The organism is Arsenicibacter sp. R0_47, from assembly GCF_057652235.1.
Map to the genome: position 1 here is coordinate 1 of NZ_JBYFCJ010000030.1, position 94,271 is coordinate 94,271.

The following is a 94,271-nucleotide window of genomic DNA, read 5'->3' on the forward strand; positions in this document are numbered from 1 at the left end:
CGGCCTTTGAGAAAGCCAAAACTAAATACATAGTTTACTAACGCCGTTTTCCGGCTATTTGTAAGAAGAACCTCTAAGCCGCTTACGGATGAACTGGTCATCTTCGAGCGGCTCCTGACTAATCCGGCCGAATTCATTCAATTATACTTCCACGTCGGCAATCCAAAGGGCTACGATCCGAGCGAACCGAATCTGAACCGACAACAAATCATTCAGGAAGTGTTCAGAATGGCCAATCCGGGGCCTTTGTTCGTGCCTGACCTTGTGTATGGGTTACGGTATGATAAGCACAATCCGGCTGGGATTAACGGCATCAGTAATCAGGCCCTGCACATCGTTACCAACCATCCTGCCTACCGTACCGAAGAAGCCGAACTGAATTTCGTGTTCTCCAACTATCACGACTATCGGCGGTACTGGCGTCATTACTATTACTTTGTGCCTTACCTACTGATTTACGCGGCCCACGTGGTCGACGAGTTGGTCTTCAGTTGGATGCCCGGTTACGAGCACCTGAAGGCAGTTCGGGCTTTTCAACGTTTCGTGGGTACGTTGTTCTGGTCCAAATGGATGCAGGGCGGTGGCCGACGAACAAAAGCATCACAACAACTATTGATGCAGGCTATTTCGGAGAGCTTAAGTGGTATCTGCGATCAATGCGGCAAAGACCACACTATCGACGAGGCCGATCTGACTTTGTTCTTCAACGAGCAGCTATTGCTATGCCCGCATTGCCTTTGCAACCACATGGCTTCAGAGGCAACCATTGAGCGGATTATGGACCTCGTGACTATTCTTCATGGCGGGGCGGAAGCCTGAACCGCTACGTTGTAGATTGGGCAGGGCTTGACTGTAGTTCCTGTTTTTGCCGACGTAGCTGCCGGAAGTGTGAGGGGGTCAGGCCGGTCTGCTGCCGAAACTGGTTGGAGAGGTGCTGTACACTGCTATATCCGGTGCGGTAGGCAATCTCTGTCAGTGTCTCACCGGAGTAAACCAACCACTCTTTCACTTTATTTAGTCGGCACCGAATGATATACTTCTCCAACGTAATGCCTTCTTCTTTAGCAAATTGGCTGCTGATCGTCGCGTAATCTGCTTTCAAAGCTTCCTGAAGTTGCACCGACAACCGTCCGCCGGTATTGCCGCTTTTGATTTCACTCAAATCGCTCTGAGCAAAATAGGCAGCTACCAGATCTTTGACCTGCTGCGGCAAAGGTACCGACGTTTCGAGCACACCAAAACCCAGCGAAGCCAGCAGCTTGCTGATCTGCTTTTCTTTATCGGCCGTTAACGGCCCTTGTACCGATACGTACCCTAATCGGACGTCGAGCACCGAAAAACCTGCTTTTGTCAATTCGCTCCGAACCTCTTCCACGCAGCGTTGGCATACCATGCCTTTCACGCGAAAAGGAACCGCTGAATACGCTTTGGCAGGTGGCAAAACAGTTTCTGTGTCAAACACGGATGTGTGCGTTTATAGCGTATTTGGATGCTGTTGCAGGCGCTGGGCGATAAATACCTGACCCTGGCCGCCACTTATTGAATAACAAACAAAATTACACTTGCAGACCGGCAGGCGGCTTGCAAAATTCGGCCGTACTGTTGCAGAATTTTTGTAGAACGCTCCATTTCACCGAGTTGGCTGTTAAGCTCAAAAAGCCTTTCTACTTTAAGCGTTTAACTAAACAGCCAACGGGTATGGAACACCATCACCACCACCCCGACCACCATAAGCCGGAACCACCCGCCGAGAAGCAGCGAAGCGTCGCCCGGGCACTACAGCATATCGGCCATGATGGGCATAGCGGCCCAGTGAATCATCGGGCGTATCAGGGAAGCACAGGCATGAAACAGAAACATGGTCACGCCGGGCATGATCACGGGGCTATGATTGCCGACTTCCTGCGCCGGTTCTGGATTTGTCTGGTGCTATCGGTGCCGGTCGTGGCGCTGTCGATGATGTTTCAGGACGTAGCGGGTTATCAACTGGACTTTCCCTACCGGGAGCCGCTCGTGGTCGTGCTGGCGACCATCATCTACGTGTACGGAGGATGGCCATTCCTGACGGGCATGGTAGGCGAGTTACGAACCCGTCAGCCCGGTCCATCCAGACCGGGCATGATGACGCTCGTCGCCGTGGCCATCACGGCGGCTTATGTCTATAGTGTGGCCGTGTCGGTAGGCTGGCTGCACGGAATGGACTTCTTTTGGGAACTGGCTACATTAATCGACATCATGCTGCTGGGCCACTACCTGGAGATGAAGTCGGTGGCGGGTGCATCGCGGTCGCTCGAACTGATCGTGCAGATGCTGCCGGCCGAAGCGCACAAGGTAGAGGGTGGCACCGTGAAGGACGTGAAGGTGGATGTCCTCTCGGTCGGCGATGTGGTACTAATTCGTCCCGGTGAGCGCATTCCGACGGACGGTGAGGTGATCGAAGGCGGCAGCGCGGTAAACGAAAGTATGCTAACGGGCGAGAGTGTGCCGGTCGAGAAAAAACAGCGGGACAGTGTGATCGCAGGGGCCGTTAACGGTGAAGGGTCGCTGACGGTTCGGGTAACGCATAAGGGTGAGGATAGCTACCTCAATAAAGTCGTTCGCATGGTGGAAGAGGCTCAGAATGCCAAATCACAAACGCAGACGCTGGCCGACCGGGCTGCTGGCTGGTTAACCCTAATCTCACTCACAGTGGGTGTACTAACGCTCATCGTCTGGTTAGCAGTCGGTAAAGAACCGTCGTTTGCCATCGAACGGATGGTAACGGTGATGGTTACGGCCTGCCCCCACGCACTGGGTGTGGCTATTCCGCTGGTGGTGGCTATCTCAACGGCCATTTCCGCGCAGAAGGGGCTGCTCATCCGAAACCGCACTGCTTTTGAGGAATCTCGAAAAATCACCGCAATGGTGTTTGATAAAACCGGTACGCTAACCGAGGGTGAGTTTGGCGTTACGCGCATGAGCGTGCTCCAGCCCGGTCTGGATAAAACGGCTCTGCTCAGCACGGCAGCAGCCCTCGAACAGCAGTCTCAGCACCCCATTGCCCAGGGCATTGTCCGGGAAGCCAATAAACGCGGGCTTCACCTGCCGGAGGTCAGCGATTTCCAGTCAATTACGGGCAAAGGCGTATCGGCCACCGTCGATGGGGCAACGGTACGTATCGTCAGCCCGCGCTACTTACAGGAAAAAGGTATCCAACTACCCCAGGATGCTTACGGCAGTGAAGCCGAGACCGTAGTTTTTGTGCTGATCAACGAGCAGTTGGCGGGCTACGTTGCGCTGGCCGACAGGATTCGGGAAGATTCCAGAGAAGCGGCTCGGCGATTGCAGCAGGCGGGTATCAAGGTCTACATGGCCACCGGCGATAACCAGAAGGTAGCAGATGCGGTAGCGAAAAAGTTAGGGTTAGACGGCGTCTATGCCGAAGTTTTGCCCGACCAGAAAGTGAACATAGTGAAGGACTTGCAACGGCAAGGCCAGTTTGTGGCTATGACCGGCGACGGGGTAAATGATGCCCCCGCGCTGGCTCAGGCCAACGTGGGTATTGCCGTCGGGTCTAGTACCGATGTCGCTGCCGAGACCGCCGACATCATCCTCGTCAACAGCAAGCCCACCGACATCACCAATTTAGTTGAATTTGGCCGGGCTACTTACCGTAAAATGATTCAAAACCTGTTTTGGGCAACAGGGTATAATGTAATCGCTATTCCTCTGGCAGCCGGGGTGCTATATCCCAATTTTGTTCTCAGCCCGGCCATCGGCGCGGTACTGATGAGTGCCAGCACGGTGATCGTGGCGTTGAACGCGCAGTTGCTGAAGCGGAGTATGAAGTAATTGTGTAGCTCACAGCTTCAACCAATCGAAAATTAAATGGGAGCCATAGAGCAAGTTCAACAGAATAGTAATAATTGAGATGCGTACCGCAGTTTTAAACCAACGATGTTTGTTTAAAGCAATTCCTGAGTTTACAAGTATCTGATTGATAACGTTCAGGTCCATTGGGGAGGGCTGGTAAGGAACGGGTTGCTGGGTCAGTTCACCATACAGTTCGATAAACTGAGAGGTGGAAAGCTTAGTTACATCCCCAAAAAACAGTATGTTGATGCTCGTCTTCGCACGGGGCCAGTCTTGAACACTTATTTTTGAGGATTTCAGGATGGTGGAAAGCTGAGGAGTAAATGATATGATGGCGAGTAGGCTTGATGTCGCCAGCAGCAGAACGTTGACAGTAACAATTTCGTGAGGCAGGATATGCCAGGCTTGTAGTAGCCCGAAGATAGCGGCTCCGTTGAATGCAGTTAATGTAGCATTCTTTGTTTCAGCGTATTTCAACCAATCATTCACGTTGGCGAAAATAATTTTCAAGTCGTCACTCATGTAATTCATAATTGCAATACTGATTATACCCAAACAAGACTTGCACCGTACACTTTACCGCTAAAATTCGGAATCTTGACTTGCTGAGGTGTCCACCAGCCTTTAATAATGTCGTTTGCTCCGGTATTATGAGCTTTATACCCATTATAAACAGATTCTGTGATAAGAATAGACTTTGTCGTGGTTTTTATTTCCAATATTCCGAAACTTTCCAATTCGCCAGGAAGATGATTTAGTTTACTGTATGCATCTGACCACCATAGATTTCTAACAAACTCATCCGTTGTAAATTCCTTCTCAACCTTTTCCGGAATCGGCTTTGGGGATTGGAGTAACTTGCCAAGTGTTGGGGAGGTATAGCCGTAGCCCAACAAACCTCTTCCCAAAAAAGACTGAATGGCTTTATAGGCAACTTTGACCTTGGATTCCTTGATGTCCTTGTTTGCCAAATCCGTTAATTTCGAGGCAATGTTTGCCGGTTGCCCCAGCCAGACCAAGTTACGTGTTGAGTTACGTTCTTCCCCTCTGCGATACAGTCCTGTTTTTAGAACAAGCATCTGCCCGTAATCAATACCGATGCCGCATTTGAACGTGATCGTAGGGAATTGCCGGTTAATATCCTGAGCGACCATATTCATGGTAATTGCACAGTGAACCGCCGAAGTGAAACAGGCTTCTTTAGGAAAAACAACCATGATTCGGTCGCCAATAATATTCCTCACTCTTCCGCCATGATACTCGGCAGCCTTCATCATTCCTTTCGTGAAGGCAACATAGAGCCGCCCTAAGAATTCCGGATGGTGTTTGTGCGTGAGGCTAATCTGTGTCGAATTACGTATGTCGATGTATAGAACGCAAGTTTCGATCTGCTTGGCGCGCTTGGTCTCTCCATATTCGAACGTTAAATCATCGTCATCAAAACTGGGGACACTTTTCGTGTTTGAGACAGTAAACTGAAACCCTGTATTGATTATGTCTGCAACATCGCTGGATATTTCAATGACAGCATCTTTTGCGCTCATAAATGTTGAATGTGCTTAATGTGATTGAAGTCAACTCCTTTTAAACTTGAAATAATTGGTTGGCTGCCCGTACATATCCAATTACGATGGTTGTAAACCGGCAGCTTTCCTATCTCTATAAGATGCTCTATGCTCTGGTCAACTAATGATCCACTGTAATACGTAATTGAGTTGTCACACGAAATCGATTCAAGTCTGTAGAGTTCGGTGACCGGCTTACCAATGATTGTGTACTCAGGATATTGTGTACTCTTATTGCGGTAGTATCGAATCTTACCAGCGTGTAAAGCGATTTTGGAAAAAAACTTCGTATTGGTTGTCAGAACAATAGTTTTTAATGAACACGCTAACGCTTTGATAATAGCATTACTTGTAGTGGGCTTAAGGAATGGAGGCCCGAAAATTGCAATAATACCATCGCCCATGATTCGGTCAATTTCACCTCCATGTTCGTAGATGATTGGAATTAATCGTTCATAGTAAGCATCTAAAAAAGTAGATAAATCCTCCGAAGAAAGTTGTGCGTACCGGGTTGAGAACGAGCAGATATCAATGAACAGCAAAGCAACATCTGCGTCGGAACCCATATCAAAATAGGTCTCAAACTCTGGCCCTAATCGGTTCGAAATAGTAAGAAACGCTTTTTCTAAACGGTCTGGATTAAGCGATTCCTTGAGTAGAAAGGATGACACATCACCTAACTTAGCAATCTCGCTTTGTGGCTTGTACCGCTTATGAAGTGCCTGAACATGAGCAAGGTTTGGCATAGGCTACGTGGATTAACTGACAATCTTTGTAACAAACTTTTGCGATAAAAAAGTTACAGCCATTATACATATTTACTCCGACATGCTGAACACTACCTTTTTCAAAGCACCCCCGGACTGAAAGTGGGCGTTTTATGTTAAGTATTTCTACCGAATTGCACAGACGCATGTAGCTCTAAAATGAGCACGGCGGAAACCATTTTCAAGGGTTGCCGCCGTGCTCATACCAAGTGAACCCAACTATAATTTAGCGAATCTCCTCCTTGGTTTCTCCACAGGTCAGCATCTGATCGCCAAAATAGGGGTTGCGAATCGGTTTTTTGTCGCTGAGCCAGTAACTGCCCTTGTTGTTCAGGGCCATCGGGCAGTACTGCCGGTAGATGGGTTTGTCCGTTACGCCGAATGCCTTGACGCTACGGTATAGCGCGTCTTCAAACCCGGCGTAGGCAGTACGTTGTTTGTCGAGATCGTTTGCGCTACGCAGGGTTTTCAAAGCTCCATTCATGGCGTTCAGGTACGTCATCCAGTCCGTGTGGGCTTTTCCTTTCAGTAATAGCATATCCACGCCGGTGAGAGCTTTTTCAACGCCAGTGGCTGCGGCTTTGGCCCCAGACGGGTTAGACGCTACCAACGCTTCGGTCAGTTTCAGCGACGCTTCATACACACCCGTTAGCTGCTTCTTAAACGCATCCGGTGCACCATGCGATTGGGGCGTAGCCGATGCTTCCGCTCTCGGGGCCGGTGTCGGATTGGCTTCCGTGTTTGCGGTAGATTTAACCCCTTCGCTTAAATCAGCCGTGATGGGGTTAATGCCTTTCTTTAAAATCAGCTCGCTGTAGAGCAGGTACGCCCCGGACATGGCCACCGACTCGTCGCCCGTCAGCCCGCTCGTGATGGCAACCTGCTGGTCGGTTTCAGTGCCGGTTTGTACCCGGCGCGGCTGAAATGTACCGGGGCCCTTCTGCACGAACACCACGGCTCCCCCGCCCGCCCGCACGACGGCATCGACGGGTAGCATCAGCCCCCGCTGTACGCCGTGCCGGAGCAGTACCCGCGCCTGCTGACCGGGCTGGAACCGCCCACCGGGATTCGGAAGTACAGCCCGCATCACCAGCACCTGGCTTCCGGCCCGGTACTCGGGGTTGATAAACGCTACCCGCGCGGATAGCCGCTGCCCCTCGCTGCCCACCACGTCCACCGGCACCTGATCGCCAACCTTCACGTACCGGGCTTCACCGGCGTATAGTTCAGCTTCAACCCAAAGCTGGCTTAGGTTCACCAGCCGGTACAGCAAGGTTCCTTCGCCCACGTACTGGCCCTCACTGGCGGCAATTTCGGTAACGGTACCGCCTGCCGGGGCTACAAACGGGATGCGCGGCTGCACCGTTTTGGTGCGGGCCAACTGCACGATTTGTTCGGGAGTCATGCCGTAGAGCCGTAGCTTCTGTTCGGCAGCCCTTCGGAAGTCGTCGTAACGGGGTTCCTTCAACTCCTCCGCCTGCCGAAGGGCCAGTAGGTACTCCTGCTGTTGCGTCAGCAAAGGCTCGCTGTAGATTTCGTACAGAACCTGCCCTTTGCGGACTGCCTGACCGGTCTCCTTAACGTATAAGCGTTCGATGCGCCCGGCTACCCGGCTGCTGATGACGTCGGTGAGCTGCTCGTTGGCGGCTAAGCGGGCGTTCAGCACGGTGCTGTTGCCGATGCTACCCGACGCTACTGGCTGCACCACCACGTTGGCAAGCTGCATCTGGCTTTCGCTCAACATGATTTCGCTGGCTGCCTCACCGGTTTTTACCACCGGCACCAGGTCCATGCCACAGATAGGACACGTACCCGGTTTATCCTGCACAATTTGTGGGTGCATCGGGCAGGTATAGGTCGTTTGCCCACCCTCGCCTGTTTCGTGATTATGGCCGCTATGATCGTGGTCGCTCCTGGCTACGGCAGTTGAATCGGCCTGTTGGGTGGTCTCGCTCCCCCTTTGCCGACAAGCTGCCCCAAGCAGCATCAGCCCGGTTAACGCTCCGTATAGCCATCGGTTAAGTATGACGTTATTTCTCATTAGACACGTTGACAAAGCTTTCGCTATCAATTAAAAACTGTGCGTTGCGGGCCACCGTCTGCCCGGCATCAAGGCCGCTGGCAATGGCTACGTAGCCATCCGTCCGGGGGCCGGTTTCAACCCGCACGGGCCGGAACGTATTGGGCGTATCGCCCTGTATAAACACCACCTGCTGATTGCCGAGGTCGAGCACCGCCGTGGCCGGGAGCCACAACGCATCGATCCGTCGGCCCCGGATGGTAGCGCGGGCCAGTTGCCCCACGCGCAGGTTACTGCTACCGGGCAGGTACGCCCGAATGGTGACGAACGGGCTACCGCCTTCAATGAACGGTACCACGAAATTCACCCGTGCCTGTCGGGGCGGTTGCCCGGTCTGGTCAAACGAGACGGTCAGCGCATCGCCGGGTTTGATGCCGGCTGCATCGCGGGCGTAGAGCCGGAACTCGGCCCACAACCGACCAGGATTTACGACCCGAAACAGAGTTTGGCCGGTCTGTACGTATTGCCCCTCCCGAATGAGTAGTGAACCACCGATGGCCCCGCCCCCGGTTGGGGGAGCGGGCTGGCTGAACGTGATTTCGTCGGTGGCGGACGGGGTCATCCCGCCCCCTCCACCCCCCATGCCGCTACTGCCCATACCAGCCCCTCCGCCACCGCCCATACCTCCGGCAGCAGGCGTTGGTGCGGCAGGCGTAATCGTGTTTTCCTCCACGACGTACCCGTCGTAAGGGCTGTACACGGCCAGCGAATAGCTGGGCTTTCGGCTACGTTGCAGGTCGGCAAGCTGCGCGTCGGTTACGCCCAGCAGCCGGAGTTTTTGCTTCGCCGAGGCAATCAGGGCGGTATTACCCGCATCGGCGTCGAGCAGGTAAAGTAGTTCGCGCTGGGCCGTCACGATGTCGGGGCTGTAAAGTTCCAGCAGCTTCTGTCCCTTGCGGATTGGCTGATATTGGTAGCGCACGTACAGCTTCTCGATCCGTCCGCCGAAGCGGGCCGGAATGGAGTAGAGCCGACGCGTATCGTAGGTAACGAGGCCGTTGGCTTCGGCCTGCGTGGGCAGACTGCGCGCTTCGGGCTGCACGGTGGCCATGTTGGCGACCACAACCGAATTAGTCGGTTGCAGCAGGGCTTTGAGTTCTTCGCTCACCGTAAGGCTGTCCCCCCCCGTGCTGGCCTTTTTCACCAGATCCATGCCGCAGATGGGGCACGTACCCGGCTCCTTCTGTACGATTTGCGGGTGCATCGGGCAGGTGTACGTTTCCTCGGTAGAAGTGTGGCCGTGCCCTTCGTGGCCCGCAACGTTTGGATTGGCAGGGGCCTGGGATTCTTTATTTTCTGTCCCCCGGTTGCAGCCTATCAGCAGCGTAATGGCCAGCAACCCGCCGAGAGCTTTATTTCTCCAGTTCGCGTTCATATTGGACGATCATGCGGTAATACTCCTGTAAGCGCGTCAGGTAATCCATCTGGGTCATGTTGAGCGTCTCCCAGGCGTCGATCACCACGGGCAGGTCGGCCTTGTTCTGCTCGTAGGCAATGAGCTGGGTGTCGTAATTCTTCCGAAGCGTCGGAATGACCCGCCGTTCGTAGTTTTCTAACTGAGTACGCATGTTTTGAAGGTCGGTGAGCATCTGAGCTACCATGCCCTGCGTTTCGATGAGCATCCCCTCCCGTTCGTAGCGCATAGCCGCGATGTCCTGCTGCATCCCTTTGATTTCCGCCTTGTACATCCGCGAGGCCCACGGCACAATCGGAATCGAGATCATGCCCATCAGCGTAAACTGCGTGGGCATCATGCTCTTCACACCGGCGAAAGGCTGCATGTGGTCGAAGCGGACGCGGAAGTCAGGCCGGGCCTGCGCCCGCTGCGCTTCAATGCCCGCCTGCATACTCAGGATTTGCCGGTCCATGCGCAGAATGTCGCTGCGCCGACTGCCGATTTCTTCTGTCGTGGGCAGGCCGGTCGTGGGTGGGGCCGGGCGGTACGTGGTATCGATCTGCAACGGGTCGCCTGTGGGCCGGTTCATCAGCGTGTTCAGCCCAATGCGCCGACGGGCAATCTCGGCCTCGGTCATCGTAACCATATTGTCCAGCTCATACAGGCGGCCTTCGGCCTTGTAGATGTTGCCTAAGCTGCCCTGTTGATATGGATAGCGGATGTCGGCCAGCTTCTTCATTGTTTGCAGAATGCGCCGGTTCTCGGCCAGCACGCCCCGCCGTTTTTCCAGCACCAGCCAGTCGAAATAGAGTCCTTTGGCATCCTGCCGGAGTCGGTTGAGCGTGACGCCCCGCCCGGCTTCCTCCACGGCCGCTTTTGATTCCTGATACACCCGCGTAGCCCGCTGTTTGACCGGGTTGGGAATGTCTTGTTCGACCGATACCATGCCGTAACCCCGGTCGCGGTCGTCCATGACCATCTGCGCCGGGTAGGGAGCCATGAACGTACCTATGCCCACCATCGGAGCCATCCAGCTCCGCGCGCCCTCAGCGTAGGCGCGGGCCGCAGCCGCCCGGCTCCCGAACGGCTTCAGCAGGGGGTTGTTCTGATCAATCCGAATCAGTACCGTATCCAGCGACAGCACCGGAACCGGCCCGGTCGGCGCGGGCGATTGCCCCCAGGCCGCGCCCAGCAGGCCGACCGCCAGGAGCCCCCCGTTAATGAGACGCTTCCAGTACGTCGAGCTTACCGAATTTCTTGAGTTCATATTCTTTCGTCATCAGAAAAATCAGGGGCGTCACCAGCAGAATGTGTGTCGATGAAGTCAGTACACCCCCGATCATGGGTAAGACAATGGGCAGCATCACGTCGGAGCCAACGCCCGATGCCCACAGCACGGGTACCAGCCCGAAGAGAGCCACCGAGACGGTCATGATCTTAGGCCGGAGCCGTTTGGCCGCCCCGTGAATGACCGACTCGCGCAGTTCGTCGAGGGAGATGGTCTCGCGGGAATTGCCCCGCCGGGCCACCAGTTGCTTCATAGCATCGTTGAGGTAGATGACCATCACCACGCCCGTTTCCACGGCGATGCCGAAGAGCGCAATGAAGCCCACGGCCACCGCTACCGACAGATTCACGCCGTAGAAATAGACCATGTAGGCCCCGCCGATGAGCGCGAACGGAATGGTAATCAGGCTCAGAAAGGCTTCCCGCGCCGAACCGAAGGCCAGATAGAGCGAAAGGAAAATGACGACCAGCACGATGGGCGCAATCAGCAGCAGAGTCCGCTGCCCCCGGATGAGATTTTCGTACTGCCCGCTCCATTCCAGATAGTAGCCATTGGGCAGCTTGAGGTCGCGTCCTACCTTGTCGATGGCTTCCTGCACGGTACTGCCCAGATCGCGGTCCCGCACGTTGAACATCACCGCGCCCCGGAGCAGGGCGTTGTCGGAAGTAATCATGGGCGGGCCGTCTTCAAAGCGTACCGTCGCCACCGCCGAGAGGGGAATCGTACCGAACCCCGCCGTGGCAATGGGAATACGCCGGATGCGCTCGACCGAGTTGCGATAATCCTGTGCCAGCCGCACGTTGATCGAAAACCGCCTGCGCCCTTCGATGGTCTGGCCGATAGGTGAGCCGCCGATGGCTGATTCAACCACGCCGTTGACGTCGTCTACGGTCAGCCCATAACGACCCAGCGCGTCGCGGTTCACGTCCACGGTCAGGTACTTGCCGCCCGTAACCGGCTCCACATAAAGGTCTTTCACGCCCGGTACGCCTTCCAGTGCGGCCTTCACCTGCTCCGATACGGCGTAGATGCTGTCCAAGCTCTGCCCGTGTACCTTGATGCCCACGTCGGTACGAATGCCCGTGGCCAGCATGTTGATGCGGTTGATGATGGGCTGCGTCCAGCCGTTGACCACGCCCGGAATCTGCAACTTGGCGTCGAGTTCGTTGATGAGGTCTTTTTTGGTCAGCCCCGCCCGCCATTCCGACTTGGGTTTGAGCATGATGATGGTCTCGATCATGCTGATTGGTGAGTTGTCGGTGGCCGTCGAAGCCCGGCCCGCCTTGCCCAGCACCTTGTCCACTTCCGGCACCGACTTGATGAGCTTGTCCTGCACCTGCAAAATGCGCTTGGCTTCGGCGTTCGACACGTCGGGCAACGTAACGGGCATGAACAAAATACTTTGTTCGTCGAGGGGCGGCATGAACTCGGAGCCCAGACTCAACAGCATGGGTACGCTGACGGCCAGGGCCAGAATATTGATGCCGATGGTTGTCTTGCGCCAGCGCATTACCCAATGAATGAGTGGCTCGTAGATGCGTTCCAGAACGCGGGTTATGGGGTTGGCGTGGTCGTCTTTGAAGCGGCCCTTCATGAAAAAGGAGATCAGCACCGGGGCCAGCGTGACCACCAGCAAGGCATCCACCAGCAGGATGAACGTCTTGGTCCAGGCCAGGGGGTGAAACAGTTTGCCTTCCTGCCCCGTCAGCAGGAACACGGGCAGAAACGACGTAATGATGATGACCGTCGAGTAAAACACGCCCCGCGAGACCTGAAGACTCGACCGCTCGATGATCGCCAGCCGCTCTTCGTCGGGGATGTCGACGTAGTTTTTATGGCCAAAGCCAAAGAAGCGTTTTAGATTCTTCCACATGAGTTCGCTTTCAGTTTTGCCCTTCTCGCTGAAACGAGCAGAAGAGGAAGTTCTGGCTCGTCTGGAAAGGGGTGATATGGTTTTCAGTTAGGCACCGGAGTTTGCGGAAGCCCCGCGTTAGTTCATCGGTCAGCGCCTGTTCGCTGTAGCGACGCACAGGCAGACCGCTGCACTTTTCGGGGCCATTTTCCGAAAAGGTGCCGATGGTAACGTACCCACCCGGTACTACGCTCGCCCGGGCCGTCGCTACGTAGCGGTTAATTTGCCCACGAGTCGTCAGAAAATGAAAAGCCGCCCGGTCGTGCCAGAAATCGAAGGGTTGAACCGGTGTGTAGGCGGTAATGTCGCTTACAATCCATTCCACCCGGTCGGCCCGGTTGCCCAGCCGCTCTTTGGCCCGTATCAGAGCCGCTTCACTCATATCCAGGACGCTGATGTGCTCGTAGCCCTCATCCAGCAGGAAATCCACCAGGGTGCTGTCCCCGCCACCGATATCAATGATACGCGCCGATTTGGGCAGTTGAGCCTGTTGAATAAAAGCCAGCGACGTAGCGGGAATAGCCTGCGTCCAGCTTAGCTGGTCAGCCTGCTTTGTACGGTAAATGGCTTCCCAATGGTTCTTAGGTACGTTCGCTTCCATACTCTTCAACGGGTTTAGAGGTGACCGAGGAAACTTTCGATTCATGCTGTCCGGCGGTCAGTTCCGCCTGCCGCACGGCCAGGTTCTTATAGGCATTCTCGGCCATGATGATGCCGTTGTCGACGATGACACCAATAGCCAGCGCAATGCCCGTCAGGGACATGATATTGGACGAGATATCGAAGGCGTTGAGCAGAATGAAACTGGTGGCAATGGTGATCGGAATCTGAATGATGATGCTGATGGCCGACCGCCAGTGCAGCAGAAACAGGATTACGACCAACGACACGACAATCATTTCCTCGATGAGTGTATGAGTGATGGACGCGACCGACTCCTGAATCAACCCGCTGCGGTCATAAACGATGTTGAACTTTACCCCGTCGGGCAGTCCACGGGCGACCTCTTCCATCTTCTTTTTGACGTTGCCGATGACCTCGTCGGCGTTTTCACCGTAGCGCATCACCACGATGCCGCCCACAGCCTCGCCCTCGCCGTTGAGGTCGAAGATGCCCAGCCGGGTCTCGCCCGTCATCTGCACCGTCGCTACGTCGGCCACGCGCACGGGTACGCTGCTGACGGTCCTAAGCGGTATGTTCTGAATCTGCTCCACGGATTGCAGATACCCCGTCGTTTTGATAATGTAGCCGATGCCGCTCAACTCGAACTTGCGCCCCCCGGCTTCGTTGTTGTTGGCCCGGATCGCGCCAATGACCTGCGGCACCGACAAACCGTAGTAGGTTAGTTTATTGGGGTCGAGCGTGACCTGGTACTGTTTTTGAAAGCCGCCAAAGGACGCGATTTCGGCCACGCCGGGTACGTTCTGAAGGCCGAACTTGACGTACCAGTCCTGCACGGCCCGCTGCTCGCCGAGGTCCATGCCCGGTGCGTCAAGCGTGTACCAGAGAATATGTCCTACGCCCGTTCCGTCGGGGCCGAGCGTCGGCGAAACACCATCGGGCAGCAGCCGGGCCGCGTAGTTCAGGCGTTCCAATACCCGCTCTCTGGCCCAGTAAACCTCCGTGTCGTCGTTGAAGATGACGTAGACGAAGCTCATGCCAAACATCGACGTACCGCGCACGTACTTGACCTGCGGCAGGCCCTGTAGGTTCGTTACCAGCGGGTACGTAATCTGGTCTTCGATAAGCTGCGGGGAGCGGCCCATCCACTCGGTGAAGACGATCACCTGATTCTCCGAGAGGTCGGGAATCGCGTCGATTTTACTGGTTCTGACCGAGTAGGCTCCCCAGCCAAACAGACCGGCGGCAATGAGCAGCACCAGAAACCGGTTCCGAAGCGAAAATTTGATTAAGCCTTCTATCATCTGCCAGGTTGTTTTGGTGAAGGCGGCAACAAAAAAGCCGCCCGGTGTGGCGGCTTTCGGCAGAACGTAGTGTCCACTCAGGACAGTGGTTCGGCCTTGAAACCCGCCTGCTGAACGGCCTGTTGCACGGTTTCGGGCGTGGCCTCCTCCGTCGTTACCGTCAGCACTTTATCGGGGTTTTGCGTGTCCACCTGCCAGTTGCCGTCCCCAACCGTCTGGTTTAAAAAAGGCGTCACCGTTGCCACACAGCCCCCACACTTGATGTTGGTTTTGAGTTTAATTGTTTCCATGACTGTTTACAGGTTTGTCTGAATTACCCTGCAAAAGTCGCTACCGGGCCGGGTCGGTGCATTACACAATTCCGGCCCTCTGTTGCAATTTTTACTTCGTATAGCCCCGAAGCCGATTGTACTGGTTTACCTGTTCTACCGCCAATATTTGTTTGGCTTTCAGGTGTGCGTCGAGGTGGGTCAGCCGAAGCTGCCCCTGAAGCTGTGCCAGCTTCTCGACCGTCGTTTGTACCGCTTCCGGCGTAGCCTCATTGGCCGAAAACAGCCGGTTCAGGGCGGTTTCCTGCTCGACAATCTGTTTGCCGAGGACCACGGCCCGCTCGTGCATGACGTTGTAGGCCATTTGCATTTGGGCTTTTTGGGTGGCGGTTAGTGCCAATTCCTTTTCCAGTTCCAGTACGTGCATCGGTCCCGGATACCCGTTTAGTTCAGCCGCTTTGGCCAGGCCCATGCCCCGTCCGTTGAGGTAGCCGCTAATGTCTGCTTCCGACAGGGTTTTAATGGTCCGGCCCGCTTCGGCCTGATAGGGTGATGTGTGGGCATTGTGCTGGGCCACTACGTTGAAACCGGTTACGCTCAGCCAGATGGGAAGCGAAAGCCGAATGAATAAGGATACCATTTTATAATCGTTTAACGTGGTTGTCAATCATATAACAGTCAAATCCAGTCGATGGAATTGCGATCATTGGTATTCCGGCTGCGGTAGGCAGCCGGTGTCAATCCTGTGATTTGTTTGAACTGATTGGTCAGGTAAGCCACGCTACTATACCCTAACTGACGGGCAATGTCGCTAATTGATATTTCGTCGTAGCTGAGCAGTTCTTTGGCCCGCTCGACCCGCTGCATAATCCAAAACTTTTCAATGGTCAGATTCTCAGTTGTAGAAAACAAATGGCTCAAATGGGCGTAATCCATTCCTACGTTTTCAGACAGGTAATCTGAGAGCGTTGTCCGAAGCTCGGCTACCCGTCCGCCGTGAATCAGGTCGATGATCAGCGTCTTAACCTGATTTACCACCCGGGTTGTTTTATCAGTTAGCAACGCAAAGCCATGCTCCTGAAGCATAGGGCCGATAGTGGTCAGATCTATGGGCAGGCGAGCGTCGCCCCGGTCGTCAATCACGGCCCGGCCCAGTTCAATCTGGGATACGGTATAACCAAGTCTTTCCAACTCCCGGCGCACTACCCAGATGCAGCGGTCGCAGACCATATTTTTAATATAAATTTCCTGTTGAGCCATCGCTGATAGAAGTTCCCCGGAAGCAGTTCTGTCGGCTGCTTCCGGGGTGATTTAGGGTTAGATCTCTTCTTTCACCGACCCGCACTTCAGCATCTTATCGCCGTAATAGGGGTTACGTACCTCACGCTTGTCGCTGAGCCATGACGCGCCCTTGCCCTCAGCGGCCATCGGGCAGAACTGCACGAACGTTTTGGCGGGTTTAGTCGCTTTGGCCAGCGCAATCATGCTGGTCGATAAGCCTTCAAACGCTGCACGCTGCGTATCAACGTCGTCGGTCTTGCTGATGGCAGCGGCTTTGCTTTTGGCGGTAGCCAGTGCCTTTTTCTCGCTGGCAGCGAGTTTGGCGGCATCGACTTTACCCAGTGCGGCTACTAAGGTACTGGCCCCGGTTTTGGCTTTGGCCCCGTTAGTTGCCACCAGCGCATCTTTGACGCCGTAGTAGGCCGTCAGGGCCGGGGTAGTGTTCTGGGCCGCAGCGGTCAGCGAAACGGTCAGCGCAGTCATGGCTGCAAGCAGGAAACGAGCGGTTTTCATGGAAATATGACTTGTTGGTTTTAGTGAAAAATTGACAAATTCAGAAGCGCAGATTAGCTCACGCTGTAGTTGAGCATCATGCCGTCGTCTTCGTGTTCGAGGTTATGGCAGTGGAAAACAAACAGGCCGGGCGTGTTGAACTGCGTCAGAATCCGCACCCGCTCGCCGGGCATGACCAGGACCGTATCTTTCAGGCCCTTCTCGGTGGCGGTGAGGGCATTACGGCCTCCAGTGCGGCTCAGCACCTGAAAGAATGTACCGTGCAGGTGCATGGGGTGCGGCTCGTCGCCCGCGCTATTGTCGAACTCCCAGATTTCGGTGGCACCCAACTTTACCTGCTCATCCACCCGGTTCATGCTGTACACCTTTCCGTTGATGGTGTGCATCCCCTTCATGGCCCCCATGTTCATGCCGCTCATGGCTACCCCAATATTGAACGTGCGTGTTTGTGTAGCGGCACCGGCTGATAGCGTGGGAGCAGTACCCAGCGAAGCAGGCAGTCGAAACGGCTCGGCTTCTGTGCGGTTAACGACAAACCGAAGGATGTTGAAGCCCTGACGGCCCTGCGCGGAGGCACCACCGAATGGATTGCTCCGCAGAAAGACCTCCGTGCCGACCGTTGCTTTGGAGAAATCGACCAGCAGGTCGGCCCGCTCACCGGGAGCCAACAGCAGGGAGGTCACCGATTCGGGAGCCGCCAGCAGCCCCCCGTCGGTCCCGATAAGCCAGAATGGGCTATCGTTGCTCAGAGCCAGGTTGTACAGACGACCATTGGAGCCGTTGACGATTCGTAATCGGTAAAACCGGGTAGCGACGTTATGGAGGGCACCGGCCACGCCATTGACCGTCACGGTTTCCCCCATATACCCCATCATCACGTCGTTCATGGTGGGGGCGTAGGTGGGCGTACCGGTCGCATCTAAGCGTTTGTCCTGAATGACCAGCGGCAGTTCGTAGGCCCCTGAGGGTAGGCCAAGGGCTTTCTCGGCGGGTGTTTCGACGATAAACAAGCCCGCCAGCCCCTGATGCACCTGTTTGGCGGTTTTCTCGTGGGGGTGTGGGTGATACCACGCCATCGTAGCGGCCTGATTGAGCCGAAACGAATAGGTGAACGATTGTCCGGCGGCTACCATCTGCGTAGGATGACCATCCATTGCGGCCGGCACCAGCAGGCCATGCCAGTGGATGTTGGTTTTCTCGGTCAGATTATTCTGAAAGCGCAGACTGACGTCGGTACCGCTGCTTACCCGAATGGTAGGTCCCAGCACCCCTTCGCGGTAGCCCAGTACCCGACCAGCTTTTCCCTTAAGCATTGATTCGGTGGCGGCACGGGCCGACAGCGTGGTGGTGCCGTTTACGGTTTCGGGAAAGCGCAGGGGCGTGTCGAACGGTAGCTCGTTGATTGTTGGAGCCGTTTCGGCGGCATCCATGCCACTCATGTCGTGCGTGTTGCAGCCCGTCAGCAGGGCCTGACCACTCAACGTAGCGACCGTACCCAGCCCGAGGGTTCGGAGAAAGTGTTGCCGATTCATCAGAATAAAAAAGTTAGTGCTTGTGGGTGTGGCCGCTCTGAAAGCAGTGCAGTGCACAGGCCGTTCCCTTCAAGTTGTCGTGAACATTGCCAATCTTCTCCCCTTTAGCGTTGATAATGTCGCAGGTAGGCCCGTCCACATCGTTGACGGTAAACAAGAGTTGCCCCGTGGCATCGTAGTAGGTCTTACCATCTTTCCCCATACGCCCCATTTTTTTGCCAATCCTGGCATCGACCAGATTGCCCTGACCGTCCACAAAGGCGAGCTTCTGCCCGTTGGCGTCTTTGATAATCTGATCTTTAGTGACCATACCGATGGTTTTACCACCGGCATCCCGGACTAACCCCTTGGCATCGATGGTCATGGGTTGCTTGTAGTTCGACTGCGCCACCAGCAGCATAGGCGTCAGCACCAGCAGGAAGAGTAGTGTCGTTCGCACGATGTTATTCTTGTGCATGAGATGGGTTGTTTTAAAGGGTTTAAAGTTTCTTTTCCCATTCGGCAATGAGCCGGTTGTTGAGCGTGACGTAGTCGTTGAACTTCTCTTTTCGGGCCGCTTCTGCCGACAGGCGAGCCGCATTGATAGCTTGTTTGTAGTCGCCAGCACGGGCCAGCAGCTTGGCCTGAAGGTGGAGGTAATTGAACGCGGGGTTCAAGGCCACAGCACGAGAAGCCCAGGCCAATGCCTGCTTCGTATCCTTTTCCTGATCGAAGTAATAAAGAGCCGCCTGGTAATACAGACCGGGCTTATCCTCCTTTTTGACATTGATACGGTTTAAAATTTCAGCCGTAATCCGGTCGTCTGCATTGCTGACTAAGGGGAAGCGTACCGACGTATTGGCCCAGAGTAGATACAGGTTGGCCTGGTTGCGGACGATGTCGCCTACCTCAATGGTGAACGACTCATAGAAGCGCTGCGAGGAGTCGGCTTTAACCACAAACCGCATGACATCATTTTTGGGGTCGTAGCCATCCAGCCCGTGCCCGCCTACATGGCTGTTAAGCACAACCGTCCACTCCATTCGGCCGGGAATGGTAAACAGGGAGTAGCTCCCGGCTGGCAGGGGTTTGCCCGCCAGCGTGACCGGGTCGGTCAGCGTCAGGATAGTCGCGTCGGATGCTCCCGTGCGCCACAGTTCACCATAAGGTACCAGTCCGCCGAAGATCACGCGCCCCCTCGCAGCGGGGCGGGAATAAGCAATGGTCAGGTCGGTAAAGCCGATTCGCTGCTTCACCGTAGCTGGAGGGCTGGGTTCCGGAAGATTCAGTTGCGCCTGAACAAACCGTGGGGAGATTAGCAGGGCCAGCAGGCAAAAGCCTACAAGAAGGGGTGTACGCATAAGAGTACAGTGCGCCTGAATGACCGCAGGCACTCGGTGTTAACAGGAGTTGATCGGGGAAGCAGGAGAACAGGGCTGGGACAAACTTGCCCACTATTGGCCCGAAAGCTGAAAGGATGTGCTGAACCAGAAATGGGCATACAGCAACACCAACGGCTCATCCTCGACCGTTACAAAGAGGGGTCAAGGATAAGTCGATTAGGAAAAAGGAGGCCTAAATCAGCCAGGTACAAAGGGAAATCTGCCGGAAACGCCCCGTTCGATGAAGCGGGGTTTCGGCCGCCGGCAGCGGAGGTTCAGCGTTGGGAACCACCAGGAGTGCTGCCAGCAGGAAATGAAAAGCAGAATTAGGTATAAATTCTGCTGTTACCGGAGCCGGGAGAGGGTGGTAATCGGCCACGAAGCTGCTTACATCGAGGTGTTCATAACTCAATGTCGTCTTGCAGCAGGCCTGCTTCTTCACGACCGGGCCACTGGGTGTCGTAGTCGACCCGTCTTCTGACTGACAGGGTTTAGGACACACCTTGGCAACTGTCAGCAGCGACTTCGAATGACCGCGCATCTGGCACCAGTGCTCCACCATACCAAAGCCCGTGCTGGTAAGCAGGACCAACAGGGCCAGCCAGCAACAGACGATACGGGTATAGAGGGGTGCTCTCATCAGGATACACGATTACGGGAACAAAGGTAGTGGCTTTCGTGAATAGATACTTTACAGGATTATTCGGGTGTATTACAAAATTTATGGAATAAGGTCAAATCCTGATTCTATGGCCTCGTCCTTTTAACCTATTGCAGACTACTCAGTTAAATCGAAAACCAACTTTTCTCAACGAATGGCAACGACCTTAGCACCTCAACAGTATCAGGCTTGTATTGAAGCCTGTCAGGACTGCGCGGTTTCCTGTGATGCCTGCGCCAACGCCTGCCTCCACGAGCAGGACGTACAGATGATGGCCCGCTGCATCGAACTGGACCGCGACTGTGCCAAACTATGTTACACAGCAGTTTCGTTTATGGCTTCGGGCAGTGGGTTTGCCCAGCAGGTCTGTGAACTGTGCGCCCAAATCTGCGAAGCCTGCGCCGAGGAATGTGAAAAACACGCCGACCACATGGACCACTGCCGGCAGTGCGCCGAAGCGTGTCGGCGGTGCGCCGAGGCCTGCCGAGCTATGATGGGAATGTCGGCTTGACACGCAGGTATGAGTAAGGACTATAGAAGCCGTACCCCTGAAAAGTGTGCGGCTTCTATAATTCAGCTTTCTTTTTGACTCCCTGTTGCACAAGTTGTTTACGTACCTTTGCCGCCGTGAAGTGGCTCACTACCCTACTGGCCCTTTATCTGCTGGCCCTTTCGCTGTGGCCCTGTGCAGATGAACCCCTGCTTACCAGCGAGCAGGCCGGGTCGGCTGTGGTGTCGGCATTGGCTCACGACTCGGAGCGGTCTCAGCACCACGAACACGATACGTGCACGCCGTTCTGTACCTGCGCCTGCTGCGCCACGACGATTACCGTAGTCCCCCGCTTCCAGTACACCCCTTCCACCCCGGTCGAGACGCTATTGACCTTTGTCGCTGCATTTAGCGACGCGCCGGAACATCCCCTCGACCCAATTACGGCCATCTGGCAACCCCCCAAACACCGGGTCTGAACACCCTTCGCCGTTTGCGATGGACTGCTTTACTATGCCCTAACCAGCGTAGTTAGGCGGTCTGTGCGCGTTCGGCAGCTTCCTATTGTCCATTTGTTCAGACACGATCATGCTGGATCGACTCATCTATTTTTCCATTCAAAATAAGCTTATCATCGGGCTGTTCACCCTCGCGCTCGTCGTGTGGGGTGGCTATTCGCTGACCCGACTGCCCATCGATGCCCTGCCCGACATCACCAACAATCAGGTGCAGGTCATCACCCAAAGCCCGGCCCTGTCGGCCCCCGACGTAGAGCGGCTCATTAGCTTTCCCATCGAGCAGACAATGGCCACCCTGCCCGATCTGGTCGAGGTACGTTCCATTTCCCGCTTCGGTTTATCTGTCGTCACCATCGTTTTTACCGATGCGGTTGACGTACTAACAGCCCGCCAGCAGGTCTTTGAACGACTGCAACAGGCCCGCGCCCAGATACCAGCCGGTGCGGGCAACCCCGAACTGGCTCCCGTCACGACGGGGCTTGGCGAAATCTACCAGTACGTGATTCGGGCGAAACCCGGCTACGAAAAACGCTATAACGGTATGGAACTGCGCTCGATTCAGGACTGGATCGTTCGGCGGCAACTGTTGGGCACCAAGGGCGTGGCTGACGTAAGTAGTTTCGGGGGCCTGTTGAAACAGTACGAGGTGGCCGTCGATCCGCAGCGGCTCCGGGCGACCGGCGTAACGATGGACGAATTGTTCACCGCCCTCGAACGCAACAACCAGAACGCGGGCGGGGCTTACATCGACCGTCGGCCCAACGCCTACTTTATCCGCTCCGAAGGGCTAATCGGCACGTTAGGAGACATCGGCAAGATCGTCGTGCGCCGAACCGATGAGGGCGTACCCGTGCTGGTACGCGACGTGGCGCAAGTGCAGTTCGGCTCGGCGATTCGCTACGGAGCCATGACCCGAAACGACGAAGGCGAGGTCGTGGGGGCCATCGTGATGATGCTCAAGGGGGCCAATTCGTCCGAAGTGATCGGCAACGTCAAGGCCCGCATCGAGCAGATCAAAAAATCGCTGCCCGAAGGGGTTGAGATTCACGCCTTTTTAGACCGCACCAAACTCGTCAACCGCGCCATCGGTACCGTCGAGCGCAACCTCATCGAAGGTGCCCTGATCGTGGTGTTCGTGCTGGTGCTGATGCTGGGTAACTGGCGGGCGGGTTTGGTCGTCGCGTCGGTCATCCCTTTGTCGATGCTTTTTGCCGTCTCGATGATGAACCTCTTCGGCGTGTCGGGCAACCTGATGAGCTTAGGTGCCATCGACTTTGGGCTGATCGTGGACGGGGCCGTCATTATCGTCGAGGCCACCCTGCACCACATCGCCCTGAAGAACTATAGGCATAACCTGACCCAGGCCGAAATGGACGAAGAAGTGTATGAATCGGCCAGCCGCATCCGCTCGTCGGCAGCGTTCGGTGAAATCATCATCCTGATCGTCTATCTGCCCATTCTGGCCCTGGTCGGCATCGAGGGCAAGATGTTTCGCCCGATGGCCCAGACCGTCGCCTTTGCCATTGCCGGGGCCTTCATCCTTTCCCTGACCTACGTACCGATGGTGTCGGCCCTGTTGCTCAGCAAGAAACCTGTGCGTGAAGGAACCCGCACTATCTCCGACCGGATCATGGCCTTCTTCCACCGGCTCTACGACCCGGCTATCCGCTGGACATTAAACCACAAGGGTATCGTCGTCGGGCTGTCGGTCGCCCTGTTCGCCGTTTCGCTATTCGTCTTTAGCCGGTTAGGGGGCGAGTTCATTCCGCAATTGGACGAGGGCGATTTTGCGGTGGAAACCCGCGTGATGACCGGCTCCTCGCTGGCCCAATCGTCGGATGCCGCGTTACAGGCCGGACGGGTGCTCAAACAAAACTTCCCGGAAGTCATTGAGGTGGTCGGCAAAACCGGCGCGGGTGAGATTCCCACCGACCCCATGCCCATCGAAGCCACTGATCTGATGGTGATTCTGAAAGACCGCAGGGAATGGACTTCGGCCAACAGCCGGGAGGAATTGGCCGAAAAGATGCAGGCCAAATTAGAGCAGATACCGGGGGTGAGTTTCGGCTTTCTCCAACCCATTCAGATGCGCTTCAGCGAGTTGATGACGGGCGTCAAGCAGGACGTAGCCGTGAAGCTCTACGGCGAGGATTTGGGGATTCTGGCCGACTATGCCGCCCGCATTGGCCGGGTGGTCAGCACGGTGCCAGGGGCCAAAGACCTCTACGTCGAGCAGGTATCGGGGTTGTCGCAGATTGTGGTCAGGTTCGACCGGGATGCCCTGGCTCGCTTCGGGATGAGCATTGAGGAGGCCAATCGAAGTTTGCAGGCCGCCTTCGCGGGGGCCTCGGCGGGGCTGGTGTACGAAGGCGAACGACGCTATGACCTGGTGGTGCGGTTGCAGCAACAAAGCCGCCAACGACTTGAAGATGTGCAGAACCTATTGGTGACGACGGTTAATAATCAGGCAGTGCCGTTAGGTCAGATCGCCGACGTATCGTTTCAGAACAGCGTCAACCAGATTCAGCGCGAGAATGCCCAACGGCGCATTACGGTAGCCTTCAACGTGCGCGAACGTGACGTAGAAAGTGTCGTGCGCGAGTTGCAGCAGAAGTTGGACAGCCAGGTAAAGCTGCCCCCCGGCTACTACGTGACCTACGGCGGCCAGTTTCAGAACCTTCAGGAAGCCAAAGACCGCCTGAGCATCGCCGTACCCGTCGCCCTGGGACTGATTTTCCTCCTGCTGTTCTTCACCTTCGGCTCGGTACGGCAAAGCCTGCTGATCTTCTCGGCCATTCCGCTGTCGGCCATCGGGGGCGTAGTTGCCCTCTGGCTCCGGGATATGCCCTTTAGTATTTCGGCGGGCGTGGGCTTCATTGCTCTGTTTGGCGTAGCGGTGCTCAACGGCATCGTGCTGATCGGGGAGTTCAATCACCTCAAAGCAGGGGGCCTGGCTGATTTACGGACGATTATTCTGCAAGGCACGGCTACCCGGCTGCGGCCCGTGATGATGACCGCGCTGGTGGCTTCGCTCGGGTTTCTGCCGATGGCCTTGGCCCAGACCGCCGGGGCCGAAGTGCAACGCCCGCTGGCTACGGTCGTCATCGGTGGGCTGGTATCGGCTACGTTGCTGACCCTGCTGGTCCTGCCCTGCCTCTACTGGTGGGAGCAAACCCGCTGGGGCGCGAAGAAATCGGGCAACGTACCCCGCCCTGCGCCCGCGACGAGCTGGCTGCTGGTAGGTACGTTGCTGGGTGGACTTGGCCTGTCGGCCCAGGCGCAAACGCCCCCGACGGGCAACACGGGCAACCCAACGACCGGCCCGCTGACGCTCGAAGCGGCTTTGAACCAGGCAATTGCCAATAATGGGTCAAGCCGGGTGAGCAGCCTGAACATCGCTATCCAGCAAACCGCCCGGCGCACGGCCCGCGACATTGGCCGGACCGACGTATCGCTGGTGAGCGGGCAGTACAATTCGCTTAATTGGGATAACAACCTTACCATCTCCCAAAGTATTCCCAACGGCAAGCTGATCCGGGGGCTGGAACGACTGGCCGATGCAACCATCCGGGGGGGTGAATTACAACGCCAGTTGACCCAAACCGAGCTAAGGGCGCGGGTAAAAGGCACGTACCTGGAACTAACGTACCTCATTGAACGGCTCAACCTATTGGCCCGGCAGGATAGTCTGCTCGTCGCCTTTCGCCGGGCCACTGAAGTGCGGCAGCGCACCGGCGAGGGGACGGCACTCGAAGTAGCCACCGCCGACAACCTCATCGGCGAACTACGCAACCAACTGGCCCTGACCGAAGCCGACCGGCAAATTGCCCTGACAAGTCTGCAAACGCTGCTTAATACGACGAGTCCGTTAACGCTCCCGACCAGCCCGCTGGCACGTCGCCCACTACCGTTGCTGACCGATTCGGCCCTGGCCCAGAACCCGACCCTGGCTTTGCTGCGGCAGCAGGTGTTCATTGCCGGGGGGCAAATCGCCGTCGAGCAGGCCCGTTTACGGCCCGATTATTCGGTGGGCTACTTCAATCAGTCACTGATCGGTATGCAGAACATCGACGGGCAGGACCGGTATTTTGGCGCGGGAAGGCGGTTTCATGGGGTGCAGGTGGGCGTGGCGATTCCGCTGTTTCAGAAAGCTCAGCGCGCCCGCATCGAATCGGCCCGGCTGGGGCAGCAACTCGCCGAAGCCGCACTCGACTTTAACCAGCGGAATCTGCAAGGCAATTTGGCCGCCGTTGTGCAGGAGGTACGCAAGCAGCAGGCGAGCCTGACCTATTATGAGCAGACCGGCCTGCCCGTTGCCCGCCGACTGGCCGAGGGAGCCGAAAAGGCGTTCCGGGCCGGTGAAGCCGGTTATTTAGACTACAGCCAGGCCCTGACCCGCGCCTACCAGACGCAGTCGGGCTATTTAGATACGATCAATCAATACAATCAGGCGGTCGTCCAACTGGAGCAACTTCTGGGCCTGCCATAACCCCACTGAATCCATGATTTTCAGACGAAGTGTATCATTTATCGCCCTATTGTTCAGCTTACTGGCTGTACCGATGGCCTGCCAGCAGCGCACCGGCGACGCGGCAAAACCAACCGGGGAAGCCGAGCATCCCCACGAAGAAGGCCCGACGGATGTGGTCGAACTGACCGACGATCAGCGACGTATTGCCGCCATAGCAGTAGGCAGCGTCGAATACCGCAACCTCGGCCAGACGCTACAGGTCAATGGCCGATTGGCCGTGCCGGCTCAGAGCCAGGTGAACATCACGGCCCTGCAAGGCGGGTTTGTACGGGCCATCCCCCTGCTACCCGGCCAGCCCGTGCGGAAGGGGCAGGTCCTGGCCCGCATTGAAAACCCCGACCTGATCGGGGTGCAGCAGGAATACGCCGAAACCCACAGCCGCCTGACGTACCTCGAAGCCGAGTTTGCCCGCCAGCAGGAACTGAGCCGCGAGAACGTCAGTGCCCTGAAGGTGTTGCAGCAAACCACCGCCGATCTGAGGGCGACCCGCGCCCGCGTGACGGGGCTGGCCCAGCGCATCCGGCTGGTGGGCCTGTCGCCCCAGTCGGCATTAGCGGGAAAATTCAGTGCCGGCTACGTCGTTACCGCTCCCGTGGCGGGCGTCGTGACCGACGTACCCGCCGTGGCCGGGCAGTACGTGCAGCCCGCCGACGTGATTGCCCGCCTTACCAGCAGCCAGGGTTTGTATGCCGAACTGACGGTATTCGAAAAGGATTTGCCCCAGTTGCGCGAAGGCCAGCGGGTGAGCATCGTACTCAACAACGAAGGGGGCCGGGAGCGTTTGGGACGCATCAGCTTTATCAACCGGGCCATCGACGCAGACCGTTCCGTTCGGGTGGTTGTGCGGCTTGACCAATCCGATGCCCGGTTGGTGCCGAACACGTTTCTGAAAGCGAGTTTAGACCTCGGTAACAGCCGGGTTACGGCCCTGCCCGAAGGGGCCATCGTGTCGGCGGAGGGAAAAGATTACATCTTTATCGAGACCGACGATCAGGCAGCACATCACCACGAGGAAGGAGAAGCTGAACAGTCAGAGAAGGAAGAGCATGAAGCATCCGATCCACCGTCGCGGTTTAAACAAATACCCGTGCGCCGGGGCGTAACCGAAGGCGGCTATTCGCAGGTGACGTTGCCGGGCAATCTGGATATAGCGAAGTCACGGGTAGTGGTGAAGGGGGCCTACGCGCTGCTGTCGCAGCTCAAAGCGGCCAGTGGGGAAGAAGAAGGACACGCGCACTAAACAGACAGGACGATGGACAGTATTCTGATTGGTAGCCTGACCCTGAGCCTGCTTCACGCGCTGATTCCCAGCCATTGGCTCCCCTTCGTCACCATTGGGCAAACCGAACGGTGGAGCCTTCGGCAGACGTTGACGGTAACGACCATTGCGGGGCTGGCTCACACGATTAGCACGACGCTGCTGGGTGTACTGGTGAGCCTGGCGGGCTGGCAACTGGCCGAAAACTACCACGACCTCTCGGAGCGAGCCATACCGCTGTTGCTCCTGGCGTTAGGATTGTGGTATTTGATGCAACACCTGCGCCACCGCCACGTGCATGACCACATCGATACGGACACAGCGCGGAAAGCGCGTTCGTTTTCGGCCCTGCTACTCTCGCTGGGGCTGGCCATGTTTCTCTCGCCCTGTCTGGAAATCGAAGCGTACTTCCTCAGCGCGGGCGCGAAGGGCTGGTCGGCGGTACTGCTGGTAGCCCTGATCTATAACGTCGTCACGCTGTCGGGAATGCTGGTGATGGTCGCGATTGGTCGGCGGGGACTGCAACGGGTGAACCCCCACTGGTTCGAGCACTACGAAAACCTGATTACCGGCCTGACCCTCGTTGGGCTGGCGATTCTCAACTTTTTCATTGAATTCTAAGCGAAATGGCACACGACCATAGTCACGACCACGAGGGACACAATCACGACGACGTAGACCTCATTGAAGCAGGGACTACCCCCGCAGCCGACGCGGCCCCGGCTAAAGAAGGGCCGTTCCAAACGGTACGTACCTACGCTCCGGCTATCAGTAGTCTGGTGCTGCTGCTGGGCGGCATCGGGCTGGATCAATACGCGCCGGGCTGGTTTGGCGACCCCTGGCGACTCATCTGGTACGTCGTGGCGTACCTGCCCGTTGGCTGGCCGGTGCTGCGCCGGGCGTGGAGCAGCATTCGCCGGGGGGATGTCTTCACGGAATTTTTCCTGATGAGCGTCGCGACGCTCGGCGCGTTCGCTATTCGCGAATACCCCGAAGGCGTGGCCGTGATGCTGTTCTACACTATCGGCGAACTGTTTCAGGAAGCCGCCGTGCTGCGGGCGCGTCGCAGCATCAAAGCCCTGCTGGACGTGCGGCCCGACGAGGTAACGGTGCTTAGAAACGGCAACGCCCAGGTAGTGAAGGCCGCGACGGTGGCCGTCGGCGAGGTGATCCAGATCAGGCCGGGCGAGAAAGTCGGGCTGGATGGGACGATGCGCTCCGACTCGGGTACGTTCGATACGGCGGCTCTGACGGGCGAGAGCGTTCCGCGCACCATCGGGCGGGGCGAAGCGGTGCTGGCAGGCATGATCAACCGGCAATCGCTGGTGGAGATGGACGTAACGACTCCGTATCAGGATTCCAAGTTGTCGCGCATCCTGAAGCTGGTGCAGCAGGCGACAGGCCGCAAGGCGCAGACTCAGGAGTTTATCGCCCGCTTCGCCAAGATATACACGCCCATCATCTGTTTGCTGGCCGTGCTGATTACGGTACTACCGTATTTCTTCGTCGCCGACTACCGCTTGGCCGACTGGCTGTACCGGGGGCTGGTGTTTCTGGTGATCGGCTGTCCGTGTGCGCTGGTGATCTCCATTCCGCTGGGCTACTTCGGCGGTATCGGGGCGGGGTCGCGGCAGGGTATCCTGTTCAAAGGCTCGGTATTTTTGGACCTGATGACGCAGGTCAAAACCGTTGTCATGGACAAGACCGGTACGTTGACGAAGGGCGTGTTCCGGGTGCAGGAAGTCAACCCCGTTGGTATCGACGCGGGTACGCTGGCCCGGCTCACGGCGGCATTAGAAAGTAAATCAACCCACCCGGTCGCGACAGCGGTCATCGAGTACGCCCGTGTAAACGGGGATGATAACGCCTTCGGGAACGTACCCGTCGAAGCCGTCGAGGAGATTGCCGGGCATGGGCTAAAAGGACGCGTCGATGGGAAAGAAATGTTGGTGGGCAATGCCAAACTGCTCCGCAAGTTCGGGGTAGCGTTCGACGAGGCACTGACCCGGATTCCCTACACGGTGGTGATGACCGCCCTCGACGGGACATTTGCGGGCTACTTTACCATCGCCGACGAAGCCAAACCCGACGCTACCGACGCGGTCAAACGGCTGCAAGCCGAAGGCATTCGCACCGTGATGCTGTCGGGCGATAAGTCGGCTGTTGTCGAGATAGTGGCCAAACAGGTAGGCATTGACGAATGGCACGGCGATCTGTTACCCGAAGATAAGGTAGCCCAGGTAGAACGGCTCAAAGCAGAGCAAGCCGCTAACCCAAAGGCGAAGCGTCGCCCGGCGAAGCTGGCTTTCGTGGGTGATGGCGTAAACGACGCGCCGGTCGTGGCCCTGGCCGACGTGGGCATGGCGATGGGGGGCCTTGGCTCGGATGCCACTATCGAAACCGCCGATGTAATCATTCAGAACGACGAACCCTCTAAAATTGCTACGGCGGTGGAGATTGGCCGGGCCACGCGTCGAATTGTCTGGCAGAACATTACGCTCTCACTGGTAGTCAAAGCCATCGTGCTGGTGTTGGGAGCCGGGGGCGTAGCCACCATGTGGGAGGCTGTCTTCGCCGACGTAGGTGTGGCGATGCTGGCCATCCTGAACGCCGTGCGGGTGCAGAATCTGAAATTTGATGGAAAGTAGTTAACACACACCAGCCCTGTCCCTACAGGGCTGGCCTACCTACACACTCAATGGAGACGTACATCAAACCGAATTTATGGCTTATTTTTCTGTTATATGGCGGTATTGTACTGGTACTGCCCACCTACCGGGTGTGAAAGCAGACCGGCATCAACCCACTAACGTTTGGCAACACTGACTCGGCGCATGATTACGCAGGGCGGGTTTTCAAGGTACTGATGGGCCTGTTGCTGGGTACGATTCTGGTGTATTGCTTTACCGACGGGTATGGCTGGTTAACTCCGATTCGCTGGCTGGAGGGACCTAAGATCGGGGCAACCGGTGTTGGACTGGTCGCTTTGTCGCTGTTGTGGATTATGCTTGCCCAGCACCAGATGAATCAGTCGTGGCGCATCGGTATCGATGAGGCTCATCCAACCACGCTGGTTACCACCGGCATCTTTGCCTATTCCCGCAACCCAATCTTCCTGGGTATGCTGGTCGGCATTGGCGGGCTGTTTCTGGTGCTGCCCAATGCCGTTACGCTGTGCCTGTTGGGCGTGGGCTATGTGGTCATGCAATTACAGGTACGTCTGGAGGAGGAGTTTCTGGAACGACAGCACGGGGAAGCGTATCGGGCGTACCGAACCCAGACCCGGCGTTGGCTCTAATCAGCACGACTCAACGCAGCTTGTTTGGGGTGTTTTGCCGGTATCAGTACCGTTAAAGATGTCCAATGTATTCTGATTTTCAGATAATTAACAATAGAAAAAATGAAAACTACACTTTCTGTCCTGCTGCTTTCCCTGCTTCCCCTGTTGACCCAGGCCCACAGCTATTGGCTCGAACTGAAAGGTGCCGGTAAGGTGGGTGAACCCATGACGGTGCAATGCTACTTCGGTGAACTCGAAAATGGTCTGCGCGAAAAAGGTTCTGTTTTGAACGGTATCAAAGCTTTCACGGCCTCAGTGTTGCTGCCCGATGGCACCACCGAGCCGCTGACATTAATCCCCGCCGAGAACTGCTATCAGGTCCAGTTTACGCCTAAGCAGGCCGAATTGCAGCGTTGCTACAAATTCACCGAACAGGAATGCCACTTCGCCGATTGGTCGAAAATGCAAAAGGGTTAATCGAATACAGGTTGGGGCGCACCGCTTCAGCCTGTTTTTTTGAAACATGGACGCTCCACCTGACTGATGGGTGAAGACAAAAGCGCAGTCCTTACTAACCCAAGATGTGCAACAATTTATTTACACGTACCCAGGATGTCTGGTTGTTTGGCAATTCGGCCAATAGCATATGGCCTTCATTATCAACACCAGATCAGGGTGACAGCGCATGGCGACCTCGTCAGGTGATGGATTGGGAAACCTTTTGGCGGAGAGCCAGCAAGGTCAATTGTATTCTGCCTAAGCGGCTGGTGCTCCTGGCGGATGCAAGTGCCCTGTCGCATGAAATCATCTTTCAGATTCAGCAGTACAGAGCGCAAAATGCCCTGTTTTCGCCGGTCATCCATTTTGATAAACCGGACTTGTGCAAGTTCATTCACACCTTCAATAGTGATCTGGCTGGGTACTGTGCGGCCACCGATACCAACGAAGAAATGGGGCGGCTTCTGAGGGCGGTATGCGCCGGAAAGCATTACTACAGTCCGGGCTTTTGCCAGATGGTGGAGGATTTGGGCTTTCCTATCGCGAGAGGAGACGATGATGAATACATAAAAAATTAAACAAAAAACTAATGAATCTATTAGTAACAACCGTGAAAAATAATCTTATTTGCACCGCAGGGGCTTGCTTACCAGGCCCTCTGCTATGCGAATATGGAACAGAAACCCAAACTTCTTTACGAAGACATCTACGGCCTCTTTGAATTTCGGGGCATCAAACAAGGCAAAATCGCCGAGGTGATGAAGATGTCTTACAACAATTGGTACAAAACCAAACAGAATCACCTACGCAATTTGAGTCTCAATGAAATAGGAGAATTGGCCATGTTCCTCGATTTACCACCCGAACAGGTGTTTAGTCTGTGTTTCGCTGTCTATAAACGAGCCTATCTTGAGGAACAAAATATGCCTTTACCCGAACCGTCTAAGGCGTAAACGTTCTGACCCGCTGGAAGCGGGTTTTTTTACGCCCATCTGGGTATAATCAAAGGGGATTGGGCGAAGATAAATAGGTAAATCAAAGAGGATTTATAAAGAGCAATTTATTGAAAATCAGAGTTTTATGTATATAAAGTAGGCTGTAAATTTAGGTAGTGAATCAGCGAACGACTTAACTAACCCCGCTGAGATTACGGCCCTTATGACTTGTTTTTGCAGCCCTGCCCGCGTTCGGTTAGCCATCGACAGCCGCATCAACCGCGACCTTATCGCTACGGCCCGAGAGCAGGGATTTGTGTTCAGCAACCCGCCCGAAGACTTCCTCATCAGGGAGCGCGTGGCCGTCGCCGACTTAGAAAATCCGGCCTTCATGTGTACGCCCGACGTAATGCACTGGTTGATGGGAAAGGCCATCGAAGCCACACTGTTTCAATTATATCTGTCCCGCCGAATGCGTCAATAAGCCCCCTACCCTACTTTAAACACCCTATTCATTCTGATATGACAAAGACTATGAACCCCTACGTACAAACCCTGTACGACCAAATTGGCCCTATGGCTTTCTCGATGATGGGAGCCAAACGTTTCCACGTCGATAACCGGGCAAACTCGTTAAGGTGGCAGATAGCCAACTCGAAAATCAAAAGTGTTACTGTTCGCTACGACATCACCAGCGATTTGTACGAAGTTTCGTTTCTAACTGAGACTGCTAAAACCATTTCCGAAATTGTCATCGAGCAGGTAGAAATAGGTCAGTTACACGCCACTATTGAGCGGATGACTGGATTACGGCTTTCTCTTTCCCGTGTGTATGCGTAACAGAATACTTATCTTTGAGTATGAGAGCACCCTACAGCGAACGCGCCAAAGCTATCCTGAATAATCCAGACACAGCCAAACAACTCACAGAATGGCTAAAAAGCGGTCAGACGACCGGCAAAATCCTGTACATAGATGAGCAACAGCAACCCAGAACTGTTATCGCGAGCCGTACTAATCGCCCCGAAGCTACGCACGGCGACGAGCCAAGACTGTTGACGTTATGGGAGCGAATCAAAGGATTTATGGCTGTCCTGCTTGGTGCTCTTGTCAATCCGTTTGGGTCGTGAGCGGTGCCTTTACGGCACCGTTTTTTTAATCAAGGGGTGCTGAAAATTTGCATTAACATAGTGGAGTTGAAAGTGTTATGTCTTTGATGGTGAATTAGTTATACTGTAATTGATTGGCTATTTTTATATCAGCAAACGGCCTGACGGTAGGGCCGTACAAAACAACAAAACTTGCTGATCGCCATGCGCAAAGCCAACATAAACAACCAACTTTTAACCACTGATTCTTGGGACACGATTTGCTTTCCCGTCAAGTCCGTTCCCGCCCGTGACATCCTGCCCGACCCCTACCGGGTCGTACCTACCGACCAGCAGCATTTTATCGTCGGCACCATGCCCAGCGAAGAACGCCAGATTTTTGCCGCCCAGTCGCCCCGCTATTCGCTCATTCCAAACGCAGTTATTCGCGATGCTGTTACAGAAGTGACGGGTATTGAGCAGCCCGTACATATCCGCTACAGCCGTAACGGTGAGTACTCGATTAATATCATTCTGCCCGACGAAACGACCGTAGGTCCTAACGACGTGATTCAGCGGCAACTGACGTTTACTAATTCGTACACGGGTAAGTCTCAGTTTACCATTCAGGGTACGGAGATGAAGCGGGTACGGGAGCAAAAGGTACGGGTAGCATTTTACCGTCAAATCTGTTCAAACGGTATGATGGGATGGGCCGACGAGTTCGTAAGCCTTGACCAGTACCTTGATTGGCTCGTGACGGGTCAAACGCCGGAGAAAGCCAAAGTAAAGGGCTTGGAATGGGTCTATGAAAGTGCCGAGACCTTACGAGCCTATCAGCACATCTTTACCCACCGGGGTATCAACCTGAATCAGTTCCGTGCCTTTCTGGTCAACTTTTTGCGCGACTTCCTACGCTACGCGCAGGACTGCCCCAGCCCTACGCAGGACGTGTTTAGCGTGATGCAGGACACCGCCGTAACCGACCGGCAGGAAGCCGCCCGACTGGTCCGTAAAGTGGGTGTTTCGCAAAAATTGGTTGATGCCGCTATGGAACGTATGGCCACCGAGGAATGCGTTTTAGGCTCCGGCCCCAACGCTTGGCTCCTGTACAACGGCGTAAACCACGCGCTATTCAATGGTAATTCGGGTCTGACGCTACCCGCCCGTTACGCCCTTGATGAAAAAGCCTTTCACGCCATAGCTGCCCACTACATTTTGTAGAAAGCAAGCTGACTGCCTTTAAGGGCAGTCAGTGAGGAACAAAGGGGTAGATTGTTTATAATTTTCAATGATTTCCAGACAATTATAACTTCAGAATTTTATCATCTAATACAGCTTAGTCAAGGATGGTTCTCGCCCAACTATCTTTCGACCAGATGGTCGCCGGGCAGGTCGCTCCTCGAAGAGGTTATTTGGTTACGAAATTTATAGAACTGTTCTTGTGCGAACTGGTACGTTTGCTTCGTGTCTATGATAGGGGCCGGGTACTCCTGACCGATCCGGCACCCAGCGGTCTGTTGTTCTAACGCTGGCATCGTCCATGGCTGGTGAATGTACCGCGTCGGGCAGGCAACCAGTTCAGGTACCCACTGCCGGATGAATTGCCCCTCAGGATCGTGTTCCTGTGATTGCTTGACGGGGTTATAAATTCGGACGGGCTGGCGATCACTGGCCAGAATTCCGGCCTGTAGCTGAAGCTGAGCATAGTGGATCCCCGGTTCAAAATCCGTGTACTGACGGGCTAAATGCCAGCCCCCTTCCTGCCAGTGCTGAAACAGATGGTGCGTCAGAAACGAAATCAGCAGGGCCCGCATTCTAAAGTTGACATAGCCCGTAGCAATCAGACACCGCATACAGGCATCAATTAGTGGATAACCTGTCTGACCCGTTTGCCAGGCCAAAAAATGCGCTGGGTTCACCTGCTTTTCAAGGGCATCGAAAGCGGAGTGCTTGTTCTCGAACTCGATGCGCTCATCGCGCTCAAAGAGTTGAATGAAATAACTTTGAGCACGCAGTCGGGAAATGAACAGGGCCGAAGGGCGAATGCCATTGCTGCCATTAGGGGGACGAACCGCCTGCTGGTAAGCCTGATATACCTGTCTTGCGCTTAGACAGCCCCAGGCCAGATAAGGCGACAGGCGGCTCCCACCCCGCCGACTCTCCAGCGGTTTGGAAATGGAGTTTTCGTACTGAGCAATCCGTTGGGCAAAGAAACTGGTCATATAACGGTGGGCGTTACGTTCTCCGCCAGGCTGAAACTGGGGGTCGGTCTGCTGCCAGTCATCAGGCAGGGCAGGCCCCCGCTCGACTTCGTACCAATTGGCGAGTAGCCGAACCGGTTGCCAGCGAGTAAGGTCAGGCTGTTGCTGGCACTGCTGCATGGTTCGGTCCCAATTTGCCTGAACGCCTACACCGGTTTTTAGCCCCCGCCGGACCGCATTGCTCTCATACTCCCGCCAGTCTAACCTATGCTGCTGGCAGAAACGAGCTACTATCTTATCGCGGTCATAGGTGATCCGCAGGCCGGTTTCCTGGTGAGAATACAGGGTATGAATGGTAAACTGACGATGTAAGGCGGTCAGCACGTCGATCACCTCTCGCTGAAACAGATAAACGGGAGCAGTATAGGTTATGGGCAGGTCCATCAATTGCCCGTTTAGATCTGTCAGCGATTCATAGACAAACCGCCAGTGCCGCATGGCGTAATTTGGGTCTGCCATGACCGACGGCTCGAAACAGTATAACAGCAATAGCGGTCGGCCCGATTGCTGACCGGCTTCGATGGCAGCTTTCAGCGGCTCGTGGTCACGTAAACGTAGGTCACGCTTGAACCAGAGGACATTGATACCGGAGGGCTTATTCATGACTGATACGGGCTGCTGAGAACAGAAAGCAGGTTGAGCGGAAGAACGGCAATGCACCTCAGGCCGCCTGTGTCAGTCCTTTCAAAACATGTTCTTGGTAGTATTCGCACAGATGGGTTAGTGGGCATTCCTCGCAGTGGGGCTTGCGGGCTACGCATACTTTCATGCCGTGTTGAATCAGCCATTCGTGGGCGTGGCGTTTGAACTCAGCGGGCGTAATCTGGTTGAGTTGATCGGCTGTGGCGTTGGCAGTGGTGGCCTTTACCATGCCCAGCCGATTGACAACCCGAAATACGTGCGTATCGACGGCGATGGCTGGCTGCTCAAACACAAAATTCAGCATGATGTCAGCGCACTTACGACCAATGCCGCTCAAGGTCAGCAACTCCTCCTTCGTTTGAGGAATCTGTCCGTGGTACTGGTCGATGATTTGAGCAGCCATCGTTTTCAGATTTTTCGCTTTCCGGTTGTAGTGAGCCACCGACTGGATGCGGTGAACCAGTTCCTGCTCATCCATATCGCGTAGCTGCTCGAACGTATGTACCGTCTCATAAAGTGCTAAAGCCGCTTTAATAGTCCGTTTCGAGGTCGTCATAGTCGATAATGCCACCGATACTAAACTCCGGAAAGGTGTGTCTGAGAGTCCATTAGTCATCCACTCATCGTCGGTTTGATCGAAGGTTGTGTAAGTATGGCTCAGAATTTGGTAAGCTTCTGTAAGTTGATCGGATTTCATATAACTATTGATTTTTATCTAAATATATAACACACTGACACTTTTATTTGTTTTGTCAGTGTGTTATATATTTTGTTTTGTCTATCATGAACCGTCGAACCGGCAGTATCTTCGACTAATCATTGCATATAATGGCTAAACCTGATGTGAAAGAACCCAACCTGCGCACGGTCATTTTGGAGCAGGCGACCAAACTGTTCAAGCTGTTTGGATATAACAAACTGGTGATGGACGATATCGCCCGGGCGGTGGGCAAGAGTCGCAGCACACTATACTTGTATTTCAAGGACAAAGAGGAAATCTTTTCCACCATCGCCGAGGGAGAAATCAAGCTATACCTGCACGAACTGATCAGCGATTTGCCCAATCACCCGACAGCCGCCGACCAGCTACGGGCATATTTTCGTATAAAGTTTGATTTCCGTCACGCTAAGGCTACCGAATTTTTGACCATGACGCGGGAGGGCTATCCTGAACTGCTGGCCAAGATGCGCCTGCACACTGACCCACCAGAAATTGCCCACTTAACTGGCATTATCCGCTTCGGCGTAGCCAACGGCGAATTCGAGCCTTTGACTGATATGCAGATTGAGCTGATGGCCAATATGATGGTCAGTGCGCTGCATGGAATTGCAAACGACCTAACAGCACAGCCCGAAACCTCCGATGTAGTTTCAGTGCATTCGTTACTACAACTACTATTTGTCAGCGGTCTGGAAAAAAGGACTTAGCGTAACTACATTCAACATTAAATTATCGATCAACAATTGATTGTAACCTCCTATCCTTTTCGCTCTTTGAAGACAATCCCGAACTCTGCTACCTCGCAATCGACCAATAGCTGAATGTCTTCTTTCACCCGGCGGTAGTTGTCCTGAAGCAACTGGGTCTTGAACACCTGACGCATGGCCGGCGTCGTGTCGGCTGGTTCAACGCCGTACACGTCCCGTATGATGCTGTCAAGGTCCAGCATGGGCGGTAGCTGATGAGCTTTTTTCATTTGCTGCTCTTCCACACCTATGAATGCTTTAAACGTTTTCAGGTCGAACTCTTCGCCGAAGTTGTCGACGAACTGCCCCACAAACTCGCCCTGCTTTAGGCGCGAAATCTTGGCCGCCGGGATCATCTCTGTGAGTTGCTGCGATACGTTGATGGTCGTATCGTTTTTCGAGTACGTAATCGACTCTTTGGTTTGATTGGTTTTGCCAAACCGGCGCGAAAGTTTCTCGGCCGTTTCGTACACGACCGTACCAGCAAACACATTTGCCCCCAGGTTCATGATGACTTTGGCTTCTTTCTCTCCATAATCGCGGGTCAACTGCTCAAAATCCTGGATGCCCAGCCAGGTGGCCACCTTGTTGGAGCGGGCCGTGGCGATGAGCAAGTCCAACCCTTTCAGAAACATCGTGGGTAGTTCGTCCCAAAACAGGGCCGATTTCAGTCGCCCTTTCCGGTTGACCAGCTTCATGAGCCGGGCGGTGTAAAGCGAAAACGCTGTGCCGTATATGGCAGTACGTTCGGGGTTATTGCCCGTACACAAAATCTTGGGGTCGTTGGGGTTGTTAATGTCGAGCGTGAAGTCGGAGCCGGTCATTACCCAATACAGCGTCGGCGATGAAAGGCGGGCCATCGGAATCCGCACTGACGAAATCTGTCCTTCCAACTGCTCCATCGCGCCCCCGTCGCGGGCATCGATGAACGGTCTGACGTAAATCTCGACTTCGGGGTAACGCTCCATGAGCGCGAACGTCTCGTCGTACCGCCGGTTAATGAACTCCAGCGTGTGGGGGAAGGTGCAGCATTTAGATAGCCGGGCGTAGGTGGCCAGCCTTTGCGGGTTTTGCTGGTTGGCGGGTTTGGCTTCCTCCACGGCACAAAGACCCCGATACTTCAGGCTGACAGTCCGCAGATACCAGAGCACCGACGTCAGGAAGTTGATGGCCGATTCTGGGAAAAATTCACCCTGCTTCTGCGCCCACGTCCGGTTCAGGTTGAGCATGACCGTCTGAGCCGCTTCGTAGGCATCCATCACGTCGGTCATGCCGTCGGCGTCGATGGGGTTACAGCGGTGCGAATACTCGATGTCATCGAAGTTCAGTACGTAGAACTTTGGAATGAGCGGATCGTTCCGGTGTTTGCGGTCAGCTAATTGGTCGGCAGGTGTCCAGGCGTAGGTGTTTTCAGCAATAGTCTTGCGGTAGGCGTTGTAAGCTTCCAGCGTCAGGTCTGGAAACTTGAAGTCATACACGTAGGTCACGTACCCCTTGTACATACTCTGCCAAAGTGCCTGAATCAAGATTGCAAATGTCTTCCCCGACCCCTGAAGGCCCAGCACAATCACCGAGCGGAACGGATTGACGATGTTGACCAATCCCCGTCGCCATGCTCCTTTGTAGGCATATAGGGTCTGGAAGTGAATGGAAAATTCATTCTGCACCAGCGTTTCATTCTGCGGAAACTCCTCGTTGGTGTCGTTGAAGATGTCGTTCGGACTGCGGGTAAACAGAATCCGCGAGAGATACTGCCCGCCTTTTATCAACTGCATGGTGCCGGCCAGCGTCAGGCCGATGTACAGCACGTCCACAGCCAGTGGAGCGACAAGGGCTTTGGCGTAAAGCAACGGCACAGAACCCAGGAACAGCAACAACCCGACCGAAGCATAGCGCAATACCTGGTGCCGACCAATCGAGGGGTCGATTTTCCCTTTCGAGCCGATGGCGTACAGAAACAGTAGTAGCAGCACCAGTGCTTTAGTAATCAGCGGATTTTTGAACAATTCCAACCGTTCGTTTAATATAGATAGACCGCTATAAAAATATTCCTGTAGCCAGCTATTTGAATAGACAACTTCATAGCAATACCATAAGCAGTGCAAAATCAGTAGTCCGATAGCTGCAATGATGAAGAGTTCGACGGTTTGGGTGTGTCCCTCCCGTTCCTTGTTGGTCATTTCGGGCATGATAAATTAGCGTGTTTGGGTACGTTGTTGCTGTTGGTAATGGGCCACAAAGCGGATGGCCAGCGTGAGGTAATCGGCAGGATTTACCGCCCGATGATGCTTCAGGACGCAGTAATGAAGATGCACCCCGGTGGCCCGGCCCGTACTACCCGTTATGCCGAGCGTTTCGCCGATCACTACCCACTGACCAGCCCGCACCGAGGTCAAAGCCAGGTGACCATACACGGTTTGGTAGGAGTTGCCGTGGTCAATTTTTACGTAACGCCCCAGCGTGCTACTATAGCCGACCGTAGCCACCAAGCCCGAAGCCGCCGAGCGAACGTATTGATGTGGCCCGGCAATGTCGATACCATCGTGGTGGCGCAGGGTATGCAGAGTAGGATGCTCCCGTAGCCCAAAACCCGACGAAACCCGATTGCCCGACCAATCACCCAGTGGAGGCAGGCATGGAATCCGCTGCGCTCTTTCCGGTGAAGCAAAGAACAGTTTAGAAAAGGCAGTCACCACCTGCTCCGACGTGGCCTCCCCCACCCACTGATCCAGCCAATGCGGGTGAGTCGATTCCGATATTGTATGGGCCGCAAACAGGTCTATTTCTCTACTCTGATTTATTGCCGTTGGGTAATTCGACCCACTCAGCGTCAAGCTAATAACAGCCCCAATTAGGCCGTTTCTATGCAGTCCATAACGTATTCTTCTCTTTGCCATCGGGCAAAATTAAACCGCAAAACGCCAAAATATTTAATTAATTAAAGTAAATTCGATAAAAAATTAAACTAAAGCAATGAAAAAAAGTAATGAAGCTGTTTGCCCGCTATCACACGAGCAGGCCAGTCGGCTGGTTCAGCTTTTCGCCCCGTCGTTCGATGCCTGCTTAGCCCAGGCAGCAGACAAGGCGGGAAGACCGGTGGTATGGCAACCGGTGCTGACGGACATCCACGAACAGGTTGTCCACGCGCTTAGTCCGGTACTAATCGAGAATCGGCAACAGCCCGGTGAGGTCTCCCCTACCCTATCGTTGACGCTGCTCCCCCCACCCACCAGAGATACCCGGTTGCAGCCGGTGCCGGGACAACCCCTTGCCCCCGACTCGCTCACGCCCACCGTTAAAACCAGCCTTTGATGCCCATGCAGTATCTGGAACAACTGGAAGTACGATGGGGGCGCGAGCGCATTCATCAGGCGATTCAACCGCTGTTTATCGGTGATGGCGAAGAGCCGGGCGACCTGCCAATCACCGTTCTGAATGCGTCGGTCAACGACCCGGAGCTTTGGCAGCATCTCACCGACGAGGAGCGCGAACGGCTGTATCTGGCCTTTATGGAGCTTCAATATGACCTCTCCGAACTGGCTACCGATCTGCACCGGGCCAACGAACCTGACCTGGGTGGTTTTGAACTGACAACCCCGTAACCCCTTTCCGTTATGAAGCAAAAAGCACAGAACCGTGCCACCCGCGAGCAGTTGGCTATTCTACGCCAGTTAAATAAAGCCGGGGTACGTTACGTAGCATTTGGCGATTACGCCATGAACGCCATCGACCCGGCCCGTGCCATTGGCAACGTGCAGCTCTGGGTCGAGCCGACAAAAGCCAACTTCGAGCGACTCGACAAAGCCATTCAGGAGGTCTATGGTCCGCGCGTACTTACCCGTACCAAGCCCGAGTTGACAGAAAACCCTCAACCGCGAAAGATGCTCACGCTCGGCGACGGTCCGCAGAAGGTAGGGCTTTACCCTGCCATCAACGGCTTTACGCCGGATCAGTTTGGCGAACTGTTTTCGCGGGCGCAGACGAACCGGGCCGCGCTGATCACCAACCGGGGCAAGCTGGACGGTTCGGTGGCGTATCGCCAATTGGCCGTCCCCGACCTATACCAGAACGTGCGCGAATCCACGGCCTACCACAAAGCGTGGAACATTCAGACGCTGGAGAAGTATGCCGACGATTACCGTATCGACCTGACCCCGGTCCGGCCCTCGTCGGCGACACAAACGGCCCAGGAATCGGCCAAAGCTTCCCCCACGAATCGGGAAGCGACGATTACGCCAGCCCAAAATGCCCAGAAGGAGCCGCAGCCGACACCAAAGCCCCGTGGTGAAAAGTTGGTGCGGGATTTCGATGCCATCAAGCGCGAGCTGGATCTGGAAGTGGTGCTGCAAGATTACGGCTTCGTGCTCGATGCCAAGAAGTCGAAACCGAGCGACGAGTGGCTCATTTATGAGCGGGGCGAGAAAGGGTCGAAGGAACGGCTGGCCGTTTATACCGGCGACAAGTACGGGCAAAAGATGTTTGTCGACATGAACGATCAGCGGGGCTGGCGGGGCGACGTGATCAAGTTTCTGGAACGAGTCGAAAACGGCATTTACCGGAACGTTTTTAAGGCTGTCGACCGTATCATGTCCTCCGCCGACTACGTACTCGAAAAGAGCGTTACGTCTCCCCTGAAGCAGGTAAAGGAAAGCCTGATCGACACGAAGCTTCGGGAAAAAGACCTGCACAATCGGTACGCCATCGCGCCCCTGACCGACACCCGCTATCTGGAAGGACGCTCGCTTCATAAAGACGTACTCTTTTCGCCGGAGTTCAACGGCCGCATTCACAACATTGCTTACACGACGGAGAAGGGCACCACGCATCGTAATACTTCCTTCCCGATGTACGCCCAGGATGGTCACCTGGTGTCGATGGACATTCGTAACGAACGCTTCAAGTCGTTCCCTTCCGGGGAGCGCGGGGAAGCCATGTGGCACTCTAACCGGTTCTACGAATTGAAAGCCCCATTGGCCATGCATGATAAACCTGACCTTCCTGCCGGTACTGTCGGTACGGTCGTTCGGCTCAGCCCCGAAACGGTTTCGTTCAATTTTGTGCAGGAGGGAAAGCCGCAGCAGGTGCAGTTACCGCTCGAAACCGCCCGCCCGGCCTTCAAGGAGGTGCCCGCCCAGCGCATCCTTGTCGCTGAGTCTGCCATTGATGCGATGTCGTTCAAGCAACTCAACCCTGAAGCCGAGGGCGAACGTCGGTTCTACATGGCGACGGGCGGGCAACCTGGTAGCCGACAGATGGGCTTTATCCAGAAAGTGCTCGACCGCAACCCGCAGGCGCAGTTTGTGATCGCGCAGGATGGCGACAACGCCGGTCTTCGGTTCGCCATCAACTACCTCGCTCTGCAACACCCCGCTGCCGACCCGGCCCTGCGCGTCAAACCGGACATTGCCTATTCGGGGCCGAACCTCCCTCCTAACCCACTGGCTAACGTGCTCGGGCCAAAGTTTGCCTTCGACCCTGAGATAAAAACATTCAGCGACGTGCTGAAGCGGTTCGACGTACCCGACGGCAACCTGTCAGAAGGGCATAAACTGGCCATCAACCACCAGGCCCGCTTTAAAGAGATCATGCCTGACGACTACGTCAAGGTTTCGGTCGAGATGGTGCAGTCGGTAATTCCGGCGTTCACGTATGCCAGGGCTTACGGCATTCCGATGCCGGAAGAGGCCGGAAAACTGGCTCAGTCGGAATATATGCAGATGAAGGTGGGTAACGAGTTTCGGGTGGCGCGGGAACGAGCCATGATTTCGCCCGACGAAATGGAGCAGCGCATTCAACACCATAAGGATGCCAAGTTGGAAAAGGATTTGTATTCGGGCGTGAACAAGTTGGAACTGGAGCTACGGCAACCCCTGTCGCCCGGTGGGGCTGGTGCCGACATCGCGGGCGGCAGAAACGAAGCGTTCCTCCATCGTTTCATGGACGAGATGAATCGCTTTACCAAGCAGTTCAACTACAACAATGACCCGAACGACAAGGAAAAGCGAGTGCAGGAGTTTCAGCGCGAAACCTTGGTCGATCCTGATCAGGGTCAGGCTGTAACCCGCACCCGGATTCACTTCCCCAACGACGGTCGACTGCTGGTGAAGGCACTCACGCTGCTTACCGACGAAATCAACAACCGACAGGGGCAGTCGCTCTATCACGTTGTGCGACCCACCCGGCAGCAGAAAGACTTCAACGACATCCTGCAAAACCGCCAGGGCGAGGCTCTGCCCGATTCGAGTCCGCTGAAGATGGGAGCTCCGCCCCTCATCAAACCTCACACGGAGATAAAGGCGGAACAGACCGCTCAACGCGAAACGGTTCAATCTGCTTCGGAATCAGCCCGCACGTACAAAGCAAAACTGTGATAATGTCTCCGATTTGGGCAAGGCCGCTCCGGTCTTGCCCGAACCAAATTCTTTAACCGATGACCTCCTCCCCTACTCACCCTGATATGGATACACTTTGCCCCGACCGGCCCAGGGCTGCTCCGACCAATAAGTTTTATTCATCGAATCCGTATTGGAGTCGTGGCCCCAAGCCATCCGCCGAGACAGAACAGGCCAAACCCTCGAAGGAAGTACCCTCACTCCCGGTTTCGCAAACCGATGACCTGCCTCCCCACTTGATTGCCGGTCTGCTGGAAGCTATTGAAAAAATGGGTCAGACGCAGCAGGAGCAATTGACACGCCACCTTACTGAGTGGCTACCCCAGGTTCCGGCAACCCTTACCCCTGCCCTTGAGCAGCATCTCGATAAGTTGGTCCCGAAGGTGGTCAGGGTAGAGCAGCCGGGGTCGGCGTTGCTTAAACTGGTGCGTTACCTAACGGGGGGGATAGCTGTCGCTGGTCTGCTGGTTGGTGGATTGGTCTTTGTCTCGCTGCAAACCCGTCAGCAGCGTGACACGTATGCCGCTGGCTACTGGCAGCACCGGTACGTGTCGGCTCAAACTGCCGTAGCCCGAACCGCTCCGTTGCAACGACTGCTGTCAGATGCCGATTCGCTTTACCAGTCTCCTTCCTTCAACGCTGAGTTGCAGCGGCTGGAAAGCATCCTCGATACGCGCAAGCAGCAGTACCAATTGTACTTACGCGAACAGGAGCTTACCCACTCAGGCCGACCATAAGGTTTACCTTAATTAAGCCATTAGCTGAATAGCCGACTACTTTTATAGTCGGCTATTTGAATAATCAAGGGGTTCTGAAACAGTTCAGGCAGAAAGCAGCCGAATCAAACGGGTTCACAAAGTGCTGTGTATCAGTAGTTAAGTAGTTGACTATTCAGATAGTTGGCTATCTTTGTAATGTTGAAACCGCGAACGCTTGGCCGGTGTAAGCCCAGGCACCAACCCCTTTTTTACGCTATACAGGTATGAAATCCTATCAGCAAGAGACCGTCAACAAACATGGTGAAACTGTAATCTCGGACATCTTCCGCTACATCGAGGGTGAGCCGAAGCAGTACCGCTACAACTCACAAACCGGACAGTTCAACATCGACGGGGACACCCCCGTTTTGGACAAATCGGGTAAGCCCATCAAGGAGTTTACGTTTCAGCCGTTTGTGTTCCGCATTTTCGAGGACGGGCTGTTTAACCGGAACCGCGAAGCGTGGGCCGAACTGTTCTTTATCGACGCGCTGAATTGCGTATCGAGCATCATGTTCAACGGCACTACGCTTACCGAGTTGCGGGGCGTGATGAAAAAGCTCATCTACGAAGGGAACGAACCGCTGAACCTTTGCGACGTGGTGCTGACCATCCGCCCGGAGAAACTAACCAGCAAAAACGACCCTACAAAGTCGTGGTTCATTGGCCGGTTCAGCTACCAGCTTGCCGACCCCGAAAGTGTGCAGCAACTTGCGGAGTACGCGGCAGACTGCCCCATCTACCGGCGCGATACGCTGAAACACACGGCGAACTACTTCAGTTTTTCGGAGACGTTCGCTTTACCCTCAACAGACGTAGTACCCGTTACGTTAAACGCAGGAGAACTGCCCCAAGCAGAGGTTGAAGCCGTGGAAGTCGTCTAAATTTATTTAGGTAGTCAGCTATTTAGATAACTGACTACCTATTTATTCAACTAATAATTCGCTATTTCTGCCTGATTCTATGCAAGTGCTTACACCAGACAATTACCGTCAGTTTCCCGCTTTTTCCAATTCCGACCTGACCGAGTACGAGCGGTTTCTGTTGGGCGAACCCAACCGAAAACCCGTTAAGGCGTTTGCCGAAGGGTCAGCTTTTCACCAGTTGTTATTGGAGCCGCGCAGTACCCGACCGTTCGAGGGAGCCATCGACCGGGAGCGATTGGGCAAAATGGCAAAGGCAATTCGCGATACCCGGTTTGGTCGATGGGCGTTACAATGGGGACAGAAAGAACAGCCCCACTTGTTTCGCGATAAGGTCACGGGCTTACTCTGTAAATGCCAGACGGATATTCGATTGCGGCACGGGTTGATCGTCGACGTGAAGACTACCCGCGCCCGGACGTATCGCCAATTCATCGAGTGCTGTGAGCAGTACCAATACGACCGTCAAGCGGCCTTTTATTTAGATGGTTTGAAGGCTCGGCGGTTTGTCTTTCTGGGCGTTCAGAAAGCGGAGCCTTTCCAGGTCTTCTATTTCGAGCCGACCGCCGATGCTATTGGCCGGGCTTTCATTCAGGAGGGCCGGGAACGCTACCAACGTTTACTGTCATTACTGGCTCGGTCTGAGTTCCGCCCCTCCGCCTGGACACCGCAGGATAAACCGGGCATCTCGATACCGGTAGGCCACCGGATAACGCAGAACAGCTACCCGCCTATTTATCAATTTCGCTAATTAACTTGACAGATAGATGAGTACTCATCTACTCAACTATCTGGCAAGTTCTCATTAATGCCGTGATGAATCGGAACGAACCTAAACCACCTGAAGGTAATTACCGCCGGGCAAAACTGACGGTGTCGTTGGGGCCGCTAATGCCAGCCGGTAGGGTAGGGTGGCTGTCTGATGAAGTCGAAACTCTCGATGCTGATGGCAGGCCCATGTTTCGATTTATCTCGGCCACAAACCACGACCTCGTTTTCAAAGTGTACGCTGAGGAGGTAGTCATCGAGTAAATAATCAAGGGGTAGGGGCTAAGCACTGTTCAAATCAAGCGGGTTGTAAAAGGCTGACAGATAGAAAGTTAGATAGATAAATAGCTGAATAGTTGGCTATCTTTATAGTGTAGAACTATTCAGCTATTTATGACGCGCTATACAACCGGTAGGCCGGAGCGGCCCCGCACTCGTCCGGCTCAGGCCCGGCCCGTGGTCATCGTTGCCAATCAATATACCCTGTTCGGACACCCCGGTCTTATACCTCCGACGCGGGGAGAACGCAAACCCGGTGAGACCACCGAACGCCGGAGCAGCGCAAGCCCGGCAACACTGTTGATCCTCGATGAACAGATTGAGCTACGGCCTATAGCGGAGCCATCCGTATTTAGCCTTTGCGCGGAAACGTTCACCCTACCCACTGGCAACGCGGCCAAACTACGGGCCAATGTTGCCGCCATCGAAACCCTAAAACGAATAAGCGGTGAGTCAGCGCAAGGAAGCACCAGACAAGCCACGCCCGACGAACAGCGGTTACTATCGCTTTATACGGGTTGGGGTGGTTTATCGCAGGTCTGGAAAAACGACGTTTACGAGCAGTGGCAACACGCGCAGACCGACCCCGCCCAAGCCCTTGACGAATCGGTAAACCGGTGGGGCGGTCAGTACGGACGTACCCGCCAGCGGTTGGCCGAGTTGTTAACCCCCGCCGAACAGCGAGCCGCCGAAGCATCGACGCTCAATGCTTTCTACACGGCCCCGCACGTCGTAGCGGCCATGTGGCAGGCTATCGAAGGGTTTGGCTTTACAGGCGGTCGCATTCTGGAACCAGCCGCAGGTATCGGGTATTTTATCGGTCTAATGCCCCCGGCACTACGGGAGCGGTCGGTATGGGTAGCGGTCGAGAAAGACCGGCTATCGGGGCAAATCTTGCAGCAGCTTTACCCGGAGGTCGAAACCCACGTTTGCGGTCTGGAAGAAACCAAATTGCAGGCGGGTAGCTTTGATTTGGTCATTGGCAACGTACCGTTTGGATCGTACACGGTGTACGACCGCCACCACGCCGAACTAAAGGGTTTTCCCATTCATAACTATTTCATTGGCCGGGCCGCGCAGTTGGTGAAGCCGGGCGGTATTGTCGCGCTCATTACCTCAATGGGTACGCTCGATGCAGCAAGCCCGGAGTTCCGCCAGTTCCTGACGGTCGAAGCCAACGCCGAACTGTTGGGAGCCATCCGCTTACCGTCGAATGCGTTTGAAGCCAACGCCGGAACGCAGGTAACGACCGACGTTTTGTTTTTGCGGAATCGTACCCCCGTTGCCGCAGTGCCGGACAACCGACCGTTTGCGGCTTATCCGTTTGAACGTACCGTTACGCTCAGAGCCGATGCAACCGACCAAGATACGGTCAGGACGTTGGCGGTAAATGAGTATTACCACGCCTACCCCGCTATGCTATTGGGCGAAATGCGCTTTGCCGACGAGGTGAATAAGGGTGGACTGTACCGGGCCGACCAGCCCACGCTACACCTCGCAGACCCCGCCACGTTGCCGCAACGCTTGGCCGAAGCCCTTAACCAATTGCCAAAAGGTATTTTGGACAACCAACCCGCAGCGCAGGCCCATAAGACAGCCGAAACCAAACAGACTACCGATCAACGGTTTACCGAATCGGTAACGGTTCGGGGCAAGCGATACAGCCAAACGCTCGTCATTGCTCAATACGAGCGGGTGAAGCGGGCATTTAACCAGCTTCGGAAGGCGGAGCAAGAGGGTAGGGGAGAGGTGGAGACCGACGCCCTACGGGTGGAGTTGAACCAGTCTTACGCCTTATTTACACGCTATTTCGGTACGCTCAACCGAAACCGGGCTTTGTCGTTTCTGGAAGATTACGACCCGCAGTTTGCCAGTGTTCAGGCGTTAGAAGTGGTGAGCCGCACCGCACCAGACCGGAACACCGGAACACAGTCCAACCCGAAAACAGCCACCTCGTACACCATCGACAAAGCCGATATTTTTCGGCAACGGGTGTACCCGGCAGCGCACACCCCGGAGCGGGTAGAATCGTTGGCCGACGCGCTACGGTTGTCTATTGGCTTGTACGGTTGTGTGAATGCCGAGCAGATAGGCGCATGGATGAGCCAACCCGCCCCGGAGGTAAAACAGACGTTGTTGGCCGCTGAATTGGCCTATCAAAACCCAACGTCGGGCCGGTTAGAGGACAGGGATACGTACCTATCGGGCAACGTTAGAAAGAAATTGGCCGCAGCAGCCGAGGCCGTTAAAGCAGATGCACAGTACGCGGTGAATGAACGGGCGTTAGCGGCTGTTGTTCCGGCCACCATTCCCGCCCCGCTTATCTCGTTCCGGTTGGGTTCGGTCTGGATTCCTACCAACATCATCGAGCAGTTTATCAGTCAGACTCTGCAAACCAATTGCGTAACGGTACGCTATAACCACCGGGTAGGCCAGTACGAAATTGACGGGATGGGTAACGTTTCATCGGTTCAAAATCGCTCCTTGGGTACGTCGCGCCGAACGGCTATCCAACTCATCGAAGCCGCTTTGCAACAGCGCACGGTGGTAGTGACCAAAACCATTATCGACGCGGAGGGTAAAGAGAAATCCGTAAAAGACGTAGAAGCCACCAGCCAGGCGGTACAGGCGCAGGAAGCCTTAAACGACCTGTTCATTGACTTTGTGCGCGACCACCACAGCGCAGCCATCGAGCCGGTTTACAATGAATTGTACAACAGCTACGTACACAAAACCTACCGGGAACCAGCCCTACGGCAATACCCCGGCGCATCGCCTGACGTTCAATTACGCTTACACCAGTTCCGGGGCGTGGAGCGCATCAAAGAGCAGGACACTTTGTTAGCCCACGCCGTGGGCAGTGGTAAAACCTTTACCATGATAACGGCGGCAATGGAGTTGAAGCGGTTAGGATTGGCCCACAAACCGATGATTGTAGTACAAAACTCGACACTCAACGACTTTGCCAGCGCATGGCGCAGGTTGTACCCCGCAGCCCTGATTTACGTACCGCAGCCCGCCGACCTTGAAGCCAGCAACCGCAAACGGTTTTTGCAACGTATCGCGACCAACAACTTTGACGGGGTGCTGATACCGCAGAGTTTCCTAAAACTTATTCCCGACGACCCCGCCAGCGAGGAAGAATTTATTCAGGAAGAAATAGAGCGCATAGCCTACACCCTTGCCGTAGCCGAGCGGCAGGGCCGCCAGAAACCCATGTCGGTAAAGCGGCTGAACGAATTAAAGTTACGATTGGTAAACCGGCGAATCCGGCAGGCCGGCCGCAAAAAAGACGAAATGCTGACGTTTGACCAGTTGGGTATTGATGCTCTGTTTTTGGACGAGGCCCACCGCTACAAACGGTTAGGCTTTTTCACCGCCCGGCAGAATGTTAAAGGCATTGATTCGGCGGGTAGTGAGGACGCGCTAAGTGCGTTGTTCAAGTGCCGCACGGTGCAGGCACGGCGGGGCCGGGTAGTCCTGGCAACCGGTACGCCCATCAGTAACACAATGGCCGAAGCATGGACGACTTTACGCTTTATTGCCCCCGACCGGCTAAACCGCGCTATGCTGTCCACGTTTGACCAGTTCGCCGGAGCGTTCGGCAGCGTAATTCAGTCGTTTGAACTGACCGCAACGGGCAACTTTAAAGCGGTGGAGCGGTTCGCCAAGTTCGTAAACGTGCAGCAGCTTTCGGAACTCTACCGCGCTCATGTTGACGTGGTGCTGAATGAAGACGTTATCGAGTTTCAACGGGATGCTACGTTGCCGACGCTTAAAAACGGGCAACACACGCGGATTATCTTACCGCAGACCCAGGGCGTAACCGACGAACTGAACAGCATTAAAGCAACCCTGCGCTGGTTTGAAAACCTGACCGGAGCCGAAAAGCGCGACAACTCGCACGTACCCTTAGTCTGCTTTGGGCAGGCCCGCAAAGCTACCATTGATTTACGACTACTCGACGCGGCTAACCCGGACGAGGACAGGTCTAAGTGTAACCGGGTGGTAACAGAAATCTTGCGTCTTTACTACCAGTCGGCCACGTATCGCGGTACGCAATTGGTCTTTGCCGATACTTACCAAAGTCCCTCCCTACGCGGTTGGTTAGACGAGGAGGGAACAGAGCGTAAAGGCCCGCGTTTCAACCTGTTTGAGGACATACGGGCCAAACTCATCACGGAAGGCGTACCGGCTGATGAAATCGCCATCGTACCCGCCGAAGCTGATAAGCGCGAACCCCTGTTTGCCAAAGTCAGAACGGGAGAGGTTCGGGTATTGCTCGGCACGTCGGAGCGGGCGGGCGTGGGTGTAAACGTACAGGAACGCTTAGTAGCGGTTCACCACATGGACGCCCCCAACCGACCAACAGATTTTGAGCAGCGTAATGGGCGGCTTATCCGGCAGGGCAACTTACACGCAGTTTGGGGCATCCCGGTTGAAGTGCTGACCTACGGCGTAGAAAAAACACTCGACGCGACCGCCTACGGACGGTTGGCGATTAAGCAAAAGTTTATCAATCAGGTTTTAAAGGGCCACATTGCCGACGACCAAATGGCCGACATCAGCGCAGACGATGATTTTGCCGCCATGTCGTTCGACCAGATGATGGCTACGTTATCCGGCTCCCAATACGCTCTATTGTACACGACCCGCCAGCTTGAATTATCGCGAGTGCAGCAAGCCCGTAAAAACTGGCAGCGCGGGTTAATGGATGCCCAATGGCAGGTAGAAAACGCCCAACGGTTCATCCAGAAACACCGCCCAATGTTGGCCGGATTGGAAGAGGAAGCCGCCCACTTACAGCAGCACTTTAACACACCATACGCCGTGATGAGCGTAACCGTGAACGGCACGACCTACGGCGAAAAGTGGGGCGAAGCCGTACAGCACCTGATAGAGCAGGTTAAAGGACTGGCAAAACGCCGGGTTAATGAACCCAGAACATTAATCGTTAACGGGCTTGCATTAACCCTGACCGGGGAGCGGTCGCAGGAACTAATAGGCGGAATGCCGCCCAGCGAGTTTTTACCCGGTCAGGCCGTTGTACGGTACGAGTGGGGGCAAAGCCTTTCGGGTGTAGTCGGTTCATCGAACGGGCTGTTTTCCTCGCTGAAAGCCGCCGTAGCCCGTGCCTACGAAGCCCCTGCCCAACTTTTGCGCGAACTGGAACGCGCCCGGCTCATCGAGCAGGAGTTTAGCCGTAAACTATCGCAACCCTTCCGACAGGAAGCCGACCTACACCGCTTAGAAACGGAGGTCGCCGACCTCAAACGCCGGATGGAAATCGAAGGCGAACCAGAGCCAGCCGCCGAGGTTGCTGTTTAGTTCACTCACCGCGCCGATTTCTCCGGGAGTCGGCGCGGTGAGAAAGAAATCAAAGGGGTACGTCGGGAGAACGCCCTGCGGGCCACCTCCCGACGAACGCGCCGGGCAGCATCTTCCGGTGCGCGCCCTCACCGCTTCGCGGTCGGTTGCTCCCCGCAAGACCCTGCCCTGATGGCGCGATAATCAAAGGGGTAGGAGTAAGTAGTTGACTATTCAGATAACTGAATAGTCAACTATTAAATCAAGGGGTAGGGTTGGAAACGCCCTTCGGGCCATTCCAACCCTGGCGCGTCGGTCAGCACCTTTGGGGTACTCCCTCACCACTCCGTGGCCGGTCGCACCCCAAAGGCCCTGCCCTCCTGCCGCGCGAATCAAAGGGGAAATGGAAAGGCAATAAAAAAATCATACGGGCATTAAAAGCCCCCTCATCCGTAGGTGGGTAGGCTGCGGTCAAAATCGTCGACTTCTTCTTCCGTTAGCAGATTGAGCAGCACGGCCTGCACGTCGGCGGGTTTTTCGGCGATGGCTTCCCGGAACAAGCTGGCATAGGAACGGCCGGTTTCGCGCTGTAGCTCCAGCGTCGTGGCCCGCGCTTGCTCGAATTCCTCGCAAAGTGAATCATCGCTGAGTAGGCGATTCAAAAGCTGCCGGTCAAGGGAAAGTCGAAAGCCAGTGGAAGGGCTACCTTCTTGCGCATCGGTGGCGGGTGCCTGTTCTGATTGATCATCAGGTTGAGATGGGGGAGGGGCCGGGGCAAAGGTGGGGTCGTCTAATTCCGGCTCCTGATCGGTTGGGGTTTCGGGCACTGCCGTGGGTGGTTGCTCAATAGGTACGTTGGGTGTTGGTTTACCACCCCGATTAAACACAATCAGCTCGCTACGGTGGTATGAAGCCATCGGCACAGCCACATCGACGGGAGTCTTACCGGCTGTAGCCTGAAAGAAGGACATAAGGGTGGGCGTTGGGCGGGTTGCTTTTTTGGTCTTACCCCGACCCGTGAACCAAAGAACCAACCCCGCCCAGATGAGTAGAGCTACTGTCGCCAACACGATGAAGGTGCTGGTAGAGATAACGAGGAACATAAATTATGGGTTTGTCGCCCCTCCGTCTCTCTTGACGAATTGGGCAAGGGTGTTGAGAAAAGTTTCGTCTGATTGTTGCGCCACCGCCTGATCGTGCAGGAAGCAGAAGTAGGCGGTCATAGTTAGTTTGACCCGGTGCTTCAACATGAGATAGCCAGCTATCTGAATATATTCCTCGCGCATGGCATCATCCAGATAGACAATCTTGACTCCGGTTTGGGGAGACGGCTCCCGTTTCTTCGGCGAAGTCGGTGGCCGGACGGTTTGCTTACGCGGGGTTGAATCCGACTTAAATTTATTGCCTTTCGATACTTCTGTAGTTGGCTGGTCAGGCGAAGGAGTGACCTCGGCCAGGGTAGGGGAGGACGTTGGTGAAGAAGTATCTGGTTCAGCAGGCTTTGCGGGCTCTGCTTCCTGATGCACGAAATCCCGGTAGCGGTTTGCTTTCTGCCGTAGGCTATCGACTGCACCACCCAGAGCCGGGGCTTGCGGGTGGTGGCGGCCTAATGGCGTTGCAGAGTCTTCTTCGCTTTTGGCCGGAGTAGGCCGACGGTATTTGTCGAGATCCATTAGCGATTAGCGATTGCTGAAACAGGCAGTAGCGAATTGATTTCCTGAATGAGGCCAACGATGTCCTGTAAGTACTGAGCCTCCCGCCATTCGGCTGGTTTTGTATCTTCCTTTCGCCGGACATACCGCCCTGCCGGCATGAGCACGGGCGACGCTATGGTCGTCAGCATCTTTGCTCTGTCGAAGCCGGCATCGGCATCGTTAAGCCGCGTTCGGAGGAAAGAAACCGGCATCACCTCGTTTCGGAACACCCCGGACAGATAGGCTTCCAATGCATCGGCCCGTCGATTGAAAGTGAACTTGTACTTGTTCCAAAAACACCGGATAGTTAGGTAGTCAGGTAGCTGCCTATTCATTACATAATCCAGAATAGCCCCGACGTACTGAATGGAAGCCGTTACGTCAACCTGCTGCGTCGTGAACGGCACCAATAGTATATCGGTCTCGGCAAGGGCGCGAAGAATCCCGGCGTTGAACTGCCCGCCCATATCCAGGAAGATGTAGTCGAAGTCTGCACGTACCCGGTTCATATCCAATTCCTGGAGTGCCGAGAAGGGTAGGGCATGAATGGCATAGTGCTCCGCTACCCCGTGCTGTCGGTTGTTGCGGTACCGTTCAAAAGCCGCCTGATCATTGGCACTGGAGTAAGGTTGCGCCATCTGCATTAGCTCGGTTGTAGAAAGAGCATGATAGGTTTGGGCCAATGTAGATTGGGTGGCCAACTCTTCCTCCCGCAAATCAGAGATGGAGTGCTGGGGTGGGTCGCAGTCGAACACGATGATACGCTGCTTGTCGACATACGCTAAATACGAAGCTATGATGGCCGTGAGCGTGGACTTGCCCATGCCTCCTTTGGACGTGTGAATGGCTATAATCTTCCCGGTCATTCTATTTAAATTGTGTAAAAAATTACACAAAATAAAATAATAAATTACATATTTGCAACTCATACAACTGAAACAACTTGGTTGGTTTGAATGGGTAAGTTGCAAGGGGTGTACAAGACAACCTGGTTGGTAAAAGCAACGCCTGCACCCAAGCCAGCCGAATTGCAAGCGTTGCAAAAGATGTACGGGGCAACCGAGTTGACCGATGCAACCAAACTTGAGGTGTGTAGCAAGCTATGTTTTTGTATATACAGGAGTCTTGAATGGCAGGCAAGCAGAAGGAAGGCGGGGTAGGGGTCAGGCCGGAGAAATCATCCGAGACGAAATCAACGGGCGTATTCGTGCGGCTCTCACCGCAGGAGCGAAAAGCCCTTAAAACGCTCAGTCAGCAATCGGGTATCAGTGTGTCGCAGCTATTGCGAACAGGAGCATTGGGGCAGTTAGATCAACTGCCCCGGCTTCGCCAACTGCCGCCCGAAGTCACGGCTCAATTGGGAAAACTGGACAGGCTCACAACGGCACTTTGGTATATCAGTCAGCGAGCCGCAGAAGATTCGGTCTATGCTCAGGACATCCGGGCTGTCGTGTACGAAGTGGGCGAGATTGCGGGGCAGGTGAGGCAGTACTGCCAGTCGAACATGGCCCGGTACACCACCGTTGCCCAACTTGATAAGCTCATAGCAGAAGGGCAGCAGCTAACCCTGTCCGAAGTGCTTGAGCAGTTGCAAAAAATCAGCGATAGCTTTAACCCGCATCCCAAAAAATGATAGGGAAAGTAGCCCGGTTTGGCTCCAGCTTTTTGGGCGCCATGCAGTACTGTTATTACGAAACCCGCGCCAATCACAGCCTCGACCGTACCCGAATCCGGGGTGAGTTGCTCTTTGTGCAACACGTCGGCGTAACTATTGTCAGCGACGAGAAGTTACGAACCGAGAACAAGCAGCGGCTGAACCTGGAACAAATGGCTACGGCCATGCAGTCGGTGGCCAGCCTGAACGACCGGGTACGTAAACCGGTATGGCACCAAAGTTTTTCGTTTCCGCCCGGTGAGTGCCCCTCAGCCGACATCATGGTGAAAATCTGCGAGTCGTTCGCCCGCACATTTGGGATGGAGAATAACCCAATGGTAGCCTTCCGGCATCGGGATCGGGAACACGAACACTTTCATATCATCGCCAGCCGGGTAGACGGAACCGGTAGGAACACCGCCCAAACCAGCTTTAACTTTCGGGAGGTCGGGCGGTTCTGCCGGGCGATAGAGGAGCGGCACGGCCTAACGCCCGGCGCACCAATGGCGATAGAAGGCCATAAAGCACAAACGCTCAAAACACCAATTGGGCAGGTGCAGCCTGGAGTAGCTAAACCAGCGCAGTCCGACGAACCCGTGCAGGCTTCAAGAAGCTATAAACGTCAGGGTCTATGAATGCATTTTTAAGCAATAGTTGTATATTTGACTATTCAACTATTTAGGTAGCTTATGGGAGCCGAACACAAACAATCAGGTAGCAAAATTCTCGATGGACGAGGAAACGACGATGTTCAATTCGTCTTTGTGCAGCAGGAGTCGGTATCGGTGTATGAGGTCAAGGACAGTATGGGCGAAGTCGTCAGCATCGTCATTGCTGAGGGCATCGATAACCCGGAGCGGTTCCAGGCCCGGCCTGTGGCTGAGCAGGACGCGATGAAGATGCTGGCTCTGGATGAATATTATGGTGGTGCAGATTGGGAGGGGTGAATGATAGTTGACAGATCTGAAAGAAGAAGTCACCATCTGCATCTCAACACGGGATTGTATGTACCAAGCCTATTTTATACTTTCGACAATTAACTATAGATTTAAGGTATGGTTGTAGAGCCACCTGTTGTTGAGATTCATTTACCTGATCATCAAATTTTACAGGGAAATGCAAAGAATTTAGATGTTTTGTCTTTGCAATTTCCTGTTCAGGGTTTTGATGTAATTCTAACGTCCCCGCCGTACTGGAAACGTCGAGATTACGAACACGATGAACAACTCGGTCAGGAAGATACACCTGATGAGTATATAGAGGTGTTATCTGATACAGTAGCACTCTGGGCACGCTGGTTGGCTCCTCATGCTTCAGTATTTATTAACTTGGCGGATACGCATCATAACGGGTTTCTGGTCGGTACTCCGATTCTTTTCGAGTTGGCGATGAGGGAGAAGGGGTGGAGGGTTGCCCATCGGATAATTTGGAGTAAACCTAGCAGTGTGCCGACAGCCTCACCGCGCCGACTAGCCAGTCGTCACGAAACTGTTCTTCAACTGGTTCCACCCAGAAAGAAGGCAACAGAGACGTATTACTTTGACCGGTTTGCTCTAAACGACCGTATACCGGAGGCCGAAATTGGCGATGTCTGGCACGTAGCACCGAGCCGGGGTCAAAGTGGACACGTAGCTCCTTTTCCTAAAGAATTAGCCCGGCGAATTCTGTTATTGGCTTGTCCTGAGCGGGTCTGTGAACAGTGTGGCAAACCTCATCAGCGGCAAGTGGAACCGTCGCCAGCTCTTAACCCGAACCGCAAACAAGCCCGGCGAGCCATCGAACTTTTTCAAGAACATAACTTAACCGAAGACCACTTAGCTGCTATTCGTGCCGTTGGTATTTCCGATGTCGGAATGGGTAAAAAACTGCAAAATGGATCAGGCAAAAATTCGCCCCGAGTCCAGCAATTGGCCGACGAAGCCAAGCAGGCTTTAGGTGGGTACTTCCGTGAATTTACGTTCGCACTGAAGCAGCACGTTGGTTGGGAAAGCTGTGGTTGTAGCGAAACCACACGACCCGGATGGCTGCTAGACCCCTTCGCCGGTTCCAATACGTCGTTGCTGGCAGCAAGAGAGTTAGGCTTCAGAGCCGTTGGTGTCGATTTAACCCCTCATCCACTTTAATACGTCCATGCCTGTTTTTCAGAAGAAGGTTCTTTCGGCATTTATCCGAAATGGCTGTAAACGACGGCTTCGTCTCAGCATGTACCCAACCGACGATGCACGTAAAGAGAATGGAATGCCCGAAACGCAGAAAGCGCGTGCAGGAGTTGGAATAGCCGGTCAGTTGGGCTACAATTGGCAAGAGGAAAAAGTCGATGAATTAGTCGATGTGTTTGGAGCCGACAGTGTTATACAAGTAAAAGGTGGCCCGAAGAATCGGGCGCAACCTCAGGATTTGAGACCAATTATAGACGCTGGTTTAAGGCCGCACCAATTCATCGTTGAAGCGAAATACACCGCAGACACAGTCGCGTTCCGGCAAGGTATGGGGGTGGTGGCGTTGGTCGATGAACGAGGCAATCCACTAGATTTCAGCTTCAACCATGCTGATCTAATACAGGTCTTGCCTCCTCGTTCAGAGGCTGACCTTGATGAGAAAGCAGTATATGGGTGGGCCCTAGCTCCAGACGGCTCGCTTACTCAATTAGCAGATACTGACAATCGCTTACGACTCCGGGTTATCGACATTAAACTGGCTTCGGAACCCGGCGCACATTACTTCGCCGAAGTGGTTTACTATGCCCTGACGTTAGCGGGATGGTTACAGGAGCAGAACCTGACAGACCGGCTTGTTGTGGTAGCTGCTTCTGCCGTTTGGCCAGGTAGCTACGACGCTTCGGCGGTCATGCAGGCCCGGTATAAACTGACACAGCAAGGCATCCCAGTTTCATTGGCAAATCTGGCCAAGGCCGTGGAAGACGACATTGAGTTGGCCCCGTTCGATACGTTCGTGGCCCGTTTACGACGTTTTTTTACCGACGTACTTCCTGAAGTATTAGCTACGCCCTGGCAGCAACTGCCTTGGCACGTTGATTATGGATGTAGCGGCTGCGAATTTATGGGATACCCCTGGCCGTTGGAAGATGGGAGTATCAGCTATAATTATCTATGGTGCTGGCCTGAAGCGCGTCGTACCGGTCATACATCACAGGTTATCAACTTGACGCAGGGAAACAGAAAACAGTTAGGTACCCCTACTGTAGTTGAGTTGGCGCAGTTTCAACCCGACCACGAGTTTTTTCGGCGGACACCCTCCTTACGGGCTCAGCGGGAACGCTTTCCCGGACGAGCAGCGGCTTTGCTGCACGACACGGTTTCAGTATTGCCCAACTCTGGCTCTGATGCGCTCATGCCGAGATGGCCCGACTTGCACGTCTATGTATTTCTCGATTATGACTTAGCCAGTGCTATAACTGTTACGTTTGGTTTGCGTGCTTTCTGGCTCGAACCCTATAGCGTTTTAAACGCGGACGATAGACACAAAATACGTTGGAACGAGCGGGAGAAAGACGGATATACAGAGGTTTTCGTTGTCGATACGCGCGATTTGAACCGTGAACGCACCGAGTTTCTAAATTTTCTACGAGCCTTACGAGGTATACTTGAGGAAGTCCGCCGTTCCGATACGGATGACATCGCAGCAGGTCGCCGGAATGACCCCACCGATCCTGACCGCATACCGAAGCGTTCAACATATCAGATTTTTCTATGGGACGACGCACAACGTCGGCAATTACAACGAGTTGCCGGGCGGCACTTGGCCGCTATTTTGGCCGACCAAACTATTCGTGAATTAGCTTGGCTATTTCCTCCTCCTGAACTGTTAGTTAACCACGACGAAGCATCCGTGCGAAGTCCATTTACGCTTGTTGGACAGGTTGTACACAATACTATCGCTGTTAATTTGCCGCATCACTACACCTTAGCCGGGGTAGCTCAACAGTATCATACGCCAGAATTTACTCCGCCCGAAATCTTTACACTCTATCAAGACCCATTGAGCGATTTAATTCCGGCTGAGCGAATTCATGAATTGTGGACTCGCCGGGGACAGTGGAAACGAGTGATGGCGAATATTGAACAGGCGACCAAGAACAAACTCCTTGCGCTGGGCGTAGTTGTCACGCGGTTAGAACGAGACCTGAGAGATGACTTGCTGCCTGCTCGTTTGGCTGCTCCTGAGCTGACCAATCGGGCACCTCGCGGTTTAACAAATCTGCCCCCATTCAGCACGTTGCTTTATGAGTTTACGCGGCTAAACGCGGCCTTGCAGGATTTGGAATCTTACGCCATACGCGCCATGCCTGCTCATGAGCGGGAAGCTAAGTTTAAATCGGCGTACCTGCCCGTTCGGTTAGAAGGTAAAGAACGTACCGATGCGTTGAGCCAACTAAGCGAAACGGCTGGTAAGAATTTGCAGACGAGTACGGGGCTTTGGGTGTACCGACTGGGCGATGACTCACGAGATATTAACGTTCGTCCGGGCGATATTGGCTTTGCATTATCTCCGCGTAGCCGTCCTGATTTTCTGGTTCAGTTTCCAAAGCGTTTGTGCGAACCCGATTATAAAGTTGAAGGAACAGGAGAACTTAACACTATTGCAGATGCAGGCTTAACAAGTGTAACAGTTGAAGCAATTGATCGACAACACAAGCTAATTGCCTTAAGATTAGATGGCCATGCATACTTAACTCGCGTTGATGACCCCGCGCGAGGTAATCAGCGTGTCAGATACACTATAGAAGAGGCTGGTTTGATTGATCTCTCTTCAGATGTGATGCTAGATCCGGTCGAGAAAGATCATTTAACTAAAAAAGTTAAGTTTACACTTACCGGCATAGGCTACCCGAAATTAGCGGAGGCACAGGACAATGCTACAATTCGTGTCGCTTTGGGATTGCCCCCCGTCGCCCCAAAGGCTACTAACGATTATGATCCGCTTACGCCCGCAGCCCGCTTTCTATGGGATGGGTCATCTTTAGCTTCTACTGCTATTGTCCGTGATGTTGCCGCCGTGAGGCCAGCCGTGGAACGTGTGCTTGAGACAAAAGGTCGAAATTTAAATGATTGGCAGTGGACCGCCTGGCGGACCTCACTCACGACGCAGTTAAGTTTAATTTGGGGTCCTCCTGGCACGGGTAAAAGTCAGACATTACGCGCCATCATTGTTGCAGCCTTACTCGATGCTCATTCGCGAAATATCCCTTTGAGGATTCTGATCTCGGCGAATGGCTACTCAGCCATTGACAACGTGTTGCTTGACTTGCCGGATTTGCTAAACGCGGTACTGCCCAACGTACCTGTGCATATGGTCCGACTGCAGGGTGGCACTAAGGAAACGCCCGCAAATCTACCTGCTGAAATACAGCCATTGGTTCCGTTGCAATTACAAGCCCCGCCAGAAGTACAGCAACTTCAGGACGAATTGACTACACCGACAGGACTAACTGTCGTCGCCGGAATCCCACACCAAATTCATAATCTGGGAGTGAGCACAAAGTACAAATCGGCTCCCACCCGAAACAAACAGGATGCTCGTCCAATGATGACGCAACGGCAGTGGTTTGACTTGGTCATCATTGACGAAGCTTCGCAGATGGATGTGGCATCAGCGACGTTGGTTCTGTCGAAGGCAACGGACGAGGGAGCCTACATTTTAGCAGGGGATGATTTACAACTGCCTCCCATCCACCAGGCTGAAGCCCCGACGCACCTGGAGCGCTACGTCGGTTCTATTTTTGAATACACACGGCATGTACAGGGAGTAGAACCATTGCCGCTGAACTGGAACTACCGCTCAAACGCTACGCTTGTTGAGTTCATCCGCACGGCAGGGTACGATTCTCGCCTACGCGCATTCAGCCCCGATCTGCGTCTTAACTTACCTGCCCTACCTGATATTCAGCCTGTAAATTGGCCCGGTGAGTTGGTGTGGACATCCGGTTGGGGGCAACTGCTCGACCCAGCTTACCCCACGACAGCTTTTGTGTACGACGATGATGCTTCGGGACAGGTAAACGACTTTGAAGCCGATACAATTGCGGCTATGGTATTTTTACTGCGGGGACGTTTAAGAAGTCAACTTCTCCACGAGCTTCTTCCTGATAACAGCGAGAAACCTGTTACAGATGAAGTGTACGAATCTGGCACCGAATTTTGGGATAAAGCAATTGGCATCGTAACACCTCACCGGGCACAAATGAGCCGAATTGTTACTCGTTTGCAAGAGCTTTTCCCCAATGATAAGCCGGAGAAAATCCGGGGAGCCGTCGATACTGTAGAGAGGTTTCAAGGCCAACAGCGCGACGTAATTTTTGCTTCATTTGGGATTGGTGACCCTGATTTAATTCGCTCAGAAGACGAGTTTCTGTACAATCTCCGACGCTTTAATGTGTTGGCTTCGCGAGCGAGAGCCAAGCTAATTTTGCTGGCTACTCAACCTTTAATTGACCATTTATCGGACGATGCTAAGGTACTTGAGGAATCCAGGCTACTCAAACGGTTTGTCGAGTCGTTCTGCGCTCCATTCGGCCAATTTGAGCTTCCGTATGGGATACAAAACACTGATGAGAGAAAGACAGGATACCTGTATCGCAGATAAACCATGAAGCCTCGCGGTTGACTACCCGCGAGGCTTACACTACAAGTGTAGTAAAGTATTCACCGCCCATGCAACCGCCAGCCCACGCTAACCAACGTGTAGAACGACTGCATACCTGATTTGGGTAACCACCGTTGGCGGATGCTCAGAATCACCGGGGCAAACTCCGTTTCGACACCTGCTTCGGCCCCCACTATAAACCTGCCGCCCGATGGCATCGTCGCGCAAATCGAATCGGACATCATTGGGCTTGATGAAGCAGGTACTGTTTCATAGGTAGCGATTGGCTGAAAAGAGCCGCGCACGAATCGGGTACGGTAGGCATTACGCCATAGGTTAAATTCGTATCCCCAGCCAATGCTGACTTGCCGAAGCTGACCCGCCGAGGTCATGTCTGTTCCAATGATTGGCTTCTGCATATAGCTGGCTGTCGCCTTCCAGGCGTTGTACTGCCGGTTGTAGCAGCCCGTCGAGATAAGGCCCTGTATGCCCAATTGATGATGGGCCGAGAACCCATCAACCACGCCCCCCTGTATCTCCACAAAACGTTGCCCTTTGAGGTGCGTCTGGGCGTGAGTTTCAGCCGAGAGCACGCAGGTGAACAGCAGTAAAAAAATAGGTTTGGTCATGGCTTAGAAAGGTTTGGCTAAGAGGAGTACGTCGGCTTCGACCTGAAAGCGGAGGTGGCGACCACCCTGCTTTTCATACAGTTCAACCTCCATCACTTTGTCTTCGGTGAGCGTCGTCATGGGCAGGGCGTACACCACTTGCTGCTCCGTTTTGGCCCGGAGTAGTTTCGGTTCCACCGGGTAGCGGCCGTAGGGCTTTAGCTCGACTTCCTGAGCCGCCATGCGCTTGAGCTTCTCTTTGTCGCGGACGTAGAACTTCACAAAATCAACTTCATAATCAAGCTGACTGTCGTTGCGGAGGTTGAATTGCAGATACATCACTTTGTCGGCAACGTAGATGCCCGTCAGCAGGTTGGTAAGCCGCATCGACGAGGCCCCGATGTTACGCATGAACGGCTTGCGCTCCAGCACCCGCTCACAATAGTTCTGTAAGTCAGCTTCCGCCACCGGCACCCCATCCGTTGCTGATACGGACTGTACGAACGTAATGGCCGCAGCTCGGTTGATGCCCAGCGACCGGCTGGTGTAATCGTCGGCCATGACGTTGTTGGCCATGTTAATATTCAAAATCTCCGGTTCTTCCTGGTAGCGGATCAGAAAGGAGAAAAATCCACCGTCTTCGGTAATCACAGTCATGTTGGTTTCCTTGCCTGAATCGGCCTGACAAAACACCGTCGCTTTCGGGTTGGCCTTCACGCGCAGGACATTCGTGACGGTCTCAGGAATTTGCGCCAGGACGTAGTCGGTGCCGGCGTCGAACTCTTTAATCTTCGCTGGAAAGATGATGTGCGTCGTCTTCCGGTCGGAAATACCCAGCGGGTACGACCCTTTTACAGCCGCCCGGTCGATGGGTAACAGATACGGTTTTTCCCGAACGCGCTCGACCAACTCGGGATTGGCCACCCGAACCGGGGTAGCAGCTTTGGGTGCTGGGGTGGTGGGCGATTGCTCAACCATAGCACCCTCAGTGCGCGTTGGCCGAACGGCCTTTGTCCCCGTGGGGGCAAGCAGGGCCAGCGTACCCGGAGCTTTCGGCGTAATTCCCAATAGCGGAAGGGTTTTGCCCGCAATCGGTTTGACCGATGCCTGAAAGCGAGTACCCCGCCCGGCTTGCTTAGTGGTTTGGCTTAGGGCCAGAAGGGGCGTAAAGGCAATAAAAAAGAGTAAGAAAGGACGTTTCATGAATAGGTTGTCTTGAATCGTTAGTTGGAATAACCGGCAGCGGCTTGCTCGGCGCGGAGGAAAATGCGGTAATTGGGTTTGACCGTTACCTTAACGGCCGTCAGTTTGGACTGCACCAGGGAGCGGATGCCCTGAAACGCGGTGTTGGTCACCTGCATGGCTAACTGGCTACCCACCTGCTGCCCGAATGAGCCTTGCGGTACGAAGTAGTAGGGCGACGAGACAGCCTGACCCGCCGAGGTTCCCAGACCCTGCGCCACCCGGTTTTTATCGGCCAGCTTGGGTACAGAAAGGCCCGCACGGCCATCTAAGTCGTAGGCTGTCAGCCGAATGGGGTAGATGTCATTGCCCAGTCGTACACTCGTTACAGCGATGTTGACGCGGTCGGCACTGATGCTGCACGTACCTGCCAACAGCGTGTGCGCCGGAAGTTTGACCCACGAGCCGTTCAAGCGAAGGCTGGTTTCTTCCGTCAGGCGAAGGTTCAACGTACTGCCGTTCTGCACCGTCACAGCGTCGCCATCGCCGTGTACAACGGCGGGAATGGACGTACCCGTTGCCGAAGGGTTCGCTACTGGCTTAGCTGCCGATGTCGATAGTCCATAAAAGCCCGTGTTACTTAAATCTATTGCCTTTCGATCTGGTGAGCCGTTTGGTCGGGCCGACATGACAGATTCCGTGGGTACGTCTTCCATACCAGCCGTGCCTTCCTCAGCTGCGATTTCTCGCTTGAACAAGGTACGGTAGGAGGGAGGCAACTCGCCCCCGTATTTCGCTTTCAATTCCCGGTACTCGGTCATATGCAGTGGCTCGGTTGTGGCGGGTAAGCCATTACCAGTAGCCCCGGTATTCATTCGCCCATTGGCCCGGTCAATCTGCCGTAGTAGCACATCGGCGGTTTGTTGGTCGAGGTCGCGCTGTCGTTTGGCAATACGCTCTTCGGCCAGTTGTTCACGACCTTTCGCCGAACGGTGCATGGTCCGGTAAATGGCATCCCGCTCGGCTTGCTGATGGTCGAATTGGCGTTTCAACTGGTGTTGTTTGGCCGATTTACGCTCCGTAGCCGTCAGGTACGGCTCCGTGGTCTGACCGGCCTGTTTACGAATAGCGTTCAGATCGGTGTCGGTCAGCGTCTCATTGGTGGCCCGTGCCATCGACGGGTCTTTGCCCGTTAGCAGTTGGGTACCCGAAGCGGCCTGCCGGTCAATGGCCGATGATTGGGTCGGATTGAGCGTACCCGCGTCGAAGCCGTACTTATCGTACTTCTCTTTGGCATCGAGGTTGTGAGGCCGGGCTTCAGGAGGAGCTAACGCCGAGGCTCCGCCATCAGGCGTTTGGGCGTTTGGGTTGGCTGTGTCGGAGGAGATAAACCCGCCCAGAAAACCAAAAATAGCTACGCCGAGCAGGAAGGCAAACCCGCCGAAAAGCAGCAGAATCTGCTTACGGCCCACCTTGCCTTTCTGAACCGTCTCGCTTCCGGGAGCGGGGGTTTCCTCAATCGGTGTATCAAAAAAAGGGTTGTTTTGCGGTTGTTCAGTTGAATTCATCGCGTCAGTAAGGCAATAAAATAGAGTAGAAAAAAGGTGCCCAGAATCACGAGCAGGGTATTTCTGGCCCCAAACCCGATGCGGTGCTGTCCCTGATTCAGCGTATTGGCGAAACGATGCTCCAGCCGGGTCATATAACCCGCTACCAGCTTACCGAACCGGAAGGCGGGATGATCCTGGGTACGTTCGCCCGGCTCCGGCTGGGGAGGGCGATTTATAAATCCAAACAGGCCCATCTTATTTGCTGTATTCCTGCGTGACGCGCGACGACAGAATGTGAAAGTCGCGCATGAGCAGCCCGTTGGGTGAGTTGTCGCTCCGGTTCACGTCAACCAGGTTAGTTTGCGTAACTAAGCTCCGATGCACAATTGCCGTAGCCCGTTCCTGCACCAGCCGGGCGTAGGTGATGGCCCGGTAGGGGTAATGGCGCAGGTCGGCCACCACCGAGTCGATTTGCACCCGCTGCGTTACGTTACCCTGCACCATATCGCGGTAGAAATTCTGCTCGGCGAGGTTGTTATACAGTCGCTTGGCCGATTCGTCGCACAGAAACATGGCCCGACGGATGTTGTCATCAATGGATTTCGGGTCCGGTGAAACGGTGAAGAACAGTTCGTGGAAACGCCCGACGTGATGCCGCAGCTCTGCCGGGCGGTTGTCGGTCACGCTGCCACACGTCACCTGAATGGCTTCGCCCCGGTTGACGAGGTAAATCCGTTTGCTGAACTCGTTGCTGTATTTAAACGCCAGACCCACGGCGGTGAGGGCCACAACCAGGCTAAACCCGAAAGCCGCGATCAGCAGCCAACGCCCCCGCTGAAAATCCTTTTCCAATTGCAGTAGCTCTTTCATCGGTAAGGTTGATAAGGTTTTAATTTGGTGATGAGGGGGATACTACGTTCGTCGTAGATGGAAACAGCGGCCCCTTTGTGGTGGAATACATAGGTGTACTGCGTCGCCTGCCGGTAGCGGCCAAAGCTCCAGACGATGCTCCAGGTAACGACAACGGCCAGCGTGAGCAGACTGCCCACACAAAGCCACATGGTGTGTTTGTGCTTGACTAACAGGTTGTTTTGATGGTAATTCATTGGGTTTCGTTTTCCTAAAAGCAAGAAATCAGAGTAGCTGCAAGGCAATGAATCAAAGTTGATTTTTCTTGGTCGGGTACGTCTTGCGGTAGGCTCCAACGGTGGCCCCGTGAGCAGCCGCGACAGCCCCGGCTCCCGTCCCGATGACGGCCCCGGCCACGCCCCCCGCGAACCCTTTAACTCCCCGGCCAACAGCACTCCCGCCCGACGATGCTCCTGCCCGTGCGCCACGGGCCACCCCCCCGGCCACGTGCGCGGCCATCGTAAACGGAGAGCGGGCCACGCCAGCCGCCATATTGCCACCGAGCCGCGCAACGTTGGTGACACTGTTGCCGATGCTATGACCAACGCGGGTTGCAACCGAGTGGCCAGCCGCTTTGAGGGGCTTAGTTACCGGGGAGGCCACCGTACCCGCGCCTGACTTAGCCAGGCTCGTAGCACCTTGCACCATCGCGCCGACTCCGCCCACTGTCACCAGCATATTCGTCATGGACGGCACCTGACAGTAACCAATCAAGCACATCACCAGAATACCGATGAACGCCAGGCCCATGTACTCCGGCGTGTGTGCTTCGGCACCGCCCGCGTTGCCCAGCACGATGGTTTTAGGGTCGTAGTAGCTCAAGTATTTGAGCGTAACCTTGAAGGCGATGGAGGAGTAAATGGCCGCCACAGTAGGGAGTAGCGTGTAGTTGATGTACTTGCCGAACCACTCCGCAATGTTGTTGCTCATGCCGGGAAATACGGCCAGCGCGATGGCAATCGGCGCACCCATCCGTAACACCAGTCGGTAGGTGAACGAGATGAGGAACAGAATGCACTCGGCCAGTTGCATCAGGGCCAGCAGGATGTCCTGTGTGTAGGAGAGCAGCTCGTATTTAAACTTCTCGGAGTATTCCGCAAAGCTCAGTTTCAGACTCGACCCGAACGCGTCGGGATCGAACGAAGGGTCAACCTGCCGGAACAGTTCGGGATGTTCGCCGATCTCCTGCCACTTGGCATCCACGGTCTGTTGGAGGAGTTTGGTTTGCTCGGCAATCTTCTCGTAGAGGGTGCCGTTTTGCCGCTCCACGGCGGAGCGGATGCTTTCTCCCAATTTGTCGATGCCGTTGCAGATACGGGGTGAAAGGCCAATAAGCACCATCAGCATAAACGGGCGCAGGTACGGAAAGAAGTCAATCGGTTCCGACCGCATCACCTGCGGAACAAGTCGTGAGAAGATATAGACCAGTGCGCCAATGCCCGCTACTGCCCGAATCTTGGCTTCGATGAGGGCTGTGATGTCCATCGTCGAAGCCGTCATGTCGGCGTAAAGGCCCAGCAATGTTTTGTACGCGTCGAATAGCATAAGATGTAAGTGATTTGGTACGTGCGTAGCTTCTAAGTCAGTCGCTTATCCTCCGCTGCTGTTCATCTTTTCCTGGCACTCGCGCTGAATGGCGGCCCGTTTGTCGGCGGCTATCTGTCGGCCGCGAATGCGTACCAGAATCCCGAACTCCTCATCGGAGATGATATGCCCGTCGTGGGGGTCAACGTATCCGTTTGGTTTGCCTTTCTTTTCGGGATCGAAATAGGGCGGGTACAGAAACTTCATCTCGGCGAATGCCTGCTGTTCTCCCTGCAAGTCAGCAATCTGAAGCCGGTCCTGGCACTCCTGCATCAGGGCTGTTTTCCGGTCGATCTCGGCCTGCTTCTGCCGTTGCTGCTGCGCGATGGTTTCTTCGTCAAGAGCCGATTTGCTGCGGTCGGTGTAATCGTCGTCATACCCTTTCTCGCCCAGCATGAACTGCACCTCCTGGTAGCTGCCCTGTTTGTTCAGGGTTGGCTCGGCCATCGCGTACAGACGGCTGGTCATCTGCCAGTCTTTTTGTGAACGTACCCGGCGCAGCGATAGCCCCCGCACCTTGTAATAGTAGTTGTTCACCAATCCCTGAAACTTCTTGGCACTCTCGTAGGCCCGGAAAATCCACTCAATCCGGCCCTGATCGTTCATCTCGAAGAGGTTCTGCGATGACCCCTGCCGCATATCTTTCAGAATATCATTGGCGTGGGTACCCATCGAACTCAGGTCGTCGGCAATTAGCGCGTACTCCGCCGGGTAAATATGCCCGTCTTTGCTGATGACGGTCGACATACTTTGCAGCGTCCGGGTGGTCTGCTGCACGGTCTGAATCAGTTGCTGACCCCGATGGTAGCTCTGCACGGCCCCTTTCACCTTCTTCAGCTTCTCGATAGCATCCACCATCGTTTTAAAAGACGGTTTCTGAATCAGCGACATCAGGTTCGATACCGCCGTATGGATGGGGTCGCTCACCACAAACTGAGCCTGAAGGGCGGGAGGGACCAGGCACAGGCAAAGCAGTAGCCCGGCCACCCGCATAAGTCGGTTGGTTTGCATCGGTTGGTTTGTTGTAAAAAATGTGTTGGTCTGTTCGGGGCTACGGCTTTGAGTAATGCGTGGCCCCGTTCACCGGCTTAGGTGCCCGTCCGTTGGGATGGAGCATCGGTACGCCCTGCGCATTGACGGGCAGGTAGCCCCCGGCCCGTTCGCCCCGCGCCCAGCCCTTTACAGCCGACTCTAAATCATTGCCGTAAGCCACTTTCGCCAGTTCGTTTATCTGTTCTACCTCCGACCGCTCGGTGGTGAACGTACCGTAGGCGGTGCGGCTGACTTCCAGCCCGTACACCTTACAATAGTCACCCAGCAGCAAGGCCAGATCGTTGTAGGGCGGGCGGTTCGGGTCTTTGCCTTTGTTGATGCTCAGAATGATATCCGCCTGTTTTTCCGACAACGACAACGTCTGCATGATTTCGGGAAACCGCTTTTCGTAGTTCTGGTGGTCCAGCAGAAACTTGATGGGCGAATTGTTGATAATGGCATCCTTGACAATCGGATTACCAACAAGATCATCCACCTCCTGCGTTACCACACCCAGCGACCCCAAATGCTTCCGTACCGTTTTCGAGCACCAGCGGAGGAAGTGCGCGAAGTTTTCCTTCGCCAACGCTTTCCACGCTTCTTCGATGATCAGCATCTTCAACACACCCTTGACACTGAATAGCTTACGCACGTAGGTGTTCATAATCATGATGGTGGTGATGGGAAACAAGACGGGGTGGTCTTTGATGTTATCCAACTCATATACCACAAAGGGCAGTTCCATCAGGTCGATGTTCCGACGTGAGTTGAGCAGGTAACCATACTGGTTGTCGGCGTGAAACGGGCGAAGCACGTACAGAAAATTGTTCAGATTGAACTCCCGCTCCGACCCCATGTTCCGGGCGAAAATGGCCGGGTACGTATCCCGCGTAAACTCATAGAAACTATCGAAGCAGGTGAACGGCTCGTCACCCGCTTCCCGCGCCCGGCGCATGGCTCCGTAATACTCGTGCACGATGTTAGCGATGGTCACTTCCTCGGCTTTTGTAGCGGGTTCACCGTCTTTCTTCCAGAGGGCCATCAACAGGTTAGCCAGCGCGTCCTTCGTCTCCTCGTCGGGGTCCAAATCCCGGCTGTAGAAGGGGTTGAACTCAATCGGATTGTCGGGTTCGTAGGTGACGTACCGGCCCCCCATGAGCGCACAGAGCCGTTTATAGGAGCCGCCTACATCGACTAAGCTGATGTGCATCCCGTGGCTGAGGAGGTAGAACACCATGTTGTTCATGGTAAACGACTTACCCGACCCCGACGGTCCGACGACCATGAAGTTGCGGTTGGCGATGATGCCCCGCTCCATCGGCCCAAAGAACGGGTCCACCATGCACGGGCGACCAAAGCGGTCGGTGAGCAGTAGCCCGTTCTTGCAAAAGAAATCATCCCGATAGTTGGTCTCCGTGTTCCAAAGCGCGGTGGCTTCTTCCAGAAAACAGGTCGCTAAGTTATCCGCCCCAATCTCGGCGATGTTGCCGGGGATACACGACCAGAACAGCGTCTCCGCATCGTGGCTGGCCAGTTTCGGCTTGAAACCCAGTTTCGAGATAGCCGCAGCCGTTTGTGAACGGTAGGTATCGGCCACATCGGGGTCGCGGTGAAACACCAGCACGTTGTAATGCGCCCGCACCACCCGCCGGTTCCGGTCTTTAACCTCATCCATAAACGCATCCTTCGAGCGAATACTCACCTCGTTTTCCTTCGACCAGGCCGCAAACGACGTATGCCGCTTTACTTCTTTCACCAATTGATTCGTCAGCGCGTGGCCGTCCTCAATCAGTAGTACCTGGTTGTAGATGTGATTGAAAGGCAGCAGCATCCCCAGTGCCGAACCGGTCGAAATGGGGAAGTGGCTGCTATCGGTCGAAAACTGCTCCAGCCGGGCGGAGTTGTACACCTCATTAGGGAAGTCGTCCAACTCCGACAGCGTGTAGGTGTAGGTACGTTGCCCGGCTACCGTCAGCCCGTCCGTCAGGTCGATGTCGTGCAGCGTCGGGTCGTCTAATGACAGCGAAAAGTAGCGTTGAAACAGCCCCGTTTGTTCACCATTGTCGAGGAGTTCGTTAGGCGTTAGCCGATGCAGTTTCATCTTGCCCGAATCCTGAACGATGGCCGCAAACTGATTCACTACGTCGCCAAATTCCGCCCACGTGCGGCTTTCCTGCATTTCCTTTGGCACCAGGTGTCGCTTGAGTAGCGACGACTGCCCGCTCGTGCGCTTTAGGGGAGGGGTCGCCGGGCGCGTCACGTATAGATAACAACGGTGGCGCAGGTACGGCCGGTCGCTGAAATGCCGCTCGTTTTCCCACACCATGTAGTTAGACGAGCGCAAAAACTCGCTCTCGAACGCAGGTGTATATACGTCTTCGATGAACAGGTCTTGTTTATGCACCATATAGCCCACAGGCAGCACCTTAGCCGCGCGAACAAGTACATCGTGCAACGCGTCGTATTCGGTATCGGATACCGCGAAGATTTCTGGTGCCTGCAACTCGAACGCCATCGTGATGTCGGCGTTTTTGGATACGATAAACCCCGTCGGCCCGTCGATGCAGAGAATCGGGAAGAGGTCAGTAAGTGCCTTCTTTTTCTTCATCGTGCTTTACGGGTCGTGTGCTGGCGCACGGGCACCAGCCGGTTGAATGATTGGTATTGGCACACAAACGAGGGCTTGAGCCGCTGCACCTTTTGCTTCATGGCTCCCCACCGACCGTAACGGCCTTGTTGGGTAAAGCACCAGGTCAACGTACCCCCCGCCCCCAGAGCCAGCAGCAGAATAGCCAATAAAATGGGTAGGCCCACGATGTAGCTGAACAGCGTCACGAAGACGGAGGCAATCAGCCCGGCGGCTGCGTAGTAAAAGTGTTGCCCGCGCAGGCCCCGAAACTCAATTTCGTTATCGACTCCACGGTAAATAGAATAAGACTTCATAGCATGGCTGAGATAATGGAACTCATCAGGAACAGGAAAGCCAATGAGCCAAACCACTTGAACATGAATTCGTAGAGGTCGTCGTCGCCCCGCCGAAACTTCTGGAACACCCGAATCAGGCCGATGATCGCCACCACAATGCCCAGTAGCAGAGCCGCCCGGTTGCCCTCAATGGCCATCGACTGCGTGTATTGCTGGGCGAGGTAATCGCTTCCCCCGAACGAAGACGAGAACGCACCGCTCAGAATGAAGCGATCTACCCCATAGACCGCACCGCCACAGAAGGCGATACTGGTCAGCCACAGTACCAACGGCCCTTCGACATCTTCGCCCCGGTTCCAGGTCTGGTAAATGCGGAACCCCGCTATCACGGCGGCCAACGCGCAGAGCCATAAACCAATGGATTTGATCTGACCGTAGGCCTGAAATTCGTCGTATAGCAGAATCATCGAGTGTGCTCGCGCAGTGAGTCAGACGCTGTGCGGTAATAGTTGCGAATCGAGTCCAGGCGCGCATCCTGACCGGGCAGGTACGGAGTAGCCGCTACGTTACCCGGTGCCGTATCGGTCACCTCGGAGTTGTCTTCACCGCCCCGAAACAGCACTTTGTCGATACCGAAGCGAGCCGCCGTAACGCCAGGCATCCGGTAGCTCACCCATCCTTGCAGAAACAGAGCAACAACCCCTATACCAATCACGGCTGACGCTAACCGCCAGGTTTCTAAAGCAAAATCGCCCGTACCGGCCTGCACCCGCGCATAGATACGCAATCCTCCAATTAGGGCCATCAGGCCGCACACCGCCCAAACGAATTTGAGAAACGTAGGCATCCGGCTTAGGATTGGATTGGTAAACTGCGAGTCAATACCTACGTGCGTGGCCACACTGCCATTTAGGTTTACGTCCTGCGCCATGCCCGCGTAAGCCATCAGGCAGCAGCCCAGCAAAAGGCCTGTTTTAAGTTGATTCATGCTTGGCGCACGTTTATACGTTCTGGAAGAACACGGCTTGCAGAATGGCAGCAAAGGCCAGCAGGAACAGTACCGAGCCGCCCCAGTTGACGGCTGACTTTTGTACGTCTTGGTCCCCCGCCTGCATTTTGGAGTAAATGCGAAAGGCCCCAAAAATCCCGACGATGGCCGCGATCACGTACATGACGGTGGTCATTGGCCGGAAGTATTCTTGTAGGTCTCTGGTCGTCTGCGTGAGCACCTGAACGCCGGCTCCAATCCCTTTGGTTTGGTCTACGGTCTGGGCAAACGTTGTGGTTGTCGTTAAGGCAGCGAGGAGTACTACGCGCCCTACGGCGTTGATTCGTTTCATATAACGTATGTTTTGAAAGGTTCTGTCTCCGGCCAGATGACCCTGCAAAGATTATATAAATGTTTAATTAATTAAATAAAAATAAACAAAATTTTATTTATAAAATTTTGTTTACCCTTATATTCAGTATGTTATTCTTTGTCAATTGAACAAGGGTACTGCTTTAAAATTTACGTCACAGTGGTCATTTCATATAATTTGGAAACAGTCGTACCTTTACATACAGCTTTATCCTGTTTATCCAATATGCTTACTTTACTAAATCGCTTTTCAGCCTTACTTGCTCTCGTTGTCCTCTTTAGTTTCCTACTGAGTTGCTCACCTTCCCACACCGACGCTCCATCAACTGCCGATGTTCAAAATGAGCAGTCTGCTACTCCCGCCGTTCGGCTCAGTGGCAGCTATACCTGTGTCCGGCTTCAGTTGGATAATGGCTACACCGAAAGCCGGGGACAGATCAAAGGCAGTGGCTATATGGTGGAGGTGCAGGCTAAAGGTGATTCAGTACAGTTTTCACTGACAGGCGACGGTACCGCCGGGCGGTACGATCAGCTCGACCTGGGTACATATGCCGTAGATGCGAAATCAGGTGGAGGCACGTACTTTACCATCAAGAAAGACATTCTCACCGACTACAACGCCATGACGTTGATTGATCGCAACGTTGGCGGGGCGGGTGGTAAGCAGATTACCTATTCGTTTCCGATTACGCTTTATCAATTTGTGATTGGTACGCCCAAGGCTGGACAGTACACTCCGGTGAAAGCGTCTGATATTTTCTCAACAACCCAGCGCGTCGTGGGTATTTTCACTGTTGAACGGGTTCTATCTCTGGTTAATTAGGTAGCTTCTGGCTGTCGCTAAACATTACAAGCGGCATAAAAACTCGTTGATTATAAGCTGAGTAGTCAAATAGTTAACTACTTTTCTATTTTTAGGCTATCTGGATAGCTGACTATTTCACTTTTTTTTCCATTTTTGCTGCTACAACTGACCCGGTGACTTTATCATGAAAATCATCACTGTAGCGCATCAGAAAGGCGGAGTGGGTAAGACCACATTGGCTCTGAATCTGGCCTTTTACCTGAAAGATATCAAGCGGGTGGGTATCGTTGATACCGACTTGCAAGGCAGCGTACAGGGGTTGGATACGCTTCTCGATGGTATCACCCTCATCAGTTACGAGGCTCTTCAGGAAGGCAACTATCCTGAGTTAGACGTGCTGCTGATCGACACGCCCCCGTATCTGACCAGCAAGCTCTCCGAACTGTTCTCCGTTTCTGATTTTGTCCTGGTGCCAACGAAGGTCAGCTACCTTGATGCGATGGCACTGAAAGCAACGATGGCACTGCTCCAGGAGACGCAGCAGGCTTACCCCAACCTACGCGCCGGCATCGTGCTGAACATGGTGAAGCCCCGCACGTCGATGAACCGGGAGATCAAGGACATTTTGGATGCCTACCCGATTCCGACATTGAAAACCCGTATTCATGAACGGGTCAGCTACATTCGGTCGGTCATTGCCGGGGGGATTGTGCAGTTGGAAGACAGCAAAGCCCACGAGGAAATGGCCGACCTGGCCGATGAAATCATTGAACAACTCTAACCACGCGACATCATGGCAGAGACCCTTAAAGAACGGCAGGCCCGCCTGGCTGATAAGCTGAAAAACGAACCGCCCAAAGCTCCTATTCAGGAAGTAAACCCCGTTACGACATCTGAACCGAGAGCAACGGCTAAGCCAAGCGCGGCACCCGTCGATGATCTGGTTCAGCTTAATACGAAAGTCCCCAAAGCCCTACACAAAGCCATTCGCCGGATTTCGGTCGAAGAAGACATTGAGATACGCGACATCGTGCGCGAGGCTTTGGAAACGTATGTGAAAGGGCGGGCTTAGGCAAGAGCCAGATACCAGTAATAAAACGCTTCCGGTTGCGACTTTTTTAACTTGTTGAGTCGATTCACTGTAGGGTCGGAAAGCTGCCAGTCGGTAATGTCGCCTGGTTGTTTATAGCGACGTAACGCTGTAGCTCCTTCAGACAGTAGTCTGCTAATATAGGCCGCTTTCGCCCCAGCCAGAATAGCCCCTTCGATAGTAAACGTTCCAATGGCAAAACTGGCCAGCCGCCGAATCCCTTCTTGCAATTGGATAAAGCGGTAGTCTTTGTCATCCCGTCTTGTAATCAACATGGCCGTGTCTGCTACATCGGTCAGCACATCGGTCGGGGTGATGTTTAGCCGACGGTAAGCAATCTCTTCCTGAGCCGTATGATTGAAAGACTGCTCAACTATCCGCAGATCGGTGACCACGTCAAATAACAACCCTACATCGAAAAGCTGTTTGATGATTTCGGCAGGACGCTGTTTGGTGTAGAGTATGCCCGTTGTATTCGGAGCAAAAGCCGTTAATTTATCACCCAACAAACTATCGGTGTCAGGGAGTCGCACAACTGTGAGCGGTTCACCTGTACGTATCCAGGGATGCTGTATGGCCTTCTGAACGATGTGAGGGTAGTTGGCTTCTGCGAAAAGAATATCCAGCAGAATGGGTTCGAGGGTGTGTTGCGGATCGACCGCACTCGTATAATAAAATTTGAAGTGCCCCACCGGCACCCCTGCATGGGAAGCTCGTAGCGAATCATCTTCCCATTTCAAAAAAGCACCGTTACCCACAATCGCGTCAAAATAGTCGGTGAGATTCGCCGGTGGATCAGGCATGATGATGTCCACGTCAATGGAAAACCGACGTGGCTGCTCAAAGTGAAGCACGAGCGACGTACCTCCCTTAAAAACAAACGATAAACCTTGTAGCTGAAGTTGTTCCAGCAACTTCAACGCCCAAACCACTTTCTCCAACAGTTTCAGATCGACGTTTTTCGGGAAACGTTTGGCAACGGCGACCAGCCAGTCGCGGGTAAAGGTTTCTTCAAGAATCATGTTAGTGTCTGGTAGGTAGTACTTGGCGCAACAGTTGCTCCAACATGTCCACCCGGTTGCGTCGCCGGGCGTAGCGCCGAAGCTTGTCGCGGTTAATGATGAATTTGGCAAAAGCTGTTTGAAAGATATAGGGTAGCTCCTCCTGATAAGCAAAAAACAACTCACTATCAGCTATCAAGTCGACAAGAACCTTCTCTAAGGGTGCTGTTGTGTACTTGTTCTGTTGCTGTACAGGGGCCTCGGTGATCAGCGGTTTGACAATGATCGGGTTCGGCGACGGTAGCCCGCGTTGACTGAGCAGTAGCCAATCGTCATAGCGGTACACTGCCGGATTTTTTCGGTCAATCCGCACGGGCTGTTCCTGCAGAAGTTGATAGACCGACGAAACGGCTTCCTTGTTCACTTCAATGAGTTGTAGAAAGCTCATCGGTTGCTGAATCATGAAATCGGCCAGTATCCGAGTATCCCAAACGCAGCAAGTCGTAAAAGGTAATTCCGCTTTAACGCGGTCGCCTATTTTGCGAAGGGTAGGCGATAGGTCAGGCCCATAGATCGGGCGATCATTCAGTTGATACTGACCGTATCCGATTCGAGTCAGAATTCCTGCCTGCGTCAACTCGTGTAGCCGCCAGGCGAGCGTTGAGGGCTTGGCATTGCCGGAGTGTTCCCTGAGAAAGTCAATCAAGGCGACTTTGGGAATGGCTTCTTGCTTGCCAAACTGCTTACGTAGGGCCGTATGGATAAGTTCGTGCGACAACAGCTTTGTTCCAAATTCTGGCAAATATATGGGGATTTTGCCAGAATTTGGGAAAGAAATTCAGTAATTCTGGTGTCAGAACCTCGCTTTAGCGAATTGTGTAAATAAAGAGGACTACCGATGCTTCAGCTTCTACTTAAACTACGTTTCGGTATGGTCAAAGCCCTACGCATCACACCGTACTAATGCCCTCTGTAATACTTGATCAGTGGAGGGTAGTCATCATTATCGGGGGTCATATGCCGCTGTGAGACAGATAGCTGAAGGGTTTCATCAGGTTCACAATACTCTTTATCAATCAAAATAAATTGCGTTTGAATTAGGTCCGTTGCGGCCAGGTCATACACCAGATCATGAAACTGACGAAATACCTCTGCGTTCTCGCGTTCACTAATGTTTTTCATAGGCGAGTCAATAATGAGAAAAGTAGGAAGTGAGGCATTCGTTTCAATCGCTAACCGATGTATTGCCAGAGCATAGCAACATTTAAAAAGTACTTTTTTGCCCCCGCTGCTTAAGTTGCTGAAAGACGTGACCGCAACATCGTCACCGCCCTCAGGAGCTACCAAAGGTAGAAAGGTTGATGTTGAGATTTGGACTTTGTCCTCGATCCGAATTCCTGGAACGCCCGCTTTGATAAGATACTCCAGAAAGTATCGCTCCAACTTGCGAATGTTTTGTATATCCTTTTCGGCTGCAATGCGCGCTTCCTTTAGCTGTTCACGAATGTTCTTCTCTCTAACCTCCAATTGGTTCGCACGGGCCTGCTGTTCATCCACCCTCTTGAAAAGTTGAAGCGTTCGGGTAAATTCCTTGATACTCTGTTCTATTTCAATACTACGACGTTCATACTCTAAGACAGAGGCCAGATAGGCAGAATCGTACCGGTTCATCTCATCAATAATCTTTCTGTCAATGAGCCGTTTAGCGGTTATTTGTTCATCTTGATACGTGTATAGCCGACGTACTTGGAGTTCATAATTTTCGATAATCTCGGACAGTTCACTAATTCTTGAATCTGCGTCCTTCTGGATCAGCGATGCATCCGTTTTACTGGTTTCTACTGAAGGCTCCTCCTGATTGCATACAGGGCAGATGTTCACTGGTCGCGCCGGGAGGGTTTGGGTGCATCGAGGGCAAGACTCGAACTGTACGTTACTTAATACGTAACGGGCTGACACTCCCCGCAGAAACTTAATTTTCAGTGATTTAATCTCATTCAGATGGGCCGTGTTGTCATCAATAAGTTTGTTGACGGCTTGGATTGCGTCCTTTGTTTTTTCCAGCTCTAATGACAATCGTCTGCCATCTTCTTTTAAGCTGTCAACGATGTGTGGTACGTTTTGCCGTTGAATGTCAGCCCGTAGCATATTAATGTGCTTTTTTACATCGCTTAAGTTTTTGGTTAACGCAGCTACTTTTTCCTTTATTTCTTCCTGGGACGTAACGTCGTTGTCAGTCAATGTCTCTTTTAGAAGTTTGGCAGCCGAACGAAAGGTGTTCTTTGATTCACGTACCCGAAGTAGTTCAGCTTCCAACTGGGCAACGGTCTCTTGGTGGTAGCCAAGAATTGACTGCATCACATCCCTGCTTTTTAGCCGTTTCTGGGTGTGCGCTTCGGCTTCTAAGTGGAAGAAGGCACTGTCGATGGTATCCTGGTCAAGGTAACAATACCATAGATAATCCCTTAAACTGAGCCGTATTAGCTCACTGTCTTCAGATAATTTACTTTTTCGGACACGTGGCGGGACAACACCAGCAATGTGGAAAATCAGGTCAGAGAGATTTTCTACGCCCGTTTCTGCCAATACTTCGCCATTCGCAGCACGAGTCGGTAAGAAGAGGGTGCTTTCGCTTCCTGGCTCGCCCCACGAAACCTCTACTTGATCGGAGCCACGCTGACGATAGATGAATACAGGTTTATTATTAATATGTAGTGTTAAGCCAGCACTCACAAATTCCTGCTGAAAGGCTGGTGTGAGATCTAATCTTCCTCCTAAGCAATAGTCGACCAAGCGGGCAATACTGGATTTGCCAGCCCCCATTTGGCCGTAGAAGTAAGATAACCGGCTAAACTCGATAACCTCAGTTGAGAGTTTGAAACGTAGGGTTAGTGCGTCTAAGAAAAACTTCATAGCTGTATTTCATCGCCCCATTTAATCGTCTTTATCTCTGGGAAAACCGAGTAGATAAAATCTTTAATACCGGTAGCGGATAATTTATTGAAATGCTTGTAGATCAGTTGGCTGCGCTGTGCAATCAGTTGAAATTCTTCCTCCTGACTAAAAAGGTCGGCAACAGCCTTGCCTTTGTCAGTAATCGTGACATAGATGGTATTTTTCTCGAGGTAAGTTTCGACTAATCCTCTCGCAGCCAAAAGACCAATCCAACGTCGGTACCGTCCATCCCACGGGCCATATCGAAACCGAATCATTTTTGCTTCTACACTAAGCGTTTCAAAATCCCCTAACTGGGCTAATTCTTCGCTTTTTTCAACGAACTCCAATGCTCGTTTCAGGCAGGTAGGATAACGCAACAGAAAATCGAACTTAGCCAGCTTCATAATGCCCTGGATACTGTGCCGTTTTCTGGGTGTATCGAACGCTCTGAGCAGGAGCAGAAGCCGACTTAGGTGAAAATCGTCCATGTTTTCAGTGGTGGCCGCTGCTTTTAGTAAACGTAGACTCATAGCCATCACAGATTGATATCAAACTTCTCACTCCACCACACTTTACAATCGCTGGTTAATAAGCCAGCAAAGCCGACCAATGTATCATAAGGTTCCCCGAACACATCGGCAGGCCGCTGCTCGGCTATTGTCCGAAGACGTTTATGAACAGTCCTCAGCATTATCTCACCGGTTGGTCTATCGTCATACTTAGCTTCCAAATGAGCTTCGTCACACTCGCCTTGGACTACGCTTTCTAATTGGTCAATAAGGTCGGAAAGCTTTTCTGGAGGGGCTTCGAGTAAGCGTTTTTCGGTGGCCAGTGCTTTGCGCTGCATCGTAGCGATGTAGTCATCAAGACCACCCTTAGAAAGCTTTTTAGCCAATTTTGTAAGGTCGCGATTGCCATCGGCGACGACCAGCGACCCAGACCCCTGCACGTACCTAAAGTGGCTGGCGGTGTGTTTTTTAATGATTGAGTCGGCCTCCTCGATGAAGATACGCTTCCCCAACAGGCGGGGGTCGATCTCGGTGCGACTGAAATAGGTGTGCAGGTGCACGTCGGGATCGCCAATTTTTAACGAAGAAGCTCGGAATACTTTGCCGACCAGATCATCTACAATTGCGGACAGCGTATTGGGGGTACAATTCTCACATCCTTTCACCCTGGGTACGTGGGTGTGGGCGATGTCTGTCTCGAAACTTTGGCGGCTGGGGCCAACGCACAGATCCACTTTTTTAAGCGTGGTAAACAAACTATCGGCATCGCATTCACAATAATTCTTCAGGGCATTAAACGCCTGCATGAACACGGTATCTATGCCATCAACTTTGGCCGCAGCACGTATCGCTCCCAGCAGACGACCCGGACAAGCGGTAATTTTATCTGCCTGCTCAGTATCCAAAAACTCCGTGTTGGAGACGATAAACATCGTCGCTATGTCGTCTCCGAATCGACTTTGCAAAGCAACGAATCGCTTAATTGACTTTCTAACCGAATCGGTAGTTAATCGCAAATGGCCGTTTTCGGGTGTACTGGTTTTGATTTGATAACAGTCGAATAGGCCATCGACCCGTTCGCAGACCATGTCTTCAAAATGCTCACACCACATCGAAACGTAGTCTTTTTCGCTTCGGAGGGCAGCTAGCAACAAAATGGCACCATACCCGAACTGATAACGGAAGTTTCGGAGGGTCTCGTCACCAGGATCGGAGTGGTCGAACTGTCGTATAAGTCCGCTCATCAAAAAGGTTAGATTTCAAGTGATAGGATAGCTGCTTACAGGTTACGAGCCTGCAACGTGCTCTTGCGCATCTGACATTGCTAAAAAGCTATCAAGGCTGATGCCAACTCTTATAAGTCCCTGATTTAAGAGCCTCGTAAGCTGTTCGGATTCTTTGGAAAGTAGCGTACTTCGGCGATGTATCGACGATAAGTCCCCTTGCCTTAACCAGTTCAATAATTCGAGGTGACAGTCGCTCAGTTCGTTCGCCATCTGCTCGCGTAACTGCTTTAGCCACTGCTCTTCGGTAGCCTTCGTGTCGTTCTCTAAGCTCCGCTCGTACTCGTCCGTCAGCTTCTTCATCTGCCTGCGCTTGTCGTCTAAAATCTGTTCCGACAGCCTTTTTTTGCTGGCGATACGTTTGGACCATGCTAACCTCAGCTTGTCGGAATTCATCTGGCAACGCTTCTGTTCGTCGTAGAACTTCTGCTGTTGCTCGTTTTGCTTCTCCAATTCGTTCGTCAGTTCTTGCTGTTTCTGCTGCAAGTTGTTCTTGGCGTTCTGGTATCGAGCCGTCTCCTGCTCCAAGTTCGACGAGATTCTTTGCAATTCGCTCAAGTTCGTCCTGGCAGTCCGGTCGATATTCCGCTTCTGCGCGGACCAGTTCATATCTTTTTTTATGATATCGGCTTTCCAGGTTCTTACGTCTTGCTTTAACTGCTCGCTCCGCCGACGACACTCTTCTTGCCGCTTTTGCAAGTGGGAGTAAGCGGCCACGAACCGTTTTTTCAAGTCGTTTCTGGTGCGATGCCTGAAGGCTGAGCAGTTGTTGCTCAGCTCGTGCTGCGATGTCCGTAACGCGTGATATTTCCGCGTTAAGGTGCTGCTCAACTGCTCGGTATTGTTCACTTTCCAGGCAGCGTTCAATTGCGCGTATAAGGTTTCCAATCTCCGTCGCTCGGCAGTTGACAGACTCCTCAAGAAGTCGTCTTTGGAGTTGATCAATCGGTGGTACCTCTTTTGTATTTCTACCGGAAACTGATACGTATCGAGCGGTTCGTTCTTCATGATTGTAAAGCCATTTGGTCCGGTCGGTATGGTAAAAAATCTGTTCAATGGCCGTGGCCGACTCCTTGGGTATAGTGACAGATACAGTGTCGATGCACAGCCGCTCTAACTTCAGTAGCTTTTCTTCATCGGGTTTGTGTGTGGCGACTATTTCGACGAACAGAATTGGCTTTCCATGATGGTCGAAGAAGGTTACGTCGGGCTGGATGATGTGCCGCTTCTTCTTGGATGGCTCGGTTCTTTCCCAATCTGGTTTGCTCATCCACCGAATTTGGCCGGCTTCATCTTCATAAAATTGGTATTCGATGCCGACTGTATGGCCATGAATTACTTGGGCTTCTTTCAGCCGCATCATACCGTCTGTGCCTTTGGGCGCGTATTTGTCAATGGCCGGCACCTTGATTTGCTTGATGCGCTGTAGGATATCTTTAGCGATTCGGTGCCGGTAGGTTTCGTTTGAGAACGTGCATTTGCGTTCGATCTTGACGTCGGTAACGTGATGCCTGAAGTACCAGCTTCTATCATAATCGCTGTGGCAGGCTACCATCTCCCCTTCACAGTCGATGCAGTAGTACCCCTTACGGCCCCGTTCTACCTCAGAAATATGAAACTCTTCCCCCTTTATGTTTTTGGCATATTGCGTTTCCTCACGCTGCTTGTTTTCCATCTTAAGTTTGTCTAAAGCAAATTTTGTTTGGTCAAGACCTCAACCGACGGGTTGATCGACAGCCGGATCAAGACTATTCGTTTTCATTGGTCCACCAAGACTGTAAACTATGTAAGTCCCGGCTGTCACTTTGTTGTAAACCTTGAACAGTTCAATGGGCCGGGCCGCGTAGGCTTCGAGCTTGCTTTCAAGATTGATAGGGCCCTGCAGCAGACTCGTCACCTTTAATCAATTCGTTATCAGTTCGCTCATGGAAACGATTTATGTGGGCCTGGACATGGCCAAAGATACGTTTGACGCTTACTGGCCTGATCAGGCCCATGCTGCCCTGACCAACGACGAAACAGGCTGGCAAAAACTACAGACCCTGTTGCCGCCCCAGGCCCATTGTATCCTGGAGTATACCGGTGTTTACTCGTTAGGACTGGCCAGTTTCCTCCATCAGCAGGGCATCCCTGTTTCGGTCATCAACCCCCTGAGCCTAAACCACTACGGGGCCATGCAATTACGCCGGGCTAAAACCGATGCCGCCGATGCTCGGTTGCTGTCGGCGTACGGTCAGCAGATGAGACCACCTCTTTGGCAACCACAACCAACTCATAGTCAACAGATTCGCCAACTCTTCGCCCTGCTCAATCAGTTCAACAAGCAGTACCGTTCACTGGATAATTTTGCCCAGCAACAACAGCGGCAAGTGGTCAAAACTGACTTAGTCGATGCAGGGCTGACAACGATGCTGACCCAGTTACAAACCCAAATCGACAAGTTGGAGACCGAATTGCGTCGGCTGGTTGAACAACATCATGGCGATCTGTTTGAACGCCTACAAACTATTCCCGGTATCGGCCCCAAGACAGCGATGCTGCTCATCGGCTTGACTCAGGGCTTTGCGGGCTTCGCCACAGCCAAACAGCTTATTGCCTATGTGGGGCTGGCTCCGCGGATTCACCAGTCGGGCAAGTCGATCAACCGCCCGGCCCGCATCTGCAAGATGGGCACCGCCCGTGTTCGCAAAGCCATTTATATGGCTACCTGGTCAGCCATGCGCTTCAATGCGCCCGCCAAAGCCTTGTATGAGCGGCTGTTGCAGAAGGGTAAAGCCAAGCGTCAGGCATTGATGGCGGTCGCTAACAAGTTGCTCAAACAGGCCTTCGCCATTGCTAAATCAGGGAGGAGCTTTGAGAAAGATTACAATCGGACCGCCGAGCGGCCGACAAAATTTTCTTTGCCAAATGCTTGACTCGTTAACACAGTTCATAGTTAAAGCGCGGGTTTAATCCGCTACTACAACGTACAGGTAGTTCATGCCGTTGATCTGTGCCAGGCGACCGGTACTGTTTTCGTGCTTGTTATCGAGCCGCTGGGCAAATGCCTTGATGAAGTAGGACTCGTAGTGGCAAATGAACGCATCGCTGCTCGTCTTATACACCAGATACATCGTCTGATACTCCCGGTAGTCAGTTGCCTGGAACCGTTTGGCAGGTTGTACGGTCTTGCCAATCTTGGCGTACCGGTGTTTCTCTAAGATAGTCTCGACTGAGTGCCGAATCTTTAGGGTCGTTGAACGCCCCTGACGGCCGGTTGTCAGGTATTCTTCTGACACGGAACGGGCTTTATCTTCGGCTTGGCCTAAAATAAGACTGAACAGCCCGTTTAGAAATGATTTTGCCATGATCGGAATTAGTTACGGTGTTAGCACCAATTAATCGGTCTGCTCAAAAGAAAAAACAAGATTCTGAATGGATACGTTGATTTTCTCGCAGTCTTCAATCCCTTCTTTATCGAAGAAGTGAATGGCAAAATGGGTGGTTTCGTCGTCAGGTTTGTACATCATCACCTGACGGTAGTAAACCATGTTGTAGATGAGATTTGCGCAGAAAAGGGTCATTTTAAAGTCACGCTCCGAATCAAACAGTTTCGTTTCAATTCGCACACTGCCCGGCTTCTTAGCTTTTACGTAGTACGACATTGACTGACTAATGTCCCACTCGATGCGGACTTCCATTGTCTCCGGGTCTGCCAGCATCAGCTTCTGCGAAGCCGGTATTAACCGAAGACCATGTTTATAAGCGTTGTATTCCTCGCGGTCAATGAAGTCCGACGCGATCATGCGAATCCCGTATTTTGCCGCGTCAAGGCTTTCCCGGATGTGCTTAAAAAGATCCTCTGGTAACTTACCGGTTGGGGAGATACAGGGATAGAATAAATAGTGGGCTGCGCTGATTGTGTGCCCTTGGAAGGTGATTTGCTCGTCCAGAAAATTCAAAGCAGCGTCGTTTTCGGCTATATCCCGAATCATTTTATAGTTGTCCTGCCATTTTGCATTCGTGAGTCTGACCATTACCGATTGGTCGTCCTGGAGGTGGCCGTTTATAGGCTTTAGAGCGAAGAACAATTCAAAAAAGGTTTCTATTGCGTGGAAGTAGGTCTGCCGAAGATCGCTACGGAGCGTAAGCTGTAACTCCGCCCGGTTTTCATGAAGATGATCGGTGGTCAATATGGCATCTTCATACCGGCTCAGGTTGTCGAGCAACTCTTTCAAATAAATTGCCTTATACCTATGGTAGTTTTTGAGATAAGTTTTGAAAAACAGTTTTGGATCAACAATCATAGTGCTTTATTGATTACGGATTAATTGATTTATACAAGGCTTTTAACTGTTTTAGACTTTTTCTTCCCGCCTACTCCTGCCGCAGCTACGAGCGGAGCCGTATACTGATCGTATAACTCGAACAGATACTCGATCCGGCGGGTCTCGTTAGTGAAAGCTTGCTTGCGGTAGCATTGGTCGACGGCCCGGTCGAGGTCCTGGTGTGCTTTGACCAGCGCGGGCGGCATGGTCAGCGGATCGTAGAGATCGGCCAGGCTACTGCCAACAAATGAGGCCCGCACGTCGAGTACCTTCTGCGCGGCTGCTTCTACGTCTTTAACCTGCTTGTCGGTCGGCGACTGTGGCCACGGGAAGTTGTTGTAAACGATGTCTTTTGAGTATCGGTAGTCGCTTTTTAACCGGCCACACACGTAACGTACCCACGTCATGTGCATCTCTGAAGTCAGCACGCCGAAATGAAATAAACTGGCATTCGGTACAATCTTGACCAGATTGCTGGAAAGCGTTTCGGGGCTTTCGTAGCCAATCGGAATATAGCGCCTACGTTCTGAAGAAACTTCAGGAACAATTAGGTAGCTGCTCTTTGGCATGTTTTCTACTTGAAATCTTGTCGGTGTATTTGCAAGCTTCTTTGTAGATGCCCTACTACTTGCAGAACGCATTGAACGAACAGCTTGCACCCGTTTCATTGCTTCCGGCATTTGTCTGAGTTCGCCAGGCGGACAGTCGCCCAACCAAAGACACCATCGCTCATAACCGTTGATAAACTCATCAGAACCTAACCACCGGCGAAACCATTTTTTCGATTGTGGTTCCTGTATAATGAACAGTTCCTTTTTTTCGGTTGTGAAAAGATAGTTTCCACCATCAATTGGCTGATTACCAATACCTATTTCAGGTACAGCACAAAGCGGTTTTTGCCGACGGGAAATGATAACGTCGTTTCCCTCAACCAAATACGGATTGATATTTTTTACGGTTAGTACTGTTGGGTCGCCTTTGATATCGTCATAGTGGTACAGATGTTTGACAGTAGTGTCATAACCTGCAAAACCGATGATAACGCAGTACACAGCCGCATTACCTTTAGCCTCATTATTCCACTTGAATGTTTGATGGGCGAAATGAATTTTGATATTATACTTCCTCAACATTTCTCCCCACAATACTCCAACTTGTTCACCTTGAGTGATCGAGTTTGTTGAAACAAACGCAGTTTTTGATTCAATCTGATGAATGTATTGCGCTGCTTTCAGATACCAGCCTGATACGTAGTCAAGTATTCCGGACCCATCAACCCCTACAAAAATTTCTTTTAGCTCCTGTTTTTGCAAATCGGAAGTATAACGTGAACCAATGAAAGGCGGATTCCCCACGATGTAGCTGTAACGGATTGGCTCTTCCCCTTCTTTAGGTTTAGGCAGAAGTGATTGCCAGTCAGTGCGGAGGGCGTTGCCGTGCACGATGGTCGCCGACTTGCGGAGCGGTAGCCGGATGTAGTATTGCCCGAATTCTTCGGATATCCGCATATTCATCTGGTGGTCGATGAGCCACATGGCCACCTGGGCGATCTGCGCTGGGAATTCCTCGTATTCGATGCCGTAGAATCGGTCCACGTCCACGATCACAAGGTCGTTAACGCTCACGTACTGCTGTCCTTTCTGCAACGCCTTGATAACCTCGACTTCCAGCATCCGCAATTCGCGATACGTAATGATTAGGAAGTTGCCGCAGCCACAAGCCGGGTCCAGAAACCGCAGGCCCGACAATTTCTTGTGGAAAGCCGTCAGCTTCTTGCGGTCATTTTGTACACTTTGGAACTCCAGCCACAGTTCATCCAGAAACAGCGGCTTGATAACCTTGAGGATATTCTTCTCCGAGGTATAGTGCGCCCCCAGGTTGCGCCGTTCGACCGGGTTCATGACCGACTGGAACAGCGAACCGAAGATTGCCGGCGAGATACGTCCCCAATCCAACCCGCAGCAGTCGAGCAGAATTTGCCGCATCTCCCGGTCGAACGTAGGAATCGTCAGGTTCTCCGCGAATAGCTTACCGTTGACGTAAGGAAACTGCGCCAGGGCATCGTCTAAGTTCTTTGGTCGTTTGTCGGTGGGCGAGTTGAGCACCTGAAACATCATAGCCATCTGCTGCCCCAGATCGAAGCCGTCTTCGCGGGTGTTCTGCGCCAGGTAGTCCTGGAAGATGCCCTTTTCGAAGATACTGGTGTCATCGGCAAATAGGCAGAACAGTAACCGAACCAGATACACTTCGAGCGTGTGCCCCTCGTAACCAACCTCTTTAAGTTTGTCGTGCAGGCTACCCATCATCTGAGCCGCCTTGATGTTGACTGGGTCCTCTTCTTTGTATGTACGTTTCTGATAACCCAGCATGAAGCCGAACTCCTTGACGTGTTGGTGCAGCTCGGCCAGTGGTATTTCGTGGTAGGTACGTTCACTACCCACTGTCGATTTCTCTTCCAAGTCGTAGAGCCTGAAACGGGCGAAATCCGACACCAGAACGTAACGAGGCAGTTCATGATCTTTCAGCCCGATGAAGTAATCGACCGCTTGTTTGTATGCATCATCTAAGCTACGTCCCCGCGACTTGTGTTCGACTACCAATGTGCCTGGCCAGAATAGATCGACGAAGCCTTTGCTCCGACCCGGCCGCTCGACTGCTTTTTCAAATTGGGCCAACCGTCGGCGCGATACGCCGAATACGTTGAAGAAGTCGTCCCAAAACGATTTAGCTTCGGCATCTTCTGATGCTTCTGTTTTCCATTCGTTGGCGAAACGTAGGGCGCGGTCTTTAATTTCAGTCCAGCTAAGGGCCATTACCAAGCAGGGGGATGTTTAGTAAGTGAAAACCTAAAATAGTAAAATTACATTAATGCTCTTTCGTAGGCTCTGATTCCGCCGTAAATACACCGACCGATTTGTTATCAGGGATAAAAATAGCCAGACGAAACCTCGAGCTGTCGTTGGCGGAGTACTTTAACCACCTCGTCTAATGCTTCACAGAACTTAGTGTCCTTAAATAGCTCAAAGTGGTTCACTGGACCATTTATAATACGCGTAATCCTCCTCGCTTAGGTTCAGACGCATAAATTCGTCCATCCCAAAGTCATTTCGTTCTAACACGTACCGCCGGAATGGCCAACTCCGTTTAGCTTCTCCCAACCCTCTGGTTCGTTCGCCCTCGCGAATCCGCTCATTGGGTAAACCACTCAGATATTCTTCAAAATAGATTTGAAGCAATTCGTCTGCTGTTCGACTTTCCTGTTTGGCGGTCAATTGTCCTTCCAGCCATTCGGCCAAATCTTCCGGTACGTTGACGGTACTGTGCTCGGTTAGGCCAGCTACGTTGTTGAATTGATACTGATAGCAGTAGGCTGCGTTACCGATCCGATATTGCCGCGCCCAGAACTCACGCTCTTCCGGGGCAAAATGGGCTAATTGCTCGGCCTGTATCTGATTGTATTTTTCAATAGGATGGCGCATACTGAATTGATCTTGCTATTTCTAATTAAAAAAGAGGTATGCCAAAATCGTATCCGGCTTCATCTTCATGCTCAATAAGTTGACGAAGTAGAGGTTCAGGATTGGTCAGCGACAAGATGTAATCGCCCCAATTAGCTGAATTACCAAACCTCTTATCCTCGTCAGGCAACTCAGTCAATCTTATCTGCTCGGTAAGTTGTTCGTTGATGCCGTAGTTCTCAAAGAATTTAAGCAATTGATGCAGTTGCAATGCTTTGGCGGGAGGGCGACCTGTCAGCCGAAAGACAAGATTTCGTAGTGCCGTACCCACGTATTCTTCGTCCTGCCAATCACGAATGTCCCAAAAATGGAGCAGGTTAATTTGGCGATAATGAGGCAGGTTCAAGTAAAACGAGCCAAAGTGGCGCTGTTTGCTATACCAATGGTTACGAAAATGCTGACAAAGGTCTTTCATGGCCTGTTCATCCTCGCCCAATACAACAGGTGAGATAGCCCTTAAATGAGCAAAGCCGTCTTCCAGAGGCATTTGCTCTAACGCCCTGTAGCATTGGATAAATTGAAAGATGTCATCAAGTGGAATAGGTTTTACGGGAGATTTGTACATTTTTAGGTTGTAAATTTTAGTGTGATGTAAGCCAGTTAGTCGTCTCCGTCTACAGGCGGCATTCGTAATTTGGCCGAGTTATGATAAAGCATCCGTTCCGATTCAGAGGATGTGCTTTGACTCTTGTACAAGCGTTGCAGCGACCAGATTTGCCCGTATTCGATACGGATTCGCTCGTGAACAGCCGGTAGCTGATTACGTAAAATAACGTCGATCAGGATGGCATCTTCCTCAAAAGCTGGATGCCATAATGCATCATAGTCGAGGAACAGGGGAGCCTGGCACCATCGGGTTACGGTTCTATCGGTGGGTTGCACGATGTCGAAGTAGTTCGTGTGGAGCCAATAGTAGCAATCCGGCTCTTTGATATCTTCGATCATCCGTCGCAGTAGCCCTGGTAGTGCCGATTCATCTTGGCCCAGCGTTTCGGTCGTCATTGGTATAAAAAGGCATTGACAGCTATAATCCTAACTTCATGGCCGCATTGTGTTTGACCACTTCCTGCACCCGTGTGTAGCGGTCGATCATAGCGCGGGTCCGGTGTTTAGTCTGTTGCATAATCTGCGAATCGTCGGCCCCGTTGAGCTTGGCGATGGTGACGAAGGAGGCCCGGTGCGAGTGCGCCGAGTAGTCTTCGCCCAGATACTGTTTCGTGACGCGGGCCACCTGCTTATCCGAAAGTCGTTCATCTGTAATCTGCTCGCCTTTGCGGATGCGAATAAACAACGGACCCGTCGTACGACTTAGTAACGACAGATAATCCTGCAAGGCCCGTACCGGGCAGGTCTCCGGGTCTGGGCTGAAGAAGAGGGCTTTCTGTTCGGTGTGACCGTGTTGATTGGTCTTGCTCCCCCGGTAGCTCAACACCGCTCCCTGCCGGGTAAACTGAACACTCTCGATATCCAAAGCGACCAACTCCGACCGGCGAAAGGCACCGGCAAAACAGACCAGTAGCATCGCCCGGTCGCGCAGGCCCGTCGGTGTAGGAGGTATAGCCCGAACCGATTGTTTATAGGAATCTATTTCAAAAGCAGGAGCCTGCTGCGGCTCGGTGCCAATGCTCCGTTTGATGCCTTCCATCACCAACCGGACTGCTTCATCGTGTCCGGGGTCCGGGTGTTTACGTAGCCGGTGCCACTTGCGGATGGCCGCCAGCTTTCGGCTGATGGTTGCCCATTTCTGGTGCCCGGCCAGATCAGACAGGTAAGCGGCCAGCGGAGCAGGGCCAATAGGCAGAACGCCCATGCCGTTTTCCTGTAGCCAGCTTTCCAGCCCGGCAATGTCTGCCCGGTAGGCTTTACGGGTATTGGCGGCTCCTTCCAGGCCCTTCTGCAAGAAGGTCGCCGTCTTGGCGGCCAGTTCCTCCTGCGTTGGGCGTGAGTGGACAGAAGTCGAGTCGCTTTTAGTCGATATAAGGCTGGTGTTCATTCTGGAATCAACGTTACAGGTTAGGTAGCATATGCTGTTTGCCAGTGGTATCGGTTCGGAACGTACCCGCTCTGGCTGCGGCTACAGACGAGTCCACCTCAGCCTCGGTAAGTTCATCTAACTCGTTAACGAACAGCCGTGGCGACGGACCGTCTGGCTCGCCGTCATCCTCTAAATAGCCTGTATCTATCCGCAACCAGAAATTCCACTCCGGTACTTGCATATGCGTGATGGTTCCCACGCTGTTAAGGTGAGTGGGTCGGTTCTGGTGGTAGATTGGGCGGTATCGCTCGGCCATGCGGGGCAGTTCCTCAAGCAACGCGGCCTGCACGTCGGCGGGCATTCGCTCGAAGGTCAATCGGGCGGCTGGTGACCATACCAGATCGGGATCACTGTTCATAATGAATTGGCTTACAATCTTGCAAGTTTACTAATAAATCATTACGTCCGATAAGAAAAGTTTATCGGACATAAAAGTTACCCAATACCTTGTATGTAAGAATTCGTGTGGTTATCTTGAGGCATGTAAACGCTACGTTCATTTTTCTCTTTAACGGAGGGCTTTACACCGAGCAACATGAATAAAGAACAGTTCACCCTTGAATACAAAGCACCCAACCGCTTTCCCAGCACCTGCTTCATTACCGTTTACCGGGACATTCCGTTGGTGATCGCTTCCGAGACGGGCGTGGGCATGAGCGTGACCAACGCAGCAGAGTTGATTGCTACCGAAGTAGTCAATCGCTGCAAACTCGATCCAGTGCGCTTGCTATTTGTCGAGCATTATCCAGAAAGTCAGCGGCCAAAGCCCTACGGCGAGTCATTCGACCTCGTCACATTTACCTGGGATGGCACCACGGCCCGTAACCCAGACTGGCGTAACCTGCCCAACGATGAGTTTGAGCAGATTTTACAAGCCATTAACGTGTAGTCTTCGCAGGTAAGCGGGTTAGTTGCTCTTCCGCTTCTTTGATTTAGGGCCTGACGGGTCTTTAAACAGTATACCAGCTATGTAGCGCGTGGGCGTCGTGGCCACCGTAACCGCTCCGTGAGTCACCATACTATCCAAACGCAGAAACTCATTGAGGTACTGCTCGCTACTAAGAATAGTTTTCTTCTGACTATCGGTAAATTGATAATTGTAAAGGAACTCCTCCGCCTTCTTCTGCTTATCAGCAAAGGATAGTTCGCTGGCTTTCTGCAAATCTTTGTTGACGAGCGCGTAGTACGTCGCTTTGGGACTGGTCTTACCCTTTCGGCGAATAATAAAATTGATCCATTTCACAGCCCGCCCCTCTTTTTGCTCGGTAATGACAATGTCGAGGTACGTCTTTCGGTTGATCTCTGAAATGGCATTGGAGAGTACCATCTGCTTGAAGTTGGAGTAACGAACATACTTTTGTGCATTGAGCAGCTCCCGCAGTTCGGTTACCTCGACGCGCCACAAGCCGGTATCGATAAAGCGGGTCAGTCGAGGAAAAAGGAGTTGGGAGTATTCACTACTAAGCGATACAGCCGCGCTCAGTTCATATTGTGAATAGCCTTTGCTCAGGTCGATAAAATAGGGCAGAACCATCGAGTTGACAACGATGTCAAAATACCCCTTATGCGACTCGTAGTGAATATACGGAATGGGGACGATGAACGTGTACTTGCCCCGATCCTGGTCAAATATCTTAATCTTACGAGAGGTAACCCGATCCAGGATTTTGAGGATGACGTTCGTCTGGGCGTGGGAGTTTTCGCCTACAAAAACATCCGAATAATGAATCCGAAATTGTCGATCCTCAACTCGGTAAGATTTCACATCAAACGTCTGCTCTCCCTTCAGGGCTTTCAGAATGTTCCAGTAAAGCCGACGTTCATGCAGCGAAAATTCGGAACGCCCCAGCAACAGAGTTAGGGGTTCGCGGATAACAATTTCATCATTCATGGGCCTAAGTAGAACGAAGAAAGCGAGAAAAGCAATTTTTGAAGACAATTCCTTGCCTGTGATCAATTGACGGAATTAGCTTCATTACTTATTTTTATTGCCTTATCATGGTTAAGTCATTGATTATTAAGTGCTTTAGCGTTAAAAATATATTTAAAAAATTAAACATTTATGTCGTTTTTTTCTTGCTTAACACTTTCACACTGGCAGGTATTTGGTGCTTGATTATGCCATTACTCTATTTCATTGCCCTTCTACTCTAATTCATTGCCCTTCCGACTCTAATCCATTGCCGATCTAACTTAGATCTATTGCCTTTACCCCCCAATGTTGACTTTTATTTATTGCCCTTTTACTCTAATCTATTGCCGAACTACTCTAATACATTGCCAATGTACCACTTATCCACACTACTAATTACTGATCCAGAGGAGTTTAGCAAAAGTTTATCCACAGCTACTATTATCAATCTCAGAACAATTTTAAAAATACAACTTTTGATTTTGAGCGAGGGCATCGAAAGCGGTTTGCTAAAAAAATCAATAAATAGTGCGGAGCCATCAAGAGAATTTGGCGAAATGAACAAATTAAGTTTACTTTAAAAGTAAACTTATGCGCCCTGTACTCTTTTGCTAACGATGGCTGCTCAGAAGATCTCCCGCAAACGTAAAACCTACGAACCCACCGACTACGCCCGCCTACTCCGGGGGCTTATTCAATTGATGAAAGTCGTGAACAAGCTCCAACCTGATCGCAACACCTGGGACATTGAAGGTGAGTGGAACGGTACAGGTGTCATCTATTTTGTCGATAGCCGCGACCAATCCCTCTTTGCTGAGTATGAGCATTTCGACTGCCGTACCATCAAGCTCGTAAATTTTGGCAAACCCGCAACCCGGCTGACGTTCTTCAAGAAGCACAAATACATTTTGCTAAAGAACAGTGACCTCACAAGGGAGGATAAAGAGCAACGGATAACCAACTATATCAACGAACTCACCGTGAAACGGGCTATCAAGCTCGACAAAATTAACAAACTGACAGGAGCCGCCCTCTCTGATGAGCGGGGCATGATTGGGATGATGGAACAGGAGATAAAGACATGGCAGGATGTTCTGCGTAATCTTGAACACTACGATTTTGCTGTTTCTAACTACCGGCGTGATTACCAATACGTAACACTCAATTACAAATACCGCACGTCGGAGCAGGAGTACGCCAATGCCCAGGAGCATCTACTAAACCCACAGCGCGACGGACAGGGTGTTATTACACAGCAACGCTACAACCTGATTTTTGTGGATACTCGGGAAATTAGTCGTGAGCATCCGCACCAGCACAAGGAGATTGAAAATTTTCTCAACAACTTTAGCTTGATCACCCAGACAGGCAAGCAGCAGTTATACGCCCGACCTAAACCACCCGAATCCCTTGATGAGGAGCTTAACAGTGTTGTTTCTTCACAGAAAATAGACGTTACACAGCCTAAACAGGATTTTCCAAAGTCATTATTTGATTAGTCATCAGAGCCTGATTTATAAGTTGCTAATACTCAATAATATCGAAAAAAAGATAATTAATTAAATAATTTGAGCAATATACACGGTTTGTTGTACGTTACTCTATTATGTGGGTATTGATAATAGAGTAAAACCCGCCGTGCTTTATGACTCTTGTTTCCTTGTTTTTTAAAGTAGCGTTGCCGGTGAGCGTACTGGCAACCACAAGCCTTACAACCAGTATTACGCACACGCCCAAAAACGACTCGACGCAACAACGACTTGCTCCACCTGATTCCACGCTGAAGGTCCCTATTGCAGTAGTCAACAAAGACAGGCTGCCGACCGTGGTGGTCGAAAAGGAAGTGGACATCCCTAAGGGCTACGCGTATGTGCAGCACAGTTTATCGTTGGTAAGGAGGTTTTTCTTACAAATGTCCGGAAAACGGCGTTAGTAAACTACGCTTTTAGTTTTGAGGCATAATTTATACACTG

At 53.3% G+C, this 94,271-nt stretch carries 91 protein-coding genes; 38 read left to right on the forward strand and 53 right to left on the reverse strand.

All coding sequences use genetic code 11. The annotated features are described in order from the left end of the window. The first annotated feature begins 219 nt into the window (after positions 1–219). Positions 220–819 (forward strand): hypothetical protein, encoded by a 600-nt coding sequence (locus AC23NW_RS29695; RefSeq protein ID WP_487454160.1) that lies wholly within the window; start codon positions 220–222, stop codon positions 817–819. Positions 820–823: 4 nt separating this feature from the next. Here the strand turns inward: AC23NW_RS29695 and AC23NW_RS29700 are convergent, their stop codons facing one another. Further along, entirely contained in the window at positions 824–1,462 is a 639-nt protein-coding gene (locus AC23NW_RS29700; protein WP_245581710.1) for a helix-turn-helix domain-containing protein, read from the reverse strand. A 236-nt stretch (positions 1,463–1,698) separates the two neighbouring features. Between AC23NW_RS29700 and AC23NW_RS29705 the strand changes: the two genes are divergently transcribed. Beyond that, entirely contained in the window at positions 1,699–3,831 is a 2,133-nt protein-coding gene (locus AC23NW_RS29705; protein WP_027303341.1) for a heavy metal translocating P-type ATPase, read from the forward strand. Between the two features lie 9 nt (positions 3,832–3,840). Here AC23NW_RS29705 and AC23NW_RS29710 read toward each other — a convergent pair whose 3' ends face one another. From AC23NW_RS29710 to AC23NW_RS29790, 17 genes are all read right to left on the reverse strand, one after another. Further along, positions 3,841–4,374, reverse strand: a complete 534-nt coding sequence (locus tag AC23NW_RS29710) for a Pycsar system effector family protein (protein ID WP_487454162.1) — start codon at positions 4,372–4,374, stop codon at positions 3,841–3,843. 23 nt (positions 4,375–4,397) lie between these two features. After that, positions 4,398–5,396: an adenylate/guanylate cyclase domain-containing protein gene (locus tag AC23NW_RS29715; RefSeq protein ID WP_019990932.1), complete on the reverse strand. Its 999-nt coding sequence runs from the start codon at positions 5,394–5,396 to the stop codon at positions 4,398–4,400. Further along, the gene (locus tag AC23NW_RS29720) at positions 5,393–6,163 is read right to left on the reverse strand and encodes an adenylate/guanylate cyclase domain-containing protein (RefSeq protein ID WP_019990931.1); all 771 of its coding nucleotides are present in this window, start codon (positions 6,161–6,163) and stop codon (positions 5,393–5,395) included. Before AC23NW_RS29720 ends, AC23NW_RS29715 begins: the two co-directional genes overlap by 4 nt. A 247-nt stretch (positions 6,164–6,410) precedes the next feature. After that, the gene (locus AC23NW_RS29725; protein WP_083940631.1) at positions 6,411–8,225 is read right to left on the reverse strand and encodes a DUF3347 domain-containing protein; all 1,815 of its coding nucleotides are present in this window, start codon (positions 8,223–8,225) and stop codon (positions 6,411–6,413) included. Beyond that, positions 8,215–9,639, reverse strand: coding sequence for a heavy metal-binding domain-containing protein (locus tag AC23NW_RS29730; protein ID WP_027303339.1), 1,425 nt, complete (start codon positions 9,637–9,639; stop codon positions 8,215–8,217). Before AC23NW_RS29730 ends, AC23NW_RS29725 begins: the two co-directional genes overlap by 11 nt. Then, positions 9,617–10,927, reverse strand: a complete 1,311-nt coding sequence (locus AC23NW_RS29735; RefSeq protein ID WP_019990928.1) for a TolC family protein — start codon at positions 10,925–10,927, stop codon at positions 9,617–9,619. Before AC23NW_RS29735 ends, AC23NW_RS29730 begins: the two co-directional genes overlap by 23 nt. Further along, entirely contained in the window at positions 10,878–12,821 is a 1,944-nt protein-coding gene (locus AC23NW_RS29740) for an efflux RND transporter permease subunit (RefSeq protein WP_019990927.1), read from the reverse strand. The genes AC23NW_RS29735 and AC23NW_RS29740 overlap by 50 nt, the downstream gene beginning before the upstream one ends. 10 nt (positions 12,822–12,831) lie before the next feature. Then, entirely contained in the window at positions 12,832–13,461 is a 630-nt protein-coding gene (locus tag AC23NW_RS29745; protein ID WP_019990926.1) for a class I SAM-dependent methyltransferase, read from the reverse strand. Then, a complete protein-coding gene (locus tag AC23NW_RS29750) occupies positions 13,442–14,785 on the reverse strand; it encodes an efflux RND transporter permease subunit (RefSeq protein WP_019990925.1) in 1,344 nt (447 codons plus the stop codon). The genes AC23NW_RS29745 and AC23NW_RS29750 overlap by 20 nt, the downstream gene beginning before the upstream one ends. A 77-nt stretch (positions 14,786–14,862) precedes the next feature. Continuing rightward, the gene (locus AC23NW_RS29755) at positions 14,863–15,075 is read right to left on the reverse strand and encodes a heavy-metal-associated domain-containing protein (protein WP_019990924.1); all 213 of its coding nucleotides are present in this window, start codon (positions 15,073–15,075) and stop codon (positions 14,863–14,865) included. A gap of 91 nt (positions 15,076–15,166) precedes the next feature. After that, positions 15,167–15,694: a Spy/CpxP family protein refolding chaperone gene (locus AC23NW_RS29760; RefSeq protein ID WP_019990923.1), complete on the reverse strand. Its 528-nt coding sequence runs from the start codon at positions 15,692–15,694 to the stop codon at positions 15,167–15,169. A gap of 38 nt (positions 15,695–15,732) precedes the next feature. After that, a complete protein-coding gene (locus AC23NW_RS29765) occupies positions 15,733–16,314 on the reverse strand; it encodes a helix-turn-helix domain-containing protein (protein WP_019990922.1) in 582 nt (193 codons plus the stop codon). 57 nt (positions 16,315–16,371) lie between these two features. Beyond that, complete coding sequence (locus AC23NW_RS29770) at positions 16,372–16,848, reverse strand: DUF3347 domain-containing protein (RefSeq protein WP_019990921.1); 477 nt, start codon at positions 16,846–16,848, stop codon at positions 16,372–16,374. A gap of 53 nt (positions 16,849–16,901) precedes the next feature. Then, on the reverse strand, positions 16,902–18,380 hold the full coding sequence (locus tag AC23NW_RS29775; RefSeq protein WP_019990920.1) for a multicopper oxidase family protein: 1,479 nt from the start codon (positions 18,378–18,380) through the stop codon (positions 16,902–16,904). 13 nt (positions 18,381–18,393) lie between these two features. Next, on the reverse strand, positions 18,394–18,837 hold the full coding sequence (locus AC23NW_RS29780; protein WP_487454165.1) for an LURP-one-related/scramblase family protein: 444 nt from the start codon (positions 18,835–18,837) through the stop codon (positions 18,394–18,396). A 22-nt stretch (positions 18,838–18,859) separates the two neighbouring features. After that, positions 18,860–19,720, reverse strand: coding sequence for a DUF2911 domain-containing protein (locus AC23NW_RS29785; RefSeq protein WP_019990918.1), 861 nt, complete (start codon positions 19,718–19,720; stop codon positions 18,860–18,862). A 214-nt stretch (positions 19,721–19,934) separates the two neighbouring features. Continuing rightward, positions 19,935–20,381 carry an HYC_CC_PP family protein gene (locus AC23NW_RS29790; RefSeq protein ID WP_019990917.1) on the reverse strand — a complete coding sequence of 149 codons (447 nt, stop codon included), beginning with the start codon at positions 20,379–20,381 and terminating at the stop codon, positions 19,935–19,937. 175 nt (positions 20,382–20,556) lie between these two features. On the opposite strand from AC23NW_RS29790, the gene AC23NW_RS29795 reads away from it, so the two are divergent. From AC23NW_RS29795 to AC23NW_RS29860, 14 genes are all read left to right on the forward strand, one after another. Next, positions 20,557–20,913: a four-helix bundle copper-binding protein gene (locus AC23NW_RS29795; RefSeq protein ID WP_019990916.1), complete on the forward strand. Its 357-nt coding sequence runs from the start codon at positions 20,557–20,559 to the stop codon at positions 20,911–20,913. 116 nt (positions 20,914–21,029) lie between these two features. Beyond that, a complete protein-coding gene (locus AC23NW_RS29800; protein ID WP_019990915.1) occupies positions 21,030–21,371 on the forward strand; it encodes a DUF6660 family protein in 342 nt (113 codons plus the stop codon). Between the two features lie 109 nt (positions 21,372–21,480). Then, the gene (locus tag AC23NW_RS29805; RefSeq protein WP_019990914.1) at positions 21,481–25,899 is read left to right on the forward strand and encodes a CusA/CzcA family heavy metal efflux RND transporter; all 4,419 of its coding nucleotides are present in this window, start codon (positions 21,481–21,483) and stop codon (positions 25,897–25,899) included. A 13-nt stretch (positions 25,900–25,912) separates the two neighbouring features. After that, positions 25,913–27,181, forward strand: a complete 1,269-nt coding sequence (locus tag AC23NW_RS29810) for an efflux RND transporter periplasmic adaptor subunit (protein ID WP_019991115.1) — start codon at positions 25,913–25,915, stop codon at positions 27,179–27,181. A 12-nt stretch (positions 27,182–27,193) separates the two neighbouring features. After that, positions 27,194–27,820: a hypothetical protein gene (locus tag AC23NW_RS29815; protein ID WP_019991114.1), complete on the forward strand. Its 627-nt coding sequence runs from the start codon at positions 27,194–27,196 to the stop codon at positions 27,818–27,820. Between the two features lie 5 nt (positions 27,821–27,825). Continuing rightward, positions 27,826–29,847 (forward strand): heavy metal translocating P-type ATPase, encoded by a 2,022-nt coding sequence (locus AC23NW_RS29820; RefSeq protein ID WP_152126793.1) that lies wholly within the window; start codon positions 27,826–27,828, stop codon positions 29,845–29,847. A 218-nt stretch (positions 29,848–30,065) separates the two neighbouring features. Continuing rightward, complete coding sequence (locus AC23NW_RS29825) at positions 30,066–30,497, forward strand: methyltransferase family protein (protein WP_019991112.1); 432 nt, start codon at positions 30,066–30,068, stop codon at positions 30,495–30,497. A 102-nt stretch (positions 30,498–30,599) separates the two neighbouring features. Beyond that, positions 30,600–30,956: a hypothetical protein gene (locus AC23NW_RS29830; RefSeq protein ID WP_019991111.1), complete on the forward strand. Its 357-nt coding sequence runs from the start codon at positions 30,600–30,602 to the stop codon at positions 30,954–30,956. A 104-nt stretch (positions 30,957–31,060) separates the two neighbouring features. Then, positions 31,061–31,555, forward strand: a complete 495-nt coding sequence (locus AC23NW_RS29835; RefSeq protein ID WP_019991110.1) for a hypothetical protein — start codon at positions 31,061–31,063, stop codon at positions 31,553–31,555. Between the two features lie 93 nt (positions 31,556–31,648). Further along, on the forward strand, positions 31,649–31,930 hold the full coding sequence (locus AC23NW_RS29840; protein WP_019991109.1) for a hypothetical protein: 282 nt from the start codon (positions 31,649–31,651) through the stop codon (positions 31,928–31,930). Between the two features lie 205 nt (positions 31,931–32,135). Further along, on the forward strand, positions 32,136–32,396 hold the full coding sequence (locus AC23NW_RS29845) for a hypothetical protein (RefSeq protein WP_019991108.1): 261 nt from the start codon (positions 32,136–32,138) through the stop codon (positions 32,394–32,396). A 38-nt stretch (positions 32,397–32,434) separates the two neighbouring features. Further along, the gene (locus AC23NW_RS29850) at positions 32,435–32,752 is read left to right on the forward strand and encodes a hypothetical protein (protein ID WP_019991107.1); all 318 of its coding nucleotides are present in this window, start codon (positions 32,435–32,437) and stop codon (positions 32,750–32,752) included. Between the two features lie 20 nt (positions 32,753–32,772). Continuing rightward, on the forward strand, positions 32,773–33,042 hold the full coding sequence (locus AC23NW_RS29855; protein ID WP_019991106.1) for a hypothetical protein: 270 nt from the start codon (positions 32,773–32,775) through the stop codon (positions 33,040–33,042). A 183-nt stretch (positions 33,043–33,225) separates the two neighbouring features. Next, positions 33,226–34,224, forward strand: coding sequence for a hypothetical protein (locus AC23NW_RS29860; protein WP_487454170.1), 999 nt, complete (start codon positions 33,226–33,228; stop codon positions 34,222–34,224). A gap of 140 nt (positions 34,225–34,364) precedes the next feature. Here the strand turns inward: AC23NW_RS29860 and AC23NW_RS29865 are convergent, their stop codons facing one another. Together AC23NW_RS29865 and AC23NW_RS29870 are read right to left on the reverse strand one after the other, a co-directional pair. Continuing rightward, positions 34,365–35,867 carry an FAD-binding domain-containing protein gene (locus AC23NW_RS29865; RefSeq protein WP_152126792.1) on the reverse strand — a complete coding sequence of 501 codons (1,503 nt, stop codon included), beginning with the start codon at positions 35,865–35,867 and terminating at the stop codon, positions 34,365–34,367. 58 nt (positions 35,868–35,925) lie between these two features. Beyond that, positions 35,926–36,603, reverse strand: coding sequence for an endonuclease III domain-containing protein (locus tag AC23NW_RS29870; protein WP_019991011.1), 678 nt, complete (start codon positions 36,601–36,603; stop codon positions 35,926–35,928). A 131-nt stretch (positions 36,604–36,734) separates the two neighbouring features. On the opposite strand from AC23NW_RS29870, the gene AC23NW_RS29875 reads away from it, so the two are divergent. Beyond that, positions 36,735–37,334: a TetR/AcrR family transcriptional regulator gene (locus AC23NW_RS29875; RefSeq protein ID WP_019991010.1), complete on the forward strand. Its 600-nt coding sequence runs from the start codon at positions 36,735–36,737 to the stop codon at positions 37,332–37,334. A gap of 50 nt (positions 37,335–37,384) precedes the next feature. Here the strand turns inward: AC23NW_RS29875 and AC23NW_RS29880 are convergent, their stop codons facing one another. Both AC23NW_RS29880 and AC23NW_RS29885 read right to left on the reverse strand, forming a co-directional pair. Continuing rightward, complete coding sequence (locus tag AC23NW_RS29880) at positions 37,385–39,562, reverse strand: YWFCY domain-containing protein (protein WP_019991009.1); 2,178 nt, start codon at positions 39,560–39,562, stop codon at positions 37,385–37,387. A gap of 6 nt (positions 39,563–39,568) precedes the next feature. Next, the gene (locus AC23NW_RS29885) at positions 39,569–40,207 is read right to left on the reverse strand and encodes a M23 family metallopeptidase (RefSeq protein WP_245581712.1); all 639 of its coding nucleotides are present in this window, start codon (positions 40,205–40,207) and stop codon (positions 39,569–39,571) included. 139 nt (positions 40,208–40,346) lie between these two features. On the opposite strand from AC23NW_RS29885, the gene AC23NW_RS29890 reads away from it, so the two are divergent. The 9 genes from AC23NW_RS29890 (at position 40,347) to AC23NW_RS29930 (ending at position 51,993) form a co-directional block, all read left to right on the forward strand. Further along, positions 40,347–40,685, forward strand: coding sequence for a hypothetical protein (locus AC23NW_RS29890; protein ID WP_019991007.1), 339 nt, complete (start codon positions 40,347–40,349; stop codon positions 40,683–40,685). 5 nt (positions 40,686–40,690) lie between these two features. Then, on the forward strand, positions 40,691–40,975 hold the full coding sequence (locus AC23NW_RS29895) for a hypothetical protein (RefSeq protein ID WP_152126791.1): 285 nt from the start codon (positions 40,691–40,693) through the stop codon (positions 40,973–40,975). 12 nt (positions 40,976–40,987) lie between these two features. After that, positions 40,988–43,744, forward strand: a complete 2,757-nt coding sequence (locus AC23NW_RS29900) for a toprim domain-containing protein (RefSeq protein WP_019991005.1) — start codon at positions 40,988–40,990, stop codon at positions 43,742–43,744. Between the two features lie 59 nt (positions 43,745–43,803). Beyond that, the gene (locus AC23NW_RS29905; protein ID WP_152126790.1) at positions 43,804–44,502 is read left to right on the forward strand and encodes a hypothetical protein; all 699 of its coding nucleotides are present in this window, start codon (positions 43,804–43,806) and stop codon (positions 44,500–44,502) included. A 245-nt stretch (positions 44,503–44,747) separates the two neighbouring features. Beyond that, positions 44,748–45,407 carry a hypothetical protein gene (locus tag AC23NW_RS29910; protein ID WP_019991003.1) on the forward strand — a complete coding sequence of 220 codons (660 nt, stop codon included), beginning with the start codon at positions 44,748–44,750 and terminating at the stop codon, positions 45,405–45,407. A 79-nt stretch (positions 45,408–45,486) separates the two neighbouring features. Beyond that, positions 45,487–46,197, forward strand: a complete 711-nt coding sequence (locus AC23NW_RS29915; protein ID WP_019991002.1) for a PD-(D/E)XK nuclease-like domain-containing protein — start codon at positions 45,487–45,489, stop codon at positions 46,195–46,197. Positions 46,198–46,262: 65 nt separating this feature from the next. After that, a complete protein-coding gene (locus AC23NW_RS29920) occupies positions 46,263–46,478 on the forward strand; it encodes a hypothetical protein (protein ID WP_083940634.1) in 216 nt (71 codons plus the stop codon). Between the two features lie 129 nt (positions 46,479–46,607). Next, entirely contained in the window at positions 46,608–51,821 is a 5,214-nt protein-coding gene (locus AC23NW_RS29925) for an Eco57I restriction-modification methylase domain-containing protein (protein WP_487454174.1), read from the forward strand. A 37-nt stretch (positions 51,822–51,858) separates the two neighbouring features. Further along, complete coding sequence (locus AC23NW_RS29930) at positions 51,859–51,993, forward strand: hypothetical protein (RefSeq protein WP_262884520.1); 135 nt, start codon at positions 51,859–51,861, stop codon at positions 51,991–51,993. 253 nt (positions 51,994–52,246) lie between these two features. Here AC23NW_RS29930 and AC23NW_RS29935 read toward each other — a convergent pair whose 3' ends face one another. The 3 genes from AC23NW_RS29935 to AC23NW_RS29945 form a co-directional block, all read right to left on the reverse strand. Then, the gene (locus tag AC23NW_RS29935) at positions 52,247–52,771 is read right to left on the reverse strand and encodes a hypothetical protein (protein ID WP_487454176.1); all 525 of its coding nucleotides are present in this window, start codon (positions 52,769–52,771) and stop codon (positions 52,247–52,249) included. 135 nt (positions 52,772–52,906) lie between these two features. Further along, a complete protein-coding gene (locus tag AC23NW_RS29940) occupies positions 52,907–53,473 on the reverse strand; it encodes a hypothetical protein (protein WP_019990998.1) in 567 nt (188 codons plus the stop codon). After that, positions 53,473–54,360, reverse strand: a complete 888-nt coding sequence (locus tag AC23NW_RS29945) for a ParA family protein (RefSeq protein ID WP_019990997.1) — start codon at positions 54,358–54,360, stop codon at positions 53,473–53,475. The genes AC23NW_RS29940 and AC23NW_RS29945 overlap by 1 nt, the downstream gene beginning before the upstream one ends. A gap of 263 nt (positions 54,361–54,623) precedes the next feature. Between AC23NW_RS29945 and AC23NW_RS29950 the strand changes: the two genes are divergently transcribed. The 5 genes from AC23NW_RS29950 (at position 54,624) to AC23NW_RS29970 (ending at position 61,751) form a co-directional block, all read left to right on the forward strand. Further along, on the forward strand, positions 54,624–55,127 hold the full coding sequence (locus AC23NW_RS29950) for a plasmid mobilization protein (RefSeq protein WP_019990995.1): 504 nt from the start codon (positions 54,624–54,626) through the stop codon (positions 55,125–55,127). Further along, positions 55,124–55,783, forward strand: a complete 660-nt coding sequence (locus AC23NW_RS29955) for a relaxase/mobilization nuclease domain-containing protein (RefSeq protein ID WP_152126788.1) — start codon at positions 55,124–55,126, stop codon at positions 55,781–55,783. The genes AC23NW_RS29950 and AC23NW_RS29955 overlap by 4 nt, the downstream gene beginning before the upstream one ends. Positions 55,784–55,837: 54 nt before the next feature. Beyond that, positions 55,838–56,095, forward strand: a complete 258-nt coding sequence (locus AC23NW_RS29960; RefSeq protein ID WP_019990993.1) for a hypothetical protein — start codon at positions 55,838–55,840, stop codon at positions 56,093–56,095. 108 nt (positions 56,096–56,203) lie between these two features. After that, entirely contained in the window at positions 56,204–57,271 is a 1,068-nt protein-coding gene (locus AC23NW_RS29965; protein WP_019990992.1) for a DNA methyltransferase, read from the forward strand. Between the two features lie 7 nt (positions 57,272–57,278). Next, positions 57,279–61,751, forward strand: coding sequence for a DEAD/DEAH box helicase (locus tag AC23NW_RS29970; RefSeq protein ID WP_083940633.1), 4,473 nt, complete (start codon positions 57,279–57,281; stop codon positions 61,749–61,751). A 59-nt stretch (positions 61,752–61,810) separates the two neighbouring features. On the opposite strand, the gene AC23NW_RS29975 is transcribed toward AC23NW_RS29970, so the two are convergent. From AC23NW_RS29975 to AC23NW_RS30035, 13 genes are read right to left on the reverse strand one after another with little or no spacing between them, the layout of a single operon-like run. Continuing rightward, positions 61,811–62,380, reverse strand: coding sequence for a conjugal transfer protein TraO (locus tag AC23NW_RS29975; RefSeq protein WP_019990990.1), 570 nt, complete (start codon positions 62,378–62,380; stop codon positions 61,811–61,813). A 3-nt stretch (positions 62,381–62,383) separates the two neighbouring features. Beyond that, complete coding sequence (traN, locus tag AC23NW_RS29980; RefSeq protein WP_019990989.1) at positions 62,384–63,562, reverse strand: conjugative transposon protein TraN; 1,179 nt, start codon at positions 63,560–63,562, stop codon at positions 62,384–62,386. Positions 63,563–63,582: 20 nt separating this feature from the next. Continuing rightward, the gene (gene traM / locus AC23NW_RS29985; RefSeq protein ID WP_019990988.1) at positions 63,583–65,109 is read right to left on the reverse strand and encodes a conjugative transposon protein TraM; all 1,527 of its coding nucleotides are present in this window, start codon (positions 65,107–65,109) and stop codon (positions 63,583–63,585) included. Further along, positions 65,106–65,345 carry a hypothetical protein gene (locus tag AC23NW_RS29990; RefSeq protein ID WP_019990987.1) on the reverse strand — a complete coding sequence of 80 codons (240 nt, stop codon included), beginning with the start codon at positions 65,343–65,345 and terminating at the stop codon, positions 65,106–65,108. Before AC23NW_RS29990 ends, traM begins: the two co-directional genes overlap by 4 nt. A gap of 1 nt (position 65,346) precedes the next feature. After that, on the reverse strand, positions 65,347–65,961 hold the full coding sequence (traK, locus tag AC23NW_RS29995; RefSeq protein WP_019990986.1) for a conjugative transposon protein TraK: 615 nt from the start codon (positions 65,959–65,961) through the stop codon (positions 65,347–65,349). Then, entirely contained in the window at positions 65,958–66,197 is a 240-nt protein-coding gene (locus AC23NW_RS30000; protein ID WP_019990985.1) for a hypothetical protein, read from the reverse strand. Before AC23NW_RS30000 ends, traK begins: the two co-directional genes overlap by 4 nt. A gap of 52 nt (positions 66,198–66,249) precedes the next feature. Then, positions 66,250–67,545 (reverse strand): TraJ family protein, encoded by a 1,296-nt coding sequence (locus AC23NW_RS30005; RefSeq protein WP_019990984.1) that lies wholly within the window; start codon positions 67,543–67,545, stop codon positions 66,250–66,252. 45 nt (positions 67,546–67,590) lie between these two features. Then, positions 67,591–68,595 (reverse strand): hypothetical protein, encoded by a 1,005-nt coding sequence (locus tag AC23NW_RS30010; RefSeq protein ID WP_019990983.1) that lies wholly within the window; start codon positions 68,593–68,595, stop codon positions 67,591–67,593. Between the two features lie 40 nt (positions 68,596–68,635). Beyond that, positions 68,636–71,224, reverse strand: coding sequence for a TraG family conjugative transposon ATPase (locus tag AC23NW_RS30015; protein ID WP_019990982.1), 2,589 nt, complete (start codon positions 71,222–71,224; stop codon positions 68,636–68,638). Beyond that, positions 71,221–71,559, reverse strand: coding sequence for a DUF4133 domain-containing protein (locus AC23NW_RS30020; RefSeq protein WP_019990981.1), 339 nt, complete (start codon positions 71,557–71,559; stop codon positions 71,221–71,223). Before AC23NW_RS30020 ends, AC23NW_RS30015 begins: the two co-directional genes overlap by 4 nt. After that, on the reverse strand, positions 71,556–72,008 hold the full coding sequence (locus AC23NW_RS30025) for a DUF4134 family protein (RefSeq protein WP_019990980.1): 453 nt from the start codon (positions 72,006–72,008) through the stop codon (positions 71,556–71,558). The genes AC23NW_RS30020 and AC23NW_RS30025 overlap by 4 nt, the downstream gene beginning before the upstream one ends. Beyond that, a complete protein-coding gene (locus AC23NW_RS30030; protein WP_019990979.1) occupies positions 72,005–72,529 on the reverse strand; it encodes a DUF4134 family protein in 525 nt (174 codons plus the stop codon). The genes AC23NW_RS30025 and AC23NW_RS30030 overlap by 4 nt, the downstream gene beginning before the upstream one ends. Before the next feature lie 13 nt (positions 72,530–72,542). Beyond that, positions 72,543–72,881, reverse strand: coding sequence for a DUF4134 domain-containing protein (locus tag AC23NW_RS30035; RefSeq protein ID WP_019990978.1), 339 nt, complete (start codon positions 72,879–72,881; stop codon positions 72,543–72,545). 246 nt (positions 72,882–73,127) lie between these two features. On the opposite strand from AC23NW_RS30035, the gene AC23NW_RS30040 reads away from it, so the two are divergent. The 3 genes from AC23NW_RS30040 (at position 73,128) to AC23NW_RS30050 (ending at position 74,778) form a co-directional block, all read left to right on the forward strand. Further along, a complete protein-coding gene (locus AC23NW_RS30040; RefSeq protein ID WP_083940632.1) occupies positions 73,128–73,724 on the forward strand; it encodes a hypothetical protein in 597 nt (198 codons plus the stop codon). A gap of 166 nt (positions 73,725–73,890) precedes the next feature. After that, the gene (locus tag AC23NW_RS30045) at positions 73,891–74,487 is read left to right on the forward strand and encodes a ParA family protein (RefSeq protein ID WP_019990976.1); all 597 of its coding nucleotides are present in this window, start codon (positions 73,891–73,893) and stop codon (positions 74,485–74,487) included. Between the two features lie 12 nt (positions 74,488–74,499). After that, positions 74,500–74,778, forward strand: coding sequence for a hypothetical protein (locus tag AC23NW_RS30050; RefSeq protein ID WP_019990975.1), 279 nt, complete (start codon positions 74,500–74,502; stop codon positions 74,776–74,778). Here AC23NW_RS30050 and AC23NW_RS30055 read toward each other — a convergent pair. From AC23NW_RS30055 to AC23NW_RS30080, 6 genes are all read right to left on the reverse strand, one after another. Further along, a complete protein-coding gene (locus AC23NW_RS30055; RefSeq protein ID WP_019990974.1) occupies positions 74,775–75,818 on the reverse strand; it encodes a nucleotidyl transferase AbiEii/AbiGii toxin family protein in 1,044 nt (347 codons plus the stop codon). The two genes, AC23NW_RS30050 and AC23NW_RS30055, sit on opposite strands and share 4 nt — an antisense overlap. Position 75,819: 1 nt before the next feature. Beyond that, positions 75,820–76,575 (reverse strand): DUF6577 family protein, encoded by a 756-nt coding sequence (locus AC23NW_RS30060; protein ID WP_487454184.1) that lies wholly within the window; start codon positions 76,573–76,575, stop codon positions 75,820–75,822. A 182-nt stretch (positions 76,576–76,757) separates the two neighbouring features. Beyond that, a complete protein-coding gene (locus AC23NW_RS30065; protein WP_487454186.1) occupies positions 76,758–78,710 on the reverse strand; it encodes a hypothetical protein in 1,953 nt (650 codons plus the stop codon). Beyond that, positions 78,707–79,264 (reverse strand): hypothetical protein, encoded by a 558-nt coding sequence (locus tag AC23NW_RS30070; RefSeq protein WP_044130804.1) that lies wholly within the window; start codon positions 79,262–79,264, stop codon positions 78,707–78,709. The genes AC23NW_RS30065 and AC23NW_RS30070 overlap by 4 nt, the downstream gene beginning before the upstream one ends. Before the next feature lie 5 nt (positions 79,265–79,269). Continuing rightward, the gene (locus tag AC23NW_RS30075; RefSeq protein WP_019990970.1) at positions 79,270–80,487 is read right to left on the reverse strand and encodes a dsDNA nuclease domain-containing protein; all 1,218 of its coding nucleotides are present in this window, start codon (positions 80,485–80,487) and stop codon (positions 79,270–79,272) included. Positions 80,488–80,578: 91 nt separating this feature from the next. After that, positions 80,579–82,201, reverse strand: coding sequence for a hypothetical protein (locus tag AC23NW_RS30080; protein WP_157580381.1), 1,623 nt, complete (start codon positions 82,199–82,201; stop codon positions 80,579–80,581). 250 nt (positions 82,202–82,451) lie between these two features. Between AC23NW_RS30080 and AC23NW_RS30085 the strand changes: the two genes are divergently transcribed. Continuing rightward, on the forward strand, positions 82,452–83,441 hold the full coding sequence (locus AC23NW_RS30085) for an IS110 family RNA-guided transposase (protein ID WP_019990966.1): 990 nt from the start codon (positions 82,452–82,454) through the stop codon (positions 83,439–83,441). A 33-nt stretch (positions 83,442–83,474) separates the two neighbouring features. Here AC23NW_RS30085 and AC23NW_RS30090 read toward each other — a convergent pair whose 3' ends face one another. The 8 genes from AC23NW_RS30090 to AC23NW_RS30125 form a co-directional block, all read right to left on the reverse strand. Beyond that, positions 83,475–83,873: a hypothetical protein gene (locus AC23NW_RS30090; RefSeq protein WP_019990965.1), complete on the reverse strand. Its 399-nt coding sequence runs from the start codon at positions 83,871–83,873 to the stop codon at positions 83,475–83,477. A gap of 30 nt (positions 83,874–83,903) precedes the next feature. Then, positions 83,904–84,812, reverse strand: coding sequence for a hypothetical protein (locus tag AC23NW_RS30095; RefSeq protein ID WP_487454187.1), 909 nt, complete (start codon positions 84,810–84,812; stop codon positions 83,904–83,906). A 29-nt stretch (positions 84,813–84,841) separates the two neighbouring features. Further along, the gene (locus AC23NW_RS30100; RefSeq protein WP_487454189.1) at positions 84,842–87,646 is read right to left on the reverse strand and encodes a DNA methyltransferase; all 2,805 of its coding nucleotides are present in this window, start codon (positions 87,644–87,646) and stop codon (positions 84,842–84,844) included. Between the two features lie 207 nt (positions 87,647–87,853). Continuing rightward, positions 87,854–88,312: a hypothetical protein gene (locus tag AC23NW_RS30105; RefSeq protein ID WP_019990960.1), complete on the reverse strand. Its 459-nt coding sequence runs from the start codon at positions 88,310–88,312 to the stop codon at positions 87,854–87,856. Between the two features lie 25 nt (positions 88,313–88,337). Further along, positions 88,338–88,916 (reverse strand): hypothetical protein, encoded by a 579-nt coding sequence (locus AC23NW_RS30110; RefSeq protein WP_019990959.1) that lies wholly within the window; start codon positions 88,914–88,916, stop codon positions 88,338–88,340. Positions 88,917–88,951: 35 nt separating this feature from the next. Beyond that, positions 88,952–89,353, reverse strand: a complete 402-nt coding sequence (locus AC23NW_RS30115) for a hypothetical protein (protein WP_019990958.1) — start codon at positions 89,351–89,353, stop codon at positions 88,952–88,954. Between the two features lie 22 nt (positions 89,354–89,375). After that, positions 89,376–90,344 carry a site-specific integrase gene (locus AC23NW_RS30120; protein WP_027303345.1) on the reverse strand — a complete coding sequence of 323 codons (969 nt, stop codon included), beginning with the start codon at positions 90,342–90,344 and terminating at the stop codon, positions 89,376–89,378. A 13-nt stretch (positions 90,345–90,357) separates the two neighbouring features. Beyond that, complete coding sequence (locus AC23NW_RS30125; protein WP_487454191.1) at positions 90,358–90,567, reverse strand: hypothetical protein; 210 nt, start codon at positions 90,565–90,567, stop codon at positions 90,358–90,360. A gap of 354 nt (positions 90,568–90,921) precedes the next feature. Between AC23NW_RS30125 and AC23NW_RS30130 the strand changes: the two genes are divergently transcribed. Then, positions 90,922–91,275 carry a hypothetical protein gene (locus AC23NW_RS30130; protein WP_019990955.1) on the forward strand — a complete coding sequence of 118 codons (354 nt, stop codon included), beginning with the start codon at positions 90,922–90,924 and terminating at the stop codon, positions 91,273–91,275. Positions 91,276–91,293: 18 nt separating this feature from the next. Here AC23NW_RS30130 and AC23NW_RS30135 read toward each other — a convergent pair whose 3' ends face one another. Further along, entirely contained in the window at positions 91,294–92,238 is a 945-nt protein-coding gene (locus tag AC23NW_RS30135) for a RepB family plasmid replication initiator protein (RefSeq protein WP_487454192.1), read from the reverse strand. A gap of 677 nt (positions 92,239–92,915) precedes the next feature. Here AC23NW_RS30135 and AC23NW_RS30140 point away from each other — a divergent pair. Both AC23NW_RS30140 and AC23NW_RS30145 read left to right on the forward strand, forming a co-directional pair. Continuing rightward, complete coding sequence (locus AC23NW_RS30140; RefSeq protein ID WP_487454193.1) at positions 92,916–93,797, forward strand: hypothetical protein; 882 nt, start codon at positions 92,916–92,918, stop codon at positions 93,795–93,797. A 146-nt stretch (positions 93,798–93,943) separates the two neighbouring features. Next, positions 93,944–94,231, forward strand: coding sequence for a hypothetical protein (locus AC23NW_RS30145; RefSeq protein WP_487454195.1), 288 nt, complete (start codon positions 93,944–93,946; stop codon positions 94,229–94,231). Positions 94,232–94,271: the final 40 nt, after the last annotated feature.

Bases quoted from the DNA above. Each gene is read 5' to 3' on its own strand.
- AC23NW_RS30090 (WP_019990965.1), bottom strand. From the start codon at position 83,873: ATGGCAAAATCATTTCTAAACGGGCTGTTCAGTCTTATTTTAGGCCAA.
- AC23NW_RS29835 (WP_019991110.1), top strand. From the start codon at position 31,061: ATGTGCAACAATTTATTTACACGTACCCAGGATGTCTGGTTGTTTGGC.
- AC23NW_RS29970 (WP_083940633.1), top strand. From the start codon at position 57,279: ATGCCTGTTTTTCAGAAGAAGGTTCTTTCGGCATTTATCCGAAATGGC.
- traM (WP_019990988.1), bottom strand. From the start codon at position 65,109: ATGAATTCAACTGAACAACCGCAAAACAACCCTTTTTTTGATACACCG.
- AC23NW_RS29740 (WP_019990927.1), bottom strand. From the start codon at position 12,821: ATGTGGAAGAATCTAAAACGCTTCTTTGGCTTTGGCCATAAAAACTAC.
- AC23NW_RS30130 (WP_019990955.1), top strand. From the start codon at position 90,922: ATGAATAAAGAACAGTTCACCCTTGAATACAAAGCACCCAACCGCTTT.
- AC23NW_RS29965 (WP_019990992.1), top strand. From the start codon at position 56,204: ATGGTTGTAGAGCCACCTGTTGTTGAGATTCATTTACCTGATCATCAA.
- AC23NW_RS29920 (WP_083940634.1), top strand. From the start codon at position 46,263: ATGAATCGGAACGAACCTAAACCACCTGAAGGTAATTACCGCCGGGCA.
- AC23NW_RS29790 (WP_019990917.1), bottom strand. From the start codon at position 20,381: ATGAGAGCACCCCTCTATACCCGTATCGTCTGTTGCTGGCTGGCCCTG.
- AC23NW_RS29705 (WP_027303341.1), top strand. From the start codon at position 1,699: ATGGAACACCATCACCACCACCCCGACCACCATAAGCCGGAACCACCC.
- AC23NW_RS29895 (WP_152126791.1), top strand. From the start codon at position 40,691: ATGCAGTATCTGGAACAACTGGAAGTACGATGGGGGCGCGAGCGCATT.
- AC23NW_RS30055 (WP_019990974.1), bottom strand. From the start codon at position 75,818: ATGATTCTTGAAGAAACCTTTACCCGCGACTGGCTGGTCGCCGTTGCC.
- AC23NW_RS30020 (WP_019990981.1), bottom strand. From the start codon at position 71,559: ATGAAGTCTTATTCTATTTACCGTGGAGTCGATAACGAAATTGAGTTT.
- AC23NW_RS29880 (WP_019991009.1), bottom strand. From the start codon at position 39,562: ATGCCCGAAATGACCAACAAGGAACGGGAGGGACACACCCAAACCGTC.
- AC23NW_RS30045 (WP_019990976.1), top strand. From the start codon at position 73,891: ATGAAAATCATCACTGTAGCGCATCAGAAAGGCGGAGTGGGTAAGACC.
- AC23NW_RS29900 (WP_019991005.1), top strand. From the start codon at position 40,988: ATGAAGCAAAAAGCACAGAACCGTGCCACCCGCGAGCAGTTGGCTATT.
- traN (WP_019990989.1), bottom strand. From the start codon at position 63,562: ATGAAACGTCCTTTCTTACTCTTTTTTATTGCCTTTACGCCCCTTCTG.
- AC23NW_RS30025 (WP_019990980.1), bottom strand. From the start codon at position 72,008: ATGATTCTGCTATACGACGAATTTCAGGCCTACGGTCAGATCAAATCC.
- AC23NW_RS29890 (WP_019991007.1), top strand. From the start codon at position 40,347: ATGAAAAAAAGTAATGAAGCTGTTTGCCCGCTATCACACGAGCAGGCC.
- traK (WP_019990986.1), bottom strand. From the start codon at position 65,961: ATGAAAGAGCTACTGCAATTGGAAAAGGATTTTCAGCGGGGGCGTTGG.
- AC23NW_RS29780 (WP_487454165.1), bottom strand. From the start codon at position 18,837: ATGCACAAGAATAACATCGTGCGAACGACACTACTCTTCCTGCTGGTG.
- AC23NW_RS30085 (WP_019990966.1), top strand. From the start codon at position 82,452: ATGGAAACGATTTATGTGGGCCTGGACATGGCCAAAGATACGTTTGAC.
- AC23NW_RS29850 (WP_019991107.1), top strand. From the start codon at position 32,435: ATGACAAAGACTATGAACCCCTACGTACAAACCCTGTACGACCAAATT.
- AC23NW_RS30000 (WP_019990985.1), bottom strand. From the start codon at position 66,197: ATGAATTACCATCAAAACAACCTGTTAGTCAAGCACAAACACACCATG.
- AC23NW_RS29750 (WP_019990925.1), bottom strand. From the start codon at position 14,785: ATGATAGAAGGCTTAATCAAATTTTCGCTTCGGAACCGGTTTCTGGTG.
- AC23NW_RS30120 (WP_027303345.1), bottom strand. From the start codon at position 90,344: ATGAACACCAGCCTTATATCGACTAAAAGCGACTCGACTTCTGTCCAC.
- AC23NW_RS30125 (WP_487454191.1), bottom strand. From the start codon at position 90,567: ATGCAAGTACCGGAGTGGAATTTCTGGTTGCGGATAGATACAGGCTAT.
- AC23NW_RS29915 (WP_019991002.1), top strand. From the start codon at position 45,487: ATGCAAGTGCTTACACCAGACAATTACCGTCAGTTTCCCGCTTTTTCC.
- AC23NW_RS30005 (WP_019990984.1), bottom strand. From the start codon at position 67,545: ATGCTATTCGACGCGTACAAAACATTGCTGGGCCTTTACGCCGACATG.
- AC23NW_RS29870 (WP_019991011.1), bottom strand. From the start codon at position 36,603: ATGAAATCCGATCAACTTACAGAAGCTTACCAAATTCTGAGCCATACT.
- AC23NW_RS30030 (WP_019990979.1), bottom strand. From the start codon at position 72,529: ATGAATCAACTTAAAACAGGCCTTTTGCTGGGCTGCTGCCTGATGGCT.
- AC23NW_RS29770 (WP_019990921.1), bottom strand. From the start codon at position 16,848: ATGAAAACCGCTCGTTTCCTGCTTGCAGCCATGACTGCGCTGACCGTT.
- AC23NW_RS30105 (WP_019990960.1), bottom strand. From the start codon at position 88,312: ATGCGCCATCCTATTGAAAAATACAATCAGATACAGGCCGAGCAATTA.
- AC23NW_RS29855 (WP_019991106.1), top strand. From the start codon at position 32,773: ATGAGAGCACCCTACAGCGAACGCGCCAAAGCTATCCTGAATAATCCA.
- AC23NW_RS29875 (WP_019991010.1), top strand. From the start codon at position 36,735: ATGGCTAAACCTGATGTGAAAGAACCCAACCTGCGCACGGTCATTTTG.
- AC23NW_RS29745 (WP_019990926.1), bottom strand. From the start codon at position 13,461: ATGGAAGCGAACGTACCTAAGAACCATTGGGAAGCCATTTACCGTACA.
- AC23NW_RS29830 (WP_019991111.1), top strand. From the start codon at position 30,600: ATGAAAACTACACTTTCTGTCCTGCTGCTTTCCCTGCTTCCCCTGTTG.
- AC23NW_RS29715 (WP_019990932.1), bottom strand. From the start codon at position 5,396: ATGAGCGCAAAAGATGCTGTCATTGAAATATCCAGCGATGTTGCAGAC.
- AC23NW_RS29735 (WP_019990928.1), bottom strand. From the start codon at position 10,927: ATGAACTCAAGAAATTCGGTAAGCTCGACGTACTGGAAGCGTCTCATT.
- AC23NW_RS29730 (WP_027303339.1), bottom strand. From the start codon at position 9,639: ATGAACGCGAACTGGAGAAATAAAGCTCTCGGCGGGTTGCTGGCCATT.
- AC23NW_RS29795 (WP_019990916.1), top strand. From the start codon at position 20,557: ATGGCAACGACCTTAGCACCTCAACAGTATCAGGCTTGTATTGAAGCC.
- AC23NW_RS30080 (WP_157580381.1), bottom strand. From the start codon at position 82,201: ATGGAAAACAAGCAGCGTGAGGAAACGCAATATGCCAAAAACATAAAG.
- AC23NW_RS30140 (WP_487454193.1), top strand. From the start codon at position 92,916: ATGGCTGCTCAGAAGATCTCCCGCAAACGTAAAACCTACGAACCCACC.
- AC23NW_RS29940 (WP_019990998.1), bottom strand. From the start codon at position 53,473: ATGGATCTCGACAAATACCGTCGGCCTACTCCGGCCAAAAGCGAAGAA.
- AC23NW_RS30075 (WP_019990970.1), bottom strand. From the start codon at position 80,487: ATGAGCGGACTTATACGACAGTTCGACCACTCCGATCCTGGTGACGAG.
- AC23NW_RS29760 (WP_019990923.1), bottom strand. From the start codon at position 15,694: ATGGTATCCTTATTCATTCGGCTTTCGCTTCCCATCTGGCTGAGCGTA.
- AC23NW_RS29990 (WP_019990987.1), bottom strand. From the start codon at position 65,345: ATGGGCCTGTTTGGATTTATAAATCGCCCTCCCCAGCCGGAGCCGGGC.
- AC23NW_RS30145 (WP_487454195.1), top strand. From the start codon at position 93,944: ATGACTCTTGTTTCCTTGTTTTTTAAAGTAGCGTTGCCGGTGAGCGTA.
- AC23NW_RS30040 (WP_083940632.1), top strand. From the start codon at position 73,128: ATGCTTACTTTACTAAATCGCTTTTCAGCCTTACTTGCTCTCGTTGTC.
- AC23NW_RS30095 (WP_487454187.1), bottom strand. From the start codon at position 84,812: ATGATTGTTGATCCAAAACTGTTTTTCAAAACTTATCTCAAAAACTAC.
- AC23NW_RS30110 (WP_019990959.1), bottom strand. From the start codon at position 88,916: ATGTACAAATCTCCCGTAAAACCTATTCCACTTGATGACATCTTTCAA.
- AC23NW_RS30070 (WP_044130804.1), bottom strand. From the start codon at position 79,264: ATGAGTCTACGTTTACTAAAAGCAGCGGCCACCACTGAAAACATGGAC.
- AC23NW_RS30115 (WP_019990958.1), bottom strand. From the start codon at position 89,353: ATGACGACCGAAACGCTGGGCCAAGATGAATCGGCACTACCAGGGCTA.
- AC23NW_RS30015 (WP_019990982.1), bottom strand. From the start codon at position 71,224: ATGAAGAAAAAGAAGGCACTTACTGACCTCTTCCCGATTCTCTGCATC.
- AC23NW_RS29950 (WP_019990995.1), top strand. From the start codon at position 54,624: ATGGCAGGCAAGCAGAAGGAAGGCGGGGTAGGGGTCAGGCCGGAGAAA.
- AC23NW_RS30065 (WP_487454186.1), bottom strand. From the start codon at position 78,710: ATGAAGTTTTTCTTAGACGCACTAACCCTACGTTTCAAACTCTCAACT.
- AC23NW_RS29925 (WP_487454174.1), top strand. From the start codon at position 46,608: ATGACGCGCTATACAACCGGTAGGCCGGAGCGGCCCCGCACTCGTCCG.
- AC23NW_RS29805 (WP_019990914.1), top strand. From the start codon at position 21,481: ATGCTGGATCGACTCATCTATTTTTCCATTCAAAATAAGCTTATCATC.
- AC23NW_RS29825 (WP_019991112.1), top strand. From the start codon at position 30,066: ATGGGCCTGTTGCTGGGTACGATTCTGGTGTATTGCTTTACCGACGGG.
- AC23NW_RS29820 (WP_152126793.1), top strand. From the start codon at position 27,826: ATGGCACACGACCATAGTCACGACCACGAGGGACACAATCACGACGAC.
- AC23NW_RS29910 (WP_019991003.1), top strand. From the start codon at position 44,748: ATGAAATCCTATCAGCAAGAGACCGTCAACAAACATGGTGAAACTGTA.
- AC23NW_RS29865 (WP_152126792.1), bottom strand. From the start codon at position 35,867: ATGAATAAGCCCTCCGGTATCAATGTCCTCTGGTTCAAGCGTGACCTA.
- AC23NW_RS30100 (WP_487454189.1), bottom strand. From the start codon at position 87,646: ATGGCCCTTAGCTGGACTGAAATTAAAGACCGCGCCCTACGTTTCGCC.
- AC23NW_RS29810 (WP_019991115.1), top strand. From the start codon at position 25,913: ATGATTTTCAGACGAAGTGTATCATTTATCGCCCTATTGTTCAGCTTA.
- AC23NW_RS29960 (WP_019990993.1), top strand. From the start codon at position 55,838: ATGGGAGCCGAACACAAACAATCAGGTAGCAAAATTCTCGATGGACGA.
- AC23NW_RS29785 (WP_019990918.1), bottom strand. From the start codon at position 19,720: ATGCGTACACCCCTTCTTGTAGGCTTTTGCCTGCTGGCCCTGCTAATC.
- AC23NW_RS30010 (WP_019990983.1), bottom strand. From the start codon at position 68,595: ATGCAAACCAACCGACTTATGCGGGTGGCCGGGCTACTGCTTTGCCTG.
- AC23NW_RS30050 (WP_019990975.1), top strand. From the start codon at position 74,500: ATGGCAGAGACCCTTAAAGAACGGCAGGCCCGCCTGGCTGATAAGCTG.
- AC23NW_RS29815 (WP_019991114.1), top strand. From the start codon at position 27,194: ATGGACAGTATTCTGATTGGTAGCCTGACCCTGAGCCTGCTTCACGCG.
- AC23NW_RS29905 (WP_152126790.1), top strand. From the start codon at position 43,804: ATGACCTCCTCCCCTACTCACCCTGATATGGATACACTTTGCCCCGAC.
- AC23NW_RS29945 (WP_019990997.1), bottom strand. From the start codon at position 54,360: ATGACCGGGAAGATTATAGCCATTCACACGTCCAAAGGAGGCATGGGC.
- AC23NW_RS29860 (WP_487454170.1), top strand. From the start codon at position 33,226: ATGCGCAAAGCCAACATAAACAACCAACTTTTAACCACTGATTCTTGG.
- AC23NW_RS29710 (WP_487454162.1), bottom strand. From the start codon at position 4,374: ATGAGTGACGACTTGAAAATTATTTTCGCCAACGTGAATGATTGGTTG.
- AC23NW_RS29765 (WP_019990922.1), bottom strand. From the start codon at position 16,314: ATGGCTCAACAGGAAATTTATATTAAAAATATGGTCTGCGACCGCTGC.
- AC23NW_RS29955 (WP_152126788.1), top strand. From the start codon at position 55,124: ATGATAGGGAAAGTAGCCCGGTTTGGCTCCAGCTTTTTGGGCGCCATG.
- AC23NW_RS29845 (WP_019991108.1), top strand. From the start codon at position 32,136: ATGACTTGTTTTTGCAGCCCTGCCCGCGTTCGGTTAGCCATCGACAGC.
- AC23NW_RS29775 (WP_019990920.1), bottom strand. From the start codon at position 18,380: ATGAATCGGCAACACTTTCTCCGAACCCTCGGGCTGGGTACGGTCGCT.
- AC23NW_RS29720 (WP_019990931.1), bottom strand. From the start codon at position 6,163: ATGCCAAACCTTGCTCATGTTCAGGCACTTCATAAGCGGTACAAGCCA.
- AC23NW_RS29975 (WP_019990990.1), bottom strand. From the start codon at position 62,380: ATGACCAAACCTATTTTTTTACTGCTGTTCACCTGCGTGCTCTCGGCT.
- AC23NW_RS29725 (WP_083940631.1), bottom strand. From the start codon at position 8,225: ATGAGAAATAACGTCATACTTAACCGATGGCTATACGGAGCGTTAACC.
- AC23NW_RS29755 (WP_019990924.1), bottom strand. From the start codon at position 15,075: ATGGAAACAATTAAACTCAAAACCAACATCAAGTGTGGGGGCTGTGTG.
- AC23NW_RS29935 (WP_487454176.1), bottom strand. From the start codon at position 52,771: ATGTCCTTCTTTCAGGCTACAGCCGGTAAGACTCCCGTCGATGTGGCT.
- AC23NW_RS30035 (WP_019990978.1), bottom strand. From the start codon at position 72,881: ATGAAACGAATCAACGCCGTAGGGCGCGTAGTACTCCTCGCTGCCTTA.
- AC23NW_RS29840 (WP_019991109.1), top strand. From the start codon at position 31,649: ATGGAACAGAAACCCAAACTTCTTTACGAAGACATCTACGGCCTCTTT.